Origin of the sequence: Syntrophus sp. (in: bacteria), from assembly GCF_040768185.1 — a bacterium.
Taxonomy (GTDB): domain Bacteria; phylum Desulfobacterota; class Syntrophia; order Syntrophales; family Syntrophaceae; genus Syntrophus; species Syntrophus buswellii.
Genome location: NZ_JAXGNC010000005.1, coordinates 55,485 through 170,379 on the forward strand (window position 1 = coordinate 55,485; position 114,895 = coordinate 170,379).

The window sequence follows — 114,895 nt, forward strand, 5'->3', positions numbered from 1 at the left end:
TGCTGGACCTCTTCCCGCCCATGGAGGACCAGCCGCTCCGCCTGGAATTCGATGGGGACGACCTCGAATCTCTCCGGGCCTTTGACCCCGCCTCTCAGCGCTCCACCGGCCGTCGGGATGCCTTCGTGCTGTGCCCGGCAAGAGAGGTGATTCTTTCTGAAGACTGCCGCCAGCAGGCGCTGCGCAACATCCACAGCAGGGCGAAAGCCCTGGAGCTGCCACGGACCGTGCGGGAGCACCTATCGGAAATGATCGACGCGGGCCTGTCCACATCGCTGAACCCTCTATTTCTGCCCCTGTTCTATGAATCCCTGGAGCCGGACTCCGGTGCGCCGGAACGGGGCATCTCACCGAAGACCAGCCCGCTGGGGAGCTTTTTCGATTACCTTCCCGGGAAATGCCTCATCGTGATGGACGACGCCCTGGCCATTGAAAATGCCGGCCAGAGCATTGAGAACGAGATTGACCGCTGCCTGCTGAAGGCGAGACGGGAAGAAAAATTCTACCTGGAACGGGAAGCCTCCTATGTCAGCAAGTCCTCCTTCCTGAAAGACCTGCGTCGTTTTCAACGGATGATCCTGGAGGGGCTTGCTCTTGACCGCCTGCCGGAATCCCACCCCGGAGCCGGCGCGGATTCCACCCCGTCAAGGGCGGAATCCCTTTACCTTCCCCTGGACACGGACCCGGGACTGGGCGATCTCCATCGGGGGCCCGGCAGCGAGGACACCCTCCTTTCACCGCTCATCGAGCGGATCCGGCCGTGGCTGCAGTCGGGCATGCTGGTGACGATTTTCTGTTCGGGCAAGGGAAACCTTCAGCGGATGCACCACCTCCTGGAAGACTACGAGCTGACCGTCCGGATGCCTGAAGGCTTGCTGATCGACGAGGCCCTGCTTGGTTCCGGACCCGGTGCACTGAGCCTGAGGGAGGGCAGGCTGAGCCGGAGCTTTCTCTTTTCCGACCTGAACCTGGCCGCCATCAGCGAAGAGGAGCTTTTCGGGAAGAAAATAGCGGGCAAGCGCGTCCGCTCCGCCCGGGAGGGATACTTTCTCCGCTCTTTCGGAGATCTGAAGGAAGGGGATTACGTCGTCCACAAGGACCACGGCATCGGCCTCTACCAGGGGATGCAGAAGCTGAACGTCGGCGGCATTGAAAACGACTTCCTCCTGCTCGGATATCAGAGCGGCGACAAGCTCTATCTTCCCGTGGACCGCCTTGATCAGATTTCCCGATATATCGGCCCCGACAATTACATCCCCAAAGTCGACAGACTGGGCGGGACATCCTGGGACGCCGTGCGGGAGCGGGTCAAGAAATCCATCCGGGAAGTCGCCGAAGAGCTAGTGGCCATTTACGCCGCCAGGGAGATCATGGAGCGGCGGGCCTTCGCTCCCCCGGATGCCGTGTATGAAGAATTCTGCGCCGCCTTTTCCTACGACGAAACCCCCGATCAGGCCCGGGCCATCGAAGACATCCACAACGACATGAACAGCGCGAAGCCCATGGACCGGCTGATCTGCGGCGATGCGGGATTCGGCAAGACGGAAGTGGCCATGCGGGCGGCTTTCCGTACGGTCATGGACGGCAGGCAGGTCGCCGTGCTTGTCCCGACGACCATCCTGGCGGAGCAGCATTTTTCCACCTTCGTCAGCCGCATGAAGGACTACCCCATCCGCATCGAGGCCCTCAACCGCTTCCGGAACAGGGTGGAGCAGTCGGCGGTCCTGGATGGACTCCGCAGGGGCCAGGTGGACATCGTGATCGGCACGCACCGGCTGCTCTCGAAGGATGTGACCTTCAAGAACCTGGGGCTCGTGGTGATCGATGAAGAGCAGCGCTTCGGCGTCTCCCACAAGGAAAAGTTGAAGAAGCTCAGGACGCTGGTCGATGTCCTCACCCTGTCGGCCACGCCGATTCCACGCACCCTGCATCTCTCCCTGGTGGGAATCCGCGATCTGTCCATCATCAACACGCCGCCCGAGGACCGCCAGACCATCAGGACCTATGTCCTGGAGTTCAACGAAGAAATCATCCGGGACGCCATTCGGAATGAGCTGGCCCGCCAGGGGCAGGTCTTCTTCCTTCACGACCGGGTCAAATCGATCTACACCATGGCCCGCCTCGTGGAAAAGCTGGTCCCGGAGGCGGAGATCAGTGTCGTCCACGGACAGATGAAGCCCAGGGAAATCGAGGATGCCATGGGCCGGTTTCTCCGCAGGGAATGCAACGTCCTGGTCTGCACGACCATCGTCGGATCCGGCCTGGACATCCCCACGGCCAACACGATGCTCATCAACCGTGCGGACCGGTTCGGCCTGGCCCAGCTGTACCAGATACGGGGGCGCGTGGGGCGATCGAGCGAGGAGGCCTTCGCCTATCTCCTTGTCCCCAAGGGGGTGCTGCTATCGCGGGACGCCCAGAAACGCCTGCAGGTCATCATGGACTTTTCGGAACCCGGATCCGGCTTCCGCATCGCCTCCAGCGACATGGAGATCCGCGGAGGCGGCAACCTCCTGGGAACCTCGCAGTCGGGACACGTATCGGCGGTCGGCTATGAGCTGTACACGGAGCTCATGGAAAAAACGATTCGCGAGATCAAGGGGGAGGCCATCCCCGAAGAGGAGATTGTTCCGGAAATTCACATGGGGCTTCCCGCCTACATCCCGGAAGAGTACATGGCAGACGTTCACCGGCGGCTGGTGACGTACAAGCGGATTTCCACGGCCGACTCGGATGAGGAACTGGAGGAAATCCGGGAAGAGTTGGCGGACTGCTTCGGCTACCTTCCGCCGGAAGTGGCCAACCTTCTCGGCGTCATCCGCCTTCGCAGCCGGTTGAAGGGGATCCGGGCCAGAAAAATGGGCTACGACTCGAAGCAGATATTCATCTTTTTCTCCGCCGACACCCCGGTGGAGCCGGATCGGATCCTGGCCCTCGCCCGCCGGAAATACCGCGGCCTGCGCCTGACCCCCGATTACAAGCTCTATATCCCCCTTCCCGGTCTTCAGGGGCAGGAAATCCTTTCCGCTGCGGGGGAAGTGCTGCGGCTGCTTTCCTGAAAAGGGCGCCCTTCGGAGGAAACAGCTCCGGAACCCGAATTAAGAATTGAAGCGGGAAGCGCATTCTGCTAGAGTTCCCTTCATCTTGCATTTTTTGCCTTCCAGGCGACTGGAGGGGTTGAGACGGACAACACCAAAATACCATTTCATGAAGGAGGCATTCCTTGAAAAAGCTACGTATCCTTGCCCTGGTCCTGCTGGCCATCCCGACCTTCGCGTTATCAGGACGGGCGGAAGTGGTCGACCGCATTGTCGCCTTTGTCAATGACGAGGTCATCACCCTCGTGGAGCTGGATACCGCCTTTGAAACTTACAGGCAGAAGATCGAAGAGAGCTATAAGGGGCCCGACAAGGACCGGGTCATGGCGCAGACCAGGCGAAGCCTCCTGGACCGGATGATCGACACCCTGCTCATCGAGCAGGAAGCGAGGAAATCAGGCATTACCGTCACGGATGAAGAGGTTATGGCCTCGATCCGGGGGATGCTTGCCAGGAGGAAGATGAGCCAGGAGGCATTCCAGCAGGCCCTTGCCCTTGAGGGAAAAACCCTGGAAACCTACAAGAGGGAAGCCAAGGAAACCATGATGCGGACGCGCCTCGTCCGGCGGGAAGTCCGCGCCAAGGTTATGGTAACCGACGAGGAAATCGGCGAATACTATCGCCTGCACCGGGATTCCTATGAAGGGAGCGAAGCGGTGAGGCTCAAGCAGATCCTCCTGGTCTTCCCCAAAGACATGAATGACGCAGTCAGGGAAAAACTTCAGGCCCAGGCGACGGACATCGGAAAGCGCCTCAAGGGAGGCGAATCCTTCGACAGTCTTGCGGCGCAGTTTTCCCAGGGCCCGGCGGCCTCCTCCGGTGGAGACCTCGGGTTTGTGGAAAAGGGAACCATGCTGCCCGAAGTGGAAAAAGCCGCCTTCAGCCTGAGCACAAGCGAGATCAGCGACGTTATTGAATCTCCTGTAGGCTTTCACATCCTTCAGGTGACGGACCGCCGCGGCGAAGGCAACAAGCCGATTGAAACGGTTCGGGAAGAAATTAAATCCAGAATCGAGGATGAGAAGATCGACAAGAAACTGGATTCCTGGCTCACCGAATTAAGGGCCAAATCGCACATAGAAATAAAGCTGTAATCCGGAACCGGATGCACGCCTCAAGGCTTGTCTTTGCATGTCAGAGTTTATCCGCATCAAGGGTGCGTCACAGCACAACCTTAAAAACATCAGCCTCGACATCCCCCGCAACCAGCTGGTCGTCGTCACCGGGGTCAGCGGTTCCGGGAAATCCTCCCTGGCTTTCGATACGATCTATGCCGAGGGCCAGCGCAGATATGTGGAATCTCTTTCCACGTACGCCCGGCAGTTCATCGGCCAGATGGACAAGCCGGATGTGGAATCCATCGAGGGGTTGTCTCCGGCCATCGCCATCGAGCAGCGGTCCGCCAGCCACAATCCCCGTTCCACCGTGGGCACCGTTACGGAAATTTACGATTACCTCCGCCTTCTCTTCGCCCGGATCGGCATCCCCCACTGCACCGTCTGCGGACGGGAAATCCGCTCTCAGAAAATCGATTCCATGGTGGAAACGATCCTCAGCCTTCCGGAAAAAAGCCGCCTGATTGTCCTGGCCCCGATCGTCCGGGGGAAAAAGGGGGAGTTTCAGAAGGAATTCAAAAAACTGCAGCGGGAAGGCTATGTCAGGGTCCGGGTAGACGGTGAAACCCGTGAACTGGAGGAGGAGATCCGGCTGGACAAGAACCGCCGGCACAATATCGACGTGGTCGTCGACCGCCTGGTTCTTCGGGAAGGCATCCGGCAGCGCCTCCGCGATTCCCTGGAAACGGCCTCCGCCCTGACCGACGGCCTGGTCCGCATCGATTTAGGCGCCGGGGAGGAAATCCTCTTCAGCGAACATTACGCCTGCCCGGTCTGCGGGGTGAGCCTCCCCGAGCTGGCGCCCCGGCTCTTTTCCTTCAACAGCCCCTATGGCGCCTGCCCGGACTGCAGCGGCCTGGGAACGCGGATGTATTTTGACGAAGATCTGGTCGTCCCCGATCCGGCCCTGTCCCTGCGCGAAGGCGCCATCGCCCCCTGGGCGGGACGCAGCTCCATGAAGTATTTCTCGATGCTGGACGCCCTGTCTCAGCATTACGGCTTCGACCTCAACACTCCGTTCCGGGATCTGTCCGATAAGATTCGGAGTGTTCTCCTTTACGGTTCCGGGGAAGAGGAGATCCCATTCTTTATCGATCGCGGCGGTAGGCGCTTCTTTTACAACCGCTCCTTTGAAGGCGTGCTCACCCAACTGGACCGGCGCTACCGCGAATCCCCCTACAGCACCGCAAGGATGGATCTGTCGCGATACATCAGCCTGCGGGAATGCCCGACCTGCCTGGGCACACGCCTCAGGAAGGAAAGCCTGGCCGTGAGGGTCAACGGCAGGAACATCCATGAGGTCTGCCTGCTTTCCATCCGGGAGTGTATGGATTTTTTCCTTTCCCTGTCCCTGAAGACCCAGGAAATGCTCATCTCAGAGCGGATCCTCAAGGAGATCAAGGATCGCCTGACCTTTCTGCTCGACGTGGGAATGGACTACCTGGATCTGGCCCGCTCCGCGGGAACCCTTTCCGGCGGCGAAGGGCAGCGCATCCGGCTGGCAACCCAGATCGGCTCGGGCCTGGTCGGGGTCCTCTACGTCCTGGATGAGCCCACCGTCGGACTCCATCAGCGGGACAACGAACGGTTGATCGCGACCCTGAAGCGCCTGCGGGACATGGGAAACACCGTTCTGGTGGTGGAGCACGACCAGGACATGATGCTGGCGTCGGACTCCATCATCGACATGGGACCGGGCGCCGGCGTCCACGGCGGGGAGGTGACCTTTCAGGGCACTCCCGGGGAAATCATGCAAAGCATACAGTCCCTGACCGGACAGTACCTCTCGGGACGCCTTTCCATTCCCCTTCCCCCAGCCCGGCGGTCTCTTTCCTCGCGTTTCATCCACCTGGAAGGCGCCCACGAGCATAATCTGAAGGACCTCACGATCAAGATACCGGTCGGTGTCTTCACCGCCGTCACAGGCGTATCCGGGTCCGGAAAGAGCACAATGATCATTGAAACCCTCTACCGGGTCATGTTCAGGCGGCTGAACAACCGCAGGGGCGGCCTGGGAAAGGTCCGGCGCATCGTGGATCTTGGCGGCATCGAGCGGGTCATCCTGATCAACCAGCAGCCCATCGGCAGAACCCCCCGATCCAACCCGATCACCTATACCGGCGGATTTTCCTACATCCGGGACCTCTTCACCGGGCTGCCGGAGTCCAGGATGCGGGGCTACAAGCCGGGTCGCTTCAGCTTCAACGTCAAGGGCGGACGCTGCGAGGCCTGTGAAGGAAACGGGCTGATCAAGATTGAGATGCACTTCCTGCCGGATGTGTATGTCACCTGCGACACCTGCGGGGGCAGACGCTTCAATCCCGATACCCTGGACATCCGATACAAGGACAAAAACATCGCCGATGTCCTGGATATGACCGTCAATCAGGCCCTTGCCTTCTTCGAGAACATCCCTTCCATCCGCGGCCGCCTGCAGTCCCTCTACGATGTCGGCCTGGGATACATCCGCCTCGGGCAATCGGCCACCACCCTGTCCGGGGGCGAGGCCCAGCGGATCAAGCTTTCCCGGGAACTGGGCAAACGGGCCAACAGCAACACCCTTTACATACTCGACGAACCGACCATCGGGCTGCATTTCGCCGACATCCAGAAGCTGCTGGATGTCCTGATGCGCCTGGTGAACATGGGCAATACGGTGGTGGTCATCGAGCACAACCTGGATGTCATCAAATCCGCCGATTACATCATCGATCTCGGCCCCGAGGGAGGTCCGGGCGGGGGGCGGATTATGGCCGCCGGAAGCCCGGAAGAGGTGGCCGCCGTGGAGTCCTGCCCCACGGGCCGTTTTCTGCGCGCCGTTCTCGAAGCTGAAGACAACCGGACATCCGTGACCGGAAATCCGTGAATAGGCGGCTCATTTCAGGAACCAGGAATTCAGGAAGGCCCGAATTTGCCGAGCATATCGGGCAGGAAAAGGGTTTTTCAGCAGCCGGGAGAGGAAAACCCGTTGCCCTGAACAGAGTTTTCCGGTAAACAACAGGCATCTTCTGAATACAAAACAGGAGGTGAACCCATGACTGCTCCACTCTTCCCGTTGACCTTCAACCCCTTTGAGAATATCGCTGTCCCGGTCTCAAAAAAAAGCGCCGCTCTTCCCCCGGCCGCCGGGGATTCGGCAGCGCCGAAAGCCGGGCGGGGCGATAGGTTCCTTGACGTCGAAGCGGAGCGTCGGCAGTTTCTGGACGCCATGAGAAGGGAGGGGGTTAAGCCCCTGGACGAAGGCAGAAGCGATGTGGGGGCGATCGGAAGATCACCGGCTGCAGCCCTCTGTCCGCCGGACAACGGAGCCTCTGAGGCTTTTCTGCGCCTGCGGAAGCTCGTTGAGATGGGAGAGGGCTTCAACGTCTCGGAAACGCCGGAATATATGGAAGGAACGGGATGCTCCGTCCCTTCGTCCTACGCCTGGCGGCTTCATCGCGGCGATTTTTCCATCCAGGCCTTCATCGATCTTCATGGCATGAACGCACAGGAGGCCAAAACAGCCGTTGACGCCTTTCTCAAGGAGGCCCTGGCAAAGGGGAAGCGGGCCGTTCTGATCATCCATGGACGCGGCCTTTCCTCGCGTGCCGAGCCGGTGCTGAAAAACAGCGTCCGCGCCCGGCTGACCTCCAGGGCCTGGAAGAAATGGCTCATCGCCTTTTCCAGCGCCCAATCCTTCGATGGGGGCGCAGGAGCGACTTACGTCCTCCTCCGGGAGCGCCCGTTTTCCGGAAAATCCGCGAAACGGCGGGGCAATTAAGGAGCGGGCCGGGGAAAATTCCGCTTTGCAGCCTTGAGATCATCCCCGATCCCGGGCGGCGTCCAACTCCCAAAAGGCCGCCCTCGCCTCCTCCACGAAGGAGCGCACCCGCTTTTCGTCCTTGCGGCCGTCCGGCCTTTCCACCCCGGTGTGCGCATCCACTCCGGCCGGACGCACCTGGATAATCGCCTGCCGAACGTTTTCCGGCCCCAAGCCGCCTGCCAGAATCAGAGGTTTCGGAGAAAGTTCCGCCAGTTGGCGGCTGACATCCCAGTCATGGACCCGGCCCGTGGCTCCACAGGCTCCCGTTGCCGGATCCCAGCTGTCCGTTATGAAGGCGTCCACGAGCGGCGCATAATTCAAGACCTCTGCCCCCACCTTTCCCAGGTGGCTGTCCTTCACAATGACGCTTTTGATAACGGCCAGTTCCGGAGCGATCCGCCGCAGCCGCAAAACTTCCGCCGGAGAGATTTCTCCATGAAGCTGAACGATCCGAACGCCCAGTCGACGGCATAACCCGGCAACGTCCCGGGCCTCATCGAGGTAAGTGATCAGGACCGCCCCCACGGACGGACTCAACCGCGCAATAATCGCCGCCGCCTCGGCGTCGCTCAGATCCTCCCGGTGGACTGGAAGACGCAGGGGAAACCCGAGATGGGTCACGCCGGCGGCAGCCAGCAGGCGGGCTTCGGCCATATCCATCACGCCCGCAATCTGAATCATTTTTCCAAATGTTTTCATTTCATCAAGAAAAAGAACCCTTTCTCTCAATTTTTTTAAGATCGCAACCCTTTGGTTCTCCCTGATTTCTTTGAGCCTGTTCTGGAACCATATCTTGCCTTGGTGAGCTGAAGTGCATTAAAAATGAAGAAAAAACGCTTTAAGCATGTTCCAGGTGATGATTCCATTTGACACAATTCAACAATGTTATTATTATGCCGTAGTTTAAAAGCGTGTTACAAATTAAATTTTGTAGGTTAAACTAAGTCAGAAAGGAGAAAAAAATGCACAGAAAAACAATTTTCAAGATCCTTGCTCCCCTCGCGATGTTTGCCTTGATGACGGGATGCGCCACGCAGAAAGCGGCACCCCTCGTCACGGCGGTGGACCTCAACCCGAAGCTGACCTCAGGACAGCTCGTTCAGAAGGTCAATTCCTTCGAGGTCCTTGTCGATCAGTCCAGATCGATGAATGACAACTGCAAACTGACCACCAAACTGAAGCAGGAAAAAGCCCTTATAAATCTCTTTAATGACACGATCCCCAACCTGAAGCTCAATGCTGCGGCGCGTGCCTTCGGCCAGAAGGACGTGTTCGAGGATGCGACTTCATGGAATCTCTTCGGCCCCGCGGCGTACAACAAGGCCGCTCTGCCGGACGCCATTAAGCCCTTTACCTGGGGAAGAGGCCTCAGCCCGTTGGACAAGGCTTTTGATGGTGCAACCGCCGATCTGAAATCGGAGTCGGGCCAGCTGGCCGTCATCGCCTTCAGCGACGGTGAGGATATGGAAGCCTATGACCCGGTTGGAGCAGCAAAGAAAATGAAGAGTGCCTACGGCGATAGAGTCTGCATCTACACCGTTCTCCTTGGCGACAAAACGAAAACGATTGACATTGGTGACAAGAATGAAGGCGTCAACATGATGCAGCAGGTAGCCGATGCCGGCAAGTGCGGATTCATGGTCACGGGAGAGAGCATCTCCACCCCGCAGGGCATGGCTGACTTTGTGGAGAAGGTCTTCCTGAAAACCCCTCCGCCGGCAGCCCCCGCACCGGCCCCTGTTGTTGAAGAGCCCAAACCGGTTCCTGCTCCGGCAGCTCCGGAACCCCAGCCGGTTCCCGAACCCAAGGCAAAGGCACCCGCAGGCATGACCCTCAAGATCCAGTTTGCCACGGGAAAATCCGACATTCAGCCCCAGTACAGAGCTGAAATCGAGAAGGTTGCAGAATTCCTGAAAGAGAATCCCGGATCAACCGTAGTCATTGAAGGCCATACGGACAATGCCGGGGCGAGAGCCGCCAACATCAATCTGTCCCAGAGCCGCGCCAACAGCGTCAAGGATTATCTTGTCAGCGAATTCGGCATCGATGCCTCCCGCATCAAGGCTGTGGGTTACGGCCCCGACAAACCGATCGCCAGCAACGCGACCAGCGAAGGCAGGCAGAAGAACCGGAGAGTCAGCGCGGTGTTTCAGCGGTAAGCCTTAATCCGGCGCTTCGTTGAACCCTGAAAAACCGAAGGCCCCTCAATGCGAAAGATCGACAGCATTGAGGGGCCTTCTTTTTCCGTTCAGGCGGGACCCTCTTCCCGGCTCTCTTCAACCCTCAGCAGGGCCTCCGCCTCTGTATCGGGAAGCTCCTGCACATCCTTGAGCTTTTTCCCGATCGCCCGCCTCCGGCTCTGAGCCTTGTCCAGTGTATCCGACGCTTCGGAGAGCTTCTTCTGGACCTTGCTCAGAACTTCGCCATATTTTGTCCATTCCGTTTTCACCGCGGCAAGCAGGGCCCACACCTCGCTGGAGCGCTTCTGGATGGCCAGGGTTCGAAAGCCCATCTGGAGGCTGTTCAGAAGAGACCAGAGCGTGGTGGGTCCGGCAATGACCACCTTGCATTCCCGCTGAACGTATTCCACCAGGCCGGTGCGGCGGACCACCTCGGCGAAGAGCCCTTCCGCAGGCAGAAACAGAACGGCGAAATCCGTCGTCTTCGGTGGATTGATGTACTTCTCACAGATGTCCCGGGCGCATTGCCGGATCCGGCTTTCCAGCTGTCTCGCGGCAGCCTCCGCGCTTTCCCCTCCGGCTTTCTCCCGGACTTCAAGGAGGCGCAGATAATCCTCCATGGGAAATTTTGCATCAATGGGAAGCCAGACCGCCTCATCACGCTCCATGTCCCGCCCGGGAAGCTTTACGGCAAACTCCACACGCTCTCCGCTTTCCTTCGTCGAAAGGTTCTCTGCATACATCTCGGGATGGAGAACCTGCTCCAGCATCGCCCCGAGCTGCACCTCGCCCCAGATGCCCCGCGTTTTGACGTTGGTCAGGACCCTTTTGAGATCCCCCACCCCGGCGGCAAGGGACTGCATTTCGCCCAGTCCCCGATATACCTGCTCCAGTCGTTCACTTACCTGCCGGAAGGACTCACCCAGGCGGGCCTCAAGCGTCCCCTGCAGCTTCTCTTCCACCGTCTCCCGCATCCGTTCGAGCTGCGTGGCGTTGTCGCTCTGAATGGCCTGAAGTTTATCCTCCACGGATACCCGCAGAGCCTCGAGCTTCTGTTCATTGATGCGGGTCAGGCTCAAGAGTTGCTGATGAAGGGTATCTCCGGCGCCCTTGAGGGTGCCGGCAAGCTCCTCCCTGAACTGCCGCAGGGCATTGGCCGATTCTTCCCGGTTCCTGGATATTTCTTCTCTGACGGTCCGCTCCGCCCGCTCAGCCGACCGCTCGACACCTTGAATCACATCGTCCCTGAAGGCCGGATCGACGCGGGGTTTACGGAAGACAAGAACCACCTGGAGAACGACCGCGATAGCCGCCAGGGCGACAAGAACCAGGATAACAGGGCTGTTCATGACCAATCTGCTCACATCCTTCCAAGAAATCCGTCACCGGACGTCATCGTACACAAGCCGCACCGGATCGCCCAGTTTCATGGCCAGCGAGATCCGGGCGCTCCCCCCGTTTTCCGCTATCTCCACAAATCCATGGCTCCCCACAAGGCCCAGCAAAGCACCCGGCGAAACACCCCCATAGGTTTTTCCGCCGGGAATTTCCTGCCCGGCGGCCTGGATTTTCCACTGTTTTCCCTCCACGAGGCGCCCGGGAATGTCCGTCACCAGGTTTCCGAACGTGTCGACATACTGGATGCACCCTGAAAAGCCATCCCCGTCCTCGCTCCAGCCGGCGGGATCCAGGCGCACCAGCGTGGCCGGGTCAACGGCCTCGCCCAGCCTGGCAAAGGGCACTCCGGAGGCCAGATAGGCTGCTGCGGGGGCAAAAATGTCCCGGCCGTGAAACGTGCAGCCTGGATTTTCCGTCAGCCAGAATTCCGCCCGGGTCAGGGCCACCGCCCTTTGGATGACCCCCTTCTGAAAGACTCCGGAAAAGATTCCATTGTCCGGCCCGACGAGCACCGAATCGTCCATCGCAACGGCAACGGCCCGCCGCTGTGTGCCCACCCCCGGATCGACAACGGCCAGGTGGATGGTCCCCTTCGGGAAGAAGGGATAAGCCATGGCCAGGCAGAAGCTCGCGGCCCGAACGTCCTGAGGGGGAATTTCATGCGTCAAATCGACAATCGCAACAGAGGGTGCAATGCCGATTATCACGCCTTTCAGAATTCCCGTATAAACATCCCGGAGCCCGAAATCCGTCAGAAGGGTTATGATGCGGCCGGCATGACCTTTTCCTGCCCGGCCCGAGTTCTCTTGTATCAGCATCCCTGTTCTTTATTACACACCAATGCGACAGGCAACAGAATAATCCACCTTTCTTCATTTCATGGCAGGCGGCGAAAAAGACGCCCTGCCCGGCCGCACGGCAACGCTTCTGAAATGAAAAAGTAATGGAAATTTCATAAAAAAAAATGTTATTTTGACGCAACAAAATTCAATGATTGTTTTTTTATTTCAACGAAGTCCTGTAATCACCAGGACGTTTTTTTTAACAAGTTTGACCTTTTGCTTCAAGGCCCGCCCAAGATCACCGGTTGGCGGGCCGCGGAAACCAGAAACTTCAACCATGGAGGTTTGAATGAACAGCATTTTGAACAGGAGGATCCTGAAGGCAGGATGCCTCTTCACGCTCTTGATCTTTCTATCTCCCATCGGGAACGGTCAGGCCTTTGCCCTGGACCGCAGCGCCTACAAACAGCTCAAAGTATTCAGTGAAGTACTTGATATCATAGATAAAAATTATGTTGAATCCGTCGATTCCAAAAAACTTCTTCAAGGCGCCATCAACGGGATGATGAAGTCGCTGGATCCTCACAGCACCTTTATGACCGAGGAAATGTTCAAGGAGCTCGAAGTGGAAACAAAGGGCTCTTTTGGCGGAATCGGCATCGAGATTACAATTCTCAATGACGTTCTGACCGTGGTGTCCCCCATTGAAGACACCCCGGCCTTTCTGGCAGGCGTCAAGGCGGGAGACCAGATCATCAAGATCGACGGTCAGTCCACGAAGGACATCACCATCATGGAAGCGGTCACCAAGCTGCGCGGCCCCAGGGATACAAAGGTGACCATAACCATCATGCGGGAAGGGCTCCCCAAACCGAAGGACATCACCATCGCGCGGGCCATCATTCAGGTGAAGAGCATCAAATCCAGGAGGATCGATGATCAGTTCGGCTATGTGCGTATTTCCGCCTTCCAGGAGAGAACCGCCGAAGATTTAAAAAAGGCGATCTCTGAACTGCAGGGAAAGTCGCCCCTCCCATTGAAGGGGCTTGTTCTGGACATGCGGAATAATCCAGGCGGGCTGCTCGCGCAGTCGATCGAGGTTTCAGATGTGTTTTTGAAGTCCGGGACGATTGTCTCTACAAGGGGACGCATCAAGAGCGTGGAAAGCAAGTCTGTGGCGCGGGATGACGGAAATGAGCTGACCTGCCCCATCGTTATTCTGGTCAACGAGGGAACGGCCAGCGCCGCCGAGATCGTGTCCGGGGCGCTGCAGGACAACGGGCGTGCGCTCGTCCTCGGAACTCAGACCTTCGGCAAGGGGTCCGTCCAGACCGTCATCCCCCTGGAGGAGGGCGCGGCACTGAAGTTGACAACAGCCAAATACTACACCCCCGGAGGGCGCTCCATCCAGGCCGAGGGGATCACTCCGGATGTCACGGTCAAATATATCAAACCAGCCGATGAAAATGGTACAGAAAGTGAAGGCATGCGGGAAAGGGATCTCAAGGGTCACATCAAGGCCCCCGGAGAGGAAGACAAGAAACCGGCCGAGCTGAAAAAACGGGCTTTTGATGATCAGTCACAGGACAATCAGCTCAAGGCGGCTGTCGACATCTTGAAAAGTTGGGGCATTTTTCAGGGCGCCGGGAAGATGTGACGAGAGCTGAAGTCAGGTAAGACCTTTGAATAAGAAAGCCACCGGACGATCCCAGCGGAAAGGCAGAAAGGGAGCGGACCCTTTTAAAACAATCAAGCGAATTGTCATTCTGCTGCTTCTTGTTGTTGCCGCCGCGGTTTTTTATGAACTCTTTTCCGATCGCCCAGGCGAGGAAAAACTTCCCCCGGCGGTCAGCAGGCCCGTTCCCGGAAAACACGCCCCCATGAAACAGGAGGGGTCCGGTAAAGCGCCTCCCGTCGTTCAGGAACCTCGCGAAAAGGGGACACCGGCCCCTTCCCCGGAGCCAGAAAAAAGAAAGCCGGCTTCGCAGGAGCGCCTGTCCGGTCTGCAGGTGGCCATTCTCATTGATGATATCGGCTTCGATCTGTCTTCGGTAAAAAACCTCTTGAAGATTGAAGCACCCATCAGTTTCGCCATTCTGCCTCATCGGCCTCACTCTGTTGCCGCGGCGGAAATGATCCACAAAGCGGGCAGGGACATTCTCCTCCACCTGCCCATGGAGCCCCATGCATACCCGAAGGAAAAGCCGGGGCCGGGGGCGCTGTTCACGGCGATGAACCACGACGAACTCAAAAAGGTTCTCACCAGGAACCTGGACTCCGTGCCACATATATCCGGCGTGAACAACCACATGGGATCCCTGTTCACCGAGGATGAGGAGAAGATGGTTGTGGTCATGAAGGAACTGAAAGGCAGGGGGCTCTTTTTTATCGACAGCCGCACGACAGCGGAATCCAAAGCGGCTCCGGCCTCTCGAGAAGTCGGGGTTCCCTTTGCCGCCAGGCAGATTTTCATTGACAACGGGCAGGATTACCGCGCCACCCGCAGAATCCTGCTGGACGTGCTGTCTTCTTCAAAGGGCAGCCATCGCGGCCTGGTTCTCATCGGCCACCCCTATGCGGGCACCATCGCGGCCCTGGAGAAGGTTGTTCCGGAATGGAAATCCCGGGGGGTTCTCATTGTTCCCGTGTCACACATGGTTCAGTGAAAAAACCAGGCAACGGGCAGACAACGCTGAGACACATGAAACTTCCCTCAAGAATCGAGATGTTATCTCCAAAGGACGTATGCACAACACGCTGATAGTCAAGATACTTCTTACCTTCTCGGTCTTTCTCGCCCTGGGGGGATGCGCCCTAGTCCCGCCGGAATCCGGAAGGGCTCTTCCCGACAGGGCTTCATCCGCCTCAGCCTCCAGCGCGGGATACCATTACATGCTGGGAGTCCTTGCCGCGATGGACGGCCGGCTGGACGACGCCATCGGAGAATTGGAGACCGCCTTCCAGGAGGATCCTCTTTCCCCCTACCTGATGAAGGAACTGGCCTCGCTTTATGTCGAGAAGGGGGAGATCACCAAAGCCATCGACCTGTGCAAACAAGCCCTTGTCTACGACCCCGGGGACACGGAGGTTTACCTCATTCTGGGAAACCTCTATATCACGATGAAGGACTATAAAAAGGCTTTACGCACCTACAAGAAGGTGATTGAACTCGACCCGGACAACATCCCTGCCTATCTCTACATGGGAACGCTCTATGCTGAAAGCGGTCGTTACGACGATTCCGTCAAGGTCTTCGCCCTCCTCCTGGAAAAAGATCCCGGAAATGTTCTCGGGACCTACTACATGGCCAAAGTACTGGCAGAGTTGAAGCGATATGAAGAAGCGGAACGTTATTTCCTGGAGACCCTTTCCCTGAAGCCCTCCCTGGAAGCGGCGCTGATCGATCTGGCTCAATTCTATGAGCGGCAGAAGAAATTCAAGCAGGCCGTCACGGCATATCAGGACTTCATTCAGCGCCATCCGTCACGGGTCAACATTCGAATCCGCCTGGGGGAATTTTACCTGCGACAGGGCAATTACGAGGCAGCGGAACAGACATTCCGCGAGATCCTGAGCATCGACGACTCCAATAAGGACATCCATTTCACCCTCGGATTGATCTATTATGAACGGCGTAATCACCAGGCCGCTATCGAAGAATTTAAAAAGGGATTAATCCTGGCGCCCTCTGATCCGAAAATCCTGTACTTCCTGGCCTCAGCCTATGAAGAAATTCATGAGAGCAAAAAGGCGATGGAGATCTATGAAAAGATCCCCCCGGATTCGGATCTGTATGCCAATACCCGCATCCGGATGGCCATACTGCTCAAGGAAGAAGGGCAGACCGATCTGGCCATCGGCATCGTCCGGGAAGCTCTCTCGAAGGGGAAAAAAGCGCCCAATCTTTACACCTACCTGGCAGCACTTTATTCGGAAAAGCAGCTCTACCCGGAGGCGGAAAGCCTTCTCCAGGAAGGCCTGAAAGAGTTCCCTCAAAACTCGGAGCTCTATTACGGACTGGGTGAACTCTACAGTAAGATGGATCGCTTCGAGGAAAGCATCCGCACCATGAGACATGTTCTGGAACTCAACCCGGATCATGCGGAGGCCCTCAATTTCATCGGCTACAGTTATGCCGAAAAGGGCATCCATCTTCATGAGGCTGAAAGCCTGATCCGCAAGGCGCTGGCGTTAAAGCCGGACAATGGCTATATCCTGGACAGCATGGGATGGGTCTATTTTAAAATGAACCGGATCGAACAGGCGATCCGGTACCTCAAACAGGCCAGCCTGCTGATTCCCGACGATCCGACCATTGCAGAGCATCTCGGCGATGCCTACAGAAAGCTCGGACAGATGAAAGAGGCTCGGGAATCTTACGAGCGGGCGCTGAAGCTTTCTCCCGAAAATTCTTCCCTGAGAAAAAAGATCGAACAGCTGGGCCATTGAGGATCCGACCGGGATATTCAAAGAGGAAAGAAGCGGCTGCCCCCATGAATCCCATCAAAAACAAGAAAAAGAGCGGATCCGGAAAACCGATGGGCCGTTGCCGTATGCTCCTTCTCGCCCTGCCGGCCATACTGATCCTTGCCGGCTGCGCCGCAATGACGGAGACGGCGCCGGAGCCAGTGGCCATGAGCTCCGTACCTCCGCCAATGCTCTGGCAGCAGCTTGCGGCGGCGGAAGAAAAGCCCCCGGCCTTGAAGGCCCTGGCCAGAATCGACATTGCCACCCCCTCCAGGCGCTACCCGTTAAAAGCCGCTATTCTGCTGCAGTATCCCGACCGCCTCCGCCTCGAATCGATTCCTCTCTTCGGCCCCCCCGATTTTTATCTCACCTTTGAAAAGGACACGATGAAAGTCCTTCTGCCCCAGGAGGGAAAATATTACATCGGCGCGCCATCCCCCGCTCAATTGGCCGCTTTTCTGCCCTTTTTCTCGTACCGTTTCCAGCTTTCCGACATGCTTGCCCTCCTCCGGGGAACTGTCCCCAGGTTCCAGGGACCGGATGTCACCCTGAAAGGATTTTTGGAAGGGAAATACGACCGCCTGGAAGTCTACCGGGGGGAAAATAAGATTCAGGCTTTCTGGCTGGAGCAGGGATCAGGAGCCCTTCACCAGGCGGCTCTCTGGGGGCGGGATGGGGAGCTGCGCTACAGGGCACGCTTTGAAGACCGCGGGAGCATCAAGGAGACGGGCGATTTTCCGGCAAAGATATCCGTTGTCATCGGGGATTCGAATCCCGTGACCCTCACCCTTCGCTATACGGACCTCCAGATCCTCGATGGCATCGAGGCGGCTTTATTTGCTCTCGAAATCCCGGACGGCATGGAACCTGTCAGATACAATGAGGAGTAGTAATTCGCTTCTTTATTTGATTTCCAGCAGCTTGGCGCGGGCTGTCCTGGCCTGGCTCGTGTTCGGATAATTCTTGATGACCTGCTGAAAAATCAGCCTGGCGCTGGCCTTGTCGCCCAGCATCATAAAGCACAGCCCCTGCTTGAACAGTGCGTTGGCCGCCTTGTTTCCATTGGGATAGCCTTTGACCACCTTGTCGTACTCCAGAATGGCTTTTTCATATTTCTTTTCGAAATAGTAGCTTTCGCCAATCCAGAACTGGGCGTTATCGGAATAGCTGGATTTGGGATAGGATTTCAGATAATTCTGGAATTCCGTCCTTGCCTTTTCGTATTTTCCCTCCTTGAAGGACAGGTAGGCGGCAGCATACTGGTCCTCCCTGGCGGTCTTGGGTTTCACCGGTTCCTTGGCCTTGGTCCCGTTCATACCGGAGGCCGGGCTGTTTTTGTTCCCGATGGCAAGGAAGGTTTCCAGGAAATTGACCTTCTGGGCCAATTGATCCACCTTTTCCTTCAGTTCATCATGGCCGCTCCGTCCAGATACCCCTCCGACCTCTTTTCTGAGCACCTCGATCTGGCCCCGCAACTTCTGCACCTGGTCGCGAAGCTCGGTCAGGTCGGCGCCTTCATTGGCCTGAGTTGTTCGCAAAGTCTCCAGGACGGTTTTACTGGCGTCGACCTCTTTCTTCAAGGCCGAAAGGCTTTCATTGGTCGCCGTCATTCTCTCGTTGACGACGCCGATCTTCGAATTCAGCTCAGCCGAAGTCCGGTCCAGGTCTTTGGTTGTGGCACAGCCCGAAACAAGAGCCAGGCCGGCAACTAGGGCAAGGAGTTTCAAGATTTTCAAAAGACTTACCTCCGCATCTTACTTTTTCGGATTGACGACGAAATGCACTCTTCTGTTTTTTGCCCAGGCGGCTTCCGTTCCTGAAGCATCCAGGGGCATCTCTTCCCCGTAGCTGATCGTCTTCATCCTGGCCGTGTCGATTCCCAGTGCAGCAAGAAATTTCAGAGTTTCCGCGGCGCGCCGCTCGCCCAAAGCCAGATTGTATTCCGTCGTCCCGCGATCATCACAGTGGCCTTCTATCGTCAGATCGTGCCCGGGATGAGCCGAAAGCCACGCCGCATGCTTCCGCAGCAGTTCACGCGCCTCGGAGTTCAAGGTGAATTGATCGAATTCAAAATAGATATCCACAAGGGGGCCTTCACCCCTTGCCTGGACCGTTCCTTCCGCTTCGGCTGCCGCCCGTTGTTTCTCCAGGCGCTCTCGTTCGGCCTTCGCTCTCTCCAACCGCTCTTTCTCTGCCCGCTCCTTTGCCAGACGCTCCCTTTCCGCCTGCTCCCTGAGCGTCTGCTCCTTCAGAGCCCTCGCCTTATTCATGGCCGCCAATTCTTCAGAGGTGGGCGCCGCCATCCCTGTCGCACCCTCGAGCTTTCCGCCTGGCGGTTGTGCACCCCCCGCCCCCTCCCCGAGAGTCGGTTTCTTTGCGCATCCCGCCGTAAAAACAAGGGTTAAAAAAAGCACGCAGATCAATATCCCCAGCACCCACCATGTCTTCATCATCGATCCTTCTCCTTTCTCTACCCCTTAAAAACATCCGAAGCGGGAAATATCCTCCCTTTCAGAAACCAGAAAAAGGGCTTGCTTATACGGTATCCGCCGTCCCGTTTCCCAAGGAAAAAACAACGCTGCAATTTTAAATCACAATCTGTAAAAAAAGGTCAATCCTTAATTCTAAAAAAATTTATTTCTCAATAAATCAGGGAAATTGAAACTTTTTTACTTTAACCGGGGGGACCAGGCCGGACTAAGGATGCGGTCGGCGCTTTCGTAAATGGTCCGCGTGTCCAGGGTGTTCACATTGAGGATGTTGATCCTGCTGCGGCCGCCGCTGCGGATCGTAAATACGAGAAAACGGCCGTCGGGAGACCAGGAAGGCGATTCATGATCGCCCGCTCCGGAGGTCAACTGCCGGACATTGCCGCCATCCTCATCCACGGAAAAAATGTGATAGCCGCTTCCCGATCGCCCCTCGTAGGCGATTTTATCCCCCTTGGGGGACCAGGCCGGAGACGTATTGTAACTGCCCGAATAGGTGAGCCGGCGGGCGTCTCCACCATCGGCATTCATCACGTAAATCTGCGGCGACCCGGAAAGGCTCGAGACGAAGGCGATCTTCCGTCCATCAGGCGACCAGACGGGAGACACGTCAATTCCGAAATTGCTTGTCAGACGCTGCAACTGCCCGCTGCCAATTTCCATTGCATAGATTTCCTCGTTTCCATCCTTGCTCAGGGTCAGCAGCAGACGCCGGCCATCGGGAGACCACGCACCGGGAAGGTTAAGCCCCTTGAAACCGACGATCTTTTTCAGACCGAAACCGGAAGGGGATATCACAAAGACATCGGGCTGCCCGTCGCGATACGAGGCAAAGCACAGATAACGGCCATCGGGAGACCAGCGGGGAGAAAGAATCAGAGCGGGAGAATTCATCACTCTGGTCAGTTCCTGAGCGCCGAGGACTGCCCCGAATCCCGCCGTGTAGAGGGTTGAAGATTGACCCTGGCGGGCGACAAAGGCAACCCGCGTATCAAAGAAACCTTCCGCTCCAGTCAGCAACCGGAGTACTTCCCGGGTGAAAGAAAGAACCATCTCCCCGCGGTCTTCAAATCCGCCCGAGTACTGCTTCCCGAGAACCTGACGGCCCTGCACGACATCGAAGAGCCGGAATTCCGCGGAGAGCTTCCCTCCGTGATGGGAAAATCCCCCCGATATCAGGTACTCCGTGCCCAGATTGCTCCAGCCCGCAAAGTCGACTCCACCCTCCTTCGAAGCGGGCGGATTCGCCTTGAGGGAACTGCCGTGCGCATCCAAAAGTGTAAAATACCCGGTCAGGTCAAGGGACTTGTTCAGGGCCCCGGGAAACCATGAAGAGAGCTCCTCATGACCCGAATTGCCTTGCATGGGGGCAAAGTCGGCAACGGCAACGGGTATTTTCTGAAATGCCGGCGAATCGATATCAATATAGACCCTTGCCCTGGCGTCCCGCATCGCCGGCGCTCCTCCCCACAACGCAAGGGCGCAACATACGAGTAGAATCGCCGCCCATGGTCTTCTTTTCCGTTTATTTTCCTTCTCCATGCCAGAACCTCCCGTGTACCGGCTCTCCGGCACCTTGATCCAATTCGAGGAGATCAAAGCCCCGGACATCGGACCCGCCCTGCTCCTCTACAGACTTCCCGTACCCCTTATTCACGCCTCCGCCACGGCCCCGATTCCGGGCCGGCAGCGAAAAAGTTCGGTTCCGGCTGACCCGGGTGCTCTTCTTATCTGAGCTCCGATGAGTGAAAGCGGATGCCGATTTCTACGTAATCTTCACTTCCGCCTGCCGGCAGGGGCGGGAAGGGGCTGGCTTTACGCACCGCCCTGAGGGCCGACTCGTCAAAATAGGCATTTCCTGAACGCTTTTCGAAGTTGATCCCCTCAACCGATCCGTTGCGAAGGACCCGGACGTGGATGACGGCGACAATATTCTGTTTGGGCAGCAGCCCCGGAGACATGGTCCAGTGCTTCTTGATTCTTGCCCAGACAGCGCGGTAGTAGGCATACATGCGGGCATTAACTTCCGCAGCGCTCCCCGCTCCGGAGAGGCTGTTTTCCGTTAAAATTCCCGAGGCGCCGTTGCCGGACGCGGCACCGGCCAGAGTCCCCGCAGCGGAGGAGGCACCTGCAACCTGCTGTTTCCGCTCGGCAAAATCCACCCGTTTGCGGATCTCATCCATGGCCTTTCCCAGGGATGCCTCTGCCCCCCCCTTATAAGCCGGCTTCGCCCCCCGTTCCGAATCCGTCCGCCTGAGAATTTCCTCAATGGCGTCCCCCCTTGCCGGCCCGGTGGCCTTGCTCTGTGCCGGCGTTGGCGCCTTCGGGCTGGACTCCGCCCTCTTGAGAATCTTCTCAATGGCGTCCCCCCTTGCCGGCTCGGCCCCCCGGCTTTTTTCCGCCTTGGCCGCCGGCTTCGACGGAATCACCGGGGCGGACGGCTCCCGCTTGACGCTCTTCTCAACAGCTTTTTCCATGGGCCTGGCCGGGGATTTTTCCGCTTCGGCCCTCTTTATCGGCCTGGAAAAAGGCAACTCCGCCCTGCCGGCTTCCGTTCTGGGCTCCGCAGCTGGAATGTCCGCGGGCTTCGGCACAGGCTTTTCCGAGCCGCCGCCGTGACGCCCCCTTGCGCCACCATCCACGGGATTGACCAGATCTACCGTATAGTTCGGGCTCATGATTTTTTTCGGCGGTGACGATGTCGAAAGCACAGAAGAAAGGAAAAGGGCTATAACATGCAGCAGGAGGGAGAAAACAATCATGCGCCGCAGGAAACCCCGGTTTCCCGGGGACTCCTCGAATGCGCTGTTGAAGGTCATTTGATGTCCTCTGGCGGTTCGGTGATCATGCCCAGTTTATCGATGCCCGCCTTTCGAATTTCCGCCATCACTTCCACAACGAAACCATAGGGAACGGCCCTGTCCGCCCGCAGGTAAAGCTCCCTCTCGCTCCGGTTGGCAAAGGCTCCTTCCAGGCGTGTGCCCAGTTCGGCCAGGGGGATCTGTGCCTTGTTCACGAAAATACCCCTGGCCTTGTCGATCGTCAGGACGACTTTTTCCTCTGTGACATGCACATTTTGAGACTTCGCCCTGGGAAGGTTCACGTCGATGCCCGTCTGAAGCATCGGAGCCGTCACCATAAAGATAATCAACAGAACCAGGACGACGTCCACCAGGGGGGTGACATTGATTTCAGCCATGGGCCGCTCTTCGGTCCGCTGCCTCTTTCGCGTATAGCGCATAACCGGCTTCACACCCTTCCGTCTTTACGCCTTGACATAGTAGCGTTCAATGATGTTCATCAACTCCGATGCGAAGGAATCCATTTCCAGGGACATGTTCTTGATGCGGTTCAGGTAGTAATTATAGAAGATAACGGCCGGGATTGCTGCGGCGAGACCCGCCGCCGTCGCAATGAGGGCCTCGGAAATACCCGGCGCCACGACGGCAAGAGTGGCCGAACCCCGGAATCCGATGCTGCGAAAGGTGTCCATGATTCCCCAGACGGTCCCGAACAGGCCGATAAAGGGGCTGGCGCTGCCGGTCGTTGCCAGAAAGCCCAGCGCAGCTTCCAGCTTGGTGGATTCGGCGCTGCAGGCCCGGTTCAAGGCTCGTTCGACATTGTCGAGGCCCTTCAGATCCGGACCGGAAACGAACGGGTCCTCCTGCCCCCGGGATGACGACGTTGTACGCGCCGCCTTGGCCATGCTGATCAGCTCCGCATATCCGGCGCGAAAGACAGCGGCAAGGGTTGATGAGGTGTATCTTTTTGCCTCCGGGAAGACATCCGCCAGGTTGCTGCTCTTCATATAGGCTTGCAGAAAAAGGCTGTTCTCGGAATTGGCCTTGCGGAGACTTCGGTATTTTGTTGCAATGACGGCCCAGGAGACGACGGAAAATACGAGCAGGATGAGCAGCACGAGCTGAACGAGGATCCCTGCGTCCATAATCATGCTCAGTACGCTGCCATGGAATTGCCCTCCCAAATTCGCGGTGTTGACCGATGCCAGTTCGTTCACATTTCACTCCCTGATCACTTCTGGATTAACCTGCAGGTTTTCTTCTAATGAAAAAAAGAGCCCTTGTCAATAAACCTCTTCCCCAAGATCCGCTATCGTCCGGATTCCTATTAAAGATGGAAAACAGGGCAAAAAGGCCGGGAGGTTCCAAACAGCGCAGGCTGAAGGCCGAAAAGGCCGTTGAAAAGGCTCCCACCCAGGCATGGAATCCGGGATTCGATTCCTTATCCGCCTTTACAGTGTTTCCGGGGGAAAAGCGACGACGTCATCCACAGAGGCCTGGTTCGTCAGTAACATCACCAGACGATCCACGCCCAGGGCGATACCCGCCGAAGGGGGCATTGCAGAGAGGGCCTCGATAAAGCGTCCGGGCCAGGGATAGGGCCTCTTGCCGGAAGCGATCTGTTGCTGCTGCGCTTCTTCGAATCGCAGGGCCTGTTCACGGGGATCGATGAGTTCGGAAAAGGCATTGGCGAGTTCGATTCCCCCAAGGTACAACTCAAACCGTTCGGCGAGGCGGGGATCGGCCTCCTTGGTCCGGGCCAGGGAGGCCAGCTCAGCAGGGTAGTCGTACAGGAAGGTGGGGCGCTCCGTCCCCAGGTTCGGTTCGATGCGGCTCACAAGGACCTCGTCGAAACAGTCCTCCGCCAGGGCCTCCCGAACGGACAATCCCCCATACATCCGGAAGGCGTCCTCAACGGAAAGCCTCTCCCAGGGAGGAGAGAGGCGTATGGAGCGGCCCTGGTAGGCAAATTCCTCTTTCCCGTAGAGCGTTCCGCTCAGGAAACGAAGCAGCGCTTCGCACTCGTCCATGAGAAAGAGGTAATCCCTCTCCACCGCATACCACTCGAGCATCGTGAATTCCGGCAGATGGCGGCTTCCCCGCTCCGCCTCCCGGAAGCAGCGGCAGACCTGGAAAAGCCTTGGATATCCGGCGGCAAGAAGGCGCTTCATGCAGAGTTCCGGTGAGGTCTGCAGGTACCGGTCGCCGCAGGCGACGGCATCGATATGTGGTTCGGGTGCCGGCGCCGGGATCAGGACAGGCGTTTCCACCTCCAGATAGTGGCGCTCCCGGAAAAACAGGCGGATGAAATGGAGGAGTTCCCCCCGGATCCTCAAGATGTCCCGCTTCCCGGCCAGCTTCCAGGTTTCGGAAGGGTGCGGGTCCATCCCGCAATCTGAAAAATTTTTTTTAAAGCGCCCCACGGTGCCCGTGCCGGGATGTTCAGTCATTTCCGGCCATCATCCCTTGACCCGGGTCAGGTATTCGCCTGTGCGGGTGTCCACGCGGATCTTCTCGCCTTCCTCAACGAAGGGCGGAACCTGGATCTGATAACCTGTCTGAAGGATCACCGGTTTGCTGTTGCCGGAAACGGAATCCCCCTTCGCCCAGGGATCGGCACGGGTGACGGTCAGGTCGACGAAATTGGGCAGGCTGATTCCCAGGGGTTTGTCTTCGAACAGGAGGATCTCCACTTCAAGATTGTCGATCAGAAAATGGGCGGCGTCGCCCACCTGATCGGCGGAAAGGGCGATCTGCTCGTAGGAGGCGTTGTCCATGAAATGATACTGCCCCCCCTCCTCGTAAAGGTACTGCATTTTCTTCTCCTGGAGATCCGCCGGCTCGAAGACGTCCACCGAACGGAAGGTCCGCTCAAACTGATTTCCCGTGATCATGTTTTTCAGTTTGCAGCGGTAAAGGGCCTGCCCTTTGCCGGGCTTGACAAAATTGAATTCCGTAACGATGTATGGATCTCCTTCAAGCTTGATCCTTAAATTTTTTCTCAAATCACTGGCGCTGTACATCGGATGACACTCCTTTTTATTTTTTCGGCTTTTAAAGACTCCCCTCCGTCCCGGAGAGCCGGTCCTCTCCTCCTCTGGGCTTCAGGGGTGACGTTTCTTAATGCATTTTCAGCGACTTGTCAAAAAAAGATTCTTTCCCGGGACATTCAGGGCAAAAAGGAATCGTTCAGCAGGGAGAAGGTCTGGAGAGGCATTTTACCCTTGCCGCCCGGCACATCCATCACATAGCGGGGCACGCAGAGCCCGGAAGTCGAACGGGAGATCCGCTCCATCATCTCCATCCCCTTCCAGAGGTCCACTCGGAAATGATCCGCCCCCCGGACGGGGTCGCAGGCGAACAGGTAGTAGGGCCGTACGGAAATCCGCTGCAGCCCGTAGAGAAGCTCGCGCATCGTTTCGCAGGTGTCGTTGACGCCCCGCAGCAGAACCGACTGGTTGGACAGGGGAATCCCGGCATCGACAAGACGCCGGCAGGCCAGGGCGGCTTCCTTCGTAAGCTCCCGCGGAGAGTTGAACTGGGTATTGAACCACAGCGGACGGTGCTTTCTGAGCATCCGCACGAGTGACGGCGTAATCCGCATGGGAAGAACCACAGGCACCCGGCTTCCGAGCCTCAGGACCTCAACATGGGGAATGGCGCGCAGCGCCCCGAGGAACGAGTCCAGAACAGCCTCCGGCAGGGTCAGCGGATCGCCTCCCGAGACGATGACTTCGCGGATCCCCGGCGTCGCGGCGACATAATCGATCATGGCGCCAAGCCGGGCTTTCTCCGCCCTTCCCGCCTTCCAGAAGCGCTTGCGGTTGCAGTGGCGGCAGTACATCATGCAGGAGTGGGTCACCATGGCCAGGCAGCGATCGGCGTAACGGTGAATCAAACCCGGCAGAGGCATATCCCTGCCTTCCTCCAGGGGATCTTCCACTCCCCCCAGGGAAAAGGTGAGCTCGCGGGGGTCGGGGATGCACTGAAGGCGGATGGGGTCTCCGGCATCCCGGGGCTTCATCAGGGAGAAGTAATACGGGGTGACGGCGAAGGGATAGGTCCGGATTACGGTGCGCCTCAGCCTGGAAATCTCCGGCGCATCCTTCAATAATTCATCGAGGAGTTTCTCCGTCCGTACCCGGTTTCGTACCTGCCACCGCCAATCCTGCCAGTCCGCTTCATCCACGTCCTGCCAGGGGCCGCGATTGCTTTTTTCATCCGTGGTTGCGATTTTTCTTTCCCCCTTTATCCCCAACTCCATATCAGAGATGGCGTAACGGGGCAAGAGCCGTGGACAGAGGCGCAGGCCGCCTTGCGTCGAGGGGCCGGCAAGGCCTTCCGCGCAGCATCCGTTTTGACAGCGGATCGCGATTCAGGCGGCGCCATGCCACTTCTGCAGAAGGTTCTCCATGTCTCCGGGGGTCACGCTCTTCCGGAAAAGTCGTCCGGCCGTCTCCCGGGGGGACCGGCTCTCATCTTTCAGGAATACCCCGACGGGAATCCGGTCGCCCTGGATTTCAGCGATCTCCAGTGCCTCCCGGCGGTCTTTTCCGGAGGCGTCCAGCCGGTAAACCCGCTGCCGATAGTAGGCGTAGGTGTTGACCTTGTTGAAGGAAACACAGGGCTGAAGAATATCCACGACTGCCGTTCCGCGAAACTGGATGGCTTCCTTCAGAAGGCCCTTGAGGTGCTCCTTCTCCCCGGCAAATCCCCTGGCCACAAAGGGAGCCCCAAGCACGATGGCCAGGGCCAGCGGATTGAGGGGTTCGTTCTCATTGCCCCGTGGATCGAACATGTTCATCCGCCCGAGGTCGGTTGTGGGAGAGCTCTGCCCCTTGGTCAGTCCGTAGACCTGATTGTTGCAGGTCAGCACGGTGAGGTCCAGATTCCTGCGGAGGGAATGGAGAAAATGGTTTCCCCCTTCCCCGTAATTGCAGCCGTCGCCGGAAACAACGATGACCGTCAGTTCCGGCCTTGCCAGCTTGACGCCCACCGCAACGGGCAAAGCGCGGCCATGGAGCCCATTGAAATAATTTCCAGCCAGATACTGGGGCATCTTGGCCGCCTGGCCGATCCCCGAAGTCAGGACGATCTCCCGCGGCGGAATGGCCAGCTCGGCCAGGGCCCCTTCCAGGGCGTCGCGAATGGCAAAATTTCCACAGCCTGGGCACCAGGCTATTTCACCGTGGTCGTTCATTTCACACCTCCGGGAACAAAAAAGCGGGCCGCCACTTCGTCACAAAGTTCCCTGACGGAAAAGCACAGGCCGTTATACTTCAAAATCATGTCGTTGATCTCCAGGGAGAGTTCCCTCTTCAACAGTCCGGCAAACTGCCCTGTGGCATTGTTCTCGATGGCGATGAGGCGTTTTCCGGCCAGTGAAACTCCTTCCAGCATGGCCGGCACCAGGGGATAAACCTGGGAAAAGTGCAAAGCGGCCACAGGATGGCCTTCCGAAGTCAGCCGGTCGGCCGCCTCCTCCACAATCTCCCGGTTCGAACCCCAGCTGATCAGGCAAATGTCCGCATCCCGATCGCCGTACAGGGTCGGCAAAACGGCGTCTTTATCCATCCGGCTCGCCTTCCGCAGGCGTTTATCCACCATCCGGACCCGCAGATCCAGATCTTCCGTAATCTTCCCCGCCTCCGTGTGCTCATCGGAATCCACCCGGACCAGGGCCTCGCCAAGCCCCGGATAGGTCAGGGGAGACAGGCCGTCAGGCGTCAGGGCATAGCGGCGGTAAGAGGCATCAAAAATCTCATACTGCCGTAATGCAACGGAAAGCTCGGGAGAACCTTCCAGCAGCTGAATGGAATCCGCCAGATACTGATCCGTCAGGATAAAAACAGGAATCTGGTACCGGTCGGCCATTTCGAAGCTCCGCTTTGCCAGATCGACGGCCTCCTGAAGGGAACCGGGCGCGTAAACCAGGCGGGGGAACTCCCCATGCCCGGCGGAAAGCACAACATTCAAGTCCCCCTGCTCGGTGCGTGTCGGCAATCCCGTCGAGGGTCCGGGGCGCTGGGCGATGACGATCACGATGGGCGTTTCCGTCATTCCCGCGAGGGAAACGGCCTCCGTCATCAGGGCGAAACCGCCGCCGGATGTCGCCACCATGGACCGAAGCCCAGCATAAGAGGCCCCCAGTGCCATGTTGATCGCCGCGATCTCATCCTCGGCCTGCTCGAAATGCACCGGCAGCTCAAGGGCCGCCTTCGCAACATAGAGCATCAGGGAGGTGGCCGGCGTCATGGGATACGCCGCCATGAACTGGCACCCGCCCAGAAGCGAGCCGAATCCGATGGCGGAATTTCCGTCAAAGGTATAGGGGCTTTCCGCCCTAGGCTGAAGGACAAAGCGGTCGGCCATGTCCCACTCCTCCGCCAGGGCCATTCCCGCCAGCAGGGCCGCCGGCTGGTCCTCTTCCCTGGCTGCTGCTTCCAGCGCATCGGACCGGACCCCGATGATCCGCAGAAGCACCCCCACCAGGAGGGGATTGCTCATGACAACATTGGAAAACCCATCCTTCGCCCTCTTCTCGATCTCGGCGATTTCCGCGGGAGAGAGACAGAGCCCCCGGGCGCTCAGATCCGCCTTGCACCTCCGCTGTGTTTCCTCATCCAGGGAAACCAGGACATCCCAGGATTCTCCGCTCAGGGCGTGAACAGGGCGTTCCGCGATTCGGAAAAGGTGATCGTTGTGCCCTCCGCGGATCCTGGACATATAAAACTTGGTCGCAAAAAAGAAGTAGCCGAGCCGGAAGAGGAGCGCCGCCAGTTCCCTTTCGATGGAAGCCAGCCCCTGTCCGGCCTGACCGCCGATTAAGATCGTGCATTCCATGACCGCCTCCTTAAAAAACGTCGAAAAATTTCTTCCCTTCCTCATCCCCTACGAACATCGACCGGGAATTGAATGATGAGCGGTTTCCGCCCCCCTGGGAACCGTTGGAATCGGGCAACGTTGTCGAATTCAGTCTGGGGATAAAGAAGAACTATTCACCAAACAGAGGGTGTAAGACCTTAACATTTATGGCCGCACCTTGTACAGAAGCAACTTGTCCGAGAAATCAGAAATTTTTTGACAGCTTTGAAATTGCTTTTCCCCGCAGTTGGAATTATATTGCGCTCATCATCAACAGGCCGTTCAACGCAACCGACGAACAGGCGGACCGAAGAACGGAGGTAAGGAAATGAAGAAATATCCCGCCGTCTTTCTGGATCGAGACGGTACGCTGATTGAAGAGGTCGGATATCTCGACCGCCTGGACAGGCTCAAGCTTTTTCCGGACAGCGCCAGGGCGGTGCGCCTGATCAACATGAGCGGCATGAAGGCCGTCGTCGCCACCAACCAGTCCGGCATTGCGCGAGGTTATTTTACGGAAGCCGTTGTGGAGATGCTGCACGTCCACCTGCAGAAGCTGCTCTTGGCGCAGGGGGCGCAGATCGACCGCTTCTACTACTGCCCCCATCATCCCACCGAAGGGCTCGGCTTGTACCGGAAGGTCTGCCCCTGCCGCAAACCGGAACCCGGCATGCTGCGGCAGGCGGCGGAAGAGATGAATCTCGATCTTTCCCGGTCCTATCTGATCGGCGACATGCCCACCGACATCGAAGCGGCTTCAAGGGCGGGAATCAAATCGGTCCTCGTTCGGGGCGGTTGCCTCCCCGGGCATACGCCGGATCTCCCGCATGAAGAATGGGAAGGCCGGGCCTGGCCGGACAGGATCGCCGCCAGTCTCCTCGACGCCGTTCGCTGGATTATTCAGGACCTCGAACCGTGAAGATCCTGATCGTCAAATTAAGCGCGGTGGGCGACGTCATCCACACCCTCCCTTCCCTGGCCGCCCTCCGGCGCCGCTTCCCCCGGGCCCACATATCCTGGGTCGTCGAAGAGGCCGCATCCGATCTGCTCAGAAATCATCCCTGCCTCGATGAACTCATCATCTCAGGCAGGAAGCGCTGGATCAAAGAGCTGAAGGAGGGGAAATATTCCAAAGTCCTGAAGGAGGCGGGGCGCTTTATTTCCGACCTTCGCAGCCGGCGGTACGATCTGGTCATTGATTTTCACGGCCTCTTCAAAAGCGCCGTTCTGGCATGGCTGAGCGGCGCTTCCCGAAGGCTCGGCTACGACAGCATGCAGGAGCTGAGTGGTCTTTTTTATACGGAAAAAATTCCCGAAGACCTGAGCCGCCATGCCGTAGACCGCTACCTGGATTTTCCGCGGCACCTGGGCGCCGATGTGAAGCAGCCGGAATTTTTCCTCGATATATCGGCCCCCCAGCATCGGCACATCGATCACCTCTTCGAGGAATTCCATCTCAGCGGCCAGGAAAATCTCGTCGCCATCAACACCGTGGCGCTCTGGGACACCAAGCTCTGGGACGACGAAAAATTCGCCCGCCTGGGAGATCGGATTTCCCGGGAATTGAAGGCGGCGGTCGTCTTCACGGGCAGCGATCCGGCCCCCATGGAGAACATTCTTTCTCGGATGACCGCGCCTGCGTTCAATTTCGGCGGGCGAACGTCTCTGCGCGAATTGGCCCATCTTTACCAGCGCGCCCGGCTGCTGATCACCACGGATTCCGGCCCCATGCATCTGGCGGCGGCGGTGGGAACACCGGTTGTCGCCCTTTTCGGACCGACCGATCCCGCCCGGACGGGGCCCTATGGGAAAGGGCACCGGGTCCTGCGCAAAGGCCTGGAATGCAGCCCCTGCCTCCGGAAATCCTGCAAAACGCGGATCTGTATGCACAACATTTCCGTGGACGAGGTCTTCGACGCCGTGAAGGGCGTCCTGGAGTCTCCTGCGGCCCGGAGGTGCATTCCCCTGCCGGATCCCGACTCGCCATGAGCGGCAGGAAGCGGACCGGTCGAAATCACCCGCCTATAAAAGGCAATACAGAAAGAGGAAAAGGAGAAGAGCATGATCGGGAAAAAGCTGCGGGACATTCTGGTCTGCCCGCGATGCAGGGGGAAATTCGATCCGGAAGAGAATGAGGACGGGCTGACCTGCTCAGCCTGCGGGCTTCTTTATGAAATTCGGGACCAGATACCGATCCTGCTGATCAGCGAGGCGAGAAAACTGGACAGGAATGAACTTCGAGAAGCGGAACCGTCCCCTCCCCGATGACAGAAATTCATTGACAAAATTCCAGGAATCATTCAGTATTCCGCATATTAAATTCAAAAGAAGAGGCAGATGCCACCATCTCTGCCGAAGGAGAAAAGAATGTTTCAAGTTTCGGAAAAAGCTGGAGAGAAGATCCATGAGTTCTTAAAAACCCTGGAGGAGGTCCACCCGATCAGGCTGACGCTGACGGAGGGCGGCTGATCCGGTCCCTCACTGGGAATGGCTCTGGATGAGCCTCGAGACGGCGACGAACAATTTCAGGAAAGGGGAATCACGTTCCTGATTACCACGGACCTGTTTGAACAGATTAAACCCGTTTATGTCGATTTTATCGAAGATGAACGAGGATCCGGCTTTCAGGTGACCTCATCACTGGCACCCGGCGACTGCTGCGGATCCTGCAGTTGCTGAAATAGACGCGTAATCCCGGAAGGGGGCTGCACGGCGGTCGAGCGGTCCTCTTCCGGGGAAAAAGCGATGGCATCATGTTGAAGTATGTCCAGTAAACCCGATTCCGAAAAGGAAATCCTGTTAACATCGGCGGAACAGATGATGGAAGCCGGGCGGTATGCTGAAGCGGCCGTGCTCTACGGCCGGCTTGTCGAGCAGTATCCCGGCGAAGAATCCTTCCTCCTGGCTCAGGCATGGGCCTTTCACGACAGCGGCTCCCGCGAAGAGGCCATCTGCTGTTTTGAAACGCTTTTTGCCGCGGAATTGAAGCTCAAAGTCTTCACCGGATTCGCCTTTGACGAACTGGTTCGGCTCTACCGCGATGGGCGGCAGTATGACCGTCTTGTAGCGATCTGCCGCCAGGCGGTTGAAGCGCAGCCGGATGAATACCCCCTTCTCAGGGAGTTGGGCAATGCCTTTCTGGTGGCAGGGATGACTTCTGAAGCGGTGGAGGTCTTCGAAAAGATCACCCGTTTGGAGCCGGACGCCCCGGAACTTTTCTGTCTTTATGGCGACGCCCTTGTCGCCGATGGAAAATACGATGCCGCTGAAGCGGCCTATGGGGAGGCTGTCGCCCTGGATCCGGAAGCAGCGGCCCATTTCTATCAGCGCCTGGCCAATGCCCTTGCGGAATCCGGAGCCTTGGACCGGGCGGAAATCCTGCTGAGCCGAAGCCTGGCAACCTGCCCCGGCGATCCCCTCTGCCTGATCCGCCTGGCGGAAGTCCAGGTGAAGCAGCAGCACCTTTTCGAAGCCAGGCACAGCGTGGAAGCCGCCGTTGCCTGTAACCCCAGATTTGGTGCAAGCTATTACAACCGCCTGGCACGCGCCTTGGCCGACGCAGGCTGCCATTTTGACGCCGTGGAAATGTTCGACCGCGCCATCGCCCTGGAAGAGAACAATGCCTTTTTTTACCTTTACCAGGCCGAATCCTACGAAAAGCTCAATCTCCCCGAGCAGGCGGAAGAAGCCCGCCGCAAAGCCAAGGGTCTTTCAGCCGGCAACAGAGCCTGATCCTGCCCGCCTCAGATCCGCCCCATGTTCCTCAAGGTCTCCATGAAGGTGTGGTAAAAGACCTTGTTCTCCTGCACCCCGTGTTTGACGATGGCCGCAAGCTCATTGAGATCCCCGGTATGAACAACGAGATTCACACTCCTGTGGAAGGCCGCCATATTGTCCATGGTGCGGAAAGAGTCGCCAACGAGAACGACAAACATTTTCCTCCGAATGGACATGTCCAGCAATTCCAGGGCCTTCAGAAGGTTCTCGCCCCCCTTCTGCCCGTCAAAATCATCATGAAGAATCAGCACATCGAAAATGTGAAAGCGCATCTTCTGAAGAGCGTCCTCCGCGGACTCCGCCACGTTCACAGCATAGTCCAGGCGTTTAAGAGCCGTGCTGATGTTCTCTATCGCGCCGGAATCGCTCTCGCAAACCAGCGCCGTCTCCCCCTGCTCAACCAGAAAGTCAAAGAGCCGCTCCGAAGCGTCATACGAACCGGCTGCATTCTCAATCAAAGGATTTTTGCCTTCCTCCATAGGTTACCGCCTCCCTCTAAAATCTTCTCATCTTTCCATAGCCGGTATCGACCTCCAGCTTGCCAAGGCTTGTTGTCGCCTCACCCTTGGCGCTCTTGACCGAATCGATTCCCCGGCCCACGACTCCCCTGTTGGAGGCATAAATCTTCGCCGTTTCTTCACTGATGAGGCCTCGTGCATACAATTCCACGATATACTCATCAAAGGTGATCATCCCGAAGGCTTTGCCGGCGGTAATGATTTCGTAAAAGGTCTTGCCCTCCGATTCCCCGTTGAGGATCGTATCTTTCACGCGCAGGTTGCTGGCCATCACTTCAAAGGCCGCCACCCGCCCTCCCCCTTCCTTGGGGAGCAGCCGCTGACAGACGATCCAGCGGACCGTGTCGGCCAGACGGATGCGGATCTGGCGCTCCTCCTCGCGCGGGAACATTCCGAGAATGCGGTTGATGGTCTGCCCGGCATCGACCGTATGAAGGGTGCTCGCAACCAGATGCCCCGTTTCCGCCGCGGCCAGGGCGATTTCCACCGTCTCCCTGTCTCTCATTTCCCCGACCAGGATCACCTTGGGCGCCTGGCGCAGAGCGGCACGAAGCCCATTGGCAAAGGTGTCGAAATCGATCCCCATTTCCCGTTGATTGAAGGTCGACTTCTTGTGAGGATGGACGAATTCCACAGGATCCTCCAGGGTCACCACATGGACGGATTTCAACTCGTTGATCGCGTTGAGCATCGCGGCCAGGGAGGTGGATTTTCCGCTTCCCGTGGCTCCGGTGACGAGAATGATGCCGTTGATCTCCTGGGCCATTTTTTCGAAGGCCTCCGGCAGATTCATATCCACAATCGTCGGGATGGTGGTTTCCAGCTTTCGCAGGACAATGGAATAGTTTCCCCGCTGGGAGAAGATATTGACACGGAAACGGGCCTTTCCCTGCAGTTCATAGGAAGAGTCGCAGGACCCCGAGGCAATGAGGTTTTCCGTCAGGCGGCGGTCTCCGCCGATGAGATTCAGGGCGAGCATCTCCGTCTGAAAGGGCGTCAAGCGTTCAAAAGGAGGGTCAAAGTCCACGGAGGTCAGTTGCCCGGAACTTTCAACCTGAAAGGGCTTACCCACGGTAAAATTGAGATCGGACACATGGTCGAATTTATCGAGCATCTCCGTTAAAATATAATCGAGTTCCTGCCTTCGCATGTTCTGGCTCCTCAGAAATAGATCACTGGGGGCAGGCCTTTTCCCCCTCCACACTCTTCGCGACGATCCGCTGCCTGGTTGCAGCTGCCGGGATTACACTTCCGTGAAATCAGCCGGCGGGCTTTTCAACAGAGCCCGGAATTTTGCCTTGTCGTTGCACTTCATGTAGGCCTCGTCGGCGCTGATCCAGCCCTTATTGAACAGCTCCATGATGGCGTCATCCAGAAGCTGCATCCCGTACTTTTTCCCCGTCTGAATCATGGAGGGGATCTGGAACGTCTTGGACTCGCGGATCAGGTTGCGTACCGCCGCATTGGCAATAAGGATTTCCAGGGCGGCGCAGCGCCCTTTCTTGTCGATTCTTTTGAACAGAACCTGGGCAATGATGGCCCGCAGACCATCTGCCAGGGTGGAGCGGATCTGGGCCTGTTCGCTCGAGGGAAACACCTCGATGACCCGGTCAACCGTCTTGGCCGCGCTTGTGGTGTGGAGTGTCCCGAAGACGAGGTGGCCTGTGGAGGCGGCCTCCACGGCCAGCGAGATGGTTTCCAGATCCCGCATTTCGCCCACCAGGATGATGTCCGGGTCTTCACGGAGGGCGCCTCTGAGAGCCGCCGAAAAACTCTGCGTGTGGATGCCCACTTCCCGGTGATTGACGATGCAGCTCTGGCTCTGATGGACAAATTCGATAGGATCTTCGACCGTGATGATGTGATCCTTGCGGATGCGGTTTGCTTCATTGACGATGGCCGCCAGGGTCGTCGACTTTCCGCTGCCGGTGGGTCCGGTCACGAGGACCAGCCCCCGGGGGAGCGAGGCCAGCTTGGAAATGACAGGTGGAAGTCCCAGCTGCTCGCAGGTCAGGATCTCGCTGGGAATCTCCCGGAACACAGCCCCCACGCCGAACTTCTGCTCGAAAAAATTGGCACGGTAGCGGGCCAATCCAGGAATTTCATAGGCAAAATCCACATCGCCCGTTTCCTCGAACTGCTTGACCTTGTGTTCCGGGGTGATTTCATAGAGCATGGCCTTCAGTTCATCATTATCCAGGGTGTTATACTTGACCCGCTCCAGTTCGCCACGTAGCCGAATGGCAGGCTGCTGCCCGGAAATGAGGTGAAGGTCCGATGCGCCCTGTTCATGCATCAATTGAAAAAAAGCATCGATTTTTGCCATAAGTGTTCACCTTGCTGAGTTTGATGGATTCTGACCCGTGAAACGGTCATACGGAATGCACTTTATGCAAAAAAGGTGACACCCCTTTGCATGGATCGGAAGATCCCCCTGGTCCATAGCCTTCCGCCCGGAAAACCTGGAACAGGATCCTTCCCCTGTTCAGGAGATCCTGTTATATCCGCCGGTCGATGATCGAAACAAAAAGCCGGTCGGCAAGAACGCTCCGGCAAATTCAAAAAGATGGCCCGGATAGGCAGGATGCCGTCGTCGGTCGGGAATCTTTCACGGTGAACAATTACTTGACAGAGGAGGAATGTTCATATTATAAGGCATCGTTCTTTCGCTGGTAAGTATTCCGTTTCCGGATGGGGATGTAGCTCAGCTGGGAGAGCGCGGCGTTCGCAATGCCGAGGCCAGGGGTTCGATCCCCCTCATCTCCACCAGATCATCGGTTCTGGAAGTCCGCAGATATAAAAAACCCGTTAGAAATGACGGGTTTTTTATTGCCGTTTGAAACGCGTTGGTTGTTTCCTGCATGCGGATGCTTCGAACGGGCCTTTTGACCCTGGAAGCCATGGCCCCTCAGAGATGGGGATCGCCTTCAGCTAACAGGAAATCGTCGGGAGTCAAAAAAATGAATTTCCGGATCAGAGTTTTGGTCTCGTTGCTTCTGATGTTCGGACTCTGGGGTTGCCTGAACGTGGAAACGACGGTCCGGGTCAGAGCTGACGGCAGCGGGACCCTTGAATCGAGAGTCCTGATGAACCAGCAGGCCAGCCAACTGATGCAGGGCGGGACGAAGGGAGGCAGCCGTCCACTGGACCTCCTGGATGAGGAAAAACTCAGGAGAAACGCGGAAAAGATGGGAATGGGCGTGCGGTTTGTTTCAGCGGAACGGATCACCTCCCAGCAGGGAAACGGGTACCGCGCCCTGTATGCCTTTGAGGACATCAACAATCTGAAAATTCTCCAGAATCCCGATGAACCGACGGTTTCGGGCCCCGGGGCCATAGAAGGCCCTCTTCCGGAGAAGATCTCCTTCTCCTTTCAAAAGGGCAGCCCTTCAACCCTGACGATCCGGATACCCAAACCGCAGGAAAAGCCGAACTCCACAAAGAGTCAAACAGCCAGCGAAAAACCGACGGGTGACCCGGAACAACAGGACATAACGAAAGAGTCGGTTGAAGTGTTCAAATCCCTGTTTCATGGATTGAGAATGGTGTTTGCCGTGGAAGTCGAGGGCTCCGTGCTCGCCACAAATGCAACCCATCGGGAGGGCTCCCGGATTACGCTGATGGAGATGGATTTTGACCAGTTAACCTCCAATACAGACCTGTTCCGGAACATTGTGAAGGCCGACAGGAAAAACCCGAAAGAGCTAACGGAGATGCTCCGCACTTTTCCCGGCATCACGGCAGAGACGCAGGAAACGGTCACCGTCGAGTTCCGGTAACCAGCCGGCTTATGGCCGGCTCCACGTATCCGCACTCAAGAGTGCTGCAGGAATCCGGGTTCTGACGGGCTTGGCCCGCGGCTTCCCCGGGAACCTGAGGGCGCAAAAGGGGAAGCCGGCCTGAATGCCGCGAAGTCTCAGAGCATTCCGGCGGCGGCAGAGACGCCCATTTTCTTTGTCCTTGACAGCCCCAGTCCCTTCCTCTATCTTAAACTGAACGCGTTTTCTTTCATTTCCATTCCAACCAGGAACTCACCCATGTCACTGATGAACGATCCCTACTTGTCCCCGTATCTTCCCGCAATCCGGCGCCGGCTGGAACAAATCCGCACGATGGAGCAGCGCCTTACCGAAGGGCGGATCCGTCTGGCCGATTTTGCCTCGGGTCATGAGTATTACGGCCTGCACCGCGAGGGAGACGACTGGATCTTCCGCGAATGGGCTCCCAATGCCACCGCACTTTTCCTGATCGGCGACTTCAACGAATGGCGCGAACGACAGGAGTTTTCTCTTCAGAGAATCGGGGAGAGGGGGGACTGGGAAGTACGCCTTTCCAACCGGATGCTTCGCTCAGGCCAGCTTTACAAACTCCTGGTCCGCTGGCCGGGCGGCGAAGGCGAGCGGATTCCCGCCTATGCGCGCCGGGCTGTCCAGGACGACTATACGAAGCTTTTCACCGCACAGGTTTGGGAACCGGAACATCCCTACCCCTGGCGCCATCCCCTCTTCCGCCGGCCGGCGGAGGCCCCCCGGATCTACGAAGCCCATATCGGCATGTCCCAGGAGGAGGAGAAGGTCGGAACCTACGCGGAATTCCGGGAACGGGTTCTGCCCCGCGTGGCTGACGCCGGCTACAACACCCTTCAGCTCATGGCCATCCAGGAGCATCCTTACTATGGCTCCCTGGGCTATCACGTATCCAGCTTTTTCGCCGCATCATCCCGTTTCGGCACGCCGGAGGAGCTCAAGGAGCTAGTGGATGCCGCCCATGAGATGGGGATAGCGGTCATTATGGATCTCATCCATTCTCATGCCGCCAGGAACGAAGAGGAAGGAATCAGCCGCTTCGACGGGACTCTCTACCAGTATTTCCATGAAGGCCCGCGGGGGGATCATGCCGCCTGGGACTCCCGCTGCTTTGACTACGGGAAACCGGAAGTCGTTCACTTTCTTCTCTCGAACTGCCGCTTCTGGCTCGATGAGTATCACTTCGACGGATTCCGCTTCGACGGTGTGACCAGCATGCTTTACCTGGATCATGGACTGGGAAAAGCCTTTTGCGGATACGAGGATTATTTCAATGCGAATGTGGATGAGGATGCCTTGACCTATCTCGCTCTAGCCAACAGGGTAATCCATATTGTGCGGCCCGATGCCATCACCATTGCAGAGGATGTGAGTGGGATGCCCGGCCTGGCAACCCCTCCGGAGGAGGGCGGTTTCGGCTTCGATTACCGCCTCGCCATGGGAGTTCCCGACTACTGGATCAGGCTTTTGAAGGAAATCCCGGACGAACACTGGCCCATGGGTCACCTGTACCACGAACTCACCAATCGGCGGGCTGACGAAAAAACGATCAACTATGCGGAATCCCACGACCAGGCCATTGTGGGGGACAAAACGATCATCTTCCGCCTCATCGACGCGGGCATGTACACCCACATGAACGTTTTTGAACCCAATCTCCTGGTAGACCGGGGAATTGCCCTTCACAAGATGATCCGCCTGATCACACTGGCCACCGCAGGCAATGGCTACCTGAACTTCATGGGCAACGAATTCGGTCACCCCGAATGGATCGATTTCCCCCGTGAGGGAAACAACTGGTCTTACCATTATGCACGCCGCCAGTGGCACCTCAGGGACGACGCCAACCTTCGTTACCGCTTCCTTGCGGAGTTCGACAAGGCCATGATGCACCTTGCGGACCAGCATGACCTTCTGAATTCCCCGGGACCGCACCTGATCCTGGAAAACCAGGAGCACCTGCTTCTCGGTTTCCACCGGGCAGGGCTGGTCTTCCTCTTCTGTTTTCATCCCCATCAATCCTTCACTTCTTATCCGGTTGACCTGCTGCCCGGGAAGTACCGGCTCATCCTCGACAGCGATGCACCTGAATTCGGCGGCCACGGCCGGCTTGAGCCCGGCCAGGTTTACTTCACCACCTCCCGGCCCCAGCCCGGGGGGCCGACAGGGCATTATGCCAGCCTCTATCTTCCGACTCGATCGGCCCTGGTTTTGCGGCGGATGGATTAAATGGTCTGAAGCGGATTGGGAGTTGAAAGGAAGGGTTGGAAGATAAAAAAATGGTGGATGGAAAAGGAGGGAGCCAAAAACCATCCACCATTATGGACACTGAAAGGAATCATCTTGTAAGATCCGCTCTCAGATCACGAGACGAGAGCAGTGGGTGGGAAAGGAGGGGAGGAAACAACCACCCACCGCTCTATTGAAATGGTCACACGAGAAACACTTACTTCCGCTACTTCGAGAGGAAAAAGTCCATCAAATCGCTTTTCTGGTTTTCCCCTATCTCTTTATCCTCGGAAAGATCACTTTCCGAAAGAAAAAACTCGTACTCATTTGCGACAGCGGCCTGATTCGAGTCACCGGACAGCTTCTTCCGCTGTTCTTCACCGGGCGATTTTTCTTTTGTGCACTCCTGACTCATGGAACAACAACCAACCGCCTGTCCTACTCCGCGTTAACCGGACACAGTTTCAGAAGCGAGAACCCCTTGGTCGTTCACCGTTCTCTACAACATTTCACGCTTGACCATAACTATTGCAAGAGCAATACCAAATTCAATTCCATCTTTCTCTCCAGATCGCCATCCAGAAAGCCCGAGAAATTTACATATATTATCAATGATTTACATTTATCTGCGGAATGGATGGATTGGATGAATACCGGGGAGGAGCCCGTACTACGCTATTCGGGCAGGACAAAAAGTGCGATATCTGCCTGTTAAAGGCAAAGCGGCAGGGCGATATTCAATTTATACGTGTATATTGAAGTAGTTACGGTGCGTGCACATATCGCACGAATAGCGTGCTTTTATCGCACGCTCGGGGACTTTCTCTAACCGCGGCTGTGCGAAAAACGCCCTTTCTGCGGCTGTTGTATGGCCGCCACTGTCCGCCGAAAGCATCTGAAATCCGATGTCCAGAAGTTTCCGGCATTCCCGCACCCGGATTTCCGGATTTCTCGCCCCCATCACGACGGCAATGAGGCGGGTGTTGCCCCGGCGGGCCGTTACAATGAGATGATACCCCGCCGCCCGGACGAAACCGCTTTTCAGCCCGTCCACACCGGGATATTTTTGCAGAAGGGCGTTACAGTTGTGCTGGGTGATGTTCTTGTAACGATAAAACCGCATGGAATGAAGGGCCAGGGAGCCCGGGAAACGGTGGAGATAAGCATTGGCCAGGATCAGCATGTCCCGCGCCGTGGTGTATTGCCCTTCCGCCGGCAGACCGTTTGGGTTCCGGAAGGCGCTGCTCTTCATCCCGAGCTCGGCGGCCTTATGGTTCATTCGCTCGACAAAGCGGTCGACATTTCCGGCGACATGCTCCGCCACCGCCACGGAGGCGTCATTGGCGGATATGACCGTCATCCCCTTGATCAGGACTTCCAGAGGGACCCTTTCCCCCGCTTCAACATACATTCTCGACCCGTCCGCCTGCCGGGCGGCGGAACTGATCAACACAGGATCCATCCAGCAGACCTTTCCCTTGCCCATTGCCTCGTAGGTCAGAAAAAGAGACAGCACCTTGGTCAGGGACGCGGGCTGCAGGGGTTTGTCCGCATTCTCCTCATAAAGGATCCGTCCGTTGTTCATATTCATCAGGATGGCGGACTGGATTTCGGGGGCGCTGCTCTTGCGGCTGTTCCTTTTATCCTGAACCTTTCCAGGCGACTTCTTTGCCTTTTTGAGAGCCGTTTTGGCTGCGGGAGCCTTCTTTTTCTCCTCGTTGCGGGCCATCGATTCCGCGGGATAAAAGAAAATCATCATCAGCAAAAGGGAAAGCAAAACGGAAAACTTCTTCATCCTTCAGGTACTCCTGTTTCTCTGTTTATCAGCTTCGTCTCAGCGTACCGGGCCATCCGCCGCGCCTGCGGCCTCTTCCTGCCCCCATGACGCCGGAATCTTCATCGGCGGCTCGAAGGGCCGGCCGCCCGGCCTGTTCCACTCTGATCACATCGCATTTTCCGGCTGGTCGGGACGCTGCACGAGAGACTGATCCCAGTTTCGTCCGACGGTAATGTCCACCTTCAGAGGCACCTTCAGCAGAAAAACCCCTTCCATCTCCTGCCGGACCAGATCCACCAGCAGATCCTTCTCTTCCCGGGGCACCTCAAAAACCAGCTCATCGTGAACCTGCATGGTCATTGCCGACCTCATCCCCCCTTCCCGGAGGCGGGCGGCGATCTTCAGCATGGCCATTTTGATCAGATCAGCAGCCGTGCCCTGGATCGGGGCGTTGATAGCCATCCGTTCGGTCAGCTGCCGCACAGCGGCATTGCTGCTGTCGATCTCCGGAAGATAGCGGCGGCGGCTCAGCAGAGTCGTCACATACCCCCGTTCCCTGGCCGACGCGAGAATTCTGTCGAGATAATTCCTGACACCGGTGTATCTGTTGAAATAACCGTCAATGTAAAGCTGGGCCTGTCTCTGGGAAACGCCCAGCTCTTTCGACAGGCCGAAGGCGCTCATCCCGTAGAGCACGCCGAAGTTGATGACTTTGGCCTGCCGGCGCATTTCCGCGTTGATCATTTCCGGAAAGACGCCGAAGACCTCCGCGGCCGTCCGGCTGTGGATGTCTTCACCGGCGATAAAGGCGTCGATCAGGACGGGGTCTTCGGACAGGTGGGCCAGCACGCGCAACTCAATCTGGGAATAATCGGAGGAGACGATATAGCAGCCCGGCGGTGCAATAAAGGCCTGGCGGATGCGCTTTCCCTCCAGGGTGCGGACCGGGATGTTCTGGAGGTTGGGATTGCTGCTGGAGAGCCGCCCCGTTGCGGCGACCGCCTGGTTATAGGAGGTGTGGATCCTGCCTGTCCTCGGATTGACCAGCAGAGGCAGGGCATCGATGTAGGTGGATTTCAGTTTGGTCATGCTCCGGTAGGAAAGGATCTCAGCGGGCAGTTCATGGTTCAGGGCCAGGTTGCTCAGCACATCGACATCGGTGGAATAGCCTCCCTTGGTCTTTCTGCCCCTGGGGAGGCCGAGTTTGTCGAACAGGATCACCTGCAGCTGCTTGGGGGATGCGATGTTGAATCTTTCCCCGGCCAGGGCGTATATCTTTCCCTCCGACAGGGCCAGGAGAGATTCCAGTTCCTGAGACATTTTGTTCAGCAGCTCCAGATCGAGGAGAACGCCCTTTTCCTCCATGGCGGCCAGCACCGGCACGAGGGGCATCTCCACCGACTCGAAGAGCTGCCGCATCCCCGCTTCCTCCAGTTTTGCCGTCAGCCGGGACGCAAGATCCCGAACGGCCTCCGCCCTGCGGCAGGCAAACTCCGCGAGGCTCTCCACCCGAAGGGAAGCAGGGGACAGCGCCTGGGATCCGCTGCCGGTCAGGTTCCGCAGGGAGTCAATCCGGCGCTGCAGATGGTCCTGTGCGACCTCGGAAAGCTCGAAGCCCCGCCGCGCCGGGTTGAGGATGTAAGCCGCCACCATCGTGTCCAGGAGAGGGCCCGTCACCTCCATTCCTTTCAGGGACAGAACGATCAGGGCCGTTTTGATGTCGTGACCCGCCAGAGTCACGTTCCGATCGGCCAGAAACGGGGAAAGAACAGACCATACCCGCGCCTCCCGGGACTCGCGGGATTCCTCCTCTCCGGGAATCGCCAGCGGGAGATAACCCGCTTCTCCGGAGGCGCGCCCCAGGGCCATTCCGATCAATTCAGCCCGCATCGGTTCCAGATGGGACAGCACCATCTCCAGCGCCAGCATACCGCCCTCTTTCAGGGGCGACAGGAAAGCGCCCAGGGCCTCGGGGGTCTGCAGAACAGGGTATGCCCTTTCCCCGGGGTCCTCATGGACGCTGAATTGCTCAAGCAGGGAGGAGAATTCCATCTCCCGGAACAGGCGGGTCAGGGCCTCCCGGTCCGGTTTCCGGAGACGGGCCTCTTCCAGGTCGAAGTTCAGCGGCACATCGGTGCGGATGCGGGCCAAATCCCGGCTCAGCAGGGCCTGATCGGTGTACGCCCGGATGCTTTCCCGAAGTTTGGCGTTGTGCAAGCGATCCGCATTCCGGATGACCTCTTCAATGCTCCCGTAATCTTCTATGAGCCGCCGGGCGCCTTTCGGCCCGATTCCCGGCACGCCGGGGATGTTGTCCGAGAGGTCTCCCATCAGCCCCAGGATTTCGGGAACCTTCTCCGGCTCCACCCCGAAACGCTCCCTGACCGCGGTTTCGTCATACGTCCGATCGGTCATGGTGTCGATCATCGTTACTTCGGGAGAAATCAATTGCATCATGTCCTTGTCGCCCGAAATGATGACGACCTTCCGTCCCTCTCCGGCAAAGCGGCGGGCCAGGGTTCCGATCAGGTCATCCGCTTCGATTCCCTGCTGCTCCAGGATGGGGATGCAAAAACCGCGGATCATCTCCTTGACGGAAGGGATCTGGGCAATCAGGGCCTCGGGAGTCGGTTTCCGGGTCGCCTTATACTGGTCGTAGGTCTCGTGGCGGAAGGTCGGACCCTGGAGATCGAAGATCACGATAATGTAAGGCGGAGCATGCTCCCTCAGGAGCTTGATGAGCATATTGGTGAATCCGTAAACGGCGTTGGTCGGAAAGCCGCGGGAATTGGAAAGCTCCCGGATCGCATAGAAAGACCGGTAGAGATAGTTGCTGCCGTCGATCAGATAGACGGCGTCACTTCCCTTGTTTTTCCCGTTTTTCCCTGTCGGCATAAGAATCCTGACTGTTCAGCCCTGCTGAGTTTTCGTCTTCCATACCATAGAAACCCCTCCTAATCCACCCCTAGCCGCGCTTTCGCAAGGCAGGGCTTTCGGTCCGGGTTCCTTGCATTTCAGCCCCGCCGCCTTTTTCCATGGCGGTCATCCGGGGCGTTCGGGCTGACGACGGGGCCTGCGGTTATTCTGCATCGTGCGGAGAGAACGTTACATGGAGCTTCTGGCCCTCCTGGAGAGCGCCCTCCATGCCGACTTCATTGCCCCATTCATCACGAACGGCGGCCTTCTCCCAGCTCTCCCCGAACTGAGACGCCAGCAGGGCATGGCGGACCGTCATCCCCTCCATGAGGAAAACGGCATGGCCGTTGACATAGACTTTCACGGTGCGGAAACCTCCACAATGCGGTTTTCCGTCAGCGGACGGATTTCATGAAGTGTCCGGATGGTGTCGGCCACGATATCACGCAACCAGCGGCTGGCGTCATTGTAGACCAGCTTCGAGCCCTGCCGGCCTCCTTCGGCCGGATGGGCGAGATCTTCAGCCGAGACGACCTCCCCGAACACCTTGTAACCGTCGCCGCCCGCCGCCAGAAAATCATGGGTCGCCACCGTGTACTCCCGCCCCGACTCCAGCTCACGCCCGCCTACGGTTATCCTTTGTATCCGCCGCCCCGGCGGCTTTAAAGAATCATAGGCAACCGTCATCCCGGAAATCTGGGGAAAGGCGCCGTCGCGCGCTTCCACAGCCGCCACACCATGCTCCAAAGCCTCTCGAAGCTTATCTCCCCGCAGCCGGAATGCCACGACATAATTGTTGAACGGCAGAGCCGAATGGAGGTCCTTCAACACAATCGGACCTTTCCTGATGCTCCTGCGGAGGGTCCCCCCATTGATCAGGGCGACGTCCGCCCCCGCGGTGCGACGGACAACGTCCGCCACGAAACTGCCGAAATTGGTTTCCCGATATCGCGCCTCCGCGGCATTAAGGGAAATCCGGGTCCGGCCGACCACCTCGCTCAACAGGGCCTCCATCCGCTGCGAATAGCGACCGACGAGCGACGCCACCGGCCCTTCGGCGGGACGGCCACCCGGTTTCACATCGACCAGGCGGGCGCTGTAAGCCGTTACCCTGCCGTCCTCGAGGGTAAGATCCAGGACACCCAGGGCCTTGCCATGCTCCCAGGCCTGAAGAACCGGCGCATTGCCGATTCCGGGGGGATTCGCCACCCGCGTGTGGGAATGGCCGCCGATCACGGCATCCACGCCGCCGGCTACCTGCTGTGCCAGTACCCGATCGGCATCATGCCCGAGATGGGTCAGAACGATCACCACATCGGCAGCCTTGCGAAGCTCCGGCAGGTCGGCCTCCAAAGACGCTCTCGGGGAGAGAAAGGTCAGTCCCACGGCATTGGCCGGATGGGTGCACAGGGGGGTGCGCTCGGTAACCAGCCCGATCACGGCAACTTTCACACCACCGATTTCCTTGATCACAAAAGGCTTCAACCCCGGAATTCCCCGGACATTCGCCGCCAGGACGGGAAACGTCGCCTCACGGATCCTCTCCTTCAAAGCCGCCTGGCCGAAATCCAGTTCATGGTTGCCCATAACCATGCCGTCGAAGGCCATGGCGTTCATCAGTTCGATGACCGATCGCCCTTGAAAAAGATTGGCCCAGTTGTCCCCCTGGATCATGTCGCCCGCCGCGAGCAGCAGGGTAGGAACGGCTGGATCGGAGCGGAGGGAGCGGATCTCCGCATCGAGGAATGCCGCGCCGCCCCAGAGTTCATCGGAACCGTAGGGCCTGTATGGCTCCGCAAAACCGTGAAAATCATTGACATGCAGGATCCGGATCTGCCTTTTTTCCCCGGCATCGAGCCGGCAGGGAACACCCAGAACGGAGAGGCTAAACAACACAGAGGCAAGCAGAATCAGCAGGAGAAGCTTTTTCATGTTCCGTTGAAACGATCTTTTTCTTTATGATGGCGTAGAGGGCCTTCCTTCCCAGTCTTGCGCGGGAGGCGTCTCCTCTTCCGGCGGGGGCTCATCGAACAGAAATTTGGCGTCGATTTTGAAGGTTCGAGCGGCCCGGAACGTCATGATGTTTTCGATCCCCGTTTCCTCGGAAAGGCGCTCGATCGTCCCCTCCAGCTCCTCTTCCGATGGGGCGATCAGGGTAAACCAGATATTGCAGGCATGGCTTCTCCCGTAGTTGTGCGTCACGCCCGGAAGGACATTGACCCGGCCCACAAAGAGGGGCACCCGCTCTTCGGGAACCCGGGCGGCACACAGGCGACTGGCAAAACCGAGCCTTGCGCTGTCCAGCACGGCCCCGATCCTCCGGATCACACCCTCGTCCTTGAGGCTTGAAATGCGGCGCAGCACCTCATCTTCTGAAATCCCCAGCTTTTCCGCCACGGCCCGGAAGGGTTCCGCCTCCAGGGGGAAATCCGTCTGGAGCAGATTCAGAAGATGTTTATCGAGGGCATCCATGCCGCTTTCTCCGTCCTAAATGAGGGGCTACGAATCCGCCCCGCGCGGTGCCCCTTTTCCCTTCGGTTCATAAACGCAGAAGGGCTCTTCCGCCAGGTAGTCGCCCGTCAGCTCATGCGCCCGGGCGCGGCAGCCGCCGCAGACCCGGAAAAACTCGCAGCGGCCGCACTTTCCGCTGTATGATTCCGGATTTCGCAATTTCTGAAACACGGCGGAATTCTTCCAGATCCCCTCGAACCCCGTCTCCGTGACCTCTCCGCAGTTCAGTTCCAGATAGCCGCAGGGCTGCACCGATCCGGTGTGGGATATGAAGCAGAAGGAAATCCCCCCGAGACACCCCCGGGTCACGGCATGGAGGCCCCCGTGGCCTTCAGGCGGCGGCTGGCTTCCGGCGCCGCCCCTCTGGCGGAGAATGCGGTAATAATGGGGTGCACAGGTGGCCTTCAAGAGAATGGGGCTGGTCAGGCTCGCCGAATGAAAGGCCTGGAGGGTGTCCTCGTAATCCTGTGAAGAAATGGCCTGGCCGGCGAGGTCCCTCCCCCGGCCGGTGGGGACCAGCAGAAAGATGTGATGGGCCGCGGCCCCAAGGCGGACGGCCAGCTCCATCATGGCGGATAGGGAATGGCGGTTGGAGCTGGTGATCGTCGTGTTGATCTGAAACTCCATTCCCGCCTTTTTCAGGGCTTCAATGCCCTCCAGCGCGCCGGCGAAGGCTCCGGGCATCTGCCGGAAGGCGTCGTGGCTGGCGGCATCCGGCCCGTCCAGGCTGATGCTGACCCGCTGAATCCCCGCCTCACGCATCCGCCGGGCGATCTCCTCCGTCACCAGGGTGCCGTTGGTCGCCAGGACCATCCGCAATCCCAGCCCATCCCCGTAAGCGGACAGTTCGTAGATATCATCCCGCAGGAGGGGCTCACCCCCCGTCAGAATGATGATCGGCCGGCTGAAGGCTGCAATCTCTTCCAGAAGCTTCTTCCCCTGTTCCGTGGAAAGCTCACCGGGATAGGGGCCCCTCTGTGATGAGGCCCGGCAGTGGATGCAGGAGAGATTGCAGCTCCGGGTCACCTCCCAGGCCACCATCCGCAGGGTTGAGGGAAGAAGGGGGGCGCTCATCGCTGCAGAACCCTGGCCGCTTCCATGGCGAAATAGGTGAGGATCATGTCCGCACCGGCCCGGCGAATGGCCGTCAGGGATTCCATCATCGCCTTCTCCTCGTCAAGCCAGCCCAGCTGAGCCGCCGCCTTGATCATGGCGAATTCCCCGCTCACGTTATAGGCTGCCACGGGCAGGTCGAATTCCTCCCTGGCCCGCCGGATGACATCGAGATAGGGCAGGGCCGGCTTGACCATGAGGATGTCGGCACCCTCCTGCACGTCAAGGTTCATCTCCCGGATGGCCTCGTCCCCGTTGGCCGGGTCCATCTGGTAGGCCTTCCGGTCCCCGAAGCGGGGGGCGCTTTCCGCCGCTTCCCGGAAGGGTCCGTAAAAGCAGGAGGCGTATTTCGCCGAATAGGCCAGAATGGGAACGGTTTCATACCCCGCTTCATCGAGCCCTTCGCGGATCATCCCGACCTGACCGTCCATCATGGCCGACGGCGCCACCATGTCCGCCCCGGCCTTCGCGTGGGAGACGGCCGTCTCCGCCAGAACCTCAAGGGTCATGTCGTTGTGGACCTCACCCTTTTCGATCATCCCGCAGTGGCCGTGGTCCGTGTATTCGCACAGGCAGACATCGGTCACCACGAGGATATCCGGGACCTTGTCCTTGATCCGCCGGACCGCCTGCTGCACAATTCCATCTCTGGCGAAGGCCCCGGAGGCGGCCTCGTCCTTTTTGTCCGGAATCCCGAAGAGCAGCACCGCGGGAATCCCCAGTGCCCGGCATTCCTGCACCTCCTTCACCAGCAGGTCTACGGAAAGCTGAAAATGGCCCGGCATGGAACCGATGGGCTTTTTCACGCCCTTGCCCACGGTGGCGAAGAGGGGGAAAATGAGGTTGTCCACGGACAGGCGGGTTTCCCGGATGAGCTTCCGGAAGAGTTCGTTCTTCCGGAGGCGCCGCGGTCGATATTCAGGAAAATTCATGGGTTCGTCACCTCGCTTTTTGAGTTGTTCCGGATCTATCCTGAAATTCAGGCCTTGTCCGGCGGCGCGATCTCCTCGTCTGTCAGATAACAGGCCGGATCGGGGGCCCAGAGATCTCCCGTCACCGCCTCCGCCCTCGCCCGGAAGTTTCCGCCACAGACTTCAAGCCAGCGGCAGGTGGCGCAGCGGCCCTTCAGATGGGGCTTCTTGTCCTTGAGCTTCATCAGCAGCCCGTTCTCCTCATCGGTCCAGATCCTGCTGAAGGGTCTGCGGCGCACGTTGCCCAGGGAAATGCCCCGCCAGAACTGGTCCGGATGGACCTCGCCGTCCCAGCTGATGCAGCCGATGCCGTTGCCGGAGCTGTTCCCTTCATTCATCTGCAGAAGTTCCATCACCTCCGCCGCCCGCCGGGGGTCCTCTTTCAGCAGCCGCAGGTAAAGGTAAGGGCCGTCGGCATGATTGTCGACGGTCAGCACTTCCTTGGGCAGCCCCCGCTCGAAGAGGTCTCGGGTCCGGTCCAGGATGAGATCCACGGTTTGCCGGGTTTCCTCTGCGGAGAGATCCTCGGCGACCAGGGCGGAACCGCGCCCGGAATACACGAGATGATAGAAGCAGACCCTGGGAATGTCCTCCGCCTCCAGCAGGTCGAAGATGTCGGAAATGTCGGCGGCGTTCCGGCGGTTGATCGTAAAGCGCACCCCGACCTTGATCCCCTCGTCCCGGCATATTGAGATCCCCTTCATGGCCGCCGCGTAAGCGCCGGAGACGCCCCGGAAGAGGTCATGGGTCTCGCGCCGGCCATCGAGGCTGACGCCGACATAGGACAGGCCGATCTCCTTCAGCACCGCCGCCTTTTCCCGGGTAAGCAGGGTCCCGTTGGTGGACAGCACCGCCCGCATGCCCCGTTCGACAGCGTACCGGGCAAGCTCCGGAAGATCCTCCCTCATCAGGGGTTCGCCGCCGGAAAAGAGCAGGACGGGGCTGCCGAAGGCGGCCAGGTCCTCGATCATCGCCTTGGCTTCCGCCGTCGTCAGCTCATCGCTGTACTGGATGTTCTGGGAGCTGGAGTAGCAGTGGACGCACTTCAGGTTGCACCGCCGGGTCATGTTCCAGACGACGACCGGGCGCTTGTCCTTGGAAAACTGGAGCAGATGGGAGGGCAGCCGGCCTGATTCCCGGTTGTACCGAAGCACATCCGCCGGTTCGACCGCCCCGCAGTAAAGCTTGGAAATACCAATCATATCTCAACCTTATATCGCCTTCTGCTTTTTGGGGGAGCGGGAGCGCCCCCGGCAGAAGCGTTCATGTTTTCGAAGTTGTCCTTCGCTCGTTTTTACGGCCCTCAGACAAGGGGAATAATTTTCGGAGCCGCGGCAAAGGTGAACAGCTTGGCTTCCGCCGCCGTAAAGTAGAAGGTCACAAAAAGTTCGTCATCCGCCCCCTTGGGATACATTCTCAGCAGATCCGGCATCTCTTCGAAAACCTGGGCCTTGCCCTCACGGCTGTCGTCAAAGGCGATCCGGCCCCGGATCCTCAGCCAGCTGTCCTTTCCCATACCGGAAATCTCGATATCCGGATTCTGCACCAGCTGCCTGTACACGTCCTTGCTTTTGTTCGTACAGAAGTAGAGGGCGCCGTTTCTTTTCATGACAAAACCGAAGGGGCGGACACGGGCTTGATTTCCCTCGACCGTGGCGAGGTGGAAAACCGGATTGGCCTTGATGAACTCCAGAGCAGTCTCCATAGCTGACCTCCTTGAACGTTGTTATGCTGGCTTGATTCCTCAAGCCAGATGCCACTGCATTCTTAACCCGCATTCACAAGTACGTCAAGGAACTTTGACCGATCGGGTCGCGTCCGCGGGATTGACGATCCGGCCCAGAAACAGGATCGTCCCGGTCCGGTTGTCCCGGATGAGAAAGAGAAAGGGATGGTCGGCGCGAAACACCGGGGACTCCCGGATCGCCTTCGTCACCATGGCGACGGCTGTCGCGGCGGCGGCCTCCGTCCCCTCTTCGTTCACCTCGACAAAGGCCCGGTGCTTGATCTGAGAAATCCACAGCTCGCCTTTCCGCCAGCCCATGCCGCGGAAGTCCGCCCTGCCGGAGGCGTCGAAGGCGTCCTTCATGCCCAGGGCTTTGCACGGGGGCACGAGGTCGTACCCCGTCTCCAGCTTGAACTTCGGAAGATAAAGCTCCGTTTCTCCGGCGGGGGAGGCATCGAGCTCTTCCAGCCACTGCTCCAGGTTTTCACCGGTCAACCGCCTTTCAAGGCGGCCCAGCCCGTCCGCCTCGGCGGGCAGCAGAACGACCATCGACAGGGTGTTCCCTTCGTAAGGGATGGAGGCGGCCTGGAAATCCGGCTTCCTCAGGATCGAAACATCGCCTTTCCGGAACATGAAGGGAACCGTCACCTCATGGCCGGGCGACACCCTGAAGGGGGCGTCGCGGGTGTCGCTTTCCCGAAAGCGGCTCTCCCACCGGCCCTTGAAATAGACGGCATTCAGGAGGACGCAGACCGAGTTGGGATCGAGTCCTTCGAGGATCTTCTCGATCTTCCCTTCCGTTTTCTCCCTGACCCAGCCGTTGATTTCGTCCACCCCGCCGGAGAACAGCTCCGCGTCGAAGTTTTCTTTCAGCAGGGTCTTGAAATCGCGGCTCACATCGCCCCCGGAAAGGCACAACCCGTTGGCGATGCGGAGCTTCTGGCCCGCCCGGCAGGCATTGGCCGCCAGTTCACAATTGAGGCGCCTGAAGGCCGAAGGCAGCTGCTCCGGCTCCATCTGAAAGAAAAGGACTTCCGCCATCTCCCTTGCCGTGTTCTGCCGCGCCCCGGCGTAGGTCATGCCCATCGCCGAGGAGATGCTGAAGGGGGAAAAGAAGAGATTGCCTTCCGTGCTCCTCAATTCCGCGTAGAGTTTTCCGGCAAAGGCCGTATTGCCTTTGACCAGGGGTTCCATAGGCACCCCCTCAGCGTCAGCCAAAATCACCGGAGCCGCCAGAAAAATCGCCAGCGCTGCGCCAAAGGGGAGCAACGAACAAAAAGCCTTTCGAATTTTTCCCATAGGGTTCCCTTTCTTCATGGGCAGGATGTCTCCAGTTCGCCCGTTCCTGCCCAGGTGATCCTTCGTTTTTGTGGTTAGACAGGTCCGGACACCCCTTTGTTCCCGACCCCCTCCTTTTTCAAAACCCCGGACGGCAGCGGCGAAGGGCTCAAGCGCCGCTTCTGCCCTGACTGACCCGGACCGCACAGGAATGCAGAACGCCCTTCAGGTCGACCAAGGGATCCGTTCCCGCGATTGTTTTCCTTTGACTGTTGAAGCAGCAAGGATCTATCCCCACATGCGCAAAGAGAGGGCCTGTACCGAAAAGGACGTCGAATCTCACCAACTTCTGGCAGGCGATCCCTTGATCAATGACCTCAAGGGGGCGTGAGCCGCCAGGGAGAAGTTGCCTTTGTCAGGTCTGAAAAATCATGCTTCGTATTTCAATGTTCCCCCGGTCCCCGGATGCTGAAGAGCCACCAGCGGGGCTCCTTCTTTCCGCGGCGGGGCTGTCTTTCGAAGTAGATTTTCAGGACGTCCCCGGATGTCGTGGCAACCTCGAACCAGTGTTTGCGGACATACCGCTCGGGGCTGCCGTGGCGGCACGTTCCCGTTTCGCGCCAGGTGCGGAGAACCGCGGCGATTTCAACGCTCCGGCCCCGCCACAGGAACTCCCGCGGCAGACCGGGCTCCCCGGCGGCCATCCGCGAGGTGTCGCAGGTGGAAACGACAGGGATCAAGGCTTCACTGATAAACCGCTCGCTCATGATCCAGAATCTCCTGCAGCTCCGGATGGGGAGCTGCTTCTGAATAAGCGGCCAGGGTGCCGCCCGCCGGTTCGGCGAAGGCGCGCCTCGGACCAAACGGCAGGCCGGGTCCTGCCTGAAGGGGCGCAAACGGAGGGGCCGGGAGCGGAAGGCCGGGGTTTCTCCGGCGCAGCCGTTACCGGTCTCTGCCCTTCCCCGAATCGGAGATTTCCACCAGCTCCAGGGGATAGGGCTGAAGAAAGGTCTGCCCCAGGAGATAGTTATTCTTATACCGGATGGACCAGGCCCGTAAGATGTGAAGCAGGACGCTCAGGGGAATCCGTTCGTCCCGGTACTCTTCGATGCTCTCCAGGAAGAAGGCCTTTTCCTCCTTCGAGAGCACTTCCGAGAACCCGCCGAAGGCGTGCAGCAGGACATTGATCATCGCCGTAAAACGCGGCGGGTGGGCCAGCGCCCGTTCCAGGTGCTCTTCGTAGCGGGTTACGACCGTCTTCCAATCGGCTTTCTCGTGGTTGGCGACGATTTTGCCGGCAAGGCGCATCTGTGCCTGGTTGTACCCCATGAGCAGGAGTTTCTGGGCCGAATGGAAATTCACCAGCCCCTGGATGGTCCCATTGGCCTTCACCTCGCGAAAACGGGCGAAGAGAAAAATCCGGGATAGAAAATGCTCCCGGATCGAAAAATTGCGGATCCGCCCTTCATCCTCAACAGGCAGCCCGGCAAAGCGCTCCTGGACGGCGTCGCCAAAAAACCCGCGCCCCTTGAAAGTGCGCGCCCCCTCTTCAAAGCCGTCGTGGATTTTGGCGTCTCCCACCCCGCAGGAAGGCGAACGGCTTTTCAGAAAAAATCCGTCCACTTGCGCCAGGGAATCGAGGAAGGTCTCGACGAAGCTCTGCATCGGCCCGGAAAAATCCTTTCCCGTGGCCGGCTGATACAGGGCCTTTTTCCCACTGTCGAAGACGATCCGGATGGGCTTGCGCGGCACGCCCAACCCGATCTCCACTTCGGGGCAGACAGGCAGGAACGTCACATGGGCCTTGAGCTTTTCCACAAAGGGCGTATCGATTTTCGAGCCGTCATAGCGGCAGGAATCAAAGCCCAGGCATTTGCTGACCACAACGACGGGTTTCGGAAAGCTTCCCGGCATGGCTGTATCCCTCCTAATGGACCCTGCGGTCCTTTATCGAGCAACAAGATATGAACAGAAACTGGAGAATGCTCCAGCATTCAACCTCTGGCAAAAAAGTCTTTGAGCGACTCCACGAGGCCCGGAACGGTGTACGCCTCCTGTAGGATATCCACGGGCAGGCCGGCTTTCCTGGCGGCGGCGGCCGTCACGGGTCCGATGCAGGCCACCCGGATGCCCGCGGGGATGGGAAGAAAATCCGGCCCCATGATCTCCAGGAAATTGGTCACCGTGGAGGGGCTCGTAAAGGTGAGGACATCCACACGCCCCAGGGCGATCTGCTCCGCCAGTTCCGCCGCCTTCCGGCCGGAGTTCACCGTTCGGTAGGCCGTCACAACATCCACGGAGGCTCCCCTGCGGGCCAGCTCATTCGGAATGACATCGCGGGCCTTCTCCGCCCGGGGGAGGAGAATCCGCTGTCCGGAAAGGTCGTAGCGCTCGAAGGCCGCTACGACGCCCTCGGAGAGATAGGTCTCCGGGACCAGGTCGACGCGGAGGCCCTGGCCTTCAAGAACCGCCGCCGTGGCGGGACCGATGGTGCAGAGCCGTATTCCCTTCAGATCCCGCAGATCCTTGCCGGCGGCCCGCAGCCGCTCCAGGAAATGATGGACGCCGTTGGCGCTGGTGAATATCAGCCAGGAATACGTCTCCAGGCGCTGGATCGCCGCATCCAGTTCATCCCAGCTTTCCGGGGGGGCGATCCGGATGGTGGGGAACGAAACGACCCGCGCCCCGGCATCCCGCAGCAGGGCGGCCATGGAAGCCGCCTGGGGTTCAGGTCGGGTGATCACGACGCCCTTTCCGAAGAGGGGCTGCGTCTCGAACCAGTTCAGATCTTTCCGCAGGCCGACGACTCCGCCGACCACCAGGATGGCCGGCGGCTTGAATCCAGCGGCTTCGGCCCGTTCGGCGATATCGGCCAGCGTGCCGGTCAGGGTCTCCTGATCCACCGTCGTTCCCCAGCGGATCATGGCCGCCGGGGTGTCCGGTTTTTTACCCCGGGCAACCAGGCTGGCCGCGATCTGGGGCAGATTGCGGACCCCCATGAGAAAAACCAGCGTACCCATGCCGGCCAGGGACTTCCAGTCGATCTCGCTCTGCTCTTTCAGGGGATCTTCATGGCCGGTCACGAAGGCCACGGATGCCGTGAAGCGGCGATGCGTCAGGGGGATTCCCGCATAGGCAGGAACGGAGATTGCCGACGTGACGCCGGGAACGACTTCAAAGGGGATGCCCGCCCGGGCCAGCTCTTCCGCCTCCTCCCCGCCGCGCCCGAAGACAAAGGGATCGCCGCCCTTCAGACGGGCCACCACACGCCCCGAACCGGCTTCCTCCAAGAGCCTTTGGTTGATTTCCGCCTGCGACAGGGTATGCCGGCCCCCTTCCTTTCCCGCATAGATGAGGCGAGCATCCCTGCGCGCCATGTCGAGAAGTTCGGGGCTGATCAGATGGTCGTAGATCACCACCTCCGCTTCCTGGAGGCATTTCGCTCCCTTCAACGTCATCAGGCCCGGATCTCCCGGTCCCGCACCAATAATATAGACTTTTCCCTTCCTGCTCATAACATGATCATCTCTGCTTTCTTTCGTTACCGGGGCCTGATCAAATGAGGCCCGTTTCAGGGCTGCCCGCTGTTCAACGCAGACAGAAGAATGCGCCCGCCCCCGTCCAGAAGGGCATCGGCCAGTTCTGTTCCCAGGTCGGCGGCGTCTGCCGCCTTTCCCTGAAGTTCATGGCGGATCATCTTTCCCTTCTCCAGGCTTCCCACGAGCCCCCGGATGGTCAGGGAGCCCTCCCGCTCCTCGGCAAAGGCAGCCACGGGCAGGGAACAGCCGCCGCCCAGGCGCCTCAGAAAGGCCCGTTCCGCCGTCACCTCCCGCCGCGTCCGTTCGTCTTCCAGGAAGGCGAGGCCGGCGTCCAGATCCTCTTCGCCGCAGCGGGTTTCCAGGCAGAGAACCCCCTGCCCCACCGCCGGCAGCATTTTTTCCGCCGGGATAAACTGCGTCACCTGCCCGGCCCATCCCATCCGGCGGATGCCCGCCGCAGCCACGACGATTCCGTCGAGATCCCCCGACGTCACCTTCCGGATCCGCGTGTCCAGGTTGCCGCGGATCGGCAGGATCTCCAGATCGGGCCGCCAGGAGCTCAACTGAACGATCCGGCGAAGGGAGCCTGTCCCGATTCGCGCCCCCGCAGGCAGCTCACCGATCCCAAGCCCCGTCCCGGAGATGAGGACATCCCTCGGGTCCTCGCGCAACGGGACCGCGGCAATCCTGAGCCCCTCAGGCAGTTCGGCAGGCAGATCCTTCATGCTGTGGACGGCCAGGTCGACTGTCCCGGCCAGCAGGGCCTCTTCGATTTCCTTAATAAAGAGTCCTTTGCCTCCGATCCTGGCCAGGGGCACATCCTTCTGGATATCGCCGCTGGTCCTGATCACCACCACCTCAATCCGCATCGCTGGATAGTGACGCTGCAGAAGCGCCGCGATCTGCCGCGTCTGAGTCAGGGCCAGGGCACTCCCCCTTGTTCCGATGTTCAGTTTCTCTCGAATGTGCGTTCCCCTCCCCTTCTATTTTTCCAGCTTGAACAGCCGCCTCAGGGCGGCGGCGTACGCGAGGCCGTTCCGGTTCCGGCTCTCCTCCCGGAGGCACGCCGTGGGTTCATGAAGGATTTTGTTGACGACGGAAGAAACCAGGCTTTCAACATGATTCTGGTCGCTTTCGCTGAGCGCCTGTCGCCACGAGGCGGACTTTTCCAGTTCGGCTTTCATGATCCCTTCGATCTTCTCCCGGAACCGCACGATGGTGGGCACCACTTCCAGGCTGGAAATCCAGTCCAGGTGGTTCTGAATCTCCTCCTCGAGGATGATCTCGGCCTTGGCCGCTTCCCTCTCGCGGAGGTGGCGGTTTTCATCCACCAGCTCCTGAAGATGATCGATATTGTAGAGATAGACGTTGTCAATTTCCCCGGCCGACGGCTCGATGTCCCGGGGAACGGCGATGTCGATAAGAAAGAGAAAGCGGTTTTTCCTCCGGTGCAGGGCGGAGGCAACCATTTCCCGGGTCAGCACATAATCGGGCGCGCCGGTGGAGCTGATCACGATGTCCACTTTTTTCAGAACTTCCGGAATCTGCTCCAGGGAAACAGCCGTTCCCTCGAAGAGGCCGGCGATTTCCTCGGCCCGCGCATACGTCCGGTTGGCGACGAAGATGGTTGAAATACCCTGCTTCAACAGGTGGCGGGCCGCAAGTTCCGACATCTCCCCCGCCCCCACCAGAAGGATCGCCTTCCCCTCCAGCCTCCCGAAGATCTTCTTCGCCAGTTCAACCGCCGCAAACCCGACGGACACGGCATTGTCGGCAATGCCCGTTTCCGTTCTCACCCGCTTGGCCGCCTGGAAGGCATGGTGGAGAATCCGGTTCAGCATCATCCCCGTCGCCTCATGCTCCACAGCGACGCGATAGGCCTCCTTGACCTGACCGAGAATCTGCGCCTCTCCCATGACCAGGGAATCCAGGCTTGATGCCACGCGGAAAAGATGGCGCACAGCCTCCGCATCGGAAAAGGCGTACAGGCAGCGCTCCAGTTCAGAAAGGGTAATCTTCGCCCGCTCGGCGAGCAGGGCCTTCAACCCTTCCCCGGCCTCCCGCTCCGCCTGGTCCGGCGTGCAGACCAGCACCTCCACACGATTGCACGTGGCCAGATAGAGGGCTTCCCGAACCGACGGCATCTGCCGGAGCCGCTCCAGGGGATGACCGGAATTTTCGCAGGACAGAGAAAGGCGCTCCCGGATCGCCAGGGGAGACGTTTTATGACTCATGCCGATAAGAAGAATGCCCATGATTTCAAACAAACCGGTGGATCGTCGGGAAGAGGTTCTTTCCCACAAGAAAGGCCGTCAGGAAAAAGAGGAAGGCCAACAGCGAAAACACGGCGGTTTTGTGCCCCTTCCAGCCGATGGCCAGGCGCTGGTGAAGCAGCACGGCATAAGTCCCCCAGACGGCCAGGGTCCAGACCTGTTTCGGATCCCACTGCCAGGAGCTTCCCCAGACCACTCGAGCCCAGAAGGCCCCCATGAGGACTCCCAATGTGAGCAGGGGGAACCCCCAGAGAAGGCAGAGGTGATTGATCCGATCCAGATCCCCCAGGGAAGGGAGGATTGAACTGACGCGCCGGGCCTTTTTCCGCTTGAGGAAATGATCCTGCAGCAGATACATGGCTCCCGCACATGAGGCCAGGGCGAAGAGGGCCTCTCCAGTTACGGAAAGGAGAACATGCACCGGCACGAGGTTCCCCTTCAGAACGGCGGGCATCACCGCCACGGACCCGATCCCGCGGCTGGCATAGATCATCATCAGCAGCACAACGGGAGACACGAACGCCCCCAGGACCACCGTCCGGGTGCGGAATTGAAAAAAGATGAAGATCCCGGCCATGATCCAGGCGAATAAATTGAGGACTTCATGGTAACCCAGGATCGGGATGTGCCCCCTTTCAACGATTCTGAAAAGAAGAAACAGGGAATGAAAGCCGAACGCGGCGCTCATCAGCCATAGGCTCGCCCTCGCAATCCGGACCCGCTTCCCCAGAATGGAAGTCACGTAGCCCAGTGTACTCAACAGATAGGCGCAAAAGGCCGCTTTGAAAAGAAAGGGTGTCATGGCTCGTTCCGTTCCAGATCCTCCCCGGCAAGACGGCGGATTTTCTCGTCGGCTGCGGCCCGGTCTCCCTTTCGCAGGTGCTCCAGGATGTCTGAAAAGACAATGGCCTCGAAAACCTTTTGATTCTCCTCGGAAGGATGTCCCTTCGCCAATCTCCGCTTCCGGAGCTCCCCAAGCATGTCAAGGAGTTCCCGGTACTCCGGCCCGTATTGGCGCTCCAGTTCCTGGCGCAGGCGTTTGGCCAGGGCAGGGCTCTTTCCAGCCGTGGAGATGGCGACGCTCAAATCCCCCTGTTCCGCAATGGCGGGAAGGATGAAATCGCAGCGCTCCGGATCATCCACTACATTGATCGGTATCCCGCGCTTCCTGCAATCCTGCATCACCTGCTCGTTGACGGCCCTGTCGTCTGTGGCGCAGATCACCATGAACGCGCCATCCAGGCAGGATGGGGAATACCGGCCAACCTGGCATTGGATCCGCCCCTCCTTCTGCAGAGTTTGCAGCCCCCCGGAAAGGCATTCGCCGACCACGCGGACAGCGGCGTCACATTCGAGAAGCCGCCGGACCTTGCGTTCGGCAACGCCCCCACCACCAACGACAAGGCAGATTTTCTCTCTCAAATCAAAAAAAACGGGATAGTATTTCATCTGGAAGACAAACCCTGATACCTGCATTCTATTAAGAACGGAGAGTGAACGCTATCATGATGGCCATGAAATTTCAAGCCGCTTGAAATATCGACGGAAAGGGGTTATAAATCAGCACGCTTGTTTTGCCGGAAGGCTGTTCGGATGCGGAACAGATCGTCCGGGATGTTATCGAGGGAAGGGTTTTTCCAGTCCATTTCAGGAGGCCGAACCATGGCGAGCCGCACCGCAAAGGACGCGGGCAACAAGGGAAAATGGTTGAAAATCGTGCTGTCTTCTCCACCCGAGCTGGTGGACGCGCTATCCAATTTTGTAACGGAATTGGGAGCTGAAGGCGTTTACCAGGAAGAGAATAAGATCCAGTCGTCCGGCGACTTTCCTGGAGCGGCCTCGAAGGAATCGGTAAATGCCTATCTCCCCTTTGACGTTCGCCTGGAAACCCGCGTCTCTTCGCTTAAATCGTACCTTGAGAGCCTCTCCCAGATCTTCCCCGAGCTCGATGCCCCGGAACTGGCCACGGAGATCATCACGGACCCGGACTGGGGGGAGCAGTGGAAAAAGTACTTCAAACCGCTCCGGGTCAGTCGAGGAATCGTCATCAAGCCGACCTGGGAGCGCTACACCCCCCAGGGGCGGGATACCGTCATCGAAATCGATCCCGGAATGGCCTTCGGGACGGGCCAGCATGCCTCCACGCGGATGTGCCTGGAAGCCCTGGAAACTCTTATTCTCACGCACCGCTTTCCGGAACCTCTGAACGTTCTGGATGTGGGTACCGGAACAGGCATCCTGGGCATTGCCTGCGCAAAGCTGGGGGCGGAACGGGTACTTTGCGTGGACATCGACCCGAAAGCAACGGAAATCGCGATGGAAAACATCATCATCAATTCCGTGGGCGACCGGGTTTCCGTCACCCAGGAGGAAATAAGCACCCTGAAGGACACCTACAACCTGATTGTTGCCAACCTGACGGCCAAATTGCTGATCAAACTCAAGAAAACGCTGACATCCCTCCTGCGCCCGGGAGGTTACCTGATCCTCTCCGGAATCATCGATCAGAACCAGAGTGACATTGAAGCCCATTTTTTCCGTGAACCCCTGAAACTCTTATCCAGCCTGTCGGAAAAGGAATGGGTCTGTTATGTGCTGAAAAAAGAGACGAATCAGCCGTGACCCTCCCCAGGCTATATTACCCGGGACCTTTGTCCGTGGGCAGCTGCTGTGTTCTGGTTGAAGATGATCTCCATTATGTGCGCTCGGTAATGCGGATGAGGGCGGACGACAGGCTTACCCTGTTTGACGGCACGGGCCGGGATCACTCCGCCGTCATCGTCACCATCTCCGCTGAGCAGGCCCTTGTGGAAATTCTCGACACGAATGCTGCAGCGGACAGGCCCGCTCGTATCACCCTTATCCAGGCGCTTCCCAAGGCTCAGAAAATGGATTTCATTGTCCAGAAAGCCACGGAGCTGGGTGTCGATGAGATTCGGCCCTTTTCCTCCGAGCGATCCGTTCCGATATTGGGCCCGGAAAAGGCGCTTCATAAAATCAATCGATGGCGCAAGATCGCCCGGGAAGCGGCAAAGCAGTGCCGCCGCTGTGATGTGCCGGCGATAACGGAAATTCAGGATTTTACAGACATGCTGAAGGCTTCTGAACCGGATGCGGCCAAACTGATCTTCTGGGAAGAGGAATCCCGCCTGGGGTTGAAAAAGGCGTTGCAGCGTTTTTCCGGAGCCCGCGATTTTTCCTTTCTCGTGGGACCGGAGGGAGGGCTGACCCCGGAAGAAGTTGAACAGGCAAGGACATCGGGGTTTGTTTCCGTCGGCCTCGGAAAACAAATCCTCAAACTGGAAACAGCGGCCATTGCCATCCTGGCCATTCTCCAATATGAGGCAGGCCTGTTTGACGCCTTCTCCGAAAAGTAAAAATCTGACAACAATCTTTCAAGGAACAGCACCATGACTTCTTACCGGTATGGAGGATTCTGGAAAAGGGCCATGGCCTTTTTCGTGGACAAGATCATCCTTTTTGTTATCTGCCTTCTCTTCTTTCTGGTCGGCCTGTCCGGCCTCAGCGCGGGGTTTAACGGCCTGGAGCCGGAAAAAACCCTGGGGCGTTTTGCCCTGATCTACTACTTGACGACCCAACTCCTGGGGATGCTCTATTTCACCTATTTTCACGGCATATCCGGCCGGACGCCGGGAAAGATGCTCTTCGGCCTCCAGGTCATCCAGTCCTCCGGCGAAAAGATGACCCTCGGCATCGCTTTTCTCCGCTGGGTGGGCTCCATTTTTTCCGGATTGATTCTATTCCTTGGGTTCCTCTGGATAATGTTTGACAGTAGAAAGCAGGGCTGGCATGACAAAATTGCCGGAACCCTGGTCATTCACCGGAATGACGAACCATCCACCCCTGAAGGAGATTAAAAAAGGCCTTGACAAACCAGGGCACATCCTATAATCAGTCACTCAGTTTTCAAACCACTCCGACATCAGGTTGGGTCGGTAGCTCAGTCGGTAGAGCATCGGACTGAAAATCCGAGTGTCGACAGTTCGATTCTGTCCTGACCCACCATTAAATCAAAGGGTTGCGAATTTTTTTCGTAACCCTTTTTTCATGCCTGTTGACTACTGTTGACTACATTTTTCCTTGATTGCCTACAAGGCAATCCATACTTAAAAAGTATTTTTCCCCTATATTTTTCAAAATTTTCACAAATAATTCAAACTGACATGCGGATCGATATATATTGCGTCTCCCACTAACCGGTGACCAGATTTTGATCGTTAGAACTTCTCTGCCCAGGCCCGAATTCCCTTCATGATCATCTCAATGGAGATGGTTCCCACGAACAATGCAGTGATTCGTCCTGCGATTTCAATGTACCTCTGAATCAGGGCCTCTCGCTTTGGTAGCGTAAAATCGTGTAAGATCTTGAGACTGATCATGATCAGAATGGAGATACTGACTGCCAAAAAAACAGAGGCGCACGCTGCTAGAGGAGCAAGCTTCTTCCCTGCGATAACGCTGGCACTGATCGTACCTGGACCGATGAGCAAAGGCATCGCGATCGCACCGGCCAGTTGTTTCGAGTCGCCTCTTAGAATCTCGATCGCTGTGGGGCCGCGAAAGACAAACTGGAGACCGATAAGAAGAAAGACGATACCCCCAAAGATTTGGAAGGAAGCGAACTCTGCCTGCACAACGCTTATAAACACGACATCCCCAAGAATAGCGAAAAACCAAAAGACTATCATCGCGATCAGCGCGGCGCGAAAGATCACCCGGGTGAATTGCCGCCTGTCCATCCTCTGCACCACATCGATAAGATAAATGATGATCAGGAACGGGTTAAGGAGCATCAGTAACAGAGCCGTCGATTTGATGAATTCCATGATATTCTTATTGTACCTTTACAAAAAAAATGGGGACTATTCAGCACCTTGTTCTTTAACATTCATAAACTCGGGCCACTTGCCCTGAAACAGTAGCCGCAAAGCTTCAGACGCAGTAACGCCTTGTTTTCTGCAAGTCGACAGATAGCTTCGGATCCGGCAGAAGATTTTCTGCACCCTCCATTGATCGAAAGCAACCTGATATCTTTTGTTGAACCTTGGTCATTCGCAGGTCATTTTCGGTCTGGTTGTTCGAGAACGGCACATTGGCATCCTCCATGAATCTTACTGTTTCGTTCTCATGATCTCGAGGCGTTCCAGAAGATTTCTTGCTTTTGACCTTGCTGTTTTGCCTTTTTTCTTTTTCGCTGTTTCGTCTGGTGCTGGACATTCCAACTCGGCTTCTCGCAGCAGGTCACGGTAGCGCTTTCTGAACTGTTCCGACTCTGTTTCCTCAAGGCGTCCCCCTGCTTCATGGGTGGCCTTGTTCATTGCCTTCAGGAGGACAATCATCTGCGCCGCCCATTGCTGGTTATCCTGTTCTATCACTCTTTCAAGCTCGCGGAGGTGACGAGCGTTGCAGAGCGCATGCAAACCGCCATAGTGGAAGTAGGGTTTCCAATGGTCGTGGCAGAGGGTCCTTTGAAACTTCGGCAATATCCCCATCTCGTCCATCGCTTCGCACCCTCGTTTGGCATGGGGATAAAAGCAGGTAAAGCTGTCGTTCGAGACACTATGCAACCAACGCCGGGCTCCATCAATATGGATGCCGGTTTCATCGCTGTGAACCAATGCCGATTCCGCAAGCCGGCTTTTGCCCCACGATTCAAAGAACTCAAGCCGTTCAGAGGCATCCTTGTTGAAATTGTGGATCGACCCGGCACTGACCGGTATTCCCATCTGGTCCTGAAAGTGATCCTCTATGCGGTTGTACGGGATCAACTGGTACTGGGACATATAGACCGCATGGGCTTTGACGCCGATACCGTATTGCACCGGCCTGGCAACATCCTCTGGAAACGGTGCAACAAAACGCTTGCCGTTCTCATCTTCCAGAATTTCGGCCCGCCATTCGGTGGCAAAGAGGCTGATGTCGAGATCGACAATCCGGCGGCGTTCGTATCCAGTTGATTGATAGTTTCCTGGTGGCAAGGTTTCTCTGTCAACCCGGATTTCCTTGACCAGATCAGGCTCGGGAAAGGGCTTCAGCGTGGTGCCGATATGTCCATTCTGTCCACCCGGTTTGCGTGCTCCCGGTTCTTTCGGCGCCTTTTTCCGATTGGGATCGGATGACGGCGGCTTGCTGCTGTTCTTGCTGGTGAGTCCCAAGCGGTTGGTTAAAATGGTCACGAGAAGCAGCAGGACCTCAAGACTCGCCTTGAGTGCCGGAGATAGATTTTTCTCTTGTGCAATAAGATCGTTGACCCGTTGCACCGCATTTTCTACATTGATGTTCTCAACGGTCATGCAGCCATCCGTGTTTTTGTGATAGGCCACAATAACACAGATTTTCCAGAGCCGATTTGACCTTCCAGGATGCCCTGTAGGCCACGGAATAATTTTTATCACGGACCGGTGTTAGAGAATGCTTTGCAGGCAAATCAAGAGGCGCATGACATCATTATGGCGACATTGTAAAGGGGGCAGAAGATCGCACCGATTTTTTGAAAATCTTTCCAAAAACCGTGTCAAGAACTTTTTTCAAAGATCACAAAAAAATTGTGCTGAGCAGTTACTCCAGATAAAGAGCGCAAATGAGAGCGCGTGCGGCGGCAGTCACTGATTGGCCCCTTTACTGGATTTCAAGGGGGTGAATTGGTAAAAGCGCCGTATCACAATTCTCAATATTTATCAATGTGTATGAGACTTTATTGGTTGATCGATGTGACGCGGCAAAAAAGTAATGCAACCTATACGACCATAGAAGAAAGAACCCTTCCTAAAAAACATTCCGTCCTCAAGGATGAAGTCATTCTTTTTAGCGGAACGGGTGCGGCAGAAAAATGTCCTTACCCCGTTTTTCTCACAAATAATCTGAAGCTGGGCGCGACAACCATTGCCGCTATTTATAAGGATCGCTGGCAGATCGAGTTATTCTTCAAAGCCTTGAAACAGAATTTGAAGATCAAAACCTTTGTGAGAACAACACCTGATGCGGTTAAGATTCAAATTTAGACGGCAGTGATGGAATACCCTATTCAAACGGTTATCCTCCGTTTGTTTGGATTTGACAGGCCCTATTGCTCTATTATACTCTGCACCTCCTAAACATCCATTTCACCGTCACCAGGACCTTACGATCATGGGAATCCATGAGGCGACACGCGAGATAAGAAAGTCCGAAAACAGGATCTTCCAGGAATGGCTCTGCGATGTGCATGATTCCGGATACCATGGCCGGGTGTCCGTGGACCGGAAGTATTTCAGCATGATGCTCGACACGGTTGCCGCCGCCATGGAAACGGCTGATGAAAATCTGACTCGCAGCCGGTTCGACTCCTCCGCGGAATGGGACTTCCCGGGATTGCACATCATCAAGGAGAGCGGCATTACCCTGGAAGCATTTCTCGCGGGCTTCAAGGTCATGATCCGCTGTATTGAGCGGGTGATTTTACATTCAGACGCCACACGGCTCAGGATGCGAAACATCGCGGACGCCATGGAGCTGGCCGTTGTCGCCGAATGGGAAAATTTCCGGCCTGCCGGGCTCAGCCTGCACCCCGAACCGATTCAAGGGCCTGAGAGCCCGACGACGCCGGAGAAAATACTCTCCGCCATCTTTTTTTCCGTGGGCGAAGGCATCCTTCTGGTTGACCAGGATTTCGAGATCCTCAAGACCAACCCCCGGGCATGTGAAATTTACGGCCTGCTGGAACAAAACTTGATCGGGACGGACATAAGGACGTTGACGGATGAATCCGGGGCCGGGACGCTCACACTTTTTTTTGAGAAATTGATCGAAGGGCAGAGGTTGAGCGCCGAAATTACCGGCCTGTACGTCGACGGCAAGTCGTTCCCTTCAACGGTAACGGTATCCCGAAGCGATCTTGACGGGAAAAGATACTGGCCGATCATCGTCCAGGACGACACGGAGCAGAAAATTCTCGAAAAGCAGCTGCGACAGGAAAAGCAGCAAACGGAGGAAATGAACCTGACGCTCAAGACAGTCCTCAAGAGCATCGAACAGGACAAAAAAGATTTTGAAAACAGGGTCGCCACGAAGATCCGGACGTCCGTTCTGCCCGGCATCCACAAAATCAGCAAGTCCTCACATGACAATGTGAGCAGAAGCTACCTCTCCCTTCTTGAACAGCAGCTCCTGTCGCTGACCAAGGGATTTGAAAATGAGCTGCACGGGGGGCTTCTCAAACTGACCCGGACGGAAATAGAGATCTGCCGCCTTATACAGGCAGGCTGTTCCACCAAGGACATCTGCAACGCCATGAGGATTTCATACGAGACCGTCCAGACTCATCGGAAGAACATCAGAAAAAAGCTTGACCTCACCGGCAGGAAACTGAACCTTCATACGTTCCTGATGAACAGGTCGTTATAAGAATGATAGATTTGGAAGGAGAATGTCATTGAAGAGTATATGGGCTGAAGAATACGACATTGTCATTATCGGCTCGGGATTTGCCGGCCTCTCGGCGGCAATCGAAGCGGGAAAAGTCTGCCCGTCGGTGATCGTCCTGGAAAAGATGCCGGTGCCCGGGGGCAACTCATACATCAGCGGCGGATTGTTCGCCGCTGCGGGCTCCCCCCTCCAGGCCAGGGAAAGAATCATGGATTCGCCGGAATTGATGCTTTCCGACATGCTTGCAGCGGGGCTTGAACTCAACAACAAGGAACTTGCCCGCATTGTTGCCGAAAAATCCACCGAGACGCTTCTTTGGACCATCAAGGAACTGGGTGTCAAATACAAGCCCCGGTTGAGCCACCTGGGGGGGCATTCCGTGGCCAGGACCTACAACACGGCGAACACGTCGGGATCGGGCATCATCAAGCCGATGCTGGCGAAATGCCGTGACATGGGCATCCCCATCCGCCTCAGGACATACCTGAGCCAGTTTATCCTCACGAAGGGCGGCGAAATGGAAGGTGTTGCCGTCCGGGAGAATTATATCTTTCCCAATCGAGAAAGCGGCGTGCTGAAGCGAATCCGCGCACGGAGAGCCGTCATCCTGGCGACGGGAGGATTCAGCGAGGACAAGGAGTTCAGGGTCATCCAGGACCCCAAGCTCACGGAAGACATCGAGAGCACCAATCACCAGGGCGCAACGGCTGAAGGGCTGATCGCCGCACTGAAGGCCGGCGCCACCCCGGTCCAACTTTCGCTGATACAGCTCGGCCCCTGGGCGTCCCGCGATGAAGAGGGGTTCGGCGTCGGTTCCATGTTCTCCATGCTGGCGGGGTTTCCCTATGGAATCCTGATCGATGTCAGGACCGGCAGGCGCTTCATAAACGAGCAGGCCGACCGCAAGCTCCTGGTTGACGCCATGTTGAGCTCCGGCAGGGAGTCCATCGCAATCGTCGACCAAAAGGGGGGTCAGCACGCATCCACGCTGGACCAGTGCCTGAAGCGCGGAGTCGTCAAGAAATTCGAATCCATCGAGGAACTGGCTGCGGCGAATAATGTGCCTCTCGCCCCGCTGAAGGAAACCATCGACGTCTATAACTCTCTCATTGAAAAAGGCAGGGAGGACATGTTCGGCAAGCCTCTGCCCATGGATCTCCTTCCCATCAGTCATCCGCCTTATTATTCCATACGCCTGATCTCCAAAGTCCATCACTGTATGGGAGGCGTCCAGATCAACGCGGAGGCGCAGGTCGTTCACATCGAGACCCACCAGCCGATCAGCCGGTTTTATGCCGCGGGGGAGGTCACGGGGGGCGTGCACGGCGCCAGCCGGCTGGGCAGCAACGCCATTCCGGAATGCATCACCTTCGGCAGGATCGCCGGGAAAAATGCGGCGGCACAGAAGCCGCGCACATAAAGTCTACCGGACGACATAACGGGTATTAAATAATACCCGTTATTTACCTGTTAATTCCCCCTTTATTCCCGCACTTCTCAGTGCTACACATACAACGGCACGCAACGGAATGGCCTGATACGATCGAAAAAAAAAGCATCCTGCCTGCCAAGCGAAGTCCGGCGCTGGAAGAATTGGAGTCAGAACCGCCAAGTTTAGTTTTCTTTTAGGAGGAACTCATGAAAGAAAAAGAGAAAGTGGGAAGCGATGGGAAGAGACAAGCAACGAATCAGCTGAACCGCCGTTCTTTCCTCAAGGCAACGGCTGCCCTGGGAGCTGTTGCGGGGAGTGGCTTCGCCCTGAACATGGCGACCCCCGGATCTGCGGAGGCGGCAAAGCGGCCGCTTCCCAAGAAATGGGATGAAACCGTTGAGGTGCTGGTGATCGGCTCCGGCTTCGCCGGCTGCTCAGCCGCCGCCCAGGCCACGAGCAACGGGGCCAAAAATGTGGTCGTCCTGGAGAAGATGCCCACCTACGGAGGTAATTCCATCATCAACGGGGGCGTTTACGCCTCATGGGACGATAAGTTCCACTACCGCGAAAAACTCAACCTGGGAAACGACAGCGTCAATCTTCACGCGGAGGATACGCTCAAGGGCGGAGATTACTTCAGCATCCCGGCCCTGGTCAAGGTCATGGCGGAAGGCGCAACGGATGCCCTGAACTGGATGATCGACGAAGGCGGCGCGGTGATTCGTCCGACAGTCGTCCGGGCGGGCGGCCATTCAGCCTACCGGACCCATGCGGCGGGGATCGGCAAGGTCTATGTCGATGCCCTGAAAAGAATTGCGGAAAAAAACGGCGCCAAATTCCGCCTGGGCACCGAGGTGAAATGGATCTGGAGGGCCGATGCCGACCCCAAGAGCCCTGTCCTGGGCGTGGAGGTGAAGCAGGGCCGGAAAATATCCAACATTAAAATCCAGAAGGGCCTGATCCTCGCGTCCGGCGGATTCAGCCGCGACATCAAGATGCGCGGCGATCATTATCCCTACCTGTCCGGCTCAGACTGGAACTGCACCAACCACAAGGGCGCCACCGGCGAGATGATCCGCTATGCCCAGGCCATAGGTGCGGACACCTTGCAGATGAACTTCATCCAGCTGTATCCCTATGCCGATCCGGAAACGGGGATTCTCGACACCCCGGCGCTTTATCCCTTCAACGGTCCTGGAAACGGCATTGTCTATGTGACCAAACAGGGCAAGCGTTTCATCAGCGAACTGGCCCGGCGCGACCACGTGAGCTTTGCCCAGATCGCCCTTGGACCGCAGGGCAAGCCAACCTACACGATCTTCAGCGATGAGATGATTGAGAAATTCGGAGGAACCCGCGAGGAGACCGAGGCAGGCATCAAGAAGGGACGCCTGGTCAGGGCCGATTCCATCGCCGAGTTGGCGAAGAAAATCGGCATACCCTCCGATGCCCTTGTGGATACGATCAATAAGCACAACCAGTATCTCGCCGCAGGGAAAGACCCCGAATTCAACAAGCCGATCACCAAGGCCATGACGCCGATGACCAAGGGACCCTTCTACGCCGTCGCCCAGTGGCCCGCGGTGCATCATACGATGGGTGGGCTGCGGATCAATGAGAAGGCCCAGGTAATCGACATCTTTGGAGAAGTTATTCCGAAGCTGTATGCCGCGGGCGAGGTGACCGGCGGAGTTCATGGAACGAACCGCCTGGGAAGCAACGCCATCCCCGATTGCGTCGTCTTCGGCCGGGTTGCAGGGGGCACCGTGGTAAAGGAAAAGGCCTAAACGTTACATCCCTTCTTGAAAAGACAGTCTTTTTCCACTGAATCCGGGATTGCATTCATCACGTCATCCCGGGTTCAGAAAATTTTTACTGGAACGATCAGCCCCATGAAATAAGGAAACGGGAATGAAGAGATTCAGGTTGATACTGATTTTTGTGTTTTTGCTGGCTGTTGTCGCCTATATGGGATTTGGTGAGGGCCTGATCCAGGCGGCCAAGGCAGCAGGCCAAACAGCCGCGCCCCAGCAATCCCAGCATGCCGGTAAGATCGACTGCGCCTCCTGCCATGGAAAGGGATCCCCGGAACCCGACAGCACAGTGGAAAACCCTCGCTGCCTGGAATGCCATGGACCGATGGAAGAGCTGGCGAAGAGATCGGAGCCCGCGGATTTTCCGGACCGCAATCCGCACAAATCACATCTCGGCGATATCGCATGCACGGTCTGTCATCACGAGCACAGCCCCTCCGCAGTCTACTGTCTCGACTGCCACCGGAACTTCAAAATGAAGATCCCGGGAGGGAAGGAAGATTAAGAGGACCTGGTTAACACATCGGGAAGAACGGAAAGAGCCACGAAGTCTTTTGCGGCTCTTTTGCAAAGCGGCATGGCCATTCGATCCGCCTGAAATGGAGGAAGCTCATGGCACGATCGGGCCTCCTTCTTATCGACAGGCAAAGGAAAAGCGATGGTTGAGATCACGGAGAAGGCATCCGTTGCGTTACAGAGATTTCTTGCAGGGCTGAAATTATCCGAAGGGATCAGAGTCTATTCGCAGAAGTCCTGTTGAGGGCCAGCTTCTCTGGCCATAGCTCTGGATGACGCGAGGGGAAATGACGAGGCGTTCACCGTGCGGGGCATTCCCCTGGCGGTAGACAGGGGCATCCTGGAAAGGGTCGAATTCATTCGGCTTGATTACGTCGATGCCGGGGGGCTTTCAGGATTTTTACTGATATCCGGCCGGTTGAAGGAGGGTGGCGATGACATCAGTTACGATTTCATCTCCACCATTTCTTCCCACCCGATCGGAGGGTGAAAGGGCCGACGCGGATTTTCCGCAACTGGATTCATTTTGGGAAAAAAGCGGACGCAGGGGCTGATGCTTACGGGACTGCCGTTCCAGACATCGGGATGACCCTTTCAGAGGCCATGCATCCAGCGGACAGAAAGACGGACGTGCCCCATCCGCTTCCGGAAAGCCCGAAGCGCGCTCTCAAGATGCGACAAAGGGCCTCCTGATGTTTTTCAAAAACGGGAGGCCCTTTGTTGATTGATTATCGCTGCGGTTATTTTTTCGCCACGGCATCCTTAAGCTTCTTGCCGGCCGTGAATTTGGGAACCTTCTTGGCTTTGATCTTGATCGGTTTTCCGGTCTGCGGGTTTCTTCCCGTTCTGGCGGCTCTCTTCGCAACCTTGAACGTGCCGAAACCAATAAGTGTTACGCTTTCACCTTTTTTTAAAGCTTCCGTCATGGATCCAAGGACACATGCGACGGTTTCCTGCGCCAACTTCTTTTTTCCGACAACCTTTGTTACTGCCTCAACCAAATCACCTTTGTTCATTACCTTACCCTCCCTAGAAATGTTGTGCTTCAATGACCACGGCAGTTTCACAGTCCTCGCAAACCGGTTTATTATTTAAAGGCCATCGAATAAAAAGTCAACAAATATTATCAGTAAAATCAACAAGTAAGGAAGGAATATTTTGAGGAGCTTCTCACAGGAGGGATTGCCGGCATCACATCAGGGAAAGCCGCATGAATTGAAGAGGAGCTGATCGGGGAAAAGCGATGAAGCGACCCGGTTTGCCCCCCAATTCCGTAAATGATTTCAACGGCAACCGGCACGGCTGAAAACGAGGGATGGCGCCCCGGGAACTTCGGGTTAATAGAAGGGATAAAGATCAACAAGGATGGTTCAGACAGAAAAACGGTTGGGAATCCCTGAGGCCTTTGTTCGTACCATCGTGTAGCGCGTTGGCCTTTTCCAGTTCACGGGGCAGGTTCCTCTCGTCCGACCCCCTCCCACCAGTCAGCAGGAAGTTTTCCGTTGTTCTTCTGCTCCAGTTCGTGAGTTAATTTCCACATTTCAGCAGAGATATTCCGATTGTCTTCCATTGCCTGATTCCTTGCATTCAAATCCTTGCTTGCATTGGCTTTCCTGATGCGCGTCAGCGACTTGTTCAGATCCGCTTTGAGCTTTGCCATTTTATCCTGGAAAGCCTTCAGATCAATCTCTACGGGGGGTGTTTGGGTTGAAGCAGCCTTTTCAGTCTTCTCTTCGGCTTCCTCGAGGCGCTTCTCGGCTTTCGGGGCTTTATAAACTTCTGGTGCATCGATGGTGTATGTTTCAATAGCTTTTACCTGGTTTTTCTCAATACCCATCACCCCGAAGCCCGCGTCGAACTTCAACAGCTGGTTTTCTTCCCAGTACCGGAGTGTTGAAAATTGCCCCCCATTTTTAAGGAGAATCCGGTAAGCGGGGTCCCCGACGGCAGGAACCAGCAAGACCGCTATGAGGAATGAACAGAAAAGGATGCATTTTCGCATGGCTGTCATACCTTCCGGCCATACCCGCTAAAGAACAACCCGCCAGGCAGTTCTTTGGATCTGGCTGAGCTCATCGATGTTGGCGAGATTTGCCAGGGCTGCCGAACTGTAGAACAGGTTGATGCTGCCGGTAAGGTCTATCAATTTGCTCAAATGGCCGATCGTAACAAGGCTGCCGAAGATGTTGGCGGTGCCGGTTCCGAACACCCTGCCCGACCCTCTCAGGATGACAAGACCTTCAAAGCAGAAGTTTCCGTTTATTTGAAGCGACCCTCCGTCATCGACGATAATGATGCCCGCCCCGTTTGCAGTGGCATTCAGGGTTGTTCCGTTCGGAATGACCGTGACGGCGGGATTGGCCCGCGTTCCAAGGGTGGACTGATACAGGGGGGTTGCGTTACTGCTGCTGGCAAGGACCATCTCCACAAAATTATTGAATTCCGTTTCTCGGCTGGCACCCAGCGTCTGTGTCGGCACTCCCCCCAGATGCGCGGTAACATTTCCGGAGAGAGCGGGGCTCATGACGGTGAACAGACCCGGCAAGGCCGGCAGGACGGTAGCAGTTGTGTTGCAGGCATTGCCGTTGCAGTTCGGATCCGTCGGGACGGGATAATCATGGCCGTCGATGGCGTAGCCCCCTCCGCCGCCTGTTTTAAATTCAACGGCAGGACCGCCGCCATACATGGCCACCGCACCGTCCGCACCTTGAGGATAGAGCGGAACCTTCCTGATGTGGGTCTCGATCGTTTTAGAGACATTATTGGCCCCCGTGCCGGTCATCTGAAACTTATAGGTGTTCGAAGAAACATAGTTGAGATTCACCGAGGTATTGAAATTGAAGCCTGTCGGACAGCTCACGCTAATCGTTGTCGGCGTGTTGCCGGTGGGATAGTTCACCGTATTGGCGCGCAGGTATGCAATGACCCGCTCCACCCCGGCATCAGCATTATAAAAGGCCTTTTTGTTCTGCGTATAATTTGAAGTGATCTTGAGATCCGTCGTGGTGGTCATGACAGCCGCAGTCCCCAGGACAGCCAGCACGGCCATGACCAGCAGGGACACGACAAGGACCATCCCCCTTTCGTTGTCTGCTAATAGCTTTGAACCGCTGATCCTCCTCATGGAAAGTTACCTCCTGCTTCTTGATCAATACGCGAGATTTCTCGGCGTTACATAGGATGTCAACGTATACGTTCGATACCCGCTGTTGGTGCTGTAATTCGGATCCTTCCGGGCTGTACGGGTTCGGATTTCAATTTTGATCTTCCTGATACTGGCCAACGTTGCCGTTGTCGCCCCTGCCGCATCATAATAAGAAAAATTCAGGGCCTCGACATTCTCGGCATAAGGCTGAGCCCCCCCTCCGGTATTTCTGTTAATGCGCAAATTGCCAGAATCGTAACTGTATGTAATGTTTTCATTGGCATCAACCACGTCATTATCCCCATTCTGGTCTTGCGTGAAGGTGATCGAATTGGCGGAAGCGCTTGTTATGCCGGAAGAGGTCGTACCCGCCGGATCATAACCGGTCATGTGCATCTCCGTCGCCATCATGTCCATGGCGGCACGTGCATTCTGCTGCATTTCTACAATCAATTCCTGGGTGCTCAGGGATTTGTTCTGCGCCGAAAAAAGGCTGTAAAGAGCCGCCAGGATGATCGATCCAACTGCCAGGGCAACCATCAGTTCCACCAGAGAAAACCCCCGGGCATTTTTCGTGGATTTATTTCTTTTTCTCTTCAGGCCCGCCGGAATAATGTCCAACCCCCTTTTCCTTCTTTCCATGGCTGTTACCGACCGATAATGGTTGAGGCTGCTACGCTGCGGCCGCCCCCGCTCCAGGAAACCGTCACGACGACCGTTTTCATCGTATCATTCGGCTCCGCCGCGTCGAGTTTGCAGGTGCAGGTCCTTGTAAAATAGGCCCCGGTTGAGGAGCCCGAAACCTGGCCGTTCTGGGATGCATAATCCGTTGCCGTGATGCCGGAAGTACTGGCGCTGATATCCGCGTAGCTCTTATTTTTCATGTCTTCAAGCTTGTCCTTGACCAGCGTGGTCGCCATGGTCGTCATCTTGCTGACGGCGTTTCCCTTGATGACCGTTGCGGTCAAAGAGAGCAACGCCAGCAGTGCAACCAGCAGCAAACACATCGCGACCAGGACCTCAATCAGTGTAAAGCCTCGTTTATCGGGAATTGCCGATCTCATGATTTACGTTCTCCATAATGCGATGATCATCTGAAAGAGGCTGTTCCATCTGCGAATCCGTCAACTGCCGATCACAACGCGCCCGGTAATCGCCACGCTGACTGTTTTTGAACCAGCGGAATTGGTCAACGTGACAGTGGCAAGCGCGGCAGCCGTTCCCCGCGGATCAAAGATCGGGTGAGCCGTCGTGCTGAATGTCACATCCGGATAATCCACATGGATGTCCTTGGCCACGTCGTCGCCTTCGTTATCGGCAACGGTTCCGTTGCCGTTGGCGTCATTCCAGATCTCATAGGTATGGCTGCCGGTAAAACCGACCTTCACCTTCTGATTGATCGTAATCGACTTCATTCTCGCAGCCATGAGCTCCGACATGATCTGCCGGGCGGCCCCGTTCAGGCGCCGCTGAGCCATGAAAGTCTTGTAGTTGGGAGCGGCGATGGCCGCCATGATGGCCATGATGGCGATAACGACCATCAGTTCAATCAGCGTAAAACCCCTTGTCCTGTAATGCGTCACGGTCTGCTACTCCTGAAATTCATCGACCTCATGCATTCATGATCGTTGTTTTGTTGAGAGATCATACGTTTGGGAACAGATACCTGTCAACCCTTATATGGCATGGTAATATGTGATTATATTCACTTTTTACTTTCCTGCTTCCCCGTGTCCGTTTTTTGGATGCAAATTGCAGTCCCAGGGAAAGAACATTGACTATTCTTCCAAATCATGGGAGAAGATATTCATTGAAAGCTGGACTTGTTTAATCAGGACAATCCAACCCGTTCACGGAAATAACGAGGTGCAAATCCCCATGGCCCTAGCCGATTTACTCAAGCAGATCCCCCTTTTTGAGTCGATGCTGGATTCGGAACGTGAGCATCTTGCCACCCTTCTGAAACGCCTCTCCCTTCCCAAAGGAGAAGTTCTCTTCCGCAAAGGCGATCACGGCTCTTCCTTTTACATCATCGTCAAAGGATTGATCAAAATTGGAGTTACAAGCCGAGTGGGTGACGAAGTCACCCTGGCGCTTCTGAGAAGCGGAGACTTCTTCGGCGAAATGGCCCTCTTGGACGAGCAACCCCGCTCGGCCGACGCCACGGCCGTCGAAGACACTCTTCTGTATGTCCTTGAGCGCGACGATTTTTTCTCGTTTCTTTTTCAAAATGAAAACGCCGTCCGCTCCATACTCCGCGCCCTTTCGCTGCGTCTGCGCCGGACGGACGATCTTTTTGCGGAGATCTCTTTTCTCACCGTCCCGGCCCGGCTGGCCAAACGCCTCCATGAACTCGCGCAGCCGCTGCAGGCCCAGGAGCATGACGGGAAGGAATTCAGGATCCGGATGTCACAGCGGGAGCTTGCCGCCATGCTGGGCGTCACCAGGGAAAGCATAAACAAGGAGCTGAAAATTCTGCGGGACAAGGGCGTGGTTAGGACAGGCAGAAACGCCATCATCATTCAGGACATCGAGCGCTTGAAGCGCCGGGCCCATTGAATCGTTCCCGCGTCAGATCTGATGGTACAGGAGGAGATTGACGGCATAGTCGCCGACAAAGAGATAGGCCGTGGCGGCAATCGATAGAAAAGGCCCGAAAGGAACGGCGTATTTCATATCGCCGCCCTTTGCCCACATCACGGATATTCCCACAACGGCCCCTGCCAGCGAACTGACCAGGAGGATAAAAAGCAGGGATTTCCATCCCAGGAAGGCTCCCATCATGGCCAGCAGCTTGATGTCCCCGCCGCCCATGCCTTCCCGTTTTGTCGCCAGCTCATACAAAACGGCAATCAGGTAAAGCGAACCCCCGCCGAGAACGAGCCCCAGGAGCGCCTCCATAAAGGGAAGCTCCATGAGAAAAACGGACAGGAGAAAGCAGATCGGGATGCCCGGGAGGCTGATGACATCCGGAATGATCTGGTGATCGATGTCGATGAAGGCAACCAGGATCAACGCGCTGACAAAAAGAAACGCCGCGGCAAATTTCAGGGTGAGGCCGAATTTCCAGAAGAGAAGGAGGGCCATCAGGGCCGTCAGACCCTCCACAATGGGGTAACGCAGAGAAATCCTTTCCCCGCAGGAGCGGCAACGCCCCCTGAGAAGGAGATAGCTGACCAGCGGGATGTTGTCGTAGAAGCGGATGGAATGGCCGCATCGCGGGCAGGAAGAAGCCGGGAAAACAATGGACAGGCCCTGCGGAATCCGCCAGATGCACACATTGAGAAAACTTCCCACCACAGCGCCCAGGACAAACACCACTATTCCCGCCAGGTCCGTCATAGTCATTTCCTTCTCTTCCCTTCCTTTTGCACTCCCCTTACAAACGACGGAATGAAGTCCATCTTCCAATCTTGACTTCGCCGGAAGGGTAACCTATACACCGAACGAGAAGTTCATACCCCCCATCATATGGGGACAGCGCATGCAAAGGGGAAAAGCTTTTTGAACGATGAATCTTTCATGAAACGTGCCCTGCGACTCGCCCGGAAGGGAGAGGGATGGGTCAGCCCCAACCCGATGGTCGGCTCTGTGGTCGTCAGGAACAACCGCATTATCGGTGAGGGGTATCATCGGAAATTCGGCCAGGCTCACGCGGAAATCAACGCCCTGGAAAGCGTCACGGAATCGGCGGAGGGGTCGACCATTTACGTGACTCTCGAGCCCTGCAGTCATTACGGGAAAACGCCTCCCTGCGTGGACCGCCTTATCGCCTGCCGGCCGCAACGGGTCGTCATCGGCACGGCCGACCCCAACCCTCTCGTAGCGGGAAAGGGAATCGAGGCCCTGCAGCGCTCTGGAGTTCCGGTATCCGTGGGGGTCCTGGAAGAGGCCTGCCGGCAGATCAACGAAGCCTTCTTCAAATTCATCCAATCCCGAACCCCTTTCGTCACCCTGAAATACGCCCAGACCCTGGATGGAAGAATCGCCACCGCCACCGGTCATTCCCGCTGGATCAGCTCCCTCCCCTCGCGGCGGTTCGCCCACCGCCTCCGTCATGCCCACGACGCCATCATGGTCGGCATCGGCACGGTTCTTTCCGATGATCCGGAACTGACCGTCCGCCTCGTGCGGGGGAAAAATCCCCTGCGGATCGTCCTGGACAGCCGGCTCCGGATTCCCCTGACATCCCATATTCTCCAGGATCAGGGCACAGCCGGAACCCTGCTGGTTGCAACAGACCGGGCAGACGGGGAAAAGCTCGCCCGGCTTCGGGATCTCGGCATAGACGTGCTGATTCTCCCTGCGGATCCATCGGGAAGGATCGTTCTGCCTTCCCTTTTCCGTGAACTGGGAACCCGCAATATCGCTTCGGTGCTCGTCGAAGGGGGTTCCGGCGTTCTCACCGCCCTGCTGGCGGAGGATCTTGCCGACCGCCTGGTTGCCATCGTAGCCCCCAAGATCGCAGGCAAGGGGATTGAAGCCGTCGGAGACCTCAACATTACCGACATGAAGAGCGCCATCGGATTGATCTTCCGCAGGACCTACCGAAAGGGCGACGATCTCATCATCGATGCCCGCCTGCGGGGACCTGCCTGACTTTGTCCCGGAATCGGGAAGAATCGCCAGGACGCCGCAACGAGCGGATTGACTCATGCCAGGGACTCCAGCAGGAGTTCAGCCGCCCGAATCCCGTCCAGAGCCGAACTGACGATTCCTCCGGCATAGCCGGCACCTTCTCCGCAGGGGAAGATGCCCCGGACCGACACGCTCTGCCCGTCTGTTCCCCGGACAATGCGAACCGGCGACGAGGTCCGGGTTTCCACGCCGATCAGCACGGCCTCACCGGTAAGAAATCCGGGCATCTTCTCATTGAACGCCGCCAGGCCACGCTTCAGAGCCTCCACGGCAAAGCCTGGAAGAGCCCGGTGCAGCGGCGCCGGAACAACCCCGGGAAGAAAGCTGGTCTCCATGCCCTCCCGCGTCGGCCTTCCTTCGAGGAAATCCACGAGGCGCTGCGCCGGGGCGAAATAGCGACCTCCGCCCAGGGCATAAGCCCCCGCCTCCCACCGGCGCCTGAATTGAAGACCGCTGAGGGGATGAAGCGACGTTCCCGCAAAATCCTCCGTCCGGATATTAACCACAACGGCGCTGTTCGCGAAGGGGCCATCCCTCCGGGAACAGCTCATTCCATTGGTGACGACGCCCTTTTCCCTGGCGCTGCAACCGATCACCTGCCCGCCCGGACACATGCAGAAGGTGTAAACCGCGCGGTCCAGATCGGGAATCCGGACGGCCAGGGCGTACTCGGCAGGAGGGAGCTCCGCGCTGCCGACCCAGGGGCCGTACTGTATCTCATCGATCAGCGCCTGGGGATGTTCGATGCGCAGGCCTGCGGCAAAGGGCTTGGGGGCAAGCTGAACCCCCCGGTCATGGAGCATCCGGTAGGAGTCATCGGCACTCTGGCCGATCGCCAGGATGAGCTGTTCCGCTCTCACTTCCTCCCTGCCGTTGATCACGATCCCGTCAACAGCGCCGCGCTGAACGATCACATCCGTCATGTTCGCTGCAAATCGGATTTCACACCCCAGGTCCTGCAGCTCCTGCCGCATTCGGACAACGATTCTGCGCAGCCGGTCCGTACCGATATGGGGCTTCGCATCGATGAGGATATTCCGGGGAGCCCCCATCTCAACCAGGATTTTCTTGACCCAGGCCGTCAGGGGATTTTTGACACGGCTCGTCAGTTTCCCGTCGGAGAAGGTTCCGGCGCCACCTTCTCCGAAATGGACATGGCTTTCCGGGTGGAATTCCCCCTTTTCCCAGAAAGCCTGCACATCACGGATTCTCTCGGCTACGGCTTTCCCCCTCTCAACCAGCAGAACGGGCAAGCCGGAACGGGCCAGGACCAGGGCGGCGAAAAGCCCCGCCGGTCCAGAACCGACCACGACGGGTCTTTTCCGGGTCCGGATCGGCCTCATCTGTGGAGTTCTCAGGAACGCCTGGTCGGCCTCCAGGGAAATCCGTCGATCCCTGCTGTCCGGGATGCCGATCGAGTCGGGAACGGTCACGACCACGGCGTAAACAAAAAAAGGTGGACGGTTTCGGCGCGCATCGAGAGACTTCCGAAGGACATCCACGGACAAAATGGACTCCGGAGAAACACCAAGAATTTCGGCGGCGGCCTCCCGAAGATTTTTTGCGCCGGCCCCCAGCGTCATGGGAATATCGTTGATTCTCAACCGCATTCATCAGTTCCTTATTGAAAATAAGGCTGTTCTGTTATAATGCTACGCCATTGCTCATGGAAAGCAGGCAGATTTCTCATGGAACGACGACGCGGCACGTTGTGGTCCATACTGAAGTTTTCTTGCGGGATTTGTCAACCCCGATTCTTTGAAGCGCCTCGTCCGTTTTTTCAAACTCCGGAAGGGGGAATTCCACAAAGAGAGGATGCGGTAATGCCCTGGTATGCCGTCCATACAAGGAGCCGGCACGAAGACAGAGTTTATGTCGGCCTTGTACAGAAATCCATCCAGACGTTCCTGCCGAAAATCGAGGTATGGAGCAAGAGGAAGGATCGCCGAAAAAGGATACTGGTCCCTCTGTTCCCCGGATACCTGTTCGTTGAACTCCTTTCGCTGGACAACCAGACAAAGCTGGACGTGCTGAAGACGTTCGGGGTCGTCCGCATTTTGGGCAAGCCTACCGGTTCGGAGCCCATTGCCGTACCTGACGAAAAGATTGCAGCCATCCTGCGCATTGTGGAATCCAAGGTCGAGGTTCAAAGCCTTTCCTGCCCCCAGGTGGGAGAGGCGGCCCGGATTGTCGACGGACCGTTCCGGGGCATAGAAGGGACGGTGCTCCGGACGGATCTGGAAAAGGATCTCTTCGTCGTGACCATCGAACTGCTGCAGCGCTCCGTGGCCATCAAACTGGAAGGATACCAGATCGAGAAGATCTGATATGGGGGGACGGGCCTATAGAGGCTAGCGACGATGAGCATTTCACCGGAAAAAGAAAAGGCCATCCTGGAGCGGATGACCCGTCTGGGTATCTCAGAAGAAGATCTGCGGGAAACCTTCGTCCGGTCTTCGGGGCCGGGCGGCCAGAATGTCAACAAGACGTCGACCTGCGTCCACCTCGTTCATCTGCCCACGGGGCTGTTTGTCAAATGCCAGCAGGATCGTTCGCAGAACGTCAACCGCCTGCTGGCCAGACGTTTGCTCCTTGATCGGATTGAACGGCTGAAAACGGGGCAGGTCACGGCCGAGAAGGCCCGGATCGAAAAGATCCGCAGGCAGAAAAGACGCCGTTCCAAGCGCGCACAGGAAAAGACCCTGGAACTGAAGCACAGGCAATCTGAAAAGAAAAAGCTCCGTGGGAAAATCGAAGCGGAAACCCCGTAAATTCTTCGGGAGGAGATGTTCATGCCCAAGACGATGAAAAAAGGGGAGACAGCCGTTCTGACATCGGAAGAAAAGAAGATTCTTCAGGCACTTCAGGGTGACATTCCCGTGACTTCCCGCCCCTTCGCCGCCCTGGGAAAAGAGATGAACCTGTCGGACGATGACGTGGTTCGGATCATCCGACAGTTGCAGGATAGGGGAATCCTGAGGAAATTCGGGGCCATTCTCCGCCATCGCCAGGTGGGATTCACGCAGAACGCCATGGTGGTCTGGGCCGTTCCGGAGCGCCTTATCGAAAGCGCGGGAGAACGTCTGGCCTCCTTACCGGAGGTTTCCCACTGTTACGAGCGAACGCCCCCCTTCGAAGGGAAGTACAATCTTTTCACCATGGTTCATCTCAAAACGGCGGACATCCCTTCTTCGATCCGGAGGATGGCGGAAGCGGCAAACCTGGATGACTATCAGATCCTTACCAGTGACAGGGAATATAAAAAGAGCAGCATGACCTATTTTCCGGCTGAAATTCCGGAAAAAGACGGGGGAGAATGATGAGATCCAGATCGGAGGACTTGTTTGAAACCGCAGAGAAACTATTGCCGGGTGGGGTCAACAGCCCCGTGAGGGCCTTCCGTTCTGTCGGCGGGATTCCCCGCTTCATCGACCGGGCCTCGGGATCCCGGATCTTCGACGTCGACGGGCGGGAATATATTGATTATGTCGGATCCTGGGGACCGATGATTCTCGGGCACGCCCATCCGCAGGTGCAGGAAGCGATCCGGAAGGCCGTTGAACGAGGGACGAGCTACGGGGCACCGACGGTCCAGGAGATCGCTCTGGCCAAAACGATCATCGACGCCTTCCCCTCCATCGAAAAGATCCGCATGGTCAGCTCCGGAACGGAAGCGGCGATGAGCGCCATCCGACTGGCCCGCGGCTACACGGGCAGGGAAAAGATCCTCAAATTCGAGGGATGCTACCATGGGCACGCCGATTCGCTCCTGGTCAAAGCCGGCTCCGGCATTGCCACCCTGGGAATCCCCGGCAGCCCCGGTGTGCCGGCCTGCCTTGCCGAATTGACGATCACCCTTCCCTACAACTCGACCGAGGCCTTCCGGGCGGCGCTGGATCGCCATGGAAAAGAGCTGGCCTGCGTCATTGTCGAACCGGTAGCCGGCAACATGGGCGTCGTCGAACCCGCCCCGGGATTCCTGGAAACGCTGCGGGAGCTGACCCGCCAGCATGGAATCGTCCTCATCTTTGACGAGGTGATTACCGGATTTCGACTTGCTTTCGGCGGCTTCCAGAATCTCTGCGGCATCGAACCCGACCTGACCTGCCTGGGAAAGATCATCGGCGGAGGACTTCCAGTGGGCGCCTTCGGCGGCAGCCAGGCGATTATGGATTGTCTGGCTCCTGCCGGTCCCGTATACCAGGCAGGAACCCTCTCCGGGAACCCCCTGGCCATGGCGGCGGGCCTGGCCACCCTTGAAATCCTGGGCAGCCGACGGGATGACTATGCCGCATTGAACCATCGTACGGAAGAACTGTGCAACGCAATTCAGCGCCTCTTCGGGGCGGCGGATATCCCTCTGCGCATCAACCGCGCCGGCTCCCTCTTCACCCTGTTTTTCTCCGACCACGATGTCGTGAACTACGAAACGGCCAGTTCAAGCAATGCCGACCGTTACGCCGTATTCTTCAGGGGCATGCTGGAACGGGGCATCTACCTCGCACCCTCCGCTTTTGAAGCGGCTTTTGTCTCTTTCGCCCATTCCGATGAAGATCTGGAGAAAACCCTCCAGGCATGCGCTGAAACGATAGAAACCATGAAAGGCGGACTATGAAGAAAGCATTCATCACCGGCATCACGGGGCAGGACGGCTCCTATCTGGCCGAGCTGCTCCTTGAAAAAGGCTATGAAATACACGGCCTGATCCGCCGTTCCAGCACCTTCAACACGGATCGGATCGATCATCTCTACAAGGACTTCCACGACCCCCAGGCCAGGCTGTATCTGCACTACGGCGATCTGTCCGTTTCCGGCCAGCTGACCGATCTGCTCTACGAAATCAACCCCGACGAGATCTATCACCTCGGCGCTCAAAGCCATGTCCGCGTCAGTTTCGACATGCCGGAATATACGGGAGACGTCACCGGGATGGGAACGCTCCGGCTTCTGGAGGCGATTCGCAGAACGGGCATCAAAGCGCGTTTTTATCAGGCCTCCTCCAGCGAGATGTTCGGTTCGGCGCCCCCTCCGCAGAGCGAAGGCACCTCCTTTCAGCCCCAGAGCCCTTACGCCGCCGCCAAGGTCTATGCCTATTACATCGTCCGGAATTACCGGCAGGCCTACAACCTGTTCGCCTGCAACGGCATCCTTTTCAACCACGAATCCCCCAGGAGAGGAGAAACCTTCGTCACCCGCAAAATCACACGGGGAGCGACGCAGATCAAGCTGGGACTGCGCGACAAGCTTTATCTTGGCAACCTGGAGGCCAGGAGGGACTGGGGATTTGCCGGCGACTACGTAAAGGCCATGTGGTTGATGCTTCAGCAGGACAATCCGGATGATTTCGTCATTGCCACGGGAGAAACCCACTCCGTTCGAGAGTTCGCCGAGAAGGTTTTTTCGGAACTCGATCTGGACTATCAGCAGCATGTGGAAATCGATCCCCGCTATTTCCGCCCTACGGAAGTGGACGTTCTCCTGGGCGATGCCTCGAAAGCCAGGCGGGTCCTCAATTGGGAGCCAACAATCGGATTCGATGAACTGATCCGCATGATGACGGCCGCCGACCTGGAGCTCGCTCGAAGAGAAAAAACGCTCCTGGACGCCGGCTATGCCTGTAATCTGAATCCGCACCTTGGTTGAAGGAAGACCTGTGGAACGGAACTTTACACAAAAGCGCATCGTCGTTACCGGCGGCAGGGGATTCCTGGGAAGACACCTCCTGTTCCGCCTCGCAGAGCTGGGATGCCGTCACCTGGCCGTCGCCGATCTTCCCGAATACCACCTGGCCCGTCGCCCGGACATCCTCAGGATGTACCGGGATACCCAGCCGGATATCGTCATTCACCTGGCGGCAAGGGTCGGGGGAATCGGGTTCAACCAGGCCGCTCCGGCGACCCTGTTCTACGAAAATCTCATGATGGGCACGCAGCTGCTCCATGAAGGCTGGCGTCAGGGCGTTGAAAAATTTGTCGCCATCGGCACGATCTGCGCGTATCCCAAATTCGCCCCCGTTCCCTTTAGAGAGGAAGACCTGTGGAACGGGTATCCGGAAGAGACCAACGCACCTTACGGACTGGCGAAAAAAATGATGCTCGTCCAGGCGCAGGCCTATAGGCAGCAGTACGGCTTCAACGCCGTTTTTCTGCTTCCGGTCAACCTCTACGGGCCGGGGGACAATTTTGACCCCCGATCCTCCCACGTGATTCCGGCACTGATCAAAAAGTGCGTCGAGGCACGTCTTCGGGAGGAGGAGGAAATCGTCGTCTGGGGCACGGGCGAAGCCACGCGGGAATTCCTTTACGTCGAGGATGCGGCGGAAGCCATCGTCCTGGCCGCGGAAAAGTACGACAAAGGCGACCCGGTCAACATCGGAGCCGGTTTTGAAATATCCATCCGGGATCTCGTTGAGCTCGTATCCGAGTTGACGGGTTTTTCCGGCCGAATCGCCTGGGACACATCCCGTCCGGATGGCCAGCCTCGAAGGATGCTGGACACCCGCCGGGCCTTCGACGAATTCGGATTCCGGGCAAAAACCGATTTCCGTGAAGGTTTGAGGAAAACCATTGACTGGTATGTTAAACAGAGGAACCGGGAGATGAGCCTTAACGAGATTCCATAGAAAACATCTGCAGCAAATAATTTTTGTTTTTAACGGGTCAATCGTCTGCTTTCTGATTGACTTAATAAACGGATTCGTGATAGAAGGCCCACCGTGAATGGATAAAGAATCAAGAGAAACCCTCATGCGCATGGCTTACGCAAGCAGCGTGGGCATCGGAATGGTTCTTGCCATTTTCGGCTGCTTGTACCTGGGCAGATACCTGGACGAGCAATTCGGAACGGGATTGCGTTTTACGATTATCTTCCTGCTCCTGGGCATTGCGGCCGGCTTTCGAAATCTTTATTACATCATCAAAAAATATTCCGCCGATGAAAAATCGTCGGCCGATACGGACGATACAAAAAAGTGAATCGGATAGAAAAAGCCCCTCTTCAACGAAGACTTGAAATCACGAACTGGGTGGTTCTGGGCTTTATTCTCCTCGGCAGCACCTTCCTTAAGTCCCTCTCCTTTTCGCTTGGGATCCTGCTGGGCGGCTTGATCAGCATCGTCAATTTCTACTGGCTCCACCAGAATCTCCGCGACACGTTCGAGCACCTGATGGATGGCTCCAAATCATCCATCCTGCTCAAATACGGCGTCCGGCTTGCCGTCACCGCCGTTCTTCTCTATTTCATCATTGCCTATCGCGTAGCGGACGTTCTGGGCCTGCTCCTGGGTCTTTCCATCGTCATCATCAACATCGTTTTCACCGTCATCGTGACGTTTCATAAAAAAAATTTTGAGGAGGTTCGTTAAACAATGCATGCTCTGTCGTTTTTTCAAAACCCCTTTTTCCCGGATCACGTAACCTACACGTGGTTTGTCATGGCCTTGCTGATCCTGGGCGGCTTGCTGGTCAGGGGCGGGATGGAACTGTATCCGGGTAAATTGCAGAATTTCATGGAAGTCGTCATTGGCGGGCTTGATTCATTAGTTACGGACACCATGGGGCATGAAGGAAAGAACTTTTTCCCCCTCATCGCCACCATCGCACTTTTTATTCTCGTATCCAACCTCCTTGGCCTTGTTCCCGGCTTCGGCAGCCCCACGGCGAATCTGAACACCAATGCGGCCATGGCCATCGTGGTTTTTATCCTGACTCACATCATGGGGGTCAAGGTTCACGGCGGCAAATACATCAAACAGTTCATGGGGCCCGTATGGTGGCTGACTCCCCTCATACTCCCCATTGAGATCGTCAGCCATATCGTCCGTCCCGTGTCTCTCTCAATCCGACTTTTCGGCAATATGGAGGGTGGTCACATCGTCATCGCCGTGTTGCTCATCCTGGCTCCCTTTCTTGTTCCCGTACCGATTCTCATTCTGAAACTCCTCATCTGCTTCATCCAGACCCTGGTCTTTACGCTCCTGGCCATGATGTACATCGGCGGCGCCATGGGGGAAGCTCATTAATTTCAAGGCTCTTTAAAATTTCAAAAGCCACGTCCTTCACGTGAAGGGCGTGGCTTTTTTTGTTCATGCCGACTTGATTCCGAAATTACGCCGGCCTCTGGATGGCCTCCCAGACAGAATCCCTCCCCAGGCCGGTCTTCGCAGAAAAAAGAATCGGCGCAGCGTCAAGGTTCAGAAGCTCCTTAACGGCCCGCTGCCTTTTTTTGCTTTCCCCCCGGGAGAGCTTGTCCATTTTTGTCAGGACAAAGAGCGTCCTTCGACCGTAAAAATCCAGCCATGACTTCAGTGCAAGATCCTCAGCGGACGGATCTCTGCGGATGTCGAGGATCAAAACAACAAGCTTCAGACAATCCCGCTCCCGCAGATAGGTTTCAACCATCGGGCCCCATTCTCTTTTGACCGCTTCGGGCACCCTGGCAAAACCGTATCCGGGAAGATCGACAAAAAGCAGCTCATCGTTGATGTTGAAAAAATTGATCAACTGCGTCCGCCCCGGCGTGTTGCTGGTCCGGGCCAGCCGTTTTCTCTGGACAAGGGCATTGATCAGCGAGGATTTGCCGACGTTCGACCGGCCGGCAAACGCCACTTCGGGAAGATTTTCCCGGGGGTAGCCCGAAGGGGATGTCGCACTCTTTACAAACTCCACAGTCACAATTTTCATGGGCCGGCTTTTTCCTCGACGGCAAGCCTCTCCTCTTCAAGGCTTCTGTCAAAGCCGTCACGCTCAAAGGAAATGCCGTATTTTTCCAGCTTGCGCTCCAGCGTGGGACGCGATATTCCCAGAATGTCGCAAAGCTCCCCCTTGTTTTTCCCTCTCTCACGCTGCAGGATTTTCCGGATATGCTGCTCTTCCACATCATCCAGGGTCAGCAGTTCGCACGACGTTCCGCCCTCTTCGAGCCGGACGGCCTGCTCCGATCCGTACAGGTCCGGCTTTTCGAAAAGATCCGGGAAGTCGCTTTTCTCCAGGATCCTGCCTTTGGCCATGACGCCGGCGCGTACGAGCAGGTTCTCCAGCTCCCGGACGTTTCCGGGCCAGTCATGGCCTTGAAACGCCTCCATCACGTCGTCGGACACCCCCAGGATCCTTCGGCCGATGTCCCGGTTAACCTTGGCCAGGAGATATTGAACGAGCCGCGGAAGATCTTCCGGCCGTTCCCTCAGGGGGGGCATTTTAATGGAGACGATATTCAGCCGGTAAAAAAGATCGGGGCGGAAGTTTCCCTCCCGGACCAGTGTTCGCAGATTTTTGTTCGTCGCCGCTATGACCCGGGCGTGGACATGCACTTTATCCTTACCTCCCACCCGCTCAAACTCCATTTCCTGGAGCACCCGGAGCAGCTTGGCCTGGAGATTGACGGACATTTCACTGATTTCATCGAGGAAGAGCGTCCCGTAACGAGCCAGCTCGAACTTTCCCAGCTGCCGGTTGAAGGCGCTTGTGAACGAGCCTTTTTCGTGGCCGAACAGTTCCGATTCCAGAAGCGTCTCCACAATGGCGGAACAGTTTACGGCAATGAAGGGCTCATTGGGTGAGGTATGGCTGTGAATGACTTTGGCAACAAGCTCTTTTCCCGTGCCGCTCTCGCCTTCAATCAGGACGGTCGTCCGGCTCTGGGAGATGACTCCGACCATCTTGAAGATTTCCCTCATGTCCTTCCCGGTGCCGATGATGTCCCCCTTCCTGAATTCCAGGGTGGATTCCCTGGAGAACCGATCCGTCCTCCTGTCCAGATCCAGGGTACTCATCGCTTTTCTCACCGACGCAGACAGCTCGCTCATATCCTCCGATTTATGGATGTAATCGAAGGCGCCGATTTTCATGACCCGAACGATGCTTCCCATCTCCGGACAGGACATCATCGCAATCACTTTGATCCGTTCATTTTCCTCCAGCAGCTCCTCCAGAATCGTCAGTCCGTCTACATCGGAGAGGGCCAGATCCATAATGACCAGATCCGGTGACTTCTGAACGCAGAGATTCAACCCGTCCGTTCCCGTGGAGGCCGTATACGTCTCATACCCCTCCTTAGCCAGGAAGTGCCTGATCTTTTCCAGGGCTGAATGATCCCCGTCAATCACAAGAATGCTGGACATCTCTCTTACGTCTCGAAATAAAATTCAAGCGAACGCCATTTCATCATCATGACCCAGAGCGGCCTTTCGCTTATTTCAAGCCGCCGGCGGGCGGCTGCTGCAGTTTTTCCAGCTCCCGAACCAGGACTTCCAGGGGCGGCCGCTGATTGATATCCTTGACATGGATGTATCGGATGATGCCCTGCTTATCGATGATAAACACGGCCCGTTCAGCGATCCCTTCGGAACGCAGGATCCCGAACCTGGATGAGACTTCGCCATGGGGATAGAAATCGGAAAGAACGGGAAACCACAACTGACCCATCTGGTTCGTCCAGGAGTAGAGCGTCGGGATATTGTCCACCGAAATTCCCAGCAGGATCGCATCATTGCTGTCGAAAATGTCCTTGACGATATTATAGCCAGGCCACTGATCGGAACAGACGGGAGTCCATGCGGCGGGGATAAAGGAAAGCATCACGTTCTTTTTTCCCCGGTAATCGCTGAGCGAAACGAGTTCCCCGGAAAGGGACCTGAGGGTGAAATCCGGAGCCGGGTCGCCCACTTTCACCTTGAGCACGCTGTCGACGGGTTTCATGCTTCCCCTATCATAGACATTGTCCTTGAAGGCGTCCGACAGGCAGTAGGCTGCCGGGCCGGACAGGAGAAACAGGGCGGCGGCCATAAAGAACGCTGCAACACTCCTGAAATATTTTGCCATGATCCACCTCTTATTAAATACCGGTCAGTTTGATGACCAGGTTCAAAAACGAGTCGGCATTGCCGAAAGCCCCCAGTTTTGAATAGACAATCCGATAGGAACCGTTGGGATAGTTCCGGAGCACAATAAAATAGGGGGTTCTAACCTCTCCGAATTTTTTGTGCAGGACAAAGTCTCCATCGTCAAAGAGGGGAAAAGGAATCTGGTATTTTTTCCTGAACGTGTCCACCTCATAGGCATTGTTACCTGCACCGATCCCTATGATCTTGATTTTACCCCGCAGGGAAACCGTCTTTTCAATTTTTTCATAAAGCGCGTTCACCGTGGGCGCCTCCGCTTGGCAATGGGGGCAGTACATGCTGAAAATTTCCAGAATAACGACGTCTGCCTTGATCTGCGTAACCTTGAACGTTCCCTTCCCCATGAAAGGCAGGCCGCGGGAAAGGCCAAGATAATTTCTAGCCGCTGTATCCTGGGGCACGGCCAGTTCAAAATCGGGCAATGTCCCACCAGCCTGGGGGGGAGCACCCGCACAGGCATTTCCCACCATAACGGCCAGAACAGCGGCCATCACCAATGCACAGATTGCCGAGAAACGGTTCATAACCTTACCTCCTCCACAAAACAGAATAAAAGCCGCGTTACCACCCTGACACACAACCATCAGCTTCCAATATAGGTTAAGGGTTTTAATGTGTCAATGACAATGGTTGTACCATTCAGGCCGCTGCCGAAGCAAAATCTTCTTTACAAAACACCGCCCTGTTATGATATCAGAGAATGATTTTTCCAGAAGAGAAGTTCTCCACAAAATGAACGGATTCAAGAAAGGAAGTTGGTAAGATCATGAAGGCAAGGATTTTTCTGGCCCTTTGTTTCGTCTTTTTAATGTGTGCGGCAGGCTGTCAAAAACCCCGCGTTCTGGAACCCTTCCCGACGGAACCCCCGAAGCAGGAATTGCCGCAACCCCGGATCCAGGAAGAGGAGTTGCCCCTGCAGAAATACTCCAAGCAGTTGCCGCCGGGCCAGCTCGCCTTGCGGAAAATAACCGACCCAGCCGAGATCCCCGACTTTACCGAAGCCTGCGAGGACCTGTCCAACCTGGAAACGGCCATCCACAACAGCCTGAACTATCTCAAGAAACCTTCAAGCAAACTGTTCTTTCCCTACGGGGAGATAACTCATCAGCACATGGAAGAGAGCCTGAACGCCTTTGCAGAGCTCATTCATTCCGGCCACAGGGGATCCGATCTCAATGCCCTCATCCGGGAACAGTTCGATATCTATGTCTCCGTCGGCTGCGACGACAAGGGCACCGTGCTCTTCACCGGCTACTTCACCCCGGTCTTTGACGGATCCAGGGAATCCAGCGGACGTTTCAAGTACCCCCTTTACAGCCAGCCGGAAGATCTGGAGAAAAACCCGGAGGGCGTCACGCTGGGCAGACGCACCGTTGACGGAATCGTCCCCTATCCGCCGCGTGCCGAACTCGAAGATTCCGGTATGCTGCAGGGCAGGGAAATCATGTGGCTTGACGACCCGTTTCAGGTCTTTATCGTCCATGTGCAGGGATCGGCGATGATCCGTCAGCCCGACGGCTCGCTCGTCGGGATCGGCTATGCCGCAAATAACGGTCACCCCTACCAGAGCATCGGCCAGAAGATGGTTGAAGACGGAAAGATACCGGAAGACCGGATGAGCCTCTCGGCCATGATCGAATACTTCAAGGCCCACCCCAATGAAATTTCAGAATACACCCGGCAAAACCCACGATTCGTCTTCTTTCAGGTAGCAGACGGACCGCCCCGGGGGTCCCTCAATGAACCGGTCGTTCCGTACCGGACCATCGCCACGGACAAGTCTATCTTCCCACGAGCGGGGCTGACATTCATTTCCACTACCCTGCCCCGGACGTCGGGTAACGATGTCCTCCAGAAACCATACTCCGGTTTTGCCCTGGATCAGGACACCGGCGGCGCCATCCGCGCACCGGGGAGGTGCGATGTCTACATGGGACAAGGCGATACGGCGGGAAGGCTGGCTGGAAAGACATACCGGGAAGGCCGTCTGTATTACCTGTTCGTGAAACCGGAACTCAGAAATTAACCGTGCTTATGATGGAAGACGGTCAGCCTGGAGCGGTCAGGCACTGATGCCCAATCAGGCATTGCCGCTCATGGATTTCCATATCCTTTTGTTGTCTGCGGGAATTTATTCCCTCACCCTTTTATAACCCCAGGACTTTCTACCGCCATGACTGGTTTTATCTTTAAACGTTTTTGAATGTCATGTTTACTGTAAAACATTCTTTATTGGTTCCCCTAATAACATTGTTTCTTTTTTTTGAAGCCGCTTCACTGCTCCAGGCTTCCCAGAATGACTTCAATGGGGATCATATTCCCGACATTCTCTGGAGAAACGCCGTTACAGGCCAGGTGAATCTCTGGTTGATGAAAGCCGATGGCGACCATGCCGGAGACAAGCCCCTCAGAGAAAATCCGGATTGGACCATCGCGGGAACCCATGATTTCAACAGGGACGGAATCGCGGACATCCTCTGGAGAAGCACGGATACCGGCCAGGTCGTCCTCTGTTTTATGAAGAACGATGGGACAAGACTCGGTTACAAACGACTCAGAACCGATCCGAACTGGACAGTAGCAGGGTCCGATGACTTCAATGGGGACCAGATTCCCGACATTCTCTGGAGAAACGCCGTTACAGGCCAGGTGAATCTCTGGTCGATGAAAGCCGATGGCGACCATGCCGGAGACAAGCCCCTCAGAAAAATCCGGATTGGACCATCGCGGGAACCCGATTTCAACAGGGACGGAATTGGGACATCCTCTGAGAAGCACGGATACCGGCCAGGTCGTCCTCTGGTTTATGAAGAACGATGGGACAAGACTCGGTTACAAACGACTCAGAACCGATCCGAACTGACAGTAGCAGGGTCCGATGACTTCAATGGGGACCAGATTCCCGACATTCTCTGGAGAAACGCCGTTACAGGCCAGGTGAATCTCTGGTCGATGAAAGCCGATGGCGACCATGCCGGAGACAAGCCCCTCAGAAAAAATCCGGATTGGACCATCGCGGGAACCCATGATTTCAACAGGGACGGAATTGCGGACATCCTCTGGAGAAGCACGGATACCGGCCAGGTCGTCCTCTGGTTTATGAAGAACGATGGGACAAGACTCGGTTACAAACGACTCAGAACCGATCTGGACTTGGCAATCATCAGTCAATATTCGGTTTACGGCCTCAAGCTTCCCCACGAAATGAAATCCGTCAAGTTGGTGGAAGACGGCATTTTCACCATGTCCCCCTCAGGTTCTTATCCGGCATATCGATATAAGGGAACTTTCGACAGAACCTATTTTGGTTATTATTCTTCCAATCATTGCATTTCTTTGGCGTATTGGAACCATTCCCAAAATCAGCCGGGCAATCCCGTGATCCTATGGGAGGATTGGGGTTGGAATTCCGGTGGGACGTTGCTCGGCGATGACCATGCGAATCCATCTGTCATTGTCTTGGAGAAGCAAGTTGGGGGACACATTGAGCATAATGGTAAACTATTGGTCGCTGCGGCAGAACATGGATCCGACAAGACAGGAAAGGGGAGACTGGAAGTAAGGAGATCGAAGCTCCCGGAATCGATAGACTCCTGGGAAAATACGATTTCTCTTCGGTCAACCAAGGCCACTTATCCACGTTTAATGGAACTGGCGGATGGACGAATCTGGCTGCTCTGCCGACTGCAGAGGTTTGTGGCAAATGCCACCAACACCTTCTACTTTTGGGAAAGCATTGATGCCGGCACGACTTGGAGCGAGCCGAAATTGCTTGTTGACATCAATCCTGGCACGCATGAATCCATTTATGTCACCGTGAATAAAAATGCTGCTGGTTCGAAACTGCATTTTACGTTTAACAGCTACATCTATGATAATCCGTCTCCCGGATTAAGGCGCTATAAGAACATCTACTACATCTGTTATGATGTTCCTCTTGACCAATGGGAAAAAAGCGACGGACAAATCGTTTCGCAACCCTTGACATTGGACAAGTTAGATGTCGTTTATCAGAGCGATGATACGCCCGGGCTGGAAGACTGGACCTATTTGTCAGATATTAAAGTGGATGCCCGCGGGAATCCTGTTCTTGTAAGCATCAATTCGCAGGATCGAGGCTCGCGGGACAGGTTTGACCCGAATATCAAGGATTTCGTTTTGTATCATTTTCGCCAGGACGGTGAATGGCGGACAGAAACCGTTTGTGAAACGGCCCGTTTTTTTTATCCGAATATGGCTACCCTTCATGGAAAGTATTTGAATATGGTATTTGCCAGTCCCCCGGATGAAAACGGATACGGGAAAGACTTGGTTGGATTTGTAAGGAAGGGAGACACGTGGGAACAATATATGATTATAAAATCCCCGGAAACTGTCGATGGGCACAGTGCCCGCCCCTTCTATGCCTTGAATTCCCAAGATGAGTCCCTCATCTTTTGGAATTTCATAACTTATTATGAAGGCTCTCCATATGTGAACTGGACTTCCAGCATTTTCGGCTGTTTAATAAAATGATCGCCGGTTGGAAGATTCCATGTTTTCACATGGACCCAAATGGCGGCAGACATAAAAAACGGGGTTACAGAACATACCATAACCCCGTAACGCTTCATGGTAGGCGGTACTGGGATTGAACCAGTGACTTCTACCGTGTGAATCTCATTGAAATCATTAATAAAACAAACGATTACAGAATAACATTAAGAAATAAAAAGGATTTTCTCGGCGGCCATCTTATGCTGGTTTACCCTCTTTGAGTTTATTTTTCAAAGTTTTGGTAGCAATTTGGTAGCAAGATTCTTGACCTGAAACGCAGTAAAATAGGGGCTAGGGAAGGCTTACTGAAAGCTGGGAATCTCTGCCCCTTTTTCTATGAAATTAATTTCACCCAGTAACCAGCAAAGCTATTTGCTGAAAATTCAAATCTTGTTGACAGTAGACTCCATCTACCAACTTCTCAACAGTAGCTGTAGACTTGATAAGTTGATTACCATTCAAAAAAGAGTAACGACAAAATCAGCGACGGCCGTAAGACGTAAGCGGGATTGCGTTGTTGGGCAATGCTTTTCGTGTTTTCTTTCGTTGCCGTCCCAGATAAACCAGATCGTATCAAACCTTGTTTTGGACCGGCCAAATCTCATCTGTGAACCCTACGATAACGACTTGTGAGTGGTTAAATCAGTCATCGGGCGGTTTCGGAAACCAGTATAACTTTCCATCAGAGCATTTTTGTGTAACAAAATGATATAGCCGTTCTTGTCGCCACGGAATTAAACCGAGGCGAAATGAAGCGATTATACCTATGTCGGCAGTTTCTACAGGGTCCGCTTGCCTAAAAAGATCAAAATCGACGCTTATCGTATCCGAATGATTTGGGCCAAGTGATTTTCCCGATTCATGTTGAGGTGCAACGAATCTCGGGCTTTTCTTCGTGAGACCAGGCGGACCACCATACGATCCAAATGTGACTTGTCCTTTTATTTTCTCGATGGCGCACGCGTACGTGACATCATGCATAGTCAAATACCCGTTATTGGTCACCAGAAACTGCATTGATAGAGGCCTGGACGCGTCTATTGCCATCAAAGGCGTGACAGATATGTTGGGATGGAGGTAGCTGAGAATTCCAAACAACGTTGCTGCTCCAGCGGCAAATGCGATGACATAGCGCCAGATTGACAGTAAACTTTCAACAAACTTTGAGAATTTCTGTTCAGAGCGCTTGGGATTCTTCTTCATTGTCTCAATGCCCAACAATTAATATCAGGACTTCGGTTTTTTCGGTTTTTCCGATTTTTCGTTATCACCATACCACATTATTTTTGGGGTAGTTATTAAACAATCATGTGTTTCACTATGCCAGAAACTTTCTTCTGAATCCTGCCAATCCCATTAGACCCAGACCGAAAAGGAGCATGGTTGCGGGTTCGGGAACGGACTGTGATTCAGTTATTAAAAGCTGTTTTCCACCTGTAATATCTATAATTTCCCAGTTCAGTCCAGAACCTAGACCATTCATCGCTAAATTAAGGGTTCCCCATCCGATGAGGCTATCTGCGAACAAGAAATTCCAATAATCACCTGCCTTGGCGTGAAAGCCGTTAATAAAGTCAAATTCAACATTACCTCCATTAAATGTTGCACTACCATTGATTTTCAGGACATCGTACTCACCATTTCCCAGTCCACTAATCTCAAAATATATGTCTCCGCCGCTAACAAGGGTGCCTATGATGGTGAACGTACCAAGGGAATCGCCGGGGTTTAAAGATGCTCCATTCGCAATGACTACGTTTCCTTCTGTGTTTCCAGTACCGCTTAGACTACCAGCGTTGATATACATGTGAAACGGCGCTAACATGGTACCGTTGTTTGTCGTCCGCGCATTGCTACAAGTCTGTATGTAATTACCCCAGATTTCCAAATTAGAGTTATTGTTCAGAGTGCCGGAATTGTATATGCCCTCGTTCTCAATATAATGCCAACCCACGTATATGTAACCGTTGTTGTTCAGAGTGCCGGAGTTTAATAATAGGCTCCCGAGAGCCATTCTACCGTTGTTGTTCAGAGTGCCGGAGTTGTTTGTAGTATTGTCTCGGACGCTCACGATGCCGCCATAGAGATTGTTCAGTGTACCGTAGTTGTTGAGCTGACCGCCTTCATCATAATGAATCGTACCGGAGTTATTCAGCACGCCTTTGTTGTTCAGTATGCCGAGGTTCAGCTGACCGTCATAGAGATTGTTCAACGTCCCGTGGTTGTTCAACTCGTTATCAGTTCCATTGTAAATCGTACCGGAGTTATTCAGCATGCCTTTGTTGTTCAGTATGCCACCGTTACTCACGATGCCGCCATAGAGATTGTTCAGTGTACCGTAATTCGTAATCGGGAACCTAAACCGGAGCTCCAACAAACCGCCATAGAGATTGTTCAGTGTACCGTAATTCGTAATCGTGGCGAAGCTGCTGAACCATTCCTCATCCGTGCCGCCGTTGTTCAGCGTACCGGAGTTGTTAAGCGTGCCGAGGCTGAGTATATTTATGGTACCCAGGTTTATAAATCTTTCTTTGTTTACTGCATCCGATGTACTGATGGAGATGATGCCATTTTCGGGATTCGGGTTCGGTGAGATTTGGTATTCGGCCTGAGTAATAGAAGGTAGGGTCAAGACCTGAGCAAATCCGGGCCTTGTTGGTAGCAACGCCGGATCAAAAATACAAAACCTTATTCTTGACGGCGATTATGACAGGCGCGCGTCAAGGTGAAACCCTGGGGTTGAAATGGGCCGATGTGGACTTTGATAGGAAACAGATTCATATCAATAGAACTTTCAATTCCGGGCGTTTCTTCCCACCAAAGACGAAAGAGAGCGTCCGAGCCATTGACTGCCCCCCTACCCTTCTACATGAATTTAGGTTATGGAAAATAGCGAGTCCACCTAATAGCAATGACCTTGTTTTTGCAAATGAGGCCGGGGGACCGATGAACTACAGTAATATGGTCCAGAGGTATTTTCACAAAGCCTTGAGGGATGCCAAAATCAAAAGGATTCGCTGGCATGACTTGAGGCACACCTATGCAAGGCTTCTCTTGTGTCAGGGGGAAAACATCAAGTACATTCAGAGTCAGTTGGGACATTCAAGCCCGACCGTTACCTTGAACGTCTATTCACATCTGATGAAGAACGAGAATCAGGAAGCGGCTTGCAGATTAGAAGACACCATTTTTTCGCATGGTAGCAAAATGGTAGCAGACATAAAAAAAGAGGTTACGCCATGATTCGTAACCTCTTGATTTCATTGGTAGGCGGTACTGGGATTGAACCAGTGACTTCTACCGTGTGAAGGTAGCACTCTCCCGCTGAGTTAACCGCCCATCGTTTTACGGGTGCAAGCTATATCCTAAAGAATTCTCTTTTTCAAGGGGAAAAATAGTTCGTCTCCATTTCAGGATTCACCTTCGCAGAGTCTCCGGTAACATTCGACCCGCCTGTCCCGATAAAGATGGTTAAACGGATTGAGATGTTTGTCCCTGGCCAGGGAAATGTCAAGTTCGGCAACCCCGACCTCATTTCCAACCGGGCCGGCGGAATAGAGGACATCGGCACGGGGACCGGTAATCTGGCTTCTGCCCGTGAACTGAAGCGTCTTGCCGTTCCGATCGTCCTGTCCGGTCCGATTGGCCGTCACGGCATAGACGTGATTTTCCAGGCAGCGGATCTTCATGCCGTCCTGGCAGAAGGGCAGGACCAGATTGGCGCAATGGCAGATCAGATCCGCCCCCTTCAGGGAAAGGATCCTCATGGTTTCCGGGAAAAACCAGTCGAAGCAGATCATGACCCCCATGCGGCAGCACCCAAGATCATAAATTTCCGGCTCCTCATCCCCCGGCTGAAACCAGAGTTTTTCCTCACTGAAGAGGTGAATTTTCCGATAGGTTCCCATGTACCCCTCAGGCGATACCACGACGGCTGAGTTAAAAAAGCGGCCATGGTCCCGCTCCGCCACCCCGCCGACAATGCAGCACTGGTTCCGGGAAGCCAGCCGGCAAAGAAATTCCGTCGTTTTTCCATCAGGGATTTCCTCGGAGATTTTTCCAACCTCATCGAGAGAGGTAAAGAGATAGCCCGTATTAAAGAGTTCGGGAAGCACGATCACTTCCGCGTTCAACTCGTTGATCAGGCCCTCCGCTTTTTTCAGATTCTGCTCAACGTTACCGAATACTGGTTCAAACTGCACAAATCCCGCCCTCATAACATTCTCCCCTTCCCGCCGGCTCATGCTTCTTTTCAAGCACGACATGGCAACCGAATCTCCGCCCATATCGTGCATGGCCCCAGCCCCTGTCCCGGGTTCCCTTTCTCAACGGAGCGTCCGTTGTATCTGCAGCCTTATCGTTTCCCCGCTATGGGATGGGGACGCCCAGTCCGCATTTTATCGCTTCAGCCGCTTTGATATCATCTTTGCCCCCGGATTGGAACCCTGGAGAATGCCATCCGTGCGCACTTTCGAACCCGATCCCCTTCCCATATCTCCGCAGAATCACATGAACTGACCGGTGGAAGATATCATCAAATTATTGAAAATATTCATTGACAAAATTGACTCTAATGGGGTAAGAGCCCAGAGAATTTGATAGCGGTTAGGCGGGCAAGGGTTACTAGGGTTTCCATTATCAGATGGGCTGACCCTTAAGCGGTTGAATGACATTTAAACACATTGTTAGGAGGAAATTATGGAAGTTACGGTACCCATGGAAGGAAAGATTGTGGCAATCAAAGTTAACGTTGGCGATAAGGTCAGTGAAGATGACGAAGTCGCGGTCATGGAAGCCATGAAGATGGAAATGCCTGTCGTATGCCCGGCAGACGGCGTTGTTAAAGAAATAAAGGTCAAGGTCGGTGACAAAGTTGCAGCTGAGCAGGCATTGATGATCATCGAATAGACCAGATCTTCCAGATACTACACACCGAATAAGCAAGAACACCCCTATACCGATCTTTGCAGAGCGGCTTGACGCTTCAGGATGCAGGGAAATCAATACAGAAACACCGTGTCGGCCTTTGAATTCCGGCACGGTGTTGATAGTCACAGAATGCTTAAAAATTATAAGCCGATTATCCAGACACATCAGAAAATGCCAGACATGCCGGATACGCGATATCCTTATTTTTTCGGGGGGATACGGCTGGGACTGATTTGAGCGGTTTGCTGTGGCACTAATACTTAATGAAAAGAGGAGGCTTTACCATGGATTTTGCGTTATCAGAAGAACTCGAAATGTTGCGGACTATGGCACGCGATTTTGCAACCGAAAAGATTGCGCCATTTGCAGACAAATGGGATGAAGAGCATTACTTCCCCTATGAGGAAGTCGTCAAACCGATGGGCGAACTGGGCTTCTTCGGCACCGTTATTCCGGAAGAGTACGGCGGAAACAACATGGGCTGGCTGGCCGCCATTATCCTCACCGAGGAAGTCGCCCGCGCCTCCAGTGCGCTGCGTGTCCAGATCAACATGGAAGGACTCGGCTGCGCCTACACCATCTGGAAGTATGGAACGGAAGAAGCCAAGAAGAAATATGTGGAAAAACTGGCAACGGGCCAGTACCTCGGCGGCTTCGGAATCACCGAATTCAACGCCGGTTCCGACGTCATGTCCATGAAATCCACCGCTGAGGACAAAGGGGATCATTATGTGCTGAACGGCTCAAAGACCTGGATCTCCAACGCCAGCTGCGCCGATGTCATTGTGTACTATGCTTACACGGACAAGGCTGCAAAGGGCAAGGGACTGTCCGCTTTCGCAGTGGAGTTGAAGAACAACCCCGGCATCCGCACGACGGATCTGGACAAGATGGGCAGCAAATCCTCACCCACGGGCGAGATCTATCTCGACAACGTCATCGTTCCGAAGGAAAACCTCCTTGGCAAACCCGGCGACGGCGCCAAGATCGTCTTCGGGTCCCTCAACGGAACCCGCCTGTCCGCAGCCGCGGGTGGAATCGGTCTTGCCCAGGCCTGCCTTGATGCCGCCATCAAATACGCCAACGAGCGTGAGCAGTTCGGCAAACCGATCGGTCAGTTCCAGGCGAACCAGTTCCTGATCGGCGAGATGGCCTGTGATCTGGAAGCCGCCAGACTGGTGGTCTACAAGGCCGCCTGGCAGAAGGATCAGGGAAATCTGGGTAACACCTTTGAAGTCGCCCAGGCCAAATATCTTGCCGGCGAAGTGGCCTACAAGTGCGCCATCGGCGCGATGAGAATCTTCGGCGCTTATGGTTATTCCACGGAATATCCCGTGAACCGTTTCTACCGCGATGCCCCCACCTACGCCATGGTGGAAGGTTCGACCAACGTCTGTAAGATGATCGTCGGCGGCACACTGCTTGGTGCGAGATAACCAACCGAAACGAGGTGTTCTCACCTCTCGAGATATTATGCTGTTGATATATATGTGAGTTTAGGAGAGTTTTGAATGAGACAATATTTTGAAAAGATGGACGATCTGGGCAAGGCTCTCAAGCCGGCGCAGATTGAGAGGATGAAAGACAACGTCGCCCAGATTGAGGAAGTCTATGCCGACGTTGCAGCAGCAGTTGATAAGGCAAAAAATGCGGGGGTCCCTGCAGAAGATGTTCACAAGAAAGGGGATATGACTGTCTGGGAGCGTATTGAATACATCGTGGATCCCGGGACTTTCTGCCCTCTGCATACTCTTTATAATCCGGCCGGAAACAAGGAAGGCGTTACGGGCGTCATGGACGGCCTGGCCAGGATCAGCGGCAAGTGGTGCGTGCTGATCGGCTTCGACAACAAAGTCACCGTGGGTGCTTGGATTCCCGGTCAGCCGGACAACAATCTCCGCGCCACCGACATGGCAAAGATCCTCAATATCCCCATCGTCTGGCTGGTCAACTGCTCGGGCGCCAGACTTCCTGAACAGGAAAAATTCTATGCAAACCGGCGCGGCAGTGGAACCTGCTTCTTCCGTCATGCGGAACTGGAAAAGATGGGAATCCCCGTCCTGGCGGGAATCTACGGGACAAACCCGGCGGGCGGAGGCTATCAGGGCGTGAGTCCGACCATTCTTCTTGCCCACAAGGACTGCAACATCGCCGTTGGCGGCGCCGGTATCGTCAGTGGAATGTCCCCCAAGGGATTCTTCGACGAAGAAATCGCCGAAGCGCTGATTGATGCAACGCGCAAGTTCCGGGCAACACCTCCGGGAAGCGTCAAGATTCACTACGACGAAACCGGATTTTTCAGAGCCGTTTTTGAGTCACAAACCGGTGTTCTGGATGCCCTCAAAGAATATATGTCCTATATCCCGGCATATCATCCGAAGTTCTTCCGTGTCGCCGAGCCGGCGGCACCCAAATACGATCCGAAGGAAATTTCATCCATCATTACCTTCAATCAGAAGATGGTTTATGATTTTGACAACCTTCTTGCCCGTCTGGTGGACAATTCCGAACACATGGAGTTTCGGCCCGGTTACGGACCCGAAGTGTACACCGGTCTGGTCAAAATTGATGGATTCCTGATCGGAGTCATCGGCAACCGCCAGGGAATCCTTCCCAACTACCCGGAATATACCAACGAGTACATCGGGGTGGGCGGCAAGCTCTATCGACAGGGCTTGATCAAGATGAGCGAGTTTGTCACCCTCTGTGATCGTGACCGCGTTCCAATGATATGGTTCCAGGATACTTCCGGAATTGACGTCGGCGACATCGCGGAAAAGGCGGAGCTTCTCGGCCTGGGCCAGTCGCTGATCTACTCCATAGAGCAGACCGAACTTCCCATGATGCTCGCTGTCCTCCGAAAGGGATCCGCAGCGGCACATTACGTCATGGGTGGACCGACGGCCAATAACCACACCGCCTTCACGCTGGGTACGGCTACAACGGAAATTTACGTCATGCACGGCGAAACAGCGGCAACGGCCAGTTTTGCCCGCAGACTTGTGAAGGAAAAAGATGCAGGCAAGCCCTTGCAGCCGGTCCTTGACAAGATGAATGCATTGGCCAAGGAATACTATGACAAGTCACGTCCGATTGCCTGTGCCGTGACAGGAATGGTTGATGAGATCGTCCGTTACGAGGATCTCCGCAACTACATGGTCGCTTTTGCCAACGCAGTCTACCAGAATCCGAAATCCATCTGTCCGCAGCATCACATGATTCTGCCGAGAATGATCCGTTCACAGATCGTGAAAGGATTGGATAGACCCAAGGCGGGAGAGTAAGAATAACGGAGACAACCCTGTTGGGTTTTTGAAGGATTAAAGAAGGCCGGAGCATGAAAAATAATCATGCTCCGGCCTTTCGCATCCTGAACGGCCGGTGATGAAGCCGTTTTACCGCCTTTTATCCTTTTTGCCGAAAAGCCAGGGCCCGCTTCAGATCCTCTTCGGTATTGATATTGAGCAGCATGGTCCCGTCAGGGTCATAGGTCCGGATTACGCTCTCCGGAACAAAGAACACCCGCATTCCCTTGAAACATCCTGTCATTTTCAGACGATCCCCCCGCTCCAGAAGATTTTTTATGCCCGGCAGACAGCGTCGGGAATAAATGGCGTGAAGGGGGAAAAACCCCTCAGAGGTTTCCGGAACCACAATATCATACCCGTCTATTCTCTCCGTCATGTATCGGATGAATTCCACATTTAAATAGGGCATGTCGCAGGCGCATAAGAAGGCATATTCATAAGACGCATAATAAAGACCGGCATAAAGCCCTCCCAGAGGCCCCTTTTTCTTGTAGATGTCGCTGACCAGAGGAATATCCTGATCAAGATAGAGGAGAGGCTCATTGGTTACCAGGATCACCTCGGGAAACAGGCTTTTGAATTGCCTTACGACCCGGTCAATCAGCCGTTCACCGTCAATCTCCAGAAACGCCTTGTTAAGGCCCATCCGAGAGCTTTTTCCACCGGATAGAATGATTCCCGTCATCCTCTGCGCCGTTGTGTAACCTGCCTCCGGAAATATCTTGCCGGGTTTCAACATGTTGTCCGCTTTTCCATCCAGATTGTCCTTGTTTGTCACTGCCAGAGCTCCTCAAAATGGCGGCACCGTGAATCCAGGAAGACCACCTGGCCTCTGTCGTTTTCCGAGCGAATCAGCCGCCCGATTCCCTGTTTCAGTTTGATCATAGCTTCATAGTAATAGCGATTCCAGAACTCTTTTGCCGGAAGCATTCTTTTCCGGGCGATCTGGAGAGGATCAAAGGGATGGGGGAACGGGATCCGGGTAATAATGACCTGGGTCAGGGTATCCCCTTGGAAATCCACTCCATACCAGAAGGTGTCCACTCCGAAGAGGACACTCTCCTTGATCAGCCGGAATTCATCGATCAGGTTGCCCGTGGACTGGCCTGGCGCCTGAAGCAGGAGCGGGAACCCATCGGCGGCAATTTCATCCCCTGTCAGCACAGCGACCGCTTCGAGATCGGAATAGCTGGAAAAAAGGACCAGGGTTCGCCCCCTGTTGCGGCGGATCAGCGCCGGCATCAGCTCTGCAACGGTTTTCAGCCAGACCTGCTTGTTCCCGTAACTGCCGCTGACGACGCCCTCCGGCAGGATCATCTTCACGGCGTCCCGGGAAAAGGGGGAAGGAAGAGTCGAGAAGCGGAATGGCCTTTCCTTCCAACCCAGCATGACCGGCTGCCCATCCCCCCCGGGCGTCGAAGCCGCATTTTCATGATCCGGACAGTCCATTCCGACGATTTTGCTGAAGTCATCGAACCGGTCTCGCTGCCTCAGGGTCGCAGAGGTGTAGACAATGCAGTCCCGCCTGTCGTAAATATGCTTTTGAATCAACCCGGAGACATCCACGGCATGAACCATGAGCACCCAGTGCCTGGAATAAAGCTGGCAGGCCGCCACCATGTTGTCGGATCGGATTGTCTTCTCCAGAAGCAGGAAATTCTCGGCATCCGAAAGAATGCGGGCTGACGCATTTTTAATGCGCTCCTGAGAACGGGGCAACAGTTTCAGCGCCCGGCAGGTGTCCGGGTCTTCCAGGAATGACAAGCTTCCGGCAAGGGCTTTCAGAAGGTCGGCAAACATCTGAAGCGCTTTTTCTATCTTCCCGTCAGCGTAAGCGGCATGACATAAAGGCAGTTGGAGAATCTCACCTCTTGCGCTGGAGGGAAAAATCCTGCGCAGGATATGGCCGAATTCTTCAACGGCCTGCTGCAATTCCTCCAGAAGGTTGCGGCATTGGTCAATGGATGCCTCCACGTCTCCGGCGGCATTGTGTAAAACCCTGTGAAGCACAAGTTCCAGGTAGGACAGGGTATCCATCATCTCGCGGGAATTGACGGACAGGCGGAAGGCGTTCCGTACAGCCTGTTCGAAATGGTTGGCCTCGTCAATGATGCAGTTTCGGAACATCCCCGACAATTCCTCATCCAGATCAATCAGGGCCAGTTTGTGATGGTTTGTAACGACCACACGTGCGGATCGCGCTTCGGCACGGGCCACCTGGGCCGGACAGAGGATATGGCGGCCCGTGCAGCCCGTCTTTGCAGAAATTTCGCTATGGAGTCGCCTAAAATAAGGGGATGTGTTCAGGTGGCGGTCGACTCTTTCCCCCACCGTTTCACCATCGGCATGCCTGAACAGAAAGATGAGATTGGCAAAGTACAGCCATGTCAGCAACTGGGCTCCCTTCAGATCCTCTTCGAAGGCCGAATTCAGTTTTTCAGCACAGAGATAGTTGGATTTCCCCTTCAGCAGGGCAACGGGAATATTCCGGAAATCCCGCTCCAGCGCCATGGTCCGGGGAATTTCCCGGGAGTGGATCTGATCCTGGAGACTTTTTGTGTAGGTCGAAATCATAACCCGTTCATCGGGATTCAGGCGGAGATAATCCATGACGGGAATCAGATACCCCTGGGTCTTTCCCGTTCCCGTACCGGCTTCAAGGGTCAGGACGGCCCCGTCATTCAATGCCTCGGTCACACAAAGGGAATATTTCAACTGGGCGTCCCGGAACTTGAAGCCCGGAGCCCCCTCTGCCAATCCCTTAAGAAGCGTCTCGATCCGCTGTTCCGGAATCGTCCTCCGATCTTCCTGATTCCGAGTCAACGCCGGGGAAAACCGCGCCTTTTCCAGAAACGGCATCCAGTCTGCCGTGTCGTTCCGTGCAACGGGCGAAAAGAGTCCGCCCCAGTACTCCTGATAATGCTGCACCAGGTGAATCATGACGTCACCAAAAAGGGTGTCGCTCATTTTCAGATAATGGCGCAGCGCTGCTGAAGAGGGCTGCGTTTCATCATTCAGCCGATCACCGCAGAGATGTCGAACGAGTTCGATGGACAGATCAACCAGTTCCGAAGCGGAAAAGCTGATCTTCTCGCGCCTTTTTCCGGAGAGATATTCCCACAATCCCCGGGGAGAAAACGACTCGACATGGGGAAGAAAATATTCGGCAGCGAAGGTGAGATCGACAAAGCGATCCTTGGCGCAGAATCGAAGCAGGAGATCCAGTGCGGAATATGGATCCAGGACCAGGACAAAGGCCTGTTTCTCAAGAAAAGACCTCAAGCGGACGGCCACTTCTTCCGCCGGCGGGGCCTCATGGAGAGATTCTTTTGAGATGTTGGAGTGGTAACGCTCCCTTTCCGTGAGATATGGGTACCTCACCAGGGAGGAAAAATTCCGGCGCGAAGCGTCCCTGGACAGGATCGTCGCAGCAACTTCATAAATCCGGTTGCCGTTGTCCGCCTTCAGGCCCGCATGGCCATAAACAAATGCCACTTCGTCAACAGGACGGTTATAAGGTTTCAGCATGGGTCTCCGAGAGGCCGTTATCTGAACAGATACATATAACTTCAGGGGCCAGGTTCAATCTTTTATGGGGGCGCGCCATCGCCACGGTATTCAGCGATCACGCAACGCTGGGCATCTCCCTTATCACACAAGGTTCAATGACTAAACAGAAAATTTGCCATGTCAACGGTATAACTATGGTGACGTTTTACGAAGATGCTTCTCTCCGGCGCAAAATTTAAAAAAAATTACGCATATTCTTGACAAGGAAAGGTTGTTTAGGATAGAAAGACTACCTCATCGTTTCAAAAAAGCCGGAGTAACTCAGGGGTAGAGTAGCTGATTCGTAATCAGCAAGTCGGGGGTTCAAATCCCCCTTCCGGCTCCATACAATCAGGGGGTTGCAGATTTCTGCAACCTTTTTTTTGCCACCATTGGCCCCACGAAGAAAAAGCCGCTGCGAAGAACGGCTTTTTCTTCGTGATTCGGTGGATTTCTTCCGAAGACCCGGTCAACCTGTCTTCAATGATCCTGGAATGTGGTATGCGTGCATCTCTGGGTTGATGCAATATCGTTGTGGCCCAGTATGTCCTGGATGGAGCTAAGGTCCGTGCCCGCTTCCGGATTGTGGCCTGCAAAGTCGTGCCTCAGCATGTGAGGAGTGATCCTTTTGTTGGCCCCTCCCCTTCTGATGCCGGCTTCCAGGGCCGTCTGGAACTTCGTTATATTACCCCACATGCAGGTTTTTTCCTGAGCTGTTTCCTGATGTATCCGAGGTCAGCCGCAGAAACAATCATGACGCACTCCGATGGCACCCGTATAGACCGTCCGGATCTTTTGCATCTTGGAAACGCGAACCAAGCGTTCCTCGATGATCTCGAACAAGAGATCAAGCAGGCTTATTGATTTGTGTCCAGACCTGTTGATTGATTCTTTGCTTTTTCTTCATCCTGGAGCTTGACGAGTGTCCGGTAAACACTTTCCAGGACCTCGTCAATTTTACCAACGCTGTGATCTTCGCTGAGAGCATACTGCATCGCAATCTTAACAGCCTCATTAAGAAGAGCATCCCTTCTGTCAGACTTTTTGGACATCATTATAACCTCCGTTAAGTGATTAGAGGAAAGCACAAACAGCGAGTCACCCAAGCTGCAATGACGGCCTCACCTCTCCAGGCCCTTTATTACCCCCTTTTATTGAGGGTTTCAAATTATTTCGGAGAACAAGGAGTGTTCGACAGACGTGGATGAAGAGCAGCACATGGACTTCTGGACCGCAAGGAAGTCACTGACGGAAGAAGAATCCTGACAGGGCGGATGACAGGAGGCGCCCTGTGCTCATATGGACCAGAAAGAGTGGAAACACTGCAGCCAGATACATCACTGCACCGATCCTGTCCGGAATCTCTGCAAAGCTCGAAGAATTGAGGTCACAAATGATTCTGTCGGAACCGCTCCGCAAGGCTGCGGACTATGCCTTGAAATAAACGCCAGGCCCTGTGTGGACAGCAGAGGCGATGGTCCAATCCCTGGACGGGGCCTTCTTTATGGACAACCCGACTTTTCACAACCTTAAATTCCATTGACTTCAAAAATGAAAAAATGATAGGGGTCCGATAATGGCTTTTCATTGACGATTATCAATAAAACCCCCAGGAGGAGGTTCCAATGCTCATCATTCGGCAAATGCAGGTCAGTTCCATGGCTGTCTTCGCCTATCTGGTCGGCGATTCGGATACGGGAGAAGCCCTGGTTATCGATCCGGCCGACAACATTGACGGCATCCTGGCCACGGCCGCCAAAAACAATCTGCAGATCAAATACATTGTCAATACCCATGGGCATGTGGACCACATCAGCGGGAACAAGGAAATGAAAGCAAAGACCGGCGCACCCATCATCATTCATGAGGGGGATGCCTCCATGCTGGGCCATACACCACCCATGCTGCTCCAGATGTTTGGGGCGGAAGATTCGCCACCCGCCGACATGACGGTAAAAGATGGCGATACGATTTCCATAGGGAATATTTCCCTGAAGGTCATCCATACGCCGGGACACTCTCCCGGGGGAATGTGCCTGTACATTAAAGGATTTGTCTTTACCGGCGATACCTTGTTCGTTGAGAGCGTCGGCCGAACGGATCTAAACGGCTCCTCCGCTTCGCAGCTGTTCACCTCCATCAGGGAAAAGCTCTTCGCCTTACCCGACGACACCCAGGTTTTGCCGGGACACAACTATGGAAGAACAAACACTTCGACCATAGGTCACGAAAAGAAATACAATCCCTTTATGCGGTAAGCAGAATTTCGGAGGCGGAAAATGGAAAGCGCAGGCCTGATTAAAACCCGTTATGAAGGACTGAAATTGTCCAATGTCGGCAAGGTCCGGGACATTTACGATCTCGGCTCTCATCTTCTCATTGTTGCTACGGATCGAATCTCCGCTTTCGATGTGGTCATGCAGGAACCCATTCCGGATAAGGGGAAGATTTTGACCAAAATGTCCGCTTTCTGGTTCAAAAAGGTGGAGGATATCGTGGGCAATCATCTTGTCTCCACCAATCCCGATGATTATCCGGCCCAGTGCGCCCCCTACCGGCAGGAGCTCGAGGGAAGGAGCATGCTCGTTAAAAAGGCATCCCCTCTTCCCGTGGAATGCATTGTCCGCGGTTATCTGAGCGGTTCGGGATGGCAGGATTACCGGTTGACCAAAACGGTTTCCGGCATTCGGCTGCCTGACGGTTTGAAAGAATCGTCCAAGCTGGCGGAACCGATTTTTACGCCGTCGACCAAGGCGCCCGAGGGGGAGCATGATTCTCCCATTACCCGCAAAGAAACCGAAGACATCCTCGGCGCCGAAAATACGGCGAAGATCATTGAGATCAGCCTCGCCATTTACAACCGGGCGTCAAGGATCGCCGACGAGGCAGGGATCATCATCGCCGACACGAAAATGGAGTTTGGCCTGATTGACGGAGAACTGATTCTGATTGATGAGCTGCTTACGCCGGACTCCTCCCGCTTCTGGCCCAAAGCCGATTATATTGAAGGCCGACCTCAGAAGAGCTTTGACAAACAGTTTCTGCGGGACTATCTGCTTTCCCTGAGCTGGGATCAAAAGCCACCGGCTCCGCACCTTCCGGAAGATATCATCGGAAAGACCCGGGAAAAATATGAAGAAGCGCTGAAACGTCTTGTAATCTGATCCAGCTGCAGATCAAAGGGGGTTTCAGGGGATGCGGCAAATCCCGGGACTCGCTGGCCTCAGCCTTCTTTCTTGAAAGGTAGAGATAAGGCCCTGTGCCTGTAAACGCATTCCGGCAGGAAATTGGAGGCGACCTGCTTGCATGACTTGACAACGCGGCCATCGATCATTATCTTTTCTACCGAAAATTCAGCAGGCACTCTAAAAGGGCCGGTTTCTCTGTTCGGAGGAATCGGAGAAACGAGTTCCGGAAGCATCCGCCTTTCAGTTTCCCCTTTGATCCAGAACAGACATAGGATTTGCATGCATTCCCTGCATCATTAAGAAACGAAGGAAGCTCATGAACACAATGGTTAAAGTTTGTTATTATGAGGTCTTGGAAATAACCCGGGACGCCACTGAGGAGGAAATAAAGAAAAGCTATCGCAGAATGGCCATGAAGTACCATCCGGACCGCAATCCAGGGGACAAGGAAGCGGAGGAGAAATTCAAGCAGGCTGCGGAAGCTTACGAGGTGCTGAGCGACAGGAAAAAGCGGGATATTTACGACCGTTACGGACACGATGGTCTCAGCAGCAGCGGATTTCAGGGATTTTCAGGATTCGACGACGTTTTTTCCAGCTTCGGCGACATCTTTGAAGACATCTTCGGATTCAGCAGCTCCCGTTCCCGCTCACGGACAGCAGGGCGTGCGGGCGCCGATTTAAGGTATGATCTGACCCTGAATTTTTCGGAGGCCGCCTTCGGCACCGAAAAAGACCTCAATATCCGCAAATCCGTCACCTGCGCGGAATGCCGCGGGTCAGGCGCCGATCCCGGCTCGGAGATCAAGACCTGCAGCTATTGCGGCGGCAGGGGACAGGTTCTCCAGAGCAGCGGATTCTTCAGTATTAGAACGACCTGCCCTGAATGCAAGGGCTATGGCAAGATCATTTTGCAGTACTGCAGTGCCTGCCATGGAAGCGGCAAAACCGCCTTGGACAAAAAGGTCCATGTTAAAATCCCTGCCGGCGTAGAAACAGGATCCCGCCTTCGGCTGCGCGGCGAGGGTGAAGATGGTGAATTCGGAGGGCCAAGCGGCGATCTCTATGTGTTCCTGGCTGTTGAACCTCATGAATTTTTTGAACGAAGAGGCTATGACATTTATTGCAGGGTCCCGATTACCTTTGTGCAGGCTGCTTTAGGGGCGAAAATCGAGGTCCCTACGCTGACGGGAACGGAAAAGCTGAAAATTCCGAAAGGAACGCAAAACGCCACACATTTTCGGCTGAAGGGTCGGGGCATTCCTCACATCAGGGGATTTGGAAACGGCGACCAGATCATTGAAACCCTGGTGACCATCCCGACTTCCCTGACTCGGAAGCAGGAAGAGCTTCTGCTCGAATTCGCCAAGCTGGACAACAAATAATGGAGGTGTCAGAATTGTGTTAGCGTTATCCAAAAAAAGAAAGCTGTTCGTTATTTTGTCGATTTCCCTCTTCTTTCTAACCTGTGGATGTGCAGCCATCGTCGCCGGCGGCGCCGCGGTGGGCGCTGGAGCCGGAACGTACCTGTATGTAAATGGGGAATTGAAGACCGACTATCCCTATAATTTTGAAAAAACCTGGACCGCCTGTGAAAGGGCGGTGGCGGATCTGCGCGGCACCGCGGTGGATCCGATGAAAGGAATCAGTGAAGGGACGATTTCCGCCAAGATCAACGAGGAACCCGTCAAACTGATCATAAAATATAAAGACAAGAATCTGACAACCGTGGGGGTGCGTGTGGGCATCATGGGCGACCAAACCGCCTCAAAACTGATTCATCACAAAATCAGCGACAACCTTCCCAAACCGTAACCAAGGCGACCCGGCTGCCCCTTTCTTCATCAGCAGGGTGAGACCGTTGTGATTTCACCTGAAGGACGCCCCCTCACCCTGCTGCTACTCACCCTTGCTTTCCAAACCATAGGCCTTGATTTTCTTGTGCAGGTTGCTTCGCTCCAATCCGATGGATTCCGCCGTCTTCGAGATGTTGCCTTCAAATTCCCGAAGTTTTTTCGCAAGATAGGATTTCTCAAAATCCATTTTGGCTTCCCGGAATGAACCGGAGACATAATCCTGCACGGGATCCCTGAATGGCTCAACTTTATGGCCCTCTTTCGGGAGTGGAGGAATGTCATGGGCGGATATGACGATTGAGGGGGTCATAATGGCCAGCCGTTCAATGAAATTTTTAAGCTCCCGCACATTTCCCGGCCAGGAATGCTCCATCAGAATGGCTAGGGCATCCTCTCCCAGGATTTTTTTGGGCTCCCCCTCTTTCAGCGCAAAATCAGCAAGAAACCGCTCCATCAACAAGGGGATGTCTTCCTTTCTGCTTCTCAAGGGGGGGACCATCAGGGGGATGACGTTCAGGCGATAGAAAAGGTCCTGCCGGAATCGCCCCTCTTCCATCTCCTTTTCAAGATCCTTGTTCGTGGCGGCAAGAACCCGGACATCAACCTGAATGACCTTGTTTCCGCCGACCCTTTCAAACTTTTTTTCCTGCAGAATTCTCAATATCTTGGCCTGGGCTTTCAGGCTCATGTCCGCCACTTCGTCAAGAAAAATGGTCCCTTCATGGGCAAGATCGAATTTCCCTCTCTTTTTTTCCGTCGCCCCCGTAAAGGCGCCTTTTTCATGGCCAAAGAGTTCGCTTTCGATAAGCTCTTCGGGAATTGCGGCGCAATTCACTTCGATCATAGGCTTGTCCGCCCGTTTGCTCTGGCGGTGTATGGCCCGGGCTACGAGCTCTTTGCCCGTCCCGTTTTCCCCCATGATCAGAATCCAGGCATTCGTTGGAGCCACAATGGAGATCATTTCCTTGAGTTCCATGATCGGGGGGCTGGTGCCGGTCAGCTCATAATCCTGGTTGATTTTCTGCCGAAGTAAAAGATTCTCCTCTTCCAGGCGGGACATCTCGAGGGCATGCCTGACGGTCAGGATGATCTTCTCCAGGGAAAGCGGCTTTTCAATAAAGTCGAATGCCCCCAGTTTGGTCGCCTTCACTGCGGTTTCGATTGTTCCATGACCGGACATCATGACCAGCGGCAGTTTGGGATAAAGATTCTTCGCTGTCTTCAGAACCTCCATCCCATCGATTCCAGGAAGCCATATGTCGAGGAGAACAAGGCTGGGAAGTTCCTCGTCAAGGAGTTTCAATGCCTCTTCACCGCTGTTTGCCGCCAGAACGTCATACCCTTCATCAAGAAGGATGTTTCCCAGAGACTTGCAGATGCTCTCCTCATCGTCGACAATAAGAATTGTTCTTTGCATACACGAACTTCTATCCAGCTCAGAAAGTATGTTTCAAAAATAATTTCAAAAGGTTGATATCACAATGACCATCAGGGGCGCAAACTCCTTTTGAAAACTTTACATCACAGTCTCCGCCGCCACCGGTAGATCAAAGGTGACGACCGTTCCCCGGGGTTCGTTGTTGGAGATGGTGATATGCCCGTGATGATCGGAAATGATGGAGCTCACAATGGCAAGTCCAAGCCCCGTTCCGCTTTTCTTGGTGGAAAAGTAAGGTTCAAAGACCTTCATTTTATACCCCGCGGGAACCCCGCAGCCATTGTCCGCAACTTCCGTGATCGCCAGGTTTCTTGCCCGGTCATAAGCCGTGCGGATTTTTATGGCTCCGTCGTTTTTGTTTACCGCGGCTATCGCGTTATCCAGGAGGTTGGTCATCACCCTCTTGATCTGCTCTGAATCCAGGATCACCTTCGGCAGGTCTTCGCTCAGCTCAAACTCGAAGGAAATATGCTTGTGCGCATCCTGGTACAGGGCCACGGCATCGGTGAGCGTCTCGTTCAAATTTCCAGGGACAGGACGGGTTACAGGCATCCGGGCGTAGCGGGAAAATTCATTCACCAGATTTTTTAAAATTTCCACCTGGTCGATAATGGTCCGGGTACATTCATAAAAGATCCCCCCATTTTCCCCCAGCTGATCCCCGTACTTGCGCTGAAGCCTCTGTGCCGACAATTGAATCGGCGTTAAGGGATTCTTGATCTCATGAGCCATTCGCCGGGCGACTTCCCGCCACGCCGCCGCCCGTTCGGCCTGCTGCAGCTGCGTCAGGTCCTCAAAGACAACCACCATCCCCATCTCATGGCCCTCATCATCCCGGACAAGGGTCAGGGTCATGAGAATGGTCAAAGCCCTGTCTTTGAGCACCAGTTCCAACTGCCTTTCAATCTGGCCCTTTGCGCTTTTCTCCAGATCCTTCAGCAGGACCTCCGCCAGGGCCAGATGCTCACTGAGCAGAATGTCTTCATAGCGCCTGTTGATCACGCTCTCCAGTTTGATGTCAAGCATTCGCTCCGCGGCTCCGTTGATGGTTGTAATGTATCCCTTTTCGTCAACGGAAATCACGCCGGCGGAAACGTTGTGAAGAACCGTTTCCATGTATTTCCGGCGCTGTTCAAGGTTGATGTTGGCCTGCTCGAGATTTTCCTTGCTCTCCTTCAAATCCCTCGTCATCGAATTGAAAGAATCCACAAGGACTCCGATCTCGTCACTGGCGACAATATCGATCTGATGCGTCCAGTCCCCTTTGGCGATGCGCTTGGTCGCATCGGCAAGATCAAGGATCGGTACCGTAATTCCCTTGGCCATGAACAGACCGAACCAGGTTGCCGAAAAGATAATCAGGAGCGTAATGATGGCCAGGGTGATCATGTAACTGATTTTGATGGGGTTCTGAATCAGGTGCAGTTGGCCGTACTGCTCGGAAGCCCTTGAAACAAGGGCTATTTTGTCAACAATTTCCCGGGGGACGAAATAACTTATGACAACGGCGCCGACCACTTCGGAGGGATGAGCATTCGAGTAAATGGGCACCAGTCCGCTGATGAATTCTCCGTTTTCCGAGGGCTGGATTAAGGACACCTCGTTTCCGGAAAAGACCTCCTCCATAACCTGAGGCGTTGGAGACGAGGGTTTGGCGTCGCTCTGCTCAGGACCAAGGAACACCATGCCCTTCGTCCGGTCGTCGATATATATTTCAATAACGGCCGCTCGGATTTGCTTCTGTCTCTGCTCCACCAGCTTCCTGAGATAATCAACCCGCTCGCCTTCATCGAGGCGGTTCTCCATAATATCGGCACTCAGCTGCCCTGCGTGATACTTGGCATGCTCTTCATACCTCTTGTAATAGGTCTGGGCAACCTCCAGAGTATTGTTCAGGGCGTCTCCCACCCGTACATTAAACCAGTTGTCGATACTGGAAGCCAGAAAGTTGCTCGCCACCAGGAAAAGGAGGATGGTCGGGATGAGAGAAAGACAGACAAAAGCCGCCACCAGTTTCGTTCTCATCCTTGACCCGATAACCCCCTGCCGCCTTTCGAAGACGAGTTTCACGACGTTCCTGATAATCAAGAAGATCAGAAGAATGATCAGGATGATGTTGATGTTGATCAAACCGAAAATCAGGATATTGCTGGACTCGTGAAACAGGTATTCCTCCTGGAAGAGGAAATGTTCGATGAAAGACAAGACAATGATGCACAAGACGGAAACAGCGATCAGGATAAAATCGCGACGCCTTCTGTTCACTTCTTCCGGTCCCAGCGCCGGGCGGTCATTTTTTTTCATGTTTGAAGACGAAAAGGCTGGATCTGCCAGTCTGTTTCAAAATCCCGGAAAGATAAGAAAATTCTGAGAAATTCCGCGTAAAAGGGCAAGCGGTAATTCTCCCACGCCAGCTTGATCCGTGCGTAGTAATCCTGGTCTCTGCTCAGATTTTTCATATTCACAACGGGTATTCCATTGATCTCGGCCACAGCGAGCCTGGCCATCGCAAACTCCTGAAAGGCCTCTGCCGTCTGCGGGAACGTCGACGTCACATAAAATTTCTTCTTGGCTTGATCGTACTTGATGTTTTTTATAATCTCAAGCTGTGCCAGCCGCTCATCAAACCAGTGCTTCTTTTTCCGGTAGAACTCTATTTTAAAAGAAAACGTTGTGGAAACACCCGCAAGAATCGCTTTTTCAATATCCGGCGGAAAATGAGACAATCTGGCATAAACCAGCACATTTGTCTGATCATTCGTAACCAGAACATCCTTGATTTTCATCTCATCGGGATTCTGATCCACCACCAGATGATAGAGAAGGGGAGCGATGACAAGCAAAGCAACAATCGCGAGCAATAGTGGTATTCTTCTTTTCATGATTTTCAACTTTATGTTTTTATGGATTCTCTGACTCAACGGAGAACTGGACAGATCGTTTCACTGTCAAGCTCCGTCAAAAGAGGTTTTTCACGTCCGTTTCTAACAGGATTGGCGTTCCCATGCAACTTCCTTTTAAGGAGCGCTTTTTGTCAGGTTCTTCACAATTCTGATCAGGAATTGTCCATCTTCGGCATCGTCCCTTTCAAAAGAGATTTGTTCCGCTTCATAGAGATTATACTCTTTGACCATAAGCTGCCTGCGGATCTCCAGGGAGTTGAGAACGGCGTCCCTTGCGTTTCCCTTGGCAAAGGTCAGCACCATCTCGCATGCCGGCTCCAGATCGATCGCCTTCCAGAGGATTATTTCCGTATCCATAAGATTTTCCATTTCACAAAAAGAGTTGGGATTTTTCTCACCATACGGCGGTACCAGCTTACCGTAAAACGTGAAAATGTAGAAATTAATTTCTCAAAATTCTCTGAAGACAGCCGGAAGACTCAACTTCGGATAAACTGTTCATTGAAAAGAGAGCGAAGGTTCTATTTGATTGACCGGAAGGACAAGACAAAGAAAGGCTCAGCGGGGAACTAGCACGAACGATATGACCTTCAGCCCTTTCTCCTGGCCGGGGGTCGTGGTGATTCACCCCGGACGTCGAGGAATGCGCCATCGACACGATGCGCCGACGCCGTCAACCGTCTGCAGGTTCCGGATCGATCCCTCTCGAAGGGGCTTTTCTATAATAGCGGTCCCTTTCGCTGTAGATGCATCCGCAATATTGCTGTCGATACATGCCCTGGGCTTTTGAGATGCGGATGCCGGTTTCCCAGCCTTCGCGAAAGTCATGGTAGAAAAAGGCCAGCCCCTGCTCCTTCGCAAGGCTTTCTCCGATGCTGCAGATCAACGAGTGA

Annotated in this window: 105 protein-coding genes, 4 tRNA genes and 3 pseudogenes (2 of these 112 only partly in view); 50 read left to right on the forward strand and 62 right to left on the reverse strand. The window is 55.7% G+C overall.

Features of this window, described 5'->3' with window-relative positions:
• The 4 genes from mfd to AB3175_RS06860 form a co-directional block, all read left to right on the forward strand.
• A protein-coding gene (mfd, locus tag AB3175_RS06845; protein WP_367360206.1) for a transcription-repair coupling factor crosses the window boundary here: on the forward strand, nucleotides 1-3,059 show its 3' portion. It extends 544 nt beyond the left edge of the window; 3,059 of the gene's 3,603 nt are visible here — the last part of the coding sequence; its start codon lies off the left edge, out of view; it ends in the stop codon at nucleotides 3,057-3,059.
• Between the two features lie 164 nt (nucleotides 3,060-3,223).
• Nucleotides 3,224-4,192 carry a peptidylprolyl isomerase gene (locus AB3175_RS06850; RefSeq protein ID WP_367360207.1) on the forward strand — a complete coding sequence of 323 codons (969 nt, stop codon included), beginning with the start codon at nucleotides 3,224-3,226 and terminating at the stop codon, nucleotides 4,190-4,192.
• 37 nt (nucleotides 4,193-4,229) lie between these two features.
• Entirely contained in the window at nucleotides 4,230-7,079 is a 2,850-nt protein-coding gene (gene uvrA, locus AB3175_RS06855) for an excinuclease ABC subunit UvrA (RefSeq protein WP_367360208.1), read from the forward strand.
• A gap of 168 nt (nucleotides 7,080-7,247) precedes the next feature.
• Nucleotides 7,248-7,973 carry a Smr/MutS family protein gene (locus AB3175_RS06860; protein ID WP_367360209.1) on the forward strand — a complete coding sequence of 242 codons (726 nt, stop codon included), beginning with the start codon at nucleotides 7,248-7,250 and terminating at the stop codon, nucleotides 7,971-7,973.
• Nucleotides 7,974-8,012: 39 nt separating this feature from the next.
• Here AB3175_RS06860 and AB3175_RS06865 read toward each other — a convergent pair whose 3' ends face one another.
• The gene (locus tag AB3175_RS06865) at nucleotides 8,013-8,696 is read right to left on the reverse strand and encodes a phosphoribosylanthranilate isomerase (RefSeq protein WP_367360210.1); all 684 of its coding nucleotides are present in this window, start codon (nucleotides 8,694-8,696) and stop codon (nucleotides 8,013-8,015) included.
• A gap of 281 nt (nucleotides 8,697-8,977) precedes the next feature.
• Between AB3175_RS06865 and AB3175_RS06870 the strand changes: the two genes are divergently transcribed.
• Nucleotides 8,978-10,174 carry an OmpA family protein gene (locus AB3175_RS06870; RefSeq protein WP_367360211.1) on the forward strand — a complete coding sequence of 399 codons (1,197 nt, stop codon included), beginning with the start codon at nucleotides 8,978-8,980 and terminating at the stop codon, nucleotides 10,172-10,174.
• Nucleotides 10,175-10,263: 89 nt separating this feature from the next.
• On the opposite strand, the gene AB3175_RS06875 is transcribed toward AB3175_RS06870, so the two are convergent.
• Together AB3175_RS06875 and AB3175_RS06880 are read right to left on the reverse strand one after the other, a co-directional pair.
• The gene (locus AB3175_RS06875; protein ID WP_367360212.1) at nucleotides 10,264-11,544 is read right to left on the reverse strand and encodes a DNA recombination protein RmuC; all 1,281 of its coding nucleotides are present in this window, start codon (nucleotides 11,542-11,544) and stop codon (nucleotides 10,264-10,266) included.
• A gap of 33 nt (nucleotides 11,545-11,577) precedes the next feature.
• A complete protein-coding gene (locus AB3175_RS06880; RefSeq protein WP_367360213.1) occupies nucleotides 11,578-12,411 on the reverse strand; it encodes an S-adenosyl-l-methionine hydroxide adenosyltransferase family protein in 834 nt (277 codons plus the stop codon).
• A 313-nt stretch (nucleotides 12,412-12,724) separates the two neighbouring features.
• Here AB3175_RS06880 and AB3175_RS06885 point away from each other — a divergent pair, with 313 nt between their 5' ends.
• The 4 genes from AB3175_RS06885 to AB3175_RS06900 all read left to right on the forward strand — a co-directional run bounded on the left by AB3175_RS06885 (nucleotide 12,725) and on the right by AB3175_RS06900 (nucleotide 17,732).
• Nucleotides 12,725-14,032, forward strand: a complete 1,308-nt coding sequence (locus AB3175_RS06885; protein ID WP_367360214.1) for a S41 family peptidase — start codon at nucleotides 12,725-12,727, stop codon at nucleotides 14,030-14,032.
• A gap of 25 nt (nucleotides 14,033-14,057) precedes the next feature.
• Entirely contained in the window at nucleotides 14,058-15,041 is a 984-nt protein-coding gene (locus tag AB3175_RS06890; protein WP_367360215.1) for a divergent polysaccharide deacetylase family protein, read from the forward strand.
• A 79-nt stretch (nucleotides 15,042-15,120) separates the two neighbouring features.
• Nucleotides 15,121-16,824, forward strand: coding sequence for a tetratricopeptide repeat protein (locus AB3175_RS06895; protein ID WP_367360216.1), 1,704 nt, complete (start codon nucleotides 15,121-15,123; stop codon nucleotides 16,822-16,824).
• Between the two features lie 44 nt (nucleotides 16,825-16,868).
• The gene (locus AB3175_RS06900) at nucleotides 16,869-17,732 is read left to right on the forward strand and encodes a hypothetical protein (RefSeq protein WP_367360217.1); all 864 of its coding nucleotides are present in this window, start codon (nucleotides 16,869-16,871) and stop codon (nucleotides 17,730-17,732) included.
• 12 nt (nucleotides 17,733-17,744) lie between these two features.
• On the opposite strand, the gene ybgF is transcribed toward AB3175_RS06900, so the two are convergent.
• The 11 genes from ybgF to AB3175_RS06955 form a co-directional block, all read right to left on the reverse strand.
• Nucleotides 17,745-18,578: a tol-pal system protein YbgF gene (gene ybgF / locus AB3175_RS06905; RefSeq protein WP_367360218.1), complete on the reverse strand. Its 834-nt coding sequence runs from the start codon at nucleotides 18,576-18,578 to the stop codon at nucleotides 17,745-17,747.
• A gap of 18 nt (nucleotides 18,579-18,596) precedes the next feature.
• The gene (gene pal, locus AB3175_RS06910) at nucleotides 18,597-19,295 is read right to left on the reverse strand and encodes a peptidoglycan-associated lipoprotein Pal (RefSeq protein ID WP_367360219.1); all 699 of its coding nucleotides are present in this window, start codon (nucleotides 19,293-19,295) and stop codon (nucleotides 18,597-18,599) included.
• A 216-nt stretch (nucleotides 19,296-19,511) separates the two neighbouring features.
• Nucleotides 19,512-20,873, reverse strand: coding sequence for a Tol-Pal system beta propeller repeat protein TolB (tolB, locus tag AB3175_RS06915; RefSeq protein WP_367360220.1), 1,362 nt, complete (start codon nucleotides 20,871-20,873; stop codon nucleotides 19,512-19,514).
• A gap of 185 nt (nucleotides 20,874-21,058) precedes the next feature.
• A complete protein-coding gene (gene tolA / locus AB3175_RS06920) occupies nucleotides 21,059-22,150 on the reverse strand; it encodes a cell envelope integrity protein TolA (RefSeq protein ID WP_367360221.1) in 1,092 nt (363 codons plus the stop codon).
• A complete protein-coding gene (locus tag AB3175_RS06925; RefSeq protein WP_367360222.1) occupies nucleotides 22,147-22,572 on the reverse strand; it encodes an ExbD/TolR family protein in 426 nt (141 codons plus the stop codon). Before AB3175_RS06925 ends, tolA begins: the two co-directional genes overlap by 4 nt.
• Nucleotides 22,573-22,596: 24 nt before the next feature.
• Nucleotides 22,597-23,349 (reverse strand): protein TolQ, encoded by a 753-nt coding sequence (gene tolQ / locus AB3175_RS06930; protein WP_367360223.1) that lies wholly within the window; start codon nucleotides 23,347-23,349, stop codon nucleotides 22,597-22,599.
• A gap of 234 nt (nucleotides 23,350-23,583) precedes the next feature.
• Nucleotides 23,584-24,582 carry an EF-P lysine aminoacylase EpmA gene (gene epmA, locus AB3175_RS06935; protein WP_367360224.1) on the reverse strand — a complete coding sequence of 333 codons (999 nt, stop codon included), beginning with the start codon at nucleotides 24,580-24,582 and terminating at the stop codon, nucleotides 23,584-23,586.
• A 9-nt stretch (nucleotides 24,583-24,591) separates the two neighbouring features.
• On the reverse strand, nucleotides 24,592-25,155 hold the full coding sequence (efp, locus tag AB3175_RS06940) for an elongation factor P (protein ID WP_367360225.1): 564 nt from the start codon (nucleotides 25,153-25,155) through the stop codon (nucleotides 24,592-24,594).
• A 146-nt stretch (nucleotides 25,156-25,301) separates the two neighbouring features.
• Nucleotides 25,302-26,390 (reverse strand): KamA family radical SAM protein, encoded by a 1,089-nt coding sequence (locus AB3175_RS06945; RefSeq protein WP_367360226.1) that lies wholly within the window; start codon nucleotides 26,388-26,390, stop codon nucleotides 25,302-25,304.
• Nucleotides 26,391-26,507: 117 nt separating this feature from the next.
• Nucleotides 26,508-27,332: a thiamine pyrophosphate-dependent enzyme gene (locus AB3175_RS06950; RefSeq protein WP_367360227.1), complete on the reverse strand. Its 825-nt coding sequence runs from the start codon at nucleotides 27,330-27,332 to the stop codon at nucleotides 26,508-26,510.
• Nucleotides 27,329-28,975, reverse strand: a complete 1,647-nt coding sequence (locus tag AB3175_RS06955) for a 2-oxoacid:acceptor oxidoreductase subunit alpha (protein ID WP_367360228.1) — start codon at nucleotides 28,973-28,975, stop codon at nucleotides 27,329-27,331. The genes AB3175_RS06950 and AB3175_RS06955 overlap by 4 nt, the downstream gene beginning before the upstream one ends.
• Nucleotides 28,976-29,324: 349 nt before the next feature.
• On the opposite strand from AB3175_RS06955, the gene AB3175_RS06960 reads away from it, so the two are divergent.
• The 5 genes from AB3175_RS06960 (at nucleotide 29,325) to AB3175_RS06980 (ending at nucleotide 32,728) form a co-directional block, all read left to right on the forward strand.
• The gene (locus AB3175_RS06960; protein WP_367360229.1) at nucleotides 29,325-29,915 is read left to right on the forward strand and encodes a D-glycero-alpha-D-manno-heptose-1,7-bisphosphate 7-phosphatase; all 591 of its coding nucleotides are present in this window, start codon (nucleotides 29,325-29,327) and stop codon (nucleotides 29,913-29,915) included.
• Nucleotides 29,912-30,985, forward strand: coding sequence for a lipopolysaccharide heptosyltransferase I (waaC, locus tag AB3175_RS06965; protein ID WP_367360230.1), 1,074 nt, complete (start codon nucleotides 29,912-29,914; stop codon nucleotides 30,983-30,985). Before AB3175_RS06960 ends, waaC begins: the two co-directional genes overlap by 4 nt.
• A 72-nt stretch (nucleotides 30,986-31,057) precedes the next feature.
• Complete coding sequence (locus AB3175_RS06970) at nucleotides 31,058-31,264, forward strand: Trm112 family protein (RefSeq protein WP_367360231.1); 207 nt, start codon at nucleotides 31,058-31,060, stop codon at nucleotides 31,262-31,264.
• A 99-nt stretch (nucleotides 31,265-31,363) separates the two neighbouring features.
• The gene (locus tag AB3175_RS06975; protein ID WP_367360232.1) at nucleotides 31,364-31,675 is read left to right on the forward strand and encodes an IscA/HesB family protein; all 312 of its coding nucleotides are present in this window, start codon (nucleotides 31,364-31,366) and stop codon (nucleotides 31,673-31,675) included.
• An 84-nt stretch (nucleotides 31,676-31,759) separates the two neighbouring features.
• Nucleotides 31,760-32,728 carry a tetratricopeptide repeat protein gene (locus AB3175_RS06980; RefSeq protein WP_367360233.1) on the forward strand — a complete coding sequence of 323 codons (969 nt, stop codon included), beginning with the start codon at nucleotides 31,760-31,762 and terminating at the stop codon, nucleotides 32,726-32,728.
• 11 nt (nucleotides 32,729-32,739) lie between these two features.
• Here the strand turns inward: AB3175_RS06980 and AB3175_RS06985 are convergent, their stop codons facing one another.
• The 3 genes from AB3175_RS06985 to AB3175_RS06995 all read right to left on the reverse strand — a co-directional run bounded on the left by AB3175_RS06985 (nucleotide 32,740) and on the right by AB3175_RS06995 (nucleotide 35,617).
• Nucleotides 32,740-33,252 (reverse strand): hypothetical protein, encoded by a 513-nt coding sequence (locus tag AB3175_RS06985; protein ID WP_367360234.1) that lies wholly within the window; start codon nucleotides 33,250-33,252, stop codon nucleotides 32,740-32,742.
• 16 nt (nucleotides 33,253-33,268) lie between these two features.
• Entirely contained in the window at nucleotides 33,269-34,441 is a 1,173-nt protein-coding gene (locus AB3175_RS06990; protein ID WP_367360235.1) for a type IV pilus twitching motility protein PilT, read from the reverse strand.
• Nucleotides 34,442-34,534: 93 nt separating this feature from the next.
• On the reverse strand, nucleotides 34,535-35,617 hold the full coding sequence (locus tag AB3175_RS06995) for a type IV pilus twitching motility protein PilT (protein ID WP_367360236.1): 1,083 nt from the start codon (nucleotides 35,615-35,617) through the stop codon (nucleotides 34,535-34,537).
• A 367-nt stretch (nucleotides 35,618-35,984) separates the two neighbouring features.
• Here AB3175_RS06995 and AB3175_RS07000 point away from each other — a divergent pair.
• From AB3175_RS07000 to AB3175_RS07010, 3 genes are all read left to right on the forward strand, one after another.
• Nucleotides 35,985-36,060 (forward strand) — tRNA-Ala (locus AB3175_RS07000).
• A 191-nt stretch (nucleotides 36,061-36,251) separates the two neighbouring features.
• The gene (locus AB3175_RS07005; protein WP_367360237.1) at nucleotides 36,252-37,070 is read left to right on the forward strand and encodes a hypothetical protein; all 819 of its coding nucleotides are present in this window, start codon (nucleotides 36,252-36,254) and stop codon (nucleotides 37,068-37,070) included.
• 267 nt (nucleotides 37,071-37,337) lie between these two features.
• Entirely contained in the window at nucleotides 37,338-39,326 is a 1,989-nt protein-coding gene (locus AB3175_RS07010; protein ID WP_367360315.1) for an alpha-amylase family glycosyl hydrolase, read from the forward strand.
• A gap of 226 nt (nucleotides 39,327-39,552) precedes the next feature.
• Here AB3175_RS07010 and AB3175_RS07015 read toward each other — a convergent pair whose 3' ends face one another.
• The 18 genes from AB3175_RS07015 to AB3175_RS07100 all read right to left on the reverse strand — a co-directional run bounded on the left by AB3175_RS07015 (nucleotide 39,553) and on the right by AB3175_RS07100 (nucleotide 58,879).
• Complete coding sequence (locus tag AB3175_RS07015; RefSeq protein ID WP_367360238.1) at nucleotides 39,553-39,741, reverse strand: hypothetical protein; 189 nt, start codon at nucleotides 39,739-39,741, stop codon at nucleotides 39,553-39,555.
• A gap of 327 nt (nucleotides 39,742-40,068) precedes the next feature.
• Entirely contained in the window at nucleotides 40,069-41,121 is a 1,053-nt protein-coding gene (locus AB3175_RS07020; protein WP_367360239.1) for a D-alanyl-D-alanine carboxypeptidase family protein, read from the reverse strand.
• 147 nt (nucleotides 41,122-41,268) lie between these two features.
• On the reverse strand, nucleotides 41,269-43,998 hold the full coding sequence (gene polA / locus AB3175_RS07025) for a DNA polymerase I (protein WP_367360240.1): 2,730 nt from the start codon (nucleotides 43,996-43,998) through the stop codon (nucleotides 41,269-41,271).
• 184 nt (nucleotides 43,999-44,182) lie between these two features.
• Entirely contained in the window at nucleotides 44,183-44,383 is a 201-nt protein-coding gene (locus AB3175_RS07030; protein ID WP_367360241.1) for a hypothetical protein, read from the reverse strand.
• Nucleotides 44,380-45,951, reverse strand: coding sequence for a bifunctional UDP-sugar hydrolase/5'-nucleotidase (locus tag AB3175_RS07035; RefSeq protein WP_367360242.1), 1,572 nt, complete (start codon nucleotides 45,949-45,951; stop codon nucleotides 44,380-44,382). Before AB3175_RS07035 ends, AB3175_RS07030 begins: the two co-directional genes overlap by 4 nt.
• A gap of 24 nt (nucleotides 45,952-45,975) precedes the next feature.
• Nucleotides 45,976-46,491 carry an AsnC family transcriptional regulator gene (locus AB3175_RS07040; protein ID WP_367360243.1) on the reverse strand — a complete coding sequence of 172 codons (516 nt, stop codon included), beginning with the start codon at nucleotides 46,489-46,491 and terminating at the stop codon, nucleotides 45,976-45,978.
• Nucleotides 46,492-46,518: 27 nt separating this feature from the next.
• Nucleotides 46,519-47,604 (reverse strand): heme b synthase, encoded by a 1,086-nt coding sequence (gene ahbD, locus AB3175_RS07045; protein ID WP_367360244.1) that lies wholly within the window; start codon nucleotides 47,602-47,604, stop codon nucleotides 46,519-46,521.
• Nucleotides 47,601-48,575 (reverse strand): porphobilinogen synthase, encoded by a 975-nt coding sequence (gene hemB, locus AB3175_RS07050; protein ID WP_367360245.1) that lies wholly within the window; start codon nucleotides 48,573-48,575, stop codon nucleotides 47,601-47,603. The genes ahbD and hemB overlap by 4 nt, the downstream gene beginning before the upstream one ends.
• A gap of 47 nt (nucleotides 48,576-48,622) precedes the next feature.
• On the reverse strand, nucleotides 48,623-49,816 hold the full coding sequence (gene ahbC, locus AB3175_RS07055; RefSeq protein ID WP_367360246.1) for a 12,18-didecarboxysiroheme deacetylase: 1,194 nt from the start codon (nucleotides 49,814-49,816) through the stop codon (nucleotides 48,623-48,625).
• Nucleotides 49,817-49,917: 101 nt separating this feature from the next.
• Nucleotides 49,918-50,319, reverse strand: coding sequence for a pyridoxamine 5'-phosphate oxidase family protein (locus AB3175_RS07060; protein WP_367360247.1), 402 nt, complete (start codon nucleotides 50,317-50,319; stop codon nucleotides 49,918-49,920).
• Nucleotides 50,320-50,403: 84 nt separating this feature from the next.
• The gene (locus tag AB3175_RS07065; protein ID WP_367360248.1) at nucleotides 50,404-51,639 is read right to left on the reverse strand and encodes a serpin family protein; all 1,236 of its coding nucleotides are present in this window, start codon (nucleotides 51,637-51,639) and stop codon (nucleotides 50,404-50,406) included.
• 422 nt (nucleotides 51,640-52,061) lie between these two features.
• Nucleotides 52,062-52,385: a DUF6504 family protein gene (locus AB3175_RS07070; protein WP_367360249.1), complete on the reverse strand. Its 324-nt coding sequence runs from the start codon at nucleotides 52,383-52,385 to the stop codon at nucleotides 52,062-52,064.
• 175 nt (nucleotides 52,386-52,560) lie between these two features.
• The gene (locus tag AB3175_RS07075; RefSeq protein ID WP_367360250.1) at nucleotides 52,561-53,532 is read right to left on the reverse strand and encodes a YbgA family protein; all 972 of its coding nucleotides are present in this window, start codon (nucleotides 53,530-53,532) and stop codon (nucleotides 52,561-52,563) included.
• Between the two features lie 80 nt (nucleotides 53,533-53,612).
• Nucleotides 53,613-55,133 (reverse strand): uroporphyrinogen-III C-methyltransferase, encoded by a 1,521-nt coding sequence (gene cobA / locus AB3175_RS07080; protein ID WP_367360251.1) that lies wholly within the window; start codon nucleotides 55,131-55,133, stop codon nucleotides 53,613-53,615.
• A 56-nt stretch (nucleotides 55,134-55,189) separates the two neighbouring features.
• On the reverse strand, nucleotides 55,190-56,122 hold the full coding sequence (hemC, locus tag AB3175_RS07085; protein WP_367360316.1) for a hydroxymethylbilane synthase: 933 nt from the start codon (nucleotides 56,120-56,122) through the stop codon (nucleotides 55,190-55,192).
• An 18-nt stretch (nucleotides 56,123-56,140) separates the two neighbouring features.
• On the reverse strand, nucleotides 56,141-57,412 hold the full coding sequence (gene hemA, locus AB3175_RS07090; protein ID WP_367360252.1) for a glutamyl-tRNA reductase: 1,272 nt from the start codon (nucleotides 57,410-57,412) through the stop codon (nucleotides 56,141-56,143).
• Between the two features lie 4 nt (nucleotides 57,413-57,416).
• Nucleotides 57,417-58,232 (reverse strand): inner membrane protein YpjD, encoded by an 816-nt coding sequence (locus tag AB3175_RS07095; RefSeq protein WP_367360253.1) that lies wholly within the window; start codon nucleotides 58,230-58,232, stop codon nucleotides 57,417-57,419.
• Nucleotides 58,229-58,879: a bifunctional precorrin-2 dehydrogenase/sirohydrochlorin ferrochelatase gene (locus AB3175_RS07100; protein WP_367360254.1), complete on the reverse strand. Its 651-nt coding sequence runs from the start codon at nucleotides 58,877-58,879 to the stop codon at nucleotides 58,229-58,231. Before AB3175_RS07100 ends, AB3175_RS07095 begins: the two co-directional genes overlap by 4 nt.
• 213 nt (nucleotides 58,880-59,092) lie before the next feature.
• On the opposite strand from AB3175_RS07100, the gene prmA reads away from it, so the two are divergent.
• From prmA to AB3175_RS07120, 4 genes are all read left to right on the forward strand, one after another.
• Complete coding sequence (prmA, locus tag AB3175_RS07105; RefSeq protein ID WP_367360255.1) at nucleotides 59,093-60,052, forward strand: 50S ribosomal protein L11 methyltransferase; 960 nt, start codon at nucleotides 59,093-59,095, stop codon at nucleotides 60,050-60,052.
• Nucleotides 60,010-60,807 carry a 16S rRNA (uracil(1498)-N(3))-methyltransferase gene (locus tag AB3175_RS07110; protein WP_367360256.1) on the forward strand — a complete coding sequence of 266 codons (798 nt, stop codon included), beginning with the start codon at nucleotides 60,010-60,012 and terminating at the stop codon, nucleotides 60,805-60,807. The genes prmA and AB3175_RS07110 overlap by 43 nt, the downstream gene beginning before the upstream one ends.
• A 33-nt stretch (nucleotides 60,808-60,840) precedes the next feature.
• On the forward strand, nucleotides 60,841-61,308 hold the full coding sequence (locus AB3175_RS07115; RefSeq protein WP_367360257.1) for an RDD family protein: 468 nt from the start codon (nucleotides 60,841-60,843) through the stop codon (nucleotides 61,306-61,308).
• Nucleotides 61,309-61,380: 72 nt separating this feature from the next.
• Nucleotides 61,381-61,456 (forward strand) — tRNA-Phe (locus AB3175_RS07120).
• A 212-nt stretch (nucleotides 61,457-61,668) separates the two neighbouring features.
• Here AB3175_RS07120 and AB3175_RS07125 read toward each other — a convergent pair.
• Together AB3175_RS07125 and AB3175_RS07130 are read right to left on the reverse strand one after the other, a co-directional pair.
• Nucleotides 61,669-62,277 carry a MarC family protein gene (locus AB3175_RS07125; protein ID WP_367360258.1) on the reverse strand — a complete coding sequence of 203 codons (609 nt, stop codon included), beginning with the start codon at nucleotides 62,275-62,277 and terminating at the stop codon, nucleotides 61,669-61,671.
• 36 nt (nucleotides 62,278-62,313) lie between these two features.
• A pseudogene (locus AB3175_RS07130) lies at nucleotides 62,314-63,744 on the reverse strand (IS66 family transposase).
• 393 nt (nucleotides 63,745-64,137) lie between these two features.
• On the opposite strand from AB3175_RS07130, the pseudogene AB3175_RS07135 reads away from it, so the two are divergent.
• From AB3175_RS07135 to AB3175_RS07160, 6 genes and pseudogenes are all read left to right on the forward strand, one after another.
• Nucleotides 64,138-64,449 (forward strand): annotated as a pseudogene (locus tag AB3175_RS07135) (transposase); the annotation flags it as partial.
• Between the two features lie 130 nt (nucleotides 64,450-64,579).
• Complete coding sequence (locus AB3175_RS07140; protein WP_367360259.1) at nucleotides 64,580-65,833, forward strand: PAS domain S-box protein; 1,254 nt, start codon at nucleotides 64,580-64,582, stop codon at nucleotides 65,831-65,833.
• Between the two features lie 28 nt (nucleotides 65,834-65,861).
• Entirely contained in the window at nucleotides 65,862-67,274 is a 1,413-nt protein-coding gene (locus tag AB3175_RS07145; RefSeq protein ID WP_367360260.1) for a flavocytochrome c, read from the forward strand.
• 218 nt (nucleotides 67,275-67,492) lie between these two features.
• Nucleotides 67,493-69,073: a flavocytochrome c gene (locus tag AB3175_RS07150; protein ID WP_367360261.1), complete on the forward strand. Its 1,581-nt coding sequence runs from the start codon at nucleotides 67,493-67,495 to the stop codon at nucleotides 69,071-69,073.
• Between the two features lie 124 nt (nucleotides 69,074-69,197).
• The gene (locus AB3175_RS07155) at nucleotides 69,198-69,605 is read left to right on the forward strand and encodes a cytochrome c3 family protein (RefSeq protein ID WP_367360262.1); all 408 of its coding nucleotides are present in this window, start codon (nucleotides 69,198-69,200) and stop codon (nucleotides 69,603-69,605) included.
• Nucleotides 69,606-69,920: 315 nt separating this feature from the next.
• Nucleotides 69,921-70,106: a hypothetical protein gene (locus AB3175_RS07160; RefSeq protein WP_367360263.1), complete on the forward strand. Its 186-nt coding sequence runs from the start codon at nucleotides 69,921-69,923 to the stop codon at nucleotides 70,104-70,106.
• A gap of 250 nt (nucleotides 70,107-70,356) precedes the next feature.
• Here AB3175_RS07160 and AB3175_RS07165 read toward each other — a convergent pair whose 3' ends face one another.
• The 6 genes from AB3175_RS07165 to AB3175_RS07190 all read right to left on the reverse strand — a co-directional run bounded on the left by AB3175_RS07165 (nucleotide 70,357) and on the right by AB3175_RS07190 (nucleotide 74,344).
• On the reverse strand, nucleotides 70,357-70,632 hold the full coding sequence (locus tag AB3175_RS07165) for an HU family DNA-binding protein (RefSeq protein ID WP_093884048.1): 276 nt from the start codon (nucleotides 70,630-70,632) through the stop codon (nucleotides 70,357-70,359).
• Between the two features lie 428 nt (nucleotides 70,633-71,060).
• Nucleotides 71,061-71,480 carry a hypothetical protein gene (locus AB3175_RS07170; RefSeq protein WP_367360264.1) on the reverse strand — a complete coding sequence of 140 codons (420 nt, stop codon included), beginning with the start codon at nucleotides 71,478-71,480 and terminating at the stop codon, nucleotides 71,061-71,063.
• A 165-nt stretch (nucleotides 71,481-71,645) separates the two neighbouring features.
• Nucleotides 71,646-72,740 (reverse strand): PilX N-terminal domain-containing pilus assembly protein, encoded by a 1,095-nt coding sequence (locus AB3175_RS07175; protein ID WP_367360265.1) that lies wholly within the window; start codon nucleotides 72,738-72,740, stop codon nucleotides 71,646-71,648.
• A gap of 24 nt (nucleotides 72,741-72,764) precedes the next feature.
• Nucleotides 72,765-73,382, reverse strand: coding sequence for a PilW family protein (locus tag AB3175_RS07180; protein WP_367360266.1), 618 nt, complete (start codon nucleotides 73,380-73,382; stop codon nucleotides 72,765-72,767).
• A 26-nt stretch (nucleotides 73,383-73,408) separates the two neighbouring features.
• Nucleotides 73,409-73,825: a type II secretion system protein J gene (locus AB3175_RS07185; protein WP_367360267.1), complete on the reverse strand. Its 417-nt coding sequence runs from the start codon at nucleotides 73,823-73,825 to the stop codon at nucleotides 73,409-73,411.
• A gap of 60 nt (nucleotides 73,826-73,885) precedes the next feature.
• Nucleotides 73,886-74,344, reverse strand: coding sequence for a GspH/FimT family pseudopilin (locus AB3175_RS07190; RefSeq protein ID WP_367360268.1), 459 nt, complete (start codon nucleotides 74,342-74,344; stop codon nucleotides 73,886-73,888).
• Nucleotides 74,345-74,639: 295 nt separating this feature from the next.
• Here AB3175_RS07190 and AB3175_RS07195 point away from each other — a divergent pair, with 295 nt between their 5' ends.
• Nucleotides 74,640-75,320 carry a Crp/Fnr family transcriptional regulator gene (locus AB3175_RS07195; protein WP_367360269.1) on the forward strand — a complete coding sequence of 227 codons (681 nt, stop codon included), beginning with the start codon at nucleotides 74,640-74,642 and terminating at the stop codon, nucleotides 75,318-75,320.
• A gap of 12 nt (nucleotides 75,321-75,332) precedes the next feature.
• On the opposite strand, the gene AB3175_RS07200 is transcribed toward AB3175_RS07195, so the two are convergent.
• Nucleotides 75,333-76,109, reverse strand: a complete 777-nt coding sequence (locus AB3175_RS07200) for an A24 family peptidase (protein WP_367360270.1) — start codon at nucleotides 76,107-76,109, stop codon at nucleotides 75,333-75,335.
• Between the two features lie 123 nt (nucleotides 76,110-76,232).
• On the opposite strand from AB3175_RS07200, the gene ribD reads away from it, so the two are divergent.
• Nucleotides 76,233-77,360, forward strand: a complete 1,128-nt coding sequence (gene ribD / locus AB3175_RS07205; protein WP_367360271.1) for a bifunctional diaminohydroxyphosphoribosylaminopyrimidine deaminase/5-amino-6-(5-phosphoribosylamino)uracil reductase RibD — start codon at nucleotides 76,233-76,235, stop codon at nucleotides 77,358-77,360.
• Nucleotides 77,361-77,413: 53 nt separating this feature from the next.
• Here ribD and AB3175_RS07210 read toward each other — a convergent pair whose 3' ends face one another.
• Nucleotides 77,414-79,009 (reverse strand): NAD(P)/FAD-dependent oxidoreductase, encoded by a 1,596-nt coding sequence (locus AB3175_RS07210; protein ID WP_367360272.1) that lies wholly within the window; start codon nucleotides 79,007-79,009, stop codon nucleotides 77,414-77,416.
• Nucleotides 79,010-79,222: 213 nt separating this feature from the next.
• On the opposite strand from AB3175_RS07210, the gene AB3175_RS07215 reads away from it, so the two are divergent.
• The 9 genes from AB3175_RS07215 to atpB all read left to right on the forward strand — a co-directional run bounded on the left by AB3175_RS07215 (nucleotide 79,223) and on the right by atpB (nucleotide 85,419).
• Nucleotides 79,223-79,726, forward strand: a complete 504-nt coding sequence (locus tag AB3175_RS07215) for a transcription termination/antitermination protein NusG (protein WP_367360273.1) — start codon at nucleotides 79,223-79,225, stop codon at nucleotides 79,724-79,726.
• 33 nt (nucleotides 79,727-79,759) lie between these two features.
• Nucleotides 79,760-80,170 (forward strand): peptide chain release factor-like protein, encoded by a 411-nt coding sequence (locus AB3175_RS07220; RefSeq protein ID WP_367360274.1) that lies wholly within the window; start codon nucleotides 79,760-79,762, stop codon nucleotides 80,168-80,170.
• Between the two features lie 21 nt (nucleotides 80,171-80,191).
• Nucleotides 80,192-80,719, forward strand: a complete 528-nt coding sequence (locus tag AB3175_RS07225; protein ID WP_367360275.1) for an Lrp/AsnC family transcriptional regulator — start codon at nucleotides 80,192-80,194, stop codon at nucleotides 80,717-80,719.
• Entirely contained in the window at nucleotides 80,716-82,014 is a 1,299-nt protein-coding gene (gene hemL, locus AB3175_RS07230) for a glutamate-1-semialdehyde 2,1-aminomutase (protein ID WP_367360276.1), read from the forward strand. The genes AB3175_RS07225 and hemL overlap by 4 nt, the downstream gene beginning before the upstream one ends.
• The gene (gene gmd, locus AB3175_RS07235; RefSeq protein WP_367360277.1) at nucleotides 82,011-83,042 is read left to right on the forward strand and encodes a GDP-mannose 4,6-dehydratase; all 1,032 of its coding nucleotides are present in this window, start codon (nucleotides 82,011-82,013) and stop codon (nucleotides 83,040-83,042) included. Before hemL ends, gmd begins: the two co-directional genes overlap by 4 nt.
• 10 nt (nucleotides 83,043-83,052) lie before the next feature.
• On the forward strand, nucleotides 83,053-84,021 hold the full coding sequence (locus tag AB3175_RS07240) for a GDP-L-fucose synthase family protein (RefSeq protein WP_367360278.1): 969 nt from the start codon (nucleotides 83,053-83,055) through the stop codon (nucleotides 84,019-84,021).
• 97 nt (nucleotides 84,022-84,118) lie between these two features.
• A complete protein-coding gene (locus AB3175_RS07245) occupies nucleotides 84,119-84,373 on the forward strand; it encodes an AtpZ/AtpI family protein (RefSeq protein WP_367360279.1) in 255 nt (84 codons plus the stop codon).
• Nucleotides 84,370-84,762 (forward strand): ATP synthase subunit I, encoded by a 393-nt coding sequence (locus tag AB3175_RS07250; RefSeq protein WP_367360280.1) that lies wholly within the window; start codon nucleotides 84,370-84,372, stop codon nucleotides 84,760-84,762. Before AB3175_RS07245 ends, AB3175_RS07250 begins: the two co-directional genes overlap by 4 nt.
• A gap of 3 nt (nucleotides 84,763-84,765) precedes the next feature.
• Entirely contained in the window at nucleotides 84,766-85,419 is a 654-nt protein-coding gene (atpB, locus tag AB3175_RS07255; RefSeq protein ID WP_367360281.1) for a F0F1 ATP synthase subunit A, read from the forward strand.
• Nucleotides 85,420-85,504: 85 nt separating this feature from the next.
• On the opposite strand, the gene yihA is transcribed toward atpB, so the two are convergent.
• The 4 genes from yihA to AB3175_RS07275 all read right to left on the reverse strand — a co-directional run bounded on the left by yihA (nucleotide 85,505) and on the right by AB3175_RS07275 (nucleotide 88,820).
• Complete coding sequence (gene yihA / locus AB3175_RS07260) at nucleotides 85,505-86,080, reverse strand: ribosome biogenesis GTP-binding protein YihA/YsxC (protein WP_367360282.1); 576 nt, start codon at nucleotides 86,078-86,080, stop codon at nucleotides 85,505-85,507.
• Nucleotides 86,077-87,516: a sigma-54-dependent transcriptional regulator gene (locus tag AB3175_RS07265; protein WP_367360283.1), complete on the reverse strand. Its 1,440-nt coding sequence runs from the start codon at nucleotides 87,514-87,516 to the stop codon at nucleotides 86,077-86,079. The genes yihA and AB3175_RS07265 overlap by 4 nt, the downstream gene beginning before the upstream one ends.
• Before the next feature lie 70 nt (nucleotides 87,517-87,586).
• Nucleotides 87,587-88,216, reverse strand: coding sequence for a peroxiredoxin (locus AB3175_RS07270; protein ID WP_367360284.1), 630 nt, complete (start codon nucleotides 88,214-88,216; stop codon nucleotides 87,587-87,589).
• Between the two features lie 13 nt (nucleotides 88,217-88,229).
• Nucleotides 88,230-88,820 carry a peroxiredoxin family protein gene (locus tag AB3175_RS07275; protein WP_367360285.1) on the reverse strand — a complete coding sequence of 197 codons (591 nt, stop codon included), beginning with the start codon at nucleotides 88,818-88,820 and terminating at the stop codon, nucleotides 88,230-88,232.
• 242 nt (nucleotides 88,821-89,062) lie between these two features.
• Between AB3175_RS07275 and AB3175_RS07280 the strand changes: the two genes are divergently transcribed.
• From AB3175_RS07280 to AB3175_RS07290, 3 genes and pseudogenes are all read left to right on the forward strand, one after another.
• Complete coding sequence (locus AB3175_RS07280) at nucleotides 89,063-90,322, forward strand: murein transglycosylase A (protein WP_367360286.1); 1,260 nt, start codon at nucleotides 89,063-89,065, stop codon at nucleotides 90,320-90,322.
• 182 nt (nucleotides 90,323-90,504) lie between these two features.
• A pseudogene (locus tag AB3175_RS07285) lies at nucleotides 90,505-90,864 on the forward strand (VCBS repeat-containing protein); the annotation flags it as partial.
• A gap of 96 nt (nucleotides 90,865-90,960) precedes the next feature.
• The gene (locus AB3175_RS07290) at nucleotides 90,961-92,811 is read left to right on the forward strand and encodes a BNR-4 repeat-containing protein (protein WP_367360317.1); all 1,851 of its coding nucleotides are present in this window, start codon (nucleotides 90,961-90,963) and stop codon (nucleotides 92,809-92,811) included.
• Between the two features lie 663 nt (nucleotides 92,812-93,474).
• On the opposite strand, the gene AB3175_RS07295 is transcribed toward AB3175_RS07290, so the two are convergent.
• The gene (locus AB3175_RS07295) at nucleotides 93,475-94,035 is read right to left on the reverse strand and encodes a hypothetical protein (RefSeq protein ID WP_367360287.1); all 561 of its coding nucleotides are present in this window, start codon (nucleotides 94,033-94,035) and stop codon (nucleotides 93,475-93,477) included.
• Nucleotides 94,036-94,150: 115 nt separating this feature from the next.
• The gene (locus AB3175_RS07300) at nucleotides 94,151-95,464 is read right to left on the reverse strand and encodes a PEP-CTERM sorting domain-containing protein (RefSeq protein ID WP_367360288.1); all 1,314 of its coding nucleotides are present in this window, start codon (nucleotides 95,462-95,464) and stop codon (nucleotides 94,151-94,153) included.
• A gap of 11 nt (nucleotides 95,465-95,475) precedes the next feature.
• Here AB3175_RS07300 and AB3175_RS07305 point away from each other — a divergent pair, with 11 nt between their 5' ends.
• Nucleotides 95,476-96,075, forward strand: coding sequence for a site-specific integrase (locus AB3175_RS07305; RefSeq protein WP_367360318.1), 600 nt, complete (start codon nucleotides 95,476-95,478; stop codon nucleotides 96,073-96,075).
• A 21-nt stretch (nucleotides 96,076-96,096) separates the two neighbouring features.
• Here AB3175_RS07305 and AB3175_RS07310 read toward each other — a convergent pair.
• Nucleotides 96,097-96,171, reverse strand: a tRNA-Val gene (locus AB3175_RS07310).
• A gap of 71 nt (nucleotides 96,172-96,242) precedes the next feature.
• Nucleotides 96,243-97,034: a nitrilase-related carbon-nitrogen hydrolase gene (locus AB3175_RS07315; RefSeq protein ID WP_367360289.1), complete on the reverse strand. Its 792-nt coding sequence runs from the start codon at nucleotides 97,032-97,034 to the stop codon at nucleotides 96,243-96,245.
• A gap of 496 nt (nucleotides 97,035-97,530) precedes the next feature.
• Here AB3175_RS07315 and AB3175_RS07320 point away from each other — a divergent pair, with 496 nt between their 5' ends.
• The 3 genes from AB3175_RS07320 to AB3175_RS07330 all read left to right on the forward strand — a co-directional run bounded on the left by AB3175_RS07320 (nucleotide 97,531) and on the right by AB3175_RS07330 (nucleotide 101,045).
• Nucleotides 97,531-97,740 (forward strand): biotin/lipoyl-containing protein, encoded by a 210-nt coding sequence (locus AB3175_RS07320; protein WP_367360290.1) that lies wholly within the window; start codon nucleotides 97,531-97,533, stop codon nucleotides 97,738-97,740.
• Between the two features lie 305 nt (nucleotides 97,741-98,045).
• Nucleotides 98,046-99,197: a glutaryl-CoA dehydrogenase Acd gene (gene acd / locus AB3175_RS07325; RefSeq protein ID WP_367360291.1), complete on the forward strand. Its 1,152-nt coding sequence runs from the start codon at nucleotides 98,046-98,048 to the stop codon at nucleotides 99,195-99,197.
• Nucleotides 99,198-99,272: 75 nt separating this feature from the next.
• Entirely contained in the window at nucleotides 99,273-101,045 is a 1,773-nt protein-coding gene (locus AB3175_RS07330; RefSeq protein WP_367360292.1) for an acyl-CoA carboxylase subunit beta, read from the forward strand.
• Nucleotides 101,046-101,166: 121 nt separating this feature from the next.
• Here the strand turns inward: AB3175_RS07330 and AB3175_RS07335 are convergent, their stop codons facing one another.
• Together AB3175_RS07335 and AB3175_RS07340 are read right to left on the reverse strand one after the other, a co-directional pair.
• The gene (locus tag AB3175_RS07335) at nucleotides 101,167-101,847 is read right to left on the reverse strand and encodes a molybdenum cofactor guanylyltransferase (protein ID WP_367360293.1); all 681 of its coding nucleotides are present in this window, start codon (nucleotides 101,845-101,847) and stop codon (nucleotides 101,167-101,169) included.
• Nucleotides 101,844-104,597, reverse strand: a complete 2,754-nt coding sequence (locus tag AB3175_RS07340; protein ID WP_367360294.1) for an ATP-dependent DNA helicase — start codon at nucleotides 104,595-104,597, stop codon at nucleotides 101,844-101,846. Before AB3175_RS07340 ends, AB3175_RS07335 begins: the two co-directional genes overlap by 4 nt.
• Before the next feature lie 292 nt (nucleotides 104,598-104,889).
• On the opposite strand from AB3175_RS07340, the gene AB3175_RS07345 reads away from it, so the two are divergent.
• Nucleotides 104,890-104,964, forward strand: a tRNA-Thr gene (locus AB3175_RS07345).
• Between the two features lie 134 nt (nucleotides 104,965-105,098).
• Here AB3175_RS07345 and AB3175_RS07350 read toward each other — a convergent pair.
• The gene (locus AB3175_RS07350; RefSeq protein ID WP_367360295.1) at nucleotides 105,099-105,314 is read right to left on the reverse strand and encodes a tyrosine-type recombinase/integrase; all 216 of its coding nucleotides are present in this window, start codon (nucleotides 105,312-105,314) and stop codon (nucleotides 105,099-105,101) included.
• A gap of 161 nt (nucleotides 105,315-105,475) precedes the next feature.
• Nucleotides 105,476-105,673 carry a hypothetical protein gene (locus AB3175_RS07355; protein WP_367360296.1) on the reverse strand — a complete coding sequence of 66 codons (198 nt, stop codon included), beginning with the start codon at nucleotides 105,671-105,673 and terminating at the stop codon, nucleotides 105,476-105,478.
• 570 nt (nucleotides 105,674-106,243) lie between these two features.
• On the opposite strand from AB3175_RS07355, the gene AB3175_RS07360 reads away from it, so the two are divergent.
• The 4 genes from AB3175_RS07360 to AB3175_RS07375 all read left to right on the forward strand — a co-directional run bounded on the left by AB3175_RS07360 (nucleotide 106,244) and on the right by AB3175_RS07375 (nucleotide 109,620).
• Nucleotides 106,244-106,876, forward strand: coding sequence for an MBL fold metallo-hydrolase (locus AB3175_RS07360; RefSeq protein ID WP_367360297.1), 633 nt, complete (start codon nucleotides 106,244-106,246; stop codon nucleotides 106,874-106,876).
• A 21-nt stretch (nucleotides 106,877-106,897) separates the two neighbouring features.
• Nucleotides 106,898-107,782: a phosphoribosylaminoimidazolesuccinocarboxamide synthase gene (locus tag AB3175_RS07365; protein WP_367360298.1), complete on the forward strand. Its 885-nt coding sequence runs from the start codon at nucleotides 106,898-106,900 to the stop codon at nucleotides 107,780-107,782.
• Nucleotides 107,783-108,122: 340 nt separating this feature from the next.
• Nucleotides 108,123-109,190: a molecular chaperone DnaJ gene (dnaJ, locus tag AB3175_RS07370; RefSeq protein ID WP_367360299.1), complete on the forward strand. Its 1,068-nt coding sequence runs from the start codon at nucleotides 108,123-108,125 to the stop codon at nucleotides 109,188-109,190.
• 16 nt (nucleotides 109,191-109,206) lie between these two features.
• A complete protein-coding gene (locus tag AB3175_RS07375; RefSeq protein WP_367360300.1) occupies nucleotides 109,207-109,620 on the forward strand; it encodes a DUF3568 domain-containing protein in 414 nt (137 codons plus the stop codon).
• An 84-nt stretch (nucleotides 109,621-109,704) separates the two neighbouring features.
• Here the strand turns inward: AB3175_RS07375 and AB3175_RS07380 are convergent, their stop codons facing one another.
• From AB3175_RS07380 to AB3175_RS07400, 5 genes are all read right to left on the reverse strand, one after another.
• Entirely contained in the window at nucleotides 109,705-111,078 is a 1,374-nt protein-coding gene (locus AB3175_RS07380; protein WP_367360301.1) for a sigma-54-dependent transcriptional regulator, read from the reverse strand.
• Between the two features lie 99 nt (nucleotides 111,079-111,177).
• Nucleotides 111,178-113,364, reverse strand: a complete 2,187-nt coding sequence (locus AB3175_RS07385) for an ATP-binding protein (RefSeq protein WP_367360302.1) — start codon at nucleotides 113,362-113,364, stop codon at nucleotides 111,178-111,180.
• A 35-nt stretch (nucleotides 113,365-113,399) separates the two neighbouring features.
• Complete coding sequence (locus tag AB3175_RS07390) at nucleotides 113,400-113,981, reverse strand: DUF4390 domain-containing protein (protein WP_367360303.1); 582 nt, start codon at nucleotides 113,979-113,981, stop codon at nucleotides 113,400-113,402.
• 135 nt (nucleotides 113,982-114,116) lie between these two features.
• Nucleotides 114,117-114,359 (reverse strand): hypothetical protein, encoded by a 243-nt coding sequence (locus AB3175_RS07395; RefSeq protein WP_367360304.1) that lies wholly within the window; start codon nucleotides 114,357-114,359, stop codon nucleotides 114,117-114,119.
• Between the two features lie 316 nt (nucleotides 114,360-114,675).
• Nucleotides 114,676-114,895, reverse strand: the 3' end of a protein-coding gene (locus AB3175_RS07400; protein ID WP_367360305.1) for an epoxyqueuosine reductase QueH. 350 nt of this gene lie beyond the right edge of the window; 220 of the gene's 570 nt are visible here — the last part of the coding sequence; its start codon lies beyond the right edge, outside the window; the stop codon is at nucleotides 114,676-114,678.

Coding starts and splice junctions, on each gene's coding strand:
- uvrA (WP_367360208.1), top strand. CDS start 4,230: ATGTCAGAGTTTATCCGCATCAAGGGTGCGTCACAGCACAACCTTAAA.
- AB3175_RS06860 (WP_367360209.1), top strand. CDS start 7,248: ATGACTGCTCCACTCTTCCCGTTGACCTTCAACCCCTTTGAGAATATC.
- AB3175_RS06865 (WP_367360210.1), bottom strand. CDS start 8,696: ATGATTCAGATTGCGGGCGTGATGGATATGGCCGAAGCCCGCCTGCTG.
- AB3175_RS06870 (WP_367360211.1), top strand. CDS start 8,978: ATGCACAGAAAAACAATTTTCAAGATCCTTGCTCCCCTCGCGATGTTT.
- AB3175_RS06875 (WP_367360212.1), bottom strand. CDS start 11,544: ATGAACAGCCCTGTTATCCTGGTTCTTGTCGCCCTGGCGGCTATCGCG.
- AB3175_RS06880 (WP_367360213.1), bottom strand. CDS start 12,411: ATGCTGATACAAGAGAACTCGGGCCGGGCAGGAAAAGGTCATGCCGGC.
- AB3175_RS06885 (WP_367360214.1), top strand. CDS start 12,725: ATGAACAGCATTTTGAACAGGAGGATCCTGAAGGCAGGATGCCTCTTC.
- AB3175_RS06895 (WP_367360216.1), top strand. CDS start 15,121: ATGCACAACACGCTGATAGTCAAGATACTTCTTACCTTCTCGGTCTTT.
- AB3175_RS06900 (WP_367360217.1), top strand. CDS start 16,869: ATGAATCCCATCAAAAACAAGAAAAAGAGCGGATCCGGAAAACCGATG.
- pal (WP_367360219.1), bottom strand. CDS start 19,295: ATGATGAAGACATGGTGGGTGCTGGGGATATTGATCTGCGTGCTTTTT.
- tolB (WP_367360220.1), bottom strand. CDS start 20,873: ATGGAGAAGGAAAATAAACGGAAAAGAAGACCATGGGCGGCGATTCTA.
- tolA (WP_367360221.1), bottom strand. CDS start 22,150: ATGACCTTCAACAGCGCATTCGAGGAGTCCCCGGGAAACCGGGGTTTC.
- AB3175_RS06925 (WP_367360222.1), bottom strand. CDS start 22,572: ATGCGCTATACGCGAAAGAGGCAGCGGACCGAAGAGCGGCCCATGGCT.
- epmA (WP_367360224.1), bottom strand. CDS start 24,582: ATGACTGAACATCCCGGCACGGGCACCGTGGGGCGCTTTAAAAAAAAT.
- efp (WP_367360225.1), bottom strand. CDS start 25,155: ATGTACAGCGCCAGTGATTTGAGAAAAAATTTAAGGATCAAGCTTGAA.
- AB3175_RS06950 (WP_367360227.1), bottom strand. CDS start 27,332: ATGAACGACCACGGTGAAATAGCCTGGTGCCCAGGCTGTGGAAATTTT.
- AB3175_RS06955 (WP_367360228.1), bottom strand. CDS start 28,975: ATGGAATGCACGATCTTAATCGGCGGTCAGGCCGGACAGGGGCTGGCT.
- AB3175_RS06960 (WP_367360229.1), top strand. CDS start 29,325: ATGAAGAAATATCCCGCCGTCTTTCTGGATCGAGACGGTACGCTGATT.
- AB3175_RS06970 (WP_367360231.1), top strand. CDS start 31,058: ATGATCGGGAAAAAGCTGCGGGACATTCTGGTCTGCCCGCGATGCAGG.
- AB3175_RS06980 (WP_367360233.1), top strand. CDS start 31,760: ATGTCCAGTAAACCCGATTCCGAAAAGGAAATCCTGTTAACATCGGCG.
- AB3175_RS06985 (WP_367360234.1), bottom strand. CDS start 33,252: ATGGAGGAAGGCAAAAATCCTTTGATTGAGAATGCAGCCGGTTCGTAT.
- AB3175_RS06990 (WP_367360235.1), bottom strand. CDS start 34,441: ATGCGAAGGCAGGAACTCGATTATATTTTAACGGAGATGCTCGATAAA.
- AB3175_RS06995 (WP_367360236.1), bottom strand. CDS start 35,617: ATGGCAAAAATCGATGCTTTTTTTCAATTGATGCATGAACAGGGCGCA.
- AB3175_RS07005 (WP_367360237.1), top strand. CDS start 36,252: ATGAATTTCCGGATCAGAGTTTTGGTCTCGTTGCTTCTGATGTTCGGA.
- AB3175_RS07010 (WP_367360315.1), top strand. CDS start 37,338: ATGAACGATCCCTACTTGTCCCCGTATCTTCCCGCAATCCGGCGCCGG.
- AB3175_RS07015 (WP_367360238.1), bottom strand. CDS start 39,741: ATGAGTCAGGAGTGCACAAAAGAAAAATCGCCCGGTGAAGAACAGCGG.
- AB3175_RS07020 (WP_367360239.1), bottom strand. CDS start 41,121: ATGAAGAAGTTTTCCGTTTTGCTTTCCCTTTTGCTGATGATGATTTTC.
- polA (WP_367360240.1), bottom strand. CDS start 43,998: ATGCCGACAGGGAAAAACGGGAAAAACAAGGGAAGTGACGCCGTCTAT.
- AB3175_RS07035 (WP_367360242.1), bottom strand. CDS start 45,951: ATGAAAAAGCTTCTCCTGCTGATTCTGCTTGCCTCTGTGTTGTTTAGC.
- AB3175_RS07040 (WP_367360243.1), bottom strand. CDS start 46,491: ATGGATGCCCTCGATAAACATCTTCTGAATCTGCTCCAGACGGATTTC.
- ahbD (WP_367360244.1), bottom strand. CDS start 47,604: ATGAGCGCCCCCCTTCTTCCCTCAACCCTGCGGATGGTGGCCTGGGAG.
- hemB (WP_367360245.1), bottom strand. CDS start 48,575: ATGAATTTTCCTGAATATCGACCGCGGCGCCTCCGGAAGAACGAACTC.
- ahbC (WP_367360246.1), bottom strand. CDS start 49,816: ATGATTGGTATTTCCAAGCTTTACTGCGGGGCGGTCGAACCGGCGGAT.
- AB3175_RS07060 (WP_367360247.1), bottom strand. CDS start 50,319: ATGGAGACTGCTCTGGAGTTCATCAAGGCCAATCCGGTTTTCCACCTC.
- AB3175_RS07065 (WP_367360248.1), bottom strand. CDS start 51,639: ATGGGAAAAATTCGAAAGGCTTTTTGTTCGTTGCTCCCCTTTGGCGCA.
- AB3175_RS07070 (WP_367360249.1), bottom strand. CDS start 52,385: ATGAGCGAGCGGTTTATCAGTGAAGCCTTGATCCCTGTCGTTTCCACC.
- AB3175_RS07075 (WP_367360250.1), bottom strand. CDS start 53,532: ATGCCGGGAAGCTTTCCGAAACCCGTCGTTGTGGTCAGCAAATGCCTG.
- cobA (WP_367360251.1), bottom strand. CDS start 55,133: ATGAGCAGGAAGGGAAAAGTCTATATTATTGGTGCGGGACCGGGAGAT.
- hemA (WP_367360252.1), bottom strand. CDS start 57,412: ATGGGCATTCTTCTTATCGGCATGAGTCATAAAACGTCTCCCCTGGCG.
- AB3175_RS07095 (WP_367360253.1), bottom strand. CDS start 58,232: ATGACACCCTTTCTTTTCAAAGCGGCCTTTTGCGCCTATCTGTTGAGT.
- AB3175_RS07100 (WP_367360254.1), bottom strand. CDS start 58,879: ATGAAATACTATCCCGTTTTTTTTGATTTGAGAGAGAAAATCTGCCTT.
- prmA (WP_367360255.1), top strand. CDS start 59,093: ATGGCGAGCCGCACCGCAAAGGACGCGGGCAACAAGGGAAAATGGTTG.
- AB3175_RS07110 (WP_367360256.1), top strand. CDS start 60,010: ATGGGTCTGTTATGTGCTGAAAAAAGAGACGAATCAGCCGTGACCCTC.
- AB3175_RS07115 (WP_367360257.1), top strand. CDS start 60,841: ATGACTTCTTACCGGTATGGAGGATTCTGGAAAAGGGCCATGGCCTTT.
- AB3175_RS07125 (WP_367360258.1), bottom strand. CDS start 62,277: ATGGAATTCATCAAATCGACGGCTCTGTTACTGATGCTCCTTAACCCG.
- AB3175_RS07140 (WP_367360259.1), top strand. CDS start 64,580: ATGGGAATCCATGAGGCGACACGCGAGATAAGAAAGTCCGAAAACAGG.
- AB3175_RS07150 (WP_367360261.1), top strand. CDS start 67,493: ATGAAAGAAAAAGAGAAAGTGGGAAGCGATGGGAAGAGACAAGCAACG.
- AB3175_RS07155 (WP_367360262.1), top strand. CDS start 69,198: ATGAAGAGATTCAGGTTGATACTGATTTTTGTGTTTTTGCTGGCTGTT.
- AB3175_RS07165 (WP_093884048.1), bottom strand. CDS start 70,632: ATGAACAAAGGTGATTTGGTTGAGGCAGTAACAAAGGTTGTCGGAAAA.
- AB3175_RS07175 (WP_367360265.1), bottom strand. CDS start 72,740: ATGAGGAGGATCAGCGGTTCAAAGCTATTAGCAGACAACGAAAGGGGG.
- AB3175_RS07185 (WP_367360267.1), bottom strand. CDS start 73,825: ATGAGATCGGCAATTCCCGATAAACGAGGCTTTACACTGATTGAGGTC.
- AB3175_RS07195 (WP_367360269.1), top strand. CDS start 74,640: ATGGCCCTAGCCGATTTACTCAAGCAGATCCCCCTTTTTGAGTCGATG.
- AB3175_RS07200 (WP_367360270.1), bottom strand. CDS start 76,109: ATGACTATGACGGACCTGGCGGGAATAGTGGTGTTTGTCCTGGGCGCT.
- ribD (WP_367360271.1), top strand. CDS start 76,233: ATGGGGACAGCGCATGCAAAGGGGAAAAGCTTTTTGAACGATGAATCT.
- AB3175_RS07210 (WP_367360272.1), bottom strand. CDS start 79,009: ATGCGGTTGAGAATCAACGATATTCCCATGACGCTGGGGGCCGGCGCA.
- AB3175_RS07215 (WP_367360273.1), top strand. CDS start 79,223: ATGCCCTGGTATGCCGTCCATACAAGGAGCCGGCACGAAGACAGAGTT.
- AB3175_RS07220 (WP_367360274.1), top strand. CDS start 79,760: ATGAGCATTTCACCGGAAAAAGAAAAGGCCATCCTGGAGCGGATGACC.
- AB3175_RS07225 (WP_367360275.1), top strand. CDS start 80,192: ATGCCCAAGACGATGAAAAAAGGGGAGACAGCCGTTCTGACATCGGAA.
- hemL (WP_367360276.1), top strand. CDS start 80,716: ATGATGAGATCCAGATCGGAGGACTTGTTTGAAACCGCAGAGAAACTA.
- gmd (WP_367360277.1), top strand. CDS start 82,011: ATGAAGAAAGCATTCATCACCGGCATCACGGGGCAGGACGGCTCCTAT.
- AB3175_RS07245 (WP_367360279.1), top strand. CDS start 84,119: ATGGATAAAGAATCAAGAGAAACCCTCATGCGCATGGCTTACGCAAGC.
- atpB (WP_367360281.1), top strand. CDS start 84,766: ATGCATGCTCTGTCGTTTTTTCAAAACCCCTTTTTCCCGGATCACGTA.
- yihA (WP_367360282.1), bottom strand. CDS start 86,080: ATGAAAATTGTGACTGTGGAGTTTGTAAAGAGTGCGACATCCCCTTCG.
- AB3175_RS07265 (WP_367360283.1), bottom strand. CDS start 87,516: ATGTCCAGCATTCTTGTGATTGACGGGGATCATTCAGCCCTGGAAAAG.
- AB3175_RS07270 (WP_367360284.1), bottom strand. CDS start 88,216: ATGGCAAAATATTTCAGGAGTGTTGCAGCGTTCTTTATGGCCGCCGCC.
- AB3175_RS07275 (WP_367360285.1), bottom strand. CDS start 88,820: ATGAACCGTTTCTCGGCAATCTGTGCATTGGTGATGGCCGCTGTTCTG.
- AB3175_RS07280 (WP_367360286.1), top strand. CDS start 89,063: ATGAAGGCAAGGATTTTTCTGGCCCTTTGTTTCGTCTTTTTAATGTGT.
- AB3175_RS07290 (WP_367360317.1), top strand. CDS start 90,961: ATGAAAGCCGATGGCGACCATGCCGGAGACAAGCCCCTCAGAAAAATC.
- AB3175_RS07295 (WP_367360287.1), bottom strand. CDS start 94,035: ATGAAGAAGAATCCCAAGCGCTCTGAACAGAAATTCTCAAAGTTTGTT.
- AB3175_RS07320 (WP_367360290.1), top strand. CDS start 97,531: ATGGAAGTTACGGTACCCATGGAAGGAAAGATTGTGGCAATCAAAGTT.
- acd (WP_367360291.1), top strand. CDS start 98,046: ATGGATTTTGCGTTATCAGAAGAACTCGAAATGTTGCGGACTATGGCA.
- AB3175_RS07330 (WP_367360292.1), top strand. CDS start 99,273: ATGAGACAATATTTTGAAAAGATGGACGATCTGGGCAAGGCTCTCAAG.
- AB3175_RS07340 (WP_367360294.1), bottom strand. CDS start 104,597: ATGCTGAAACCTTATAACCGTCCTGTTGACGAAGTGGCATTTGTTTAT.
- AB3175_RS07350 (WP_367360295.1), bottom strand. CDS start 105,314: ATGTGGGGTAATATAACGAAGTTCCAGACGGCCCTGGAAGCCGGCATC.
- AB3175_RS07355 (WP_367360296.1), bottom strand. CDS start 105,673: ATGATGTCCAAAAAGTCTGACAGAAGGGATGCTCTTCTTAATGAGGCT.
- AB3175_RS07360 (WP_367360297.1), top strand. CDS start 106,244: ATGCTCATCATTCGGCAAATGCAGGTCAGTTCCATGGCTGTCTTCGCC.
- AB3175_RS07365 (WP_367360298.1), top strand. CDS start 106,898: ATGGAAAGCGCAGGCCTGATTAAAACCCGTTATGAAGGACTGAAATTG.
- dnaJ (WP_367360299.1), top strand. CDS start 108,123: ATGAACACAATGGTTAAAGTTTGTTATTATGAGGTCTTGGAAATAACC.
- AB3175_RS07380 (WP_367360301.1), bottom strand. CDS start 111,078: ATGCAAAGAACAATTCTTATTGTCGACGATGAGGAGAGCATCTGCAAG.
- AB3175_RS07390 (WP_367360303.1), bottom strand. CDS start 113,981: ATGAAAAGAAGAATACCACTATTGCTCGCGATTGTTGCTTTGCTTGTC.
- AB3175_RS07395 (WP_367360304.1), bottom strand. CDS start 114,359: ATGGATACGGAAATAATCCTCTGGAAGGCGATCGATCTGGAGCCGGCA.